We start from the raw sequence: 115343 nt of genomic DNA on the forward strand, positions 1-115343 counted from the left end.
GAGAAGAAAGCCGCCGGTGCAGCGTTTCAGTTCATGTTCCAGTACAACGACAAGTTCGACCTGTTGAGCAAGATGTCGCGTCTGGCCCGTGAAGAGCTGCGCCATTTCGAGCAGGTGATCAGCATCATTCGCAAGCGCCAGATCCCGATGGCCAATATCAGTTCGGCACGCTATGCCGGGGCGCTGCGTAAACTGGTGCGCAATCACAACCCATACCGATTGACCGATGCCCTGATCGTGGGCGCCATTGTCGAAGCCCGCTCTTGCGAACGCTTTGCTGCGCTGGTGCCGCACCTTGATGAAGAGCTGGCCAAATTCTATGGCGGTCTGCTGAAGTCCGAAGCCCGGCATTTTCAGGATTACCTGAAGCTCGCCTACAGCTATGGAGACAAGGCGGATGTGGACGCCAAGATCGAAGAGATCCGTCTTGCCGAGCGCGAACTGATCGAAAGCCCGGACGAAGAGTTCCGCTTTCACAGTGGCGTACCTGTCGCCGCCTGAACCTGACCGCACTCCAAAAAACGACCGTCTTGCCAGCGGTCGTTTTTTTATAGGTATTTAGTAAGCAAGCTAATAAATGCTTTGACAACGGCTGTCTAGGCAGTAATATTTTGCAATCACTGCCTAAGCAGCTATCAAGGTGTTTCCTTGAAACATTTCACTCCTGAAAATTTCGATTCCACGCTGATCGGCTTGTTGGTCGGACGTACCAATGCGCTCAAAGACCGCGCGCTCGACAAGTACCTGCTGCCTTATGACGTTACGTTTGCGCAGTTCAAGGTGTTGATCATCATTGCTCAGTTCGCCACTGATACGCCGGTGGAGTTGTGTCGGCACCTGTCGCTGGACAGTGGCTCGATGACGCGCATGCTGGATCGTCTGGAGCAGAAAGAACTAATCGTGCGGACGCGTTCGGCGACGGATCGTCGTCAGGTTCGCCTTGCGCTGACTGAGCAGGGGCAAAAGCTCTCCGACCTGTTGCCGCAGATCGGTGCCGATGCCATGAACGAGATCTTCGCCACGCTCGACGCGGAGGAGGTTGCGACCCTGCAGCGGATCCTCACCAAAGTGCTGGTGGCCGCTGATGACCACATCACTCTCACTCGTTTGAGCTTCAATCCCAAAGCCAAAAGCTGAACGGCACGACAGGGCGAGCACGCGCAAGCCTGTTCGCAGCCACAGCCCTGACCGGGCGCTGGCCACTGTCACGCCGTCGCTGACTACAAGGTAATCGTCATGGCTACTGCCGCCACCGAAAACACATCAGAATCGTCGCAAGAGAAAGATGCGCATCCTGGCAAGCGCAAGTTCCTGTTGATCGGGCTTGCAATCATTGTCGTGCTTTGCGGGCTGGGCATCTGGGCCTGGTACGAGGTCTATGGACAATGGAGCGAAGAGACCGACGACGCCTACGTGAACGGTAACGTGGTCGAAATCACACCGCTGGTGACCGGCACCGTTATCAGTATTGGTGCCGATGATGGCGATCTTGTGCGCGAAGGGCAGGTTTTGCTCAAGTTCGACCCTAGTGATGCCCAGGTCTCACTGCAAAGCGCCGAGGCAAACCTGGGCAAGGTGGTGCGTCAGGTGCGTGGTCTGTACAGCAACGTCGACGGCATGAAAGCCCAGATGGCCGCGCAACGTGCCGCCGTGCAGACCGCTCAGGACAACTACAACCGTCGCCGCAGTCTGGCAGCGGGCGGCGCGATTTCTCAGGAAGAACTGTCCCACGCCAGAGACAGCCTGACCAGCGCGCAAAGTGCGTTGAACAACCTTCAGCAGCAGTTGAGCACCAGTGTGGCTTTGGTCGATGACACGGTTGTTTCTTCGCATCCCGATGTGAAGGCTGCTGCAGCCCAGTTGCGCCAGGCCTTTCTGGCTAATGAGCGTTCGACGCTGGTGGCGCCGGTGACCGGTTATGTGGCCAAGCGGTCTGTGCAGTTGGGGCAACGCATCCAGCCGGGCACCGCGACGATGGCAGTCATCCCGCTGGATCAGTTGTGGATCGATGCCAACTTCAAGGAAACCCAGCTGGGCAAGATGCGTATCGGTCAGCCGGTGGAAATAAGCTCTGACCTGTACGGCAGCGATGTGAAGTACAGCGGCACCATCGACAGCCTGGGCGCAGGCACCGGCAGTGCCTTCGCGCTGTTGCCCGCACAGAACGCAACCGGTAACTGGATCAAGATCGTCCAGCGCGTACCGGTGCGGGTGCATATCAACCCTGAAGAGCTGGTGCAGCACCCGCTGCGCATCGGTCTGTCGACTACCGTCGAGGTCAATCTGCACGATCAGAGCGGCCCGGTGCTGGCGCAGCAGCCGCGTAAACAAGCGGCTTTCAGCACCCAGGTGTATGCCGAGCAACTGGCCGACGCTGACGCGCTGATCACTCGTCTGATTCATGAGAACAGTGCTTCCGGCGGCAAGAACTCCGCGCAGCGCTGAACCGCCAATCCGTGAACTCCGGCCGGCTGGCCGGGGTGCCGCACTTGCTTCCAGGGATTCGCGATGAGCAACAACGCCCCCGCTTCTTTTACGCCGCCGAGCCTGTTGATGTGTACCATCGGCTTGTCGCTGGCGACGTTCATGCAGGTGCTCGACACCACCATTGCCAACGTGGCGCTGCCGACCATCGCAGGCAACCTCGGGGTCAGCTCGGAGCAGAGCACCTGGGTCATCACCTCGTTTGCTGTCAGCAACGCAATCGCACTGCCGCTGACCGGCTGGCTGAGCCGTCGGTTTGGTGAGGTCAAACTGTTTCTGTGGGCCACCATCCTGTTCGTGATCGCGTCGTTCCTGTGCGGTATTTCCCAGTCGATGTCTGAACTGGTAGGTTTTCGCGCGTTACAGGGCATGGTGGCCGGGCCGCTGTATCCGATGAGCCAGACACTGCTGATCGCGGTATACCCACCTGCGAAGAGGGGGATGGCATTGGCGTTGCTGGCGATGGTGACGGTGGTTGCGCCAATCGCCGGGCCGATTCTGGGCGGCTGGATTACCGACAGTTACAGCTGGCCGTGGATCTTCTTCATCAATATCCCGATCGGCCTGTTCGCTGTGATAGTGGTGCGTACGCAAATGGCCAAAAGACCGGTCAGCACAGCCCGCCAGCCACTCGATTATATCGGCTTGCTGGCGTTGATCGTGGGCGTCGGTGCGTTGCAGGTCATCCTCGACAAGGGCAATGACCTGGACTGGTTCGAATCGAATTTCATCCTGTGTGGTTCATTGATTTCCGTGGTCGCGCTGACGTTCTTCGTGATCTGGGAAATGACCGACAAGCACCCCATCGTCAACCTGAGGCTGTTTGCCTACCGCAACTTTCGCATCGGTACGCTGGTGATGATCGGTGGCTATTCCGGTTTCTTCGGCATCAACCTGATATTGCCGCAGTGGCTGCAGACCCAAATGGGCTACACCGCTACCTGGGCCGGGTTGGCGGTGGCACCGATCGGCATCCTGCCGGTGCTGATGTCACCCTTTGTCGGCAAGTACGCGCACAAATTCGACCTGCGCTTGCTGGCAGGGCTGGCGTTTCTGGCGATGGGGCTGAGTTGCTTCATGCGTGCAGGCTTTAATACCGACGTGGATTTTGAGCACGTGGCGATGGTGCAGCTGTTCATGGGCATCGGTGTGGCACTGTTCTTCATGCCGACCCTGACCATCATGCTGTCCGATTTACCGCCTGATCAGATCGCCGATGGCTCGGGGCTGGCGACGTTCCTGCGGACTCTGGGCGGAAGCTTCGCAGCCTCTCTGACCACCTGGATCTGGATCCGTCGCGCCAACCAGCACCATGCCTACCTGAGTGAAAATATCAGCACTTTCGACCCGGCCACCCGCCACGCCCTCGACAGCCTGGGCGGCGCCAGCCCGCAGGCCTATGCGCAACTGGAACGGACTCTCAATGCGCAGGCTTACATGATGTCCACGGTGGACTACTTCTACCTGTTGGGCTGGATCTTTGCCGGTCTTATGCTGCTGGTCTGGCTGGCCAAGCCACCGTTCGCCGCCAAGGCCGGACCCGCGACTGCGGGAGGGCACTAGTTTTTTATGCGTTACGTGCAGCCGCTGCCAAAGAAGTGCTTTTCGACCACGATGGTACTGGCGACGCAGAACCGCCGTGTGACGCAGAGCGTGACGAAAGGCGCTGCAACGCGGGGTTTGGGAACGAGAACCTGAGCCGAGCACCAATCCACCTCAGTTCAGCAGCGCAACCGTCTCGGGCACAAAATCGAATGAGCTGAGGTTCATGCCCTGTTCATCGACCTGCAGCACCCAGCCCTGACGGTCCCAGTCACCCAGCACGATGCGTTTGGCGGCCTGGTCGCCGATCTGCAATTTATGAATTGCCGGGCGGTGGGTATGCCCATGTATCAGAGTGCGCACGTCAAACTGTTGCATGATCCTCGGCACCTCGTCCGGGGTCACGTCAACGATATCGTTGGCTTTCATGCTGGTTTTGGCGCGGCTTTCGTTACGCAGCTTGCGCGCCAGCTTGTGGCGAGTACCCAGCGGCAAATGGCGCAATATGAACAGCGTCAGCGGATGGCGCAGGTAGCGGCGCATCCGGATGTAACCTTCGTCGCGAGTGCACAGGCTGTCGCCGTGCATCAACAGCACCGGCTCGCCGTTCAACTGCACAACACTGGGATCGCTCAGCAGGGTGCAACCCGCTGCCTTGCAGAACCCCTTGCCGATCATGAAGTCACGGTTGCCATGCATCAGAAAAATTCGTGTGCCGCTGTCGCTCAAGTCGCGCAGGGCCTTGCATATTGAAATCTGAAACGGCGACATTGCATCGTCACCGATCCAGACTTCAAAAAAATCCCCAAGTATGTACAGCGCCTCGGCAGTGTGGGCGCGGTCAGCAAGGAGATCCAGAAACGCCCGGGTAATGTCCGGGCGCTCCTGTTCAAGATGCAGATCGGAGATCAGCAGTATCACTCAACGATCTCGGCTTTCTCGATGATCACGTCATCGGTCGGAACGTCCTGGTGACCGTCTTTGTTGCCGGTGGAGACGCCTTTGATCTTGTCGACAACTTCTGTGCCTTCGATCACTTCGGCGAAAACAGCGTAACCCCAGCCCTGATTGGTCTTGGCGCTGTGGTTCAGGAAGGCGTTGTCAGCCACGTTGATGAAGAACTGCGCAGAGGCCGAATGCGGCTCCATGGTGCGGGCCATGGCGACGGTGTACTTCTTGTTCGGCAGGCCGTTGTCGGCTTCGTTCTGGATGCTTGGGCGCTTGTCTTTCTTTTCTTTCATGCCAGGCTCGAAACCGCCACCCTGAATCATGAAATTGCCGATCACGCGGTGAAAAACGGTGTTTTCGTAGTGGCCAGCGTTAACGTACTCGAGGAAGTTGGCTACGGTCAGTGGCGCCTTTTCTGCGTTCAGTTGCAGAACGATGTCGCCGTGGTTGGTGGTCAGCTTTACTTTGGACATTTGGAAAGTCGCTCTCTAGTCATGTATGAATGGGCACATTATGACCCTGACGCGCAGTTTACAGACGAGGTTACATTTTTCAGCGCTTTTGCAGCTTTTATGCCGTCAGATACGCAGTCTGTTGTCAGGGACTTGACAGCTTCGGCTATGATAAGCGCTTTGATTTAGTCGGCCTACCCTGGCCGCGCACGTATGCCCAAGGATCTTATGAGCAAGCCCACTCCAGAACCCGCTGCCAATTCAAAGGCAGGCCCCGCCGTACCGACCAATTTCCTGCGTCCGATCGTGCAGGCCGACCTGGATTCGGGCAAGCACAGCAAAATCGTGACGCGCTTTCCGCCGGAGCCCAATGGTTACCTGCACATTGGCCATGCCAAGTCGATCTGCGTGAATTTCGGTCTGGCACAGGAGTTCGGTGGCGATACGCACCTGCGTTTTGACGACACCAACCCGGCCAAGGAAGACCAGGAATACATCGACGCCATCATGAGTGACGTCAAGTGGCTAGGTTTCGAGTGGTCCGGCGAAGTGCGCTACGCCTCGCAGTATTTCGATCAACTGCACGACTGGGCGGTCGAGCTGATCAAGTCCGGCAAGGCCTATGTCGATGATCTGACCCCTGAGCAGGCTCGCGAATACCGCGGCACTCTGACCGAGCCAGGCAAGAACAGCCCGTTCCGCGAGCGCAGCGTCGAAGAAAACATCGACCTGTTCGCGCGCATGAAAGCTGGGGAATTCGAAGACGGTGCTCGTGTATTGCGCGCCAAAATCGACATGGCCTCGCCAAACATGAACCTGCGCGACCCGATCATCTACCGCATTCGTCATGCGCATCACCACCAGACCGGTGACAAGTGGTGCATCTATCCGATCTATGACTTCACCCACGGTCAGTCGGATGCCCTTGAAGGGATCACCCATTCGATCTGCACCCTGGAGTTCGAAAGCCATCGTCCGCTGTATGACTGGTTCCTCGATAACCTGCCGGTGCCGTGCAAGCCGCGTCAGTACGAATTCTCGCGTCTGAACCTGAACTACACCATCACCAGCAAGCGCAAGCTCAAGCAACTGGTCGACGAGAAACACGTCAATGGCTGGGATGATCCTCGCATGTCGACGTTGTCGGGCTTCCGTCGTCGTGGTTACACGCCGAAGTCGATTCGCAACTTCTGCGAAATGATCGGCACCAACCGCTCCGACGGCGTGGTCGATTTCGGCATGCTCGAGTTCAGCATCCGTGATGACCTGGACCACAGCGCCCCGCGCGCCATGTGCGTGTTGCGACCGCTGAAGGTCGTGATCACCAACTACCCGGAAGGTCAGGTCGAGAAGCTGGAGCTGCCGCGTCACCCGAAAGAAGATCTGGGCATGCGCGAGCTGCCGTTTTCCCGGGAGATCTACATTGATCGCGACGATTACATGGAAGAGCCACCTAAAGGCTACAAGCGCCTCGAGCCCAATGGTGAAGTGCGTTTGCGCGGCAGCTATGTGATTCGTGCCGACGAGGCAATCAAGGACGCTGACGGCAACATCGTCGAGCTGCGTTGCTCCTACGACCCTGACACCCTGGGCAAGAACCCCGAAGGGCGCAAGGTCAAGGGCGTGGTTCACTGGGTGCCAGCGGCAGAGAGCGTTGAATGCGAAGTGCGTCTGTACGATCGCCTGTTCCGTTCCCCGAACCCGGAAAAAGCCGAAGACGGGGCGAGCTTTCTGGACAACATCAATCCGGATTCCCTGCAAGTACTGACCGGTTGTCGTGCCGAGCCTTCACTTGGGCAAGCGCAACCGGAAGACCGTTTCCAGTTTGAACGCGAGGGTTATTTTTGCGCGGACATCAAGGACTCGAAGCCTGGTCGACCTGTCTTCAACCGCACGGTGACGTTGCGGGATTCCTGGACCTGATGCTGTACGTTTGAGGGGGAGCCAGTGCTTTCTATCTACAACACGCTCACCAAGAGCAAAGAAGTTTTCAAACCGCTGGATGGCAACAAGGTACGCATGTATGTCTGCGGGATGACCGTGTATGACTACTGCCACCTGGGCCACGGACGCAGCATGGTTGCGTTCGATCTGGTCACCCGCTGGTTGCGTTTCAGCGGTTATGAGCTGACCTATGTACGCAACATCACCGACATTGACGACAAGATCATCAATCGTGCGCGTGATAACGGTGAGTCTTTCGATGCCCTGACGGCGCGCATGATCGATGCGATGCATGAGGACGAGGCGCGCCTCAACATCCTCAAGCCGGACATGGAACCGCGTGCCACCGACCATATTCCCGGCATGCACGCCATGATCCAGACCCTGATCGACAAGGGCTATGCCTACGCGCCGGGTAACGGCGACGTGTATTACAGGGTTGGCAAGTTTCAGGGTTACGGCAAGCTGTCGCGCAAAAAGATCGAAGACCTGCGCATCGGTGCGCGTATCGAAGTGGACGAGTCCAAGGAAGATCCTCTGGACTTCGTGCTCTGGAAAGGCGTCAAGCCCGGCGAGCCTAGCTGGGAATCGCCATGGGGCGCCGGGCGTCCGGGCTGGCATATCGAATGCTCGGTGATGTCGACATGCTGCCTGGGGGACACCTTTGACATTCATGGCGGCGGCAGCGACCTCGAGTTTCCGCACCATGAAAACGAAATCGCCCAGAGTGAAGCGGCTACCGGCAAGCCTTACGCCAATGCCTGGTTGCACTGCGGCATGATTCGTATCAATGGCGAGAAGATGTCCAAGTCCTTGAACAACTTCTTCACCATTCGCGATGTGCTGGAGAAGTATCACCCGGAGGTGGTGCGCTACCTGCTGGTGTCGAGCCATTACCGCAGCGCGATCAACTATTCCGAAGACAGTCTGCGTGAATCTAAAGCAGCGCTGGAGCGCTTCTATCACGCGCTCAGGGGCTTGCCGGTAGCCGACCCTGCGGGTGGCGAGGCGTTCGTCGAGCGTTTCAGTACTGCCATGAATGATGACTTTGGTACGCCTGAAGCCTGTGCAGTGCTGTTCGAGATGGTCCGCGAGATCAACCGCCTGCGCGAATCCGATGTGCCTGCAGCCGCGGGTCTTGCAGCGCGTTTGAAGCAACTGGCCAGCGTGTTGGGGGTCTTGCAACTGGAAGCCGACGACTTTTTGCGTGCCGGTGCCGAAGGGCGTGTCGATGCGGCAGAAGTAGAGGCGCTGATTCAGGCGCGTCTGGCGGCGCGTGCGGCCAAGGACTGGGCTGAATCTGATCGAATCCGCGACCAGATCACCGCCATGGGCGTGCTGCTGGAAGACGGCAAGGGCGGCACGACCTGGCGTCTGGCGGACTGATCAAGGCAGGCCGAGCCCGGAAAGGAGCTCAGCCTGCCGGGTAATAATTTATCCTCGGTCTTACAACTCCCACGCTCAGCGCTGTACACAAGTCCTGAACTGCCTGAACTATAGGAATTTCAGGCTTCTGCGCGGCGTGGGAGCGAACTTGTCCGCGAAAACGGTAGTTCAGCGATGTATTTTTGGAGGATGTAGCGGCTTTTTCGTGGACAAGTCCCGCTCCCACAAAAGCCCTCTTTTCGCTGTCCTCCATATTTTTGTGTGTTTTGTATGACGCAAAACATTGGCACGAGCGCCAAAAACTAAACGATCCGCTGTTCACGCAACCGCTTGTACAGCGTATTGCGACTGACTCCCAGACGTTTGGCCAACTGTGAAATGTTCCCGCCTGCCGCCTGAAACAGTTGGCCGAGGTCTTGCGTCGAGTGAAGGCGCACGGCGGATTCCTGGGTACTGGTCAGGTCACTGCATTCTTCATCCGCTCGTGCATCAAGCAGAAAGTCTTCTGGCAAATGTTCGGCACTGATCGGCTGCTCGTCCGCCAGCGCAAGTGCGACCTGAATCACGCTGTTGAGCTGGCGCAGGTTGCCCGGCCAGGGGTGGCGCTCAAACAGCTCGAGGACATCTCTGGAAAAACCCGCCCGCTGATGCGGCTCTCGGTGTCGTTCCCAGATACGCTGGATCAACGCCTGTTGATCGGTGCGTTCGCGCAAGGGCGGCAGCTCGATGCTCAGGCCGCTTATCCGGTAATACAGATCCTGACGAAAGTGCCCCGCCAGTACCTGTTCGCGCAGGCTGCGATTGGTGGCAGAAATCAGTCTGACGTCAACCGGATACAACTCGCTGCTGCCCAACGGCTGAACACAGCGTTCCTGCAACACGCGCAGCAGACGCGCTTGCACCGACAGAGGCATGTCGCCGACTTCATCGAGAAACAGCGTGCCTTTGTCGGCCTTGCGAATCAGCCCGATGCTGCCTTTCTGATTGGCGCCGGTGAACGCGCCTCGCTCGTAGCCAAACAGCTCGGCCTCGACCAACTCAGCCGGAATGGCCGCGCAGTTGACGGCGATCAACGGCTGGCTGGCCCTTGAGCCTGCCTGATGCAGCGCTTTGACGAAGACTTCCTTGCCGACCCCGGTTTCGCCATGGATCAGCAGCGGGATGTCTTTTTCCTGCAGGCGCAGGGCTTGAAACACGGCTTTCTCGACTTTTGCATCACCCAGGCTGATCGCCTCGAGGTCCAGGCTTCTTGGCGCAACAGGCGCCTGAGCTTGCTGAACGCTATGCAGTTTGAGCGGCTTGCGGGATGGGCGCTTGAGCAAACATTGAAAACGATTGTTGCCAAATGCATGCAGCGCGAACGGCCGAGCTTCTGTTTCGCTGAGCAGTTGCAGAATAGGGCACTTGAACAGCGTTTCGATATTGACCCCTGACAGCCTGGCGCCCAGCAAATTGTCAGCGCGACGATTGGCACAGAGAATCCGGCCGCTTTCATCGAAGATCAGCAGGCCCGCCCACTGACTGTCGAGATTGTTCAGGCCGGTGTTGAAAATCAACTGGAAATGGGTGTCGCGAAACTGATCGAGGATCAGACGGTTTTCCACTGACTGGCTCATCATCTTGACCATGCCCAGTGTATGCGAGGGCGGCAGGAAGCTGTCGCTGGATACATCCAGCACGGCAATGATTCTGCGTTCGGCATCGAAGATCGGTGACGCAGATCCAGTCATGAAGCGATTGGCTTTTAGAAAGTGTTCGTCAGGTTCTATATGGATAGCCTGCTCGCAGGCAAGTACGGTGCCGATCGCGTTGGTGCCCGTGCCGCGTTCGCTCCAGCTGGCGCCAGCCATGAACCCTTGGGTCTGCGAGGGTTCGACGAAGCGCTGAGTGCCCCATGACTTGAGCAATTGACCTTGGGCGTCTGCCAGCAGGATCAGGCAGTTGGAGTTGCTGAGGATGTTTTCATAGACCGGCAGCACCTCTTGATGGGTGGTTTGCACCAAAGCGTGATGGCGCTCCAGCAGGCGTGAAACATCAGCGCCCGGCAGTTGGCCGAACGATGGGCGCGTCTGATGGCTGAGACCGAAGTCCAGACAGCGGGTCCATGAATCCTGAATGATGATGTCGTGGGCAATCGAAGCGCTGGATTGAGACATGAGGATGCCTGCGAATATGACGTGTTGTTTTTGTTTTTAGTCCCGTCAGCGTGACCATCCTTTCCCGCAACGTTCGTCCAGTGTCGTTCAGAACTGTTCAAAGTCAATGTTCATTTTGTTCAGTTGTTCATTATTTACTGTTCATTTTTGTTCAGCTACGAAGTTGCTTTCACGCCGTGAACATCCCGTAAATACGGATGATCGCTCTGTTTCGCGCCTCGGCGGGAGAGTTGCTGACCTGGCACGAATGTCGCTATCTGCAATCAGTCACGCATTCACCCTTACAAAAAAACAACAAAAGGGCACGCCATGTCACTCACGCTGGAGCATGTCAGTCGCGCGGTCGATGGTCAGGTATGGATCGACAACGCTTCCCTGAGCTTCGAGCCAGGATCATTCAACGTTTTGCTGGGGCGAACCTTGTCCGGCAAGACCAGCCTGATGCGCCTTATGGCCGGGCTGGACAAGCCTGACAGCGGGCGGGTGCTGATGAACGGTGTCGATGTCACAAACCGCCCGGTTCGTCTGCGCAATGTCTCGATGGTCTATCAGCAATTCATCAATTACCCCAGCATGACGGTGTTCGAAAACATCGCATCGCCCCTGCGTCAGGCAGGCCTTTCCAAAGATGTGATACACAGCCGCGTGCAGGAAACCGCGAAGATGCTGCGCATCGAGAAGTTCCTGCAACGCCACCCCCTGGAACTGTCCGGCGGCCAGCAGCAGCGCACCGCAATGGCCAGGGCGCTGGTCAAGGATGCCGAGCTGATCCTGTTCGACGAGCCCCTGGTCAACCTTGACTACAAGTTGCGCGAAGAGCTGCGTCAGGAGATGCGCGAGCTGTTTGCGGCCCGTCATACCATCGCTATCTACGCCACCACCGAGCCCAATGAAGCGCTTGCGCTGGGCGGTACGACCACCATTCTTCATGAAGGTCGAGTGGTACAAAGCGGCAAGACCCCTGAGGTTTACCATCGCCCGGCAACAGTGCTGGCCGCCGAATTGTTCTCCGAGCCACCCATCAACCTGATGCCGGGGCGCATAGAAGGCAATGAAGTCAGCTTCGCCAATTTTGTGCATTTCCCGCTCAACGTCGATTTGCGCGCAGTCGGCGATGGCGACTACCGCTTCGGGGTACGCCCCAGTCATTTGAGCCTGGTGCCCTCCAACGACGACGATCTGGAACTGGCCGTGACGGTCGAACTGGCAGAAATCAGCGGCTCGGAAACCTTCCTGCATGTGCGCAACGAGCTGTTTTCGCTGGTCCTGCACCTGCCTGGCGTGCATGCCTACGACGTTGATGCGTCGATCCGGGTGTACATCCCGACCCACAAACTATTTGTATTCGATCTGCAGGGCGGCCTGATTCAGGCGCCGGGCCTGCGCATGGCGAGGGTTGCCTGATGGCCGAGATCCGTTTGCAGAACCTGGCGCACAGCTACAGCGCCAAACCCGGTCCGGATGACTATGCGATTCGGGAAATGAGCCATGTCTGGGAGCAGGGCGGGGCTTACGCGCTGCTGGGCCCTTCCGGATGTGGCAAATCGACATTGCTCAACATCATTTCGGGCTTGCTCAGTCCGTCCCAAGGGCAAGTGCTGTTCGACTCCAAGGTAGTCAACGAGCTGCCGCCGGAGCGGCGCAATATCGCTCAGGTTTTCCAGTTTCCGGTGATCTACGACACCATGACTGTGTTCGACAATCTGGCCTTTCCCTTGCGCAATCAGGGCATGGACGAGGCGAGGATTCTCACCAAGGTCAACGAAATCGCTGACGTGCTGGACTTGCAATTGCTGCTGAAGAAAAAGGCACGCAACCTGTCGGCGGACGAGAAGCAGAAGGTTTCCATGGGGCGCGGGCTGGTCCGCGATGACGTTTCGGCGATCCTTTTCGACGAGCCGCTGACAGTCATCGACCCGCACCTGAAGTGGAAGCTGCGTCGCAAGCTCAAACAGATTCATGAGCAGTTCAACATCACCATGGTCTACGTCACCCACGATCAACTGGAAGCGTCGACCTTCGCCGACAAGATCGCAGTGATGTATGGCGGGCAGATCGTCCAGTTCGGCACTCCCCGCGAGCTGTTCGAAAAACCTTCCCACACCTTTGTCGGTTATTTCATCGGCAGCCCCGGCATGAATCTGATTGACGTCACGCCTCAACCGGGTGGGGTCGGTTTTGCCGATATTCATTTGCCGCTGCCTGAGTCGCTGCAGCAAAAGCTCGCCAATACCTCGTGGAAAAGCCTGAAAGTGGGCATTCGTCCAGAGTTCGTGCATGTCTGGGACGGGCCTTACGACGATGCGATGTGCGCTGACGTGACCTACGTCGAGGACCTTGGCACCTACAAGATCATCACCCTGAAGCTTGCCGGTCAGTTACTGAAAGTTCGTCTGCAGGAAGACAAACCGGTGCCGCAAGGTCAAGCCTGGATCAGTTTTCCGGGGCAGTGGCTGATGCTGTATGCCGATGATTACCTGCTTGAAGCAGGCCCTGCGAGTGAGGTGCCTCATGCGTAAAGTGCAGAACAACAAAGCCTGGTGGCTGGTGATGCCGGTGTTTCTGCTGGTTGCATTCAGCGCCATCATTCCGATGATGACCGTGGTCAACTATTCGGTGCAGGACATCTTCGACCAGTCCAGCCGCTATTTCGTCGGCACCGACTGGTTCAGACAGGTCCTACAGGACCCGCGCCTGCACGATTCGCTGTTGCGCCAGTTCATTTACTCGGGCTGCGTGTTGCTGATCGAAATTCCGCTGGGCATTGCGATCGCCCTGACCATGCCCACCAAAGGCCGCTGGTCGTCGTTGTGCCTGATCGTGATGACCATCCCGCTGCTGATTCCGTGGAACGTGGTCGGCACCATCTGGCAGATATTCGGGCGTGGCGACATCGGTCTGTTGGGCTACACGTTGAACAACGTGCTGGGCATCAACTACAACTACGCCGCCAATGCGTCTGATGCCTGGGTGACAGTGCTGATCATTGATGTCTGGCACTGGACCTCGCTGGTCGCGCTGCTGTGCTATTCAGGCCTGCGTGCCATCCCGGATGTGTACTACCAGGCGGCGCGTATCGATCGTGCTTCCGGCTGGGCAATCTTCCGACACATTCAGTTGCCAAAGATGAAAAGTGTCCTGCTGATCGCAGTGATGCTGCGTTTCATGGACAGCTTCATGATCTACACCGAGCCGTTCGTGCTGACCGGTGGCGGTCCGGGCAACTCCACCACGTTCCTCAGCCAGACCCTGACCACGATGGCGCTTGGTCAGTTCGACCTGGGGCCTGCGGCGGCGTTCTCGCTGGTGTACTTCCTGATCATTCTGTTGGTGTCATGGGTGTTTTACACCGCCATGACTCACAGCGAAAAGAATTGAGGGGCTGGTCATGAGTCTGCGAAAAATCATACCGCTGTGGATTTACCTGCTGTTCCTGCTGGTGCCAATCTACTGGCTAGTCAACATGTCGTTCAAGACCAATACCGAGATCCTCGGCGGCCTGACCCTGTGGCCGCAGGACTTCACCCTGGCCAACTACAAGGTGATCTTCACCGACGAGAGCTGGTACAGCGGTTACCTCAATTCGCTGTATTACGTGTGCTTGAATACGGTGATATCGCTGAGCGTCGCCTTGCCGGCAGCCTATGCGTTTTCACGCTATCGTTTTCTTGGCGACAAGCACCTGTTTTTCTGGCTGCTGACCAATCGCATGGCGCCACCGGCAGTGTTTCTGCTGCCGTTTTTCCAGCTGTATTCGTCTATCGGGCTGTTTGATACGCACATCGCCGTTGCTCTGGCGCACTGCCTGTTCAACGTCCCGCTGGCGGTATGGATTCTGGAGGGCTTCATGTCCGGCGTTCCCAAGGAAATTGACGAAACCGCCTACATCGACGGTTACAGTTTCCCCAAGTTCTTCGTGAAGATTTTCATCCCGCTGATTGGCTCGGGCATCGGCGTCACTGCATTTTTCTGCTTCATGTTTTCCTGGGTCGAGTTGCTGCTGGCGCGCACTCTGACATCGGTCAACGCCAAACCGATTGCCGCGGTGATGACCCGCACGGTGTCAGCATCGGGTATCGATTGGGGGGTGCTGGCAGCGGCAGGGGTGTTGACCATCCTGCCGGGCATGCTGGTGATCTGGTTTGTTCGCAACCACGTGGTCAAGGGCTTTGCTCTTGGTCGTGTCTGAGGAGTCGGGAAAATGGAGTGGATGTCCTGGACACTGCCAACGGCAGCTTTCTTTATCGGTATCGGGTTGTTGCTGGTGGGCATGACTGTATGGGAACTGCGTTCGGCCAGCATTGAGCGTCGAGGTTTTCTGCCGATTGTCACTACGCGTGGCGATCGCTTGTTCATCGGGCTTTTGGGCAGCGCTTACCTGCATCTGCTGGTGATCGGTGTCACTGACTGGAGTATCTGGATCGCTTCAGGGATATCCCTGGTGTGGTTGTTGGTGGTTATGCGGTGGGGTTAGAGGGCGGCCGGGCGCGATTACCGAAGTGATCCGGTCGGCAGTATTCGAAAGCGGGACTACATAAAAGCAACATTGGAGATGACTATGTTCAATAAGAAAAACAAGCTGCAACATAGCGTGACGCTGGCAACCATGATCATGCTCAGCGGGTTGAGTGTGTCGGCATGGGCGGATCAATACGAGGATGCGGCGAAGAAGTGGGCGGCCAGTGAATTCAGGCCGAGTACGCTTTCCGATGCTGAGCAGTTGAAAGAGCTGGAGTGGTTCATCAAGGCCGCTGAGCCGTTCCGAGGCATGGACATCAAGGTGGTGTCGGAAACCTTGACCACCCACGAGTACGAATCGAAAACCCTGGCCAAGGCATTCACTGAAATCACCGGCATCAAAGTCACTCACGACTTGCTGCAAGAAGGTGATGTGATCGAAAAGCTGCAGACGGCCATGCAGTCGGACAAAAGCATCTATGACGGCTGGGTGAACGACTCTGACCTTATCGGTACACACTTCCGGTACGGCAAGGCGCTTTCTCTGACCGATCTGATGGCCAGCCCGGAAGGCAGTAAAGTCACTTCTCCTACGCTGGACCTGAAAGACTTCATCGGCACGTCATTCACTACTGCGCCTGACGGCAAACTCTACCAACTGCCCGATCAGCAGTTCGCCAACCTTTACTGGTTTCGGGCCGACTGGTTCGAACGTCCTGACCTGAAAAAGAAATTCAAGGACAAATACGGCTACGAGCTGGGTGTTCCGGTCAATTGGTCAGCCTATGAAGACATCGCCAAATTCTTCAGCGAAGACGTCAAGGAAATCGATGGCAAGAAAGTTTACGGCCACATGGATTACGGCAAGAAGGACCCCTCGCTGGGCTGGCGCTTCACTGATGCCTGGTTCTCCATGGCGGGCAGCGGCGACAAGGGCCTGCCTAACGGCCTGCCAGTGGACGAGTGGGGCATCCGCGTCGAAGACTGCCATCCGGTCGGTTCCAGCATCACCCGCGGCGGCGACACCAACGGGCCAGCAGCAGTCTTCGCCACCCAGAAATACATTGACTGGCTGAAAGCCTATGCGCCGCCGGAAGCGGCGGGCATGACCTTCTCCGAATCCGGTCCGGTGCCTTCGCAGGGTAACGTTGCGCAACAGATCTTCTGGTACACCGCCTTTACCGCTGACATGACCAAGCCCGGGCTGCCGGTCATGAATGCCGATGGCACGCCGAAATGGCGCATGGCACCGTCGCCGAAGGGGCCTTACTGGAAAGAAGGCATGAAGCTCGGTTATCAGGACGTAGGCTCCTGGACCTTCCTCAAGTCGTCCGATGAGAAAAAGCGTCTGGCGGCCTGGCTGTACGCGCAGTTTGTGACCTCCAAAAGTGTTTCGTTGAAGAAAACCATCGTCGGCCTGACGCCGATTCGCGAGTCGGACATCAACTCCAAGGAGATGACCGCGCTGGCACCGAAACTGGGTGGTCTGGTGGAGTTCTATCGCAGCCCGGCTCGTGTGCAATGGTCGCCAACCGGCACCAACGTGCCTGATTATCCGAAGCTGGCTCAGTTGTGGTGGAGCCACGTTGCCGAAGCGGTCACTGGCGAAAAGACCGCTCAGCAGGCGCTGGATGGTCTGGCCAAGGATCAGGATGCAATCATGACGCGCATCGAGCGTTCCAAGGTTCAGGAAGCCAGCAAGTGTGCGCCGAAGATGAATCCTGAGACGACTGCAGAAGAGTGGTACTCCAAGGCAGAGCAAAGCGGTGGCAAGTTCCTTGCGCCGCAACGCAAGCTGGCCAACGAGAAACCGAAGGGTGAAACCATTGCCTATTCGGACCTGCTGAAAAGCTGGGAGGATGGCAAGAAATAAGGTGTTTTCGATGTCATGAAAACGGCACCCTTGAGGTGCCGTTTTTATTGGGCGCGTGCTGATCAGTCGTGCAGGGTTTCCGCCGCATACAACGTGTTTTCCAGCAGGCAGGCACGGGTCATCGGGCCGACACCGCCAGGGACCGGGGTAATCCAGCCGGCGCGGGGCAGGGCGGTTTCGTACACCACGTCGCCCACCAGCTTGCCATCTTCCTGACGGTTGATGCCGACGTCGATCACAATGGCGCCGGGTTTGATCCATTCGCCCTTGACCAGGCCGGGCTTGCCCGCGGCAACCACCACCAGATCGGCACGGGCCACATGGCCTGCCAGATCTTTGGTAAAACGGTGGGTTACGGTGACGGTGCAGCCCGCCAGCAGCAGTTCCATTGCCATCGGGCGACCGACGATGTTCGACGCGCCAACCACCACGGCATCCAGACCGTACAGGTCGACACCGGTGCTTTCCAGCAGGGTAATGATGCCCTTCGGTGTACACGGGCGGAGCAGCGGAATGCGCTGGGCGAGGCGACCGACATTGTAAGGGTGGAAACCGTCCACATCCTTGTCCGGGCGAATGCGTTCCAGCAGCAGGGACGCATCAAGGTGTGCAGGCAGAGGCAGCTGCAGCAAAATGCCATCCACAGCGGGGTCTTCATTGAGACGGTCGATCAGATCCGTCAACGCTACCTGAGTAGTCTCGGCGGGCAAGTCGTAGGCCTGGGAAATAAAGCCGACTTCTTCACAGTCTTTGCGCTTGTGCGAAACGTAAACCTGAGAGGCGGGGTCGCTGCCCACCAGAATCACCGCGAGGCCCGGCGTACGCAAGCCTTGCTGGCTACGTTCGGCGACACGTTTGGCGATCTGCTGGCGCAGGCTGGCGGCGATCGCTTTGCCGTCGATTAGTTTTGCAGTCATGACGCGTGATTAACCATCGAGAGGAAATAAAATGAGCGCGCATTCTCGCATGACATGGCGCGAGGGCAAAGGCGCATGCGTTGCAAATTCCGCTAACCCCTTTATCTAGCTGAATTTTTTTCAAAAAAAGGTTGACGACCCCAGGGGCCGTCTATAAGATTCGTCGCACTTGCCGGGCAGAGCCCAGCACTGGTTAAGCTAGCACTGGTTGATAAGGTCAGGCAGAGTTGCAAATCAGCTCGGTGTGATTGAAAGCCCTTTAGTTTGTTATCGCAAGAATACAAATTATATAAGTGCCCGTAGCTCAGCTGGATAGAGCATCCGCCTTCTAAGCGGATGGTCGCAGGTTCGAGTCCTGCCGGGTGCGCCATTCAAGGCAGCTTTGGCACAGCAAGTAAGATGCACATGTCACATGCAATATGGTGGGCGTAGCTCAGTTGGTAGAGCACAGGATTGTGACTCCTGCGGTCGTGGGTTCGAACCCCATCGTCCACCCCATATTCAAAGGGCGCCAGATTCATAGTCTGGCGCTTTTGCTTTAAAAGTTTGAAATGCGGATGTGGTGGAATTGGTAGACACACTGGATTTAGGTTCCAGCGCCGCAAGGTGTGAGAGTTCGAGTCTCTCCGTCCGCACCATTTGTACTTTTGCCAGGTTTCATTGAAAACCGCAAAAGCCCAGAGAAGCCCGCCCCGTGCGGGCTTTTTGTTGTGTCGAATTTCTTATTTTCAGTTATTTCGCTGCCCAGCAGGCTGGGCAGGTCTCGTGCTGGTTATTCAATGACAAGCAGTACTTTCGTCTGGCAAAGAAGGGAAGAGTTTTCGCCCGGGATTTCGGTGACTACGCTGTAACCACCGGACTCCAGCGAGGACAAATCTGCCGTGAATGAAAAGCCTGATTTCAGAAGCTTTTCATTGCCGAATACTTTTATCAAATCCGGACGGTCAATGATGGACGGGTCCTTGAAGGTGACAGGGGTTCCCTTGTAGCCGGTCAGACGAAGTTTTATTTCCTGTGGTGCGCTTTGGTGGGCGGTATCGATCGCCCATCCGATGAACGTGACCATGCCTTTGGCAACATAGACCGTGGTTGCACCAGTCTTTCCACCGATTGAGTCAATCGCGCATTTGTCGGAAGAGTAATGAGTGGTTTTGGTGTTTGCTGCCGTTTCTTTGCTGCCTTCTTTTTCATTGCACCCTGCGAGGGTTGCTGAAGTCATGGCGAGAAAACCTAAAGCAGCAATCATTTTGTACATGGTCTTTCCTGGGTGATTTTGAGTGTTGCCGCGGCAGTGTCAGCGCCGGGATTATGGGGCGATCAGCTTTGCTGCACAAGGGTTTGGCAGAGTAAGCAGGGCGCACTGCCGCTGCGAGAACGATTGATCGTGCCGGTGATGCAGCATCTGTCACTCGTTGCCAATCAAGGTGCATCTGCAGTGTGGGTGAGCGTTTCAATGGTGCTTAAGGTGTCAGGGCAGTATCGAGCGTTTATGCTGTGCGGCTGTCGCTGTTCTGCAAAGGTTCCTCTTCGCATGGGCACAAGATTAGTTGGCCGGAAATTTTCAATCTGTTCAATTGCTTGCAATGGGTGGCGTACCCCGGCTGCGTTGTGTACGATGCGCGCCGGGTTGAATCAGTCTGAAGGCTGCACTGTGCTATTGGGCCAGTACCGCAAAAAGTCATTGATTTGCAGTGTTGAGGGTAAAGCCTCTTCCAGCAGGCGGCTGGTTGATTTCCAGTTGTGCAGCTGCCCGAATGCAATGGCTTGATTGAAAATGCTTTAGCTGAAAAAAGCCGCCTTGAGCGGTTTTTTTGTTTCAACGTATTCGTTTACCGTTTCGCTGGGCCGGTCATTTGCCGTTGGTCGAGCGAAACGTGCTGTGTAGAAGGAGTCGGTCATTGTCCGGTATGGATGCTTCTTTATATAGAAGCCGTGCCAGACGCGTCGCGAGTGGTTCCGGGTATTTCCCTTTGTCCTCCGGCTGCCGGCTGGTTCCTTCTTCTTAATCCACCCTTTTTCAGTAGGGTGACTTCTTGAGTTTGACCCACTAGAATGCATGCCCTTGATTCTGGGGTCGGAAACGGCCGGCTAACGTCTGTGCAACGAGGAATATCCATGCAAGTTTCTGTTGAAAATACTTCCGCTCTTGAGCGCCGCATGACCATTGGCGTGCCTGCCGAACGCATCGAGACTGAAGTCAACAAGCGTCTGCAGCAGACCGCGCGCAAAGCCAAGATCCCGGGCTTTCGTCCTGGCAAGGTACCGATGAGCGTTATCCGTCAGCGTTACGAAGACGGCGCACGTCAGGAAGCACTGGGCGATCTGATTCAGGCTACTTTCTATGAAGCTGTGGTTGAGCAGAAGCTGAACCCGGCCGGCGCTCCTGCTGTAGAGCCAAAGTCTTTCGAAAAAGGCAAAGACCTGGAATACGTGGCTACTTTCGAAGTATTCCCGGAATTCACCGTTGCCGGTTTCGATACCATCGCGGTAGAGCGCCTGTCTGCCGACGTGGCTGACAGTGATCTGGACAACATGCTGGAAGTGCTGCGCAAGCAGAACGTCCGTTTTGAGGTAGCCGATCGCGCCGCCCAGAACGAAGACCAGCTGAACATCGATTTCGTGGGCAAGGTCAACGGCGAAGTATTCGCTGGCGGTTCCGCTACCGCTACCCAGCTGGTGCTGGGCTCCGGTCGCATGATCCCGGGCTTCGAAGACGGTCTGGTTGGCGCCAAGGCTGGTGAAGAACGCGTTCTGAACGTGACCTTCCCCGAGGATTACCAGAACCTCGAGCTGGCTGGCAAGGCTGCCGAGTTCACCGTGACCGTCAACACGGTTTCCGAGCCTAAGCTGCCTGAGCTGAACGAAGAATTCTTCAAGCAGTTCGGTATCAAGGAAACCGGTATCGATGGCTTCCGCACCGAAGTTCGCAAGAACATGGAGCGCGAGCTGCGTCAGGCGATCAAGTCCAAGGTCAAGAATCAGGTAATGGATGGTCTGCTGGCCGCCAACCCGATCGAAGTGCCCAAGTCGCTGCTGGAAAACGAAGTCAACCGTCTGCGCGTTCAGGCTGTTCAGCAGTTCGGCGGCAACATCAAGCCCGATCAGCTGCCTGCAGAGCTGTTCGAAGAGCAAGCCAAGCGTCGCGTCGAGCTAGGCCTGATCGTTGCCGAGGTGGTGAAGCAGTTTGATCTCAAGCCTGATGACGCTCGTGTCCGCGAAATGATCCAGGAAATGGCGTCCGCCTACCAGGAGCCAGAGCAGGTCGTGGCGTGGTACTACAAGAACGAGCAGCAAATGAACGAAGTACGTTCTGTTGTACTTGAAGAGCAAGTTGTAGATACTGTTTTGCAGAAAGCTAGCGTGACCGACAAATCGGTCTCCTACGAAGAAGCTGTCAAGCCGGTGGAAGCTCCAAAAGCCGACTGATTTCTCTTTTCGTGCGAAAACACCCACAAGCCAGCCTTCGCGCTGGCTTGTGCGTATTCAAGACTCGACTATTTGGGAGTGAATGCAGGACATGTCCCGCAATTCTTATATTCAGCAGAACTCTGACATCCAGGCCGCTGGCGGCCTGGTCCCGATGGTTATCGAGCAGTCCGCCCGTGGCGAACGCGCCTATGACATCTATTCGCGCCTTCTCAAGGAGCGAGTCATCTTTATGGTGGGCCCGGTAGAGGACTACATGGCCAACCTTATCGCGGCGCAACTGCTTTTCCTTGAAGCGGAGAACCCGGACAAGGATATCCATCTCTACATCAACTCGCCGGGCGGTTCGGTGACTGCAGGCATGTCGATCTACGACACCATGCAATTCATCAAGCCAGACGTTTCGACCATCTGTATCGGTCAGGCTTGCAGCATGGGTGCATTCCTGCTGGCCGGCGGTGCCGAGGGCAAGCGCCATTGCCTGCCTAACTCGCGGATGATGATTCACCAGCCGTTGGGCGGTTTCCAGGGTCAGGCGTCGGATATCGACATCCATGCCAAGGAAATCCTGCACATTCGTCATCGCCTCAACTCGCTGCTGGCGCATCACACCGGTCAGAGCCTTGAAACCATTGAGCGTGATACCGAGCGTGACAACTTCATGAGCGCAGAGCGTGCGGCTGAATACGGCCTGATCGACTCCGTGATCAACAAGCGTCAAATGCCTGCCTAAGCAGCTCAAAATGTAGGGGGTCGGCACAACCGACCGCCTGCGGACTTGAAAAAGCCCGCAATAGCCTTCATCTTGTGTTGCAAGCCTACCGGATTGGATCGATCGAATGACTGACACCCGCAACGGCGAGGACAACGGCAAATTGCTCTATTGCTCCTTCTGTGGCAAAAGCCAGCATGAAGTGCGCAAATTGATTGCCGGCCCCTCGGTCTTTATCTGCGACGAGTGCGTCGACCTGTGCAATGACATCATCCGCGAGGAGGTGCAGGAAGCCCAGGCCGAAAGCAGCGCGCATAAATTGCCTTCGCCTAAAGAAATCAGCGGCATCCTTGACCAGTACGTAATCGGTCAGGAACGTGCCAAAAAGGTTCTCGCAGTAGCGGTGTACAACCACTACAAGCGCCTGAACCAGCGCGACAAGAAGAACGACGATGTCGAGCTTGGCAAAAGCAACATCCTGCTGATCGGCCCTACGGGCTCCGGCAAGACGTTGTTGGCCGAAACTCTGGCCCGCCTGCTCAATGTGCCGTTCACCATTGCTGACGCCACCACCCTGACCGAAGCTGGTTATGTGGGTGAGGACGTCGAAAATATTATTCAGAAGCTGTTGCAGAAATGTGATTACGATGTCGAGAAGGCCCAGATGGGTATTGTCTACATCGATGAAATCGACAAGATTTCGCGCAAATCCGACAACCCTTCGATCACTCGTGACGTGTCCGGCGAAGGCGTGCAACAAGCCTTGCTGAAGCTGATCGAGGGTACTGTGGCATCCGTGCCTCCTCAGGGCGGGCGCAAGCACCCACAGCAGGAATTCCTGCAAGTGGACACGCGTAATATCCTCTTTATATGCGGTGGCGCCTTCTCGGGCCTGGAAAAGGTCATTCAGAACCGTTCCACCCGTGGCGGCATCGGTTTCAACGCCGAAGTTCGTAGTAAGGAGGAAGGCAAGAAGGTTGGCGAGTCCCTGCGTGAAGTCGAGCCTGATGATCTGGTCAAGTTCGGTCTCATTCCGGAGTTCGTGGGTCGTCTGCCAGTGCTTGCTACCCTGGACGAACTGGATGAAGCTGCCCTCATCCAGATCCTGACCGAGCCGAAGAATGCCCTCACCAAGCAGTACGCCAAGCTGTTCGAGATGGAAGGTGTGGACCTTGAGTTCCGCACTGATGCGCTGAAATCGGTAGCTCGTCGTGCGCTTGAGCGCAAGACCGGTGCCCGTGGCCTGCGTTCTATCCTTGAAGGCGTATTGCTCGACACCATGTACGAGATCCCGTCGCAGAGCGATGTGAGCAAGGTGGTGATCGACGAGAGCGTTATCGATGGCACGTCCAAGCCGCTGCTGATCTACGAAAACAGCGAGCCACCTGCCAAGGTCGCTCCTGACGCGTGAACCACTGCTGTGTGTTTGCGTGTGAAATGACACAGAAGGGGGCCCTTGAGGTCCCCTTTTGCATTTTTAGACAGTTCATTCGTCTTGTATGAAGAATCTGATCTTGGCGGGGCGTCTCACTAGAGCTTGTTTTTTTTGAACGCTACCCCCATCTTGGCTTCAAGCTAATTCCATCTGTCCCGGCCGATTGGCCGCTGTAGAGGCGAAATCATGACGACCACTATTGAATTGCCTCTTTTGCCATTGCGTGATGTCGTGGTTTATCCGCACATGGTTATCCCGCTGTTCGTGGGGCGCGAGAAGTCTATCGAAGCCCTTGAGGCGGCAATGACAGGCGACAAGCAGATCCTGCTGCTCGCGCAAAGAAACCCGGCTGACGACGATCCTGACGAAAAGGCGTTGTACAGCGTAGGAACCATTGCGACTGTCCTGCAGTTGCTCAAGCTGCCTGATGGCACCGTCAAGGTGCTTGTTGAGGGTGAGCAGCGTGGCTCAGTCGAGCGTTTCATCGAAGTCGACGGTCATTACCGTGCCGACGTCGCACTGATCGACGAGGTTGATGCGCCGGATCGCGAGTCCGAAGTGTTTGTGCGCAGCTTGCTGGCCCAGTTCGAGCAGTACGTGCAGTTGGGCAAGAAAGTCCCTGCAGAAGTCCTGTCATCGCTCAACAGCATCGATGAGCCCGGTCGCCTGGTCGACACCATGGCTGCGCATATGGCGCTCAAAATCGAGCAGAAGCAGGAAATCCTCGAGATTATCGATCTGTCCGCGCGTGTCGAACACGTGCTGGCCTTGCTGGATGCCGAAATCGACCTGTTACAGGTCGAAAAGCGCATTCGCGGTCGTGTGAAGAAACAAATGGAGCGCAGCCAGCGCGAGTACTACCTGAATGAGCAGATGAAGGCCATTCAGAAAGAGCTGGGCGATGGCGATGAAGGTCACAACGAAATCGAAGAGCTGAAAAAGCGCATCGATGCTGCCGGGCTTTCCAAGGACGCTCTGACCAAGGCAACGGCCGAGCTGAACAAGCTCAAGCAGATGTCACCTATGTCGGCTGAAGCGACCGTTGTACGCTCTTACATCGACTGGCTGGTTCAGGTGCCGTGGAAAGCACAGAGCAAAGTGCGTCTGGACCTTGCTCGCGCCGAAGCCATTCTTGACGCCGATCACTATGGCCTTGATGAGGTCAAGGAGCGCATCCTCGAATACCTCGCCGTACAAAAGCGCGTGAAGAAAATTCGTGGCCCTGTGCTGTGTCTGGTAGGGCCTCCAGGTGTGGGTAAAACATCCCTGGCAGAGTCCATTGCCAACGCGACCAATCGCAAATTCGTGCGCATGGCCTTGGGTGGTGTGCGTGACGAGGCTGAAATTCGTGGTCATCGCCGAACATACATTGGTTCGATGCCAGGAAGATTGATACAAAAGATGACGAAGGTGGGTGTTCGCAACCCGCTGTTCCTGCTCGATGAAATCGACAAGATGGGCAGCGACATGCGTGGCGATCCGGCGTCCGCTCTGCTTGAGGTCCTGGACCCTGAGCAGAACCATAATTTCAACGACCATTACCTCGAGGTCGATTACGACCTTTCTGACGTGATGTTCCTGTGTACGTCGAACTCGATGAATATTCCGCCAGCGTTGCTGGACCGGATGGAAGTCATTCGCCTGCCGGGCTACACCGAAGACGAAAAGATCAACATTGCCGTCAAATACCTTTCGCCCAAGCAGATTCAGGCCAACGGCCTGAAAAAAGGCGAAATTCAGTTCGACGAGGAGGCGATTCGCGACATCATCCGTTACTACACCCGTGAAGCAGGCGTGCGTGGTCTTGAGCGTCAGATCGCCAAGGTCTGCCGCAAGGCGGTCAAAGAGCATGCCACGGAGAAACGCTTCGCCGTGCAGGTCACAGCCGACATGCTTGAGCACTTCCTGGGCGTACGCAAGTTCCGCTACGGGCTGGCCGAGCAGCAGGATCAGATCGGTCAGGTAACAGGTCTGGCGTGGACGCAGGTGGGTGGTGAGCTGCTGACCATCGAGGCGGCGGTCATTTCGGGCAAGGGCCAGTTGATCAAGACCGGTTCACTGGGCGATGTCATGGTCGAGTCCATCACTGCAGCGCAGACCGTGGTGCGCAGCCGCGCCCGTAGCCTGGGCATTCCAGCGGATTTCCATGAGAAGCACGACACGCATATTCACATGCCTGAAGGTGCTACTCCGAAAGACGGGCCGAGCGCTGGCGTGGGCATGTGTACCGCTCTGGTGTCGGCACTGACCCAGATTCCGGTGCGTGCAGATGTGGCCATGACGGGTGAAATTACCCTGCGCGGTCAGGTGCTGGCGATCGGCGGTCTGAAGGAAAAACTTTTGGCCGCGCACCGTGGCGGAATCAAGACGGTGATCATTCCGGAAGAAAACGTGCGTGATTTGAAGGAAATTCCTGACAACATCAAACAGGATCTGCAGATCAAGCCCGTTAAATGGATTGACGAAGTCCTGCAAATTGCGCTGCAATACGCGCCGGAGCCATTGCCGGATGTAGCCACTGATCTGGTCACAAAGGATGAAAAACGCGAGTCTGACTCTAAGGACAGAATTAGCACGCATTAAGACTGGACAGGCTTCCTTGACAGCTTTTTAGGGCCCTTGTTATAAAGCGGCTCTTTAAAGCAATCACCAGCAAGCCTTCCAGCGCTCGTTTTGCTTAACACCTAAAACTTAGAAACGTACTCAAAAATAGAGATAAGGGGACTTAGAGTGAACAAGTCGGAACTGATTGATGCTATCGCTGCATCTGCTGATATCCCGAAAGCTGCTGCTGGCCGTGCGCTGGACGCAGTGATCGAATCCGTCACTGGCGCTCTGAAGGCTGGCGACTCGGTTGTTTTGGTTGGCTTTGGTACGTTCTCCGTTACTGATCGTCCTGCTCGCGTCGGTCGTAACCCGCAGACCGGCAAGACGTTGCAAATCGCTGCTGCAAAAAAACCAGGTTTCAAAGCCGGCAAAGCCCTCAAAGACGCTGTCAACTAAGCCTCTCGATGTCTATGCTCGCTGGGTCGGGTTTTTCCTGGCCCGTTAGCGGAGCGGTGGTGCATTCGGTTGCGACACCGAAGGGTTCGAGCCCTCCCGCTTCGTCAGTTACGAGAAGGCGCATCCTCGGATGCGCCTTTCTTCTATCCGCTTTCTACCCACGCTCCGCGGTTGGTTAGTCAGTACCACCGTTTTGGGGGACGCAATGCTGCAGAACATCAGGGACAATTCACAAGGCTGGATTGCCAAGACAATTATCGGAATCATCGTAGCGTTGATGGCCTTCACCGGCATCGAGGCAATGTTTACCGCTACCAGCAACAAGCAGAATGCAGCTGAAGTGAACGGCGAGGACATCTCTCAGAACGAGTTGAGTCAGGCCGTTGACATGCAGCGCCGTCAGTTGGCTCAGCAGCTCTCGCAGCAGTTGGGCAAGGATTTCGATCCTGCATTGCTGGATGAAAAACTGTTGCGTGAATCAGCCCTCAAGGGCCTGATCGATCGCAAGCTGTTGCTGCAAGGCGCATCCGATGCCAAATTCACGTTTACCGACGCCGCACTCGATCAGCAGATATTGCAGACGCCCGAGTTTCAGGTGGACGGCAAATTCAGTGCTGACCGTTTCGATCAGGTAATCCGCCAGCTGGGCTACAGCCGTATGCAGTTCCGTCAGATGCTTGGCCAGGAAATGCTCATCGGTCAGGTACGCGCAGGTGTTGCGGGCAGTGCCTTCGTGACCGATGCGCAGGTTGAAGCCTTTGCTCGTCTGGAAAAGCAAACGCGTGATTTCGCCTCGCTGACCCTGCCGGCCGATACGTCTGCAGTCAAGGTGACCGATGACGAGGTCAAGGCTCACTACGACCAGCACTCCAAGGAATTCATGAGCCCTGAGCAGGTGGTGCTTGATTACATCGAGTTGAAGAAGTCTTCCTTCTTCGACAAGGTGCAGGTCAAGGACGAGGACTTGCAGGCGGCTTATCAGAAAGAGATTGCCAATCTCTCCGAACAGCGACGTGCCGCGCACATCCTGATCGAGGTGAATGACAAGCTCAACGACGAACAGGCCAAGGCTAAGATTGAAGAAATTCAACAGCGCCTGGCCAAAGGTGAAGATTTCGCGGCGTTGGCCAAGGAGTTTTCCCAGGACCCGGGTTCGTCCAGCAAGGGCGGTGATCTGGGGTACGCTGGCAAGGGCGTATACGACCCGGCTTTTGAAGAGGCGCTGTATGCCTTGAACAAGGACCAGGTCTCACAGCCAGTACGTACCGACTTCGGCTGGCACCTGATCAAGCTGCTGGGGGTGGAAGCGCCTTCGGTGCCCACGTTCGCAAGCCTGAAGGGCAAGCTGACCGACGAGCTGAAGTCTCAGCTGGTTGAACAGAAATTTGTCGAAGTGACCAAGCAACTGGAAGACTCTGCGTTCGAATCGTCAGATCTGTCTCAGCCGGCGCAGGACCTGGGCCTGAAGGTTCAGACCACTGCACCGTTTGGTCGTGAAGGCGGTGAAGGCCTGACAGCCAACCGTGCGGTCATCCAGGCTGCATTCAGCCCTGAAGTGCTGGAAGAAGGCTCCAACAGCAGCACATTGGAACTGGACCCCGAGACCGTTGTGGTTGTGCGCTCCAAAGAGCACCTGCAACCTCAGCAATTGCCGCTTGCAAGCGTCGCCGACAAGATTCGCGCTCAACTGGTGAAGGAACACGCTACTGCGGCTGTGAAGGCCAAGGGCGAAGCTCTGCTGGCCGGGCTGCGCGATGGCAAGATTCCATTGGCTGCCAAGCAGGACGGGCGTGAGTGGAAAGTCATGGAAGCGGTTACCCGCAGTCAGGAGGGCGTTGATCCTGCGGTTCTGCAAATGCTGTTCCGTATGCCCAAGCCAGTTGGCAAGGACAAGCCGGAATTCGCCAGCATTACCGCATCCGATGGCAGTTTTGTCATTGTGCGTCTTAATGGTGTAAATCAGGCGGCCGTGCCGACCGATGCAGAGAAAGCGCAGTATCGCCGCTTCCTTGCATCGCGCGCAGGGCAGCAGGATTTTGCGGCGTACCGTGCACAGTTGGAAAGCAAAGCGAAGATCGAGAAGTTCTAATCTCGAAATCCGATCAAAAAGAAGGCCGCTCATCGAGCGGCCTTTTTTTTGTGCATGTCCCGTCCTGAATAAGGTTTACACCTTCTGAACTTTCCTCAGGAGGACTCAATGGATTCGGGTAAAAGGCGCAGCCAGCGCGATTACACGCTAGCCTTTAAATTATCGGTCGTAGATCAAGTTGAAAAAGGCGAGTTGAGTTATAAAGAAGCCCAACGACGCTATGGCATCCAAGGCCGGTCGACGGTGCTGGTCTGGTTACGAAAGCACGGTCGACAGGATTGGAGCCAAGGCGCATCAATTCGAGAGCAGAGGAGCAGGTCCATGACCGAGCCAACCCTCCCGCCGACACCCGAGCAGCGGATTAAAGAGCTTGAAGAACAGCTGGCGCTGAGCAACCAGAAGGCTCAGTTCTTTGAAGCCGTCGTCAACGTTCTGAAAAATGACTACGGCGTTTCTGTCGTAAAAAAGCGACCCGGCAAGTCCTCTCGCAAGGGCAAATCCAAGACCTGAGCATTACCAGGGCTTGCCTGTTCATGGGGATTTCGCGCCAAGCGTATTACAAGCGTAATCGCGCTTTTGACGCGAGGGTCTGCCGAGACCAAGAGGTGGTGGACTTCGTTTTGGAAAAGCGGCGTCGCCAGCCCAGGCTGGGAACGCGCAAGCTGCACTACTTGATGAGCGTCGAAGCTCCTGCGTCGTTGTGCGTGGGTAGAGATCGTATGTTTACCATCCTTCGTGATGCGCGCGAGCTGGTTCCGCGCAAACGGGCTTATCACAAGACCACTCATAGCCATCATCGCTTCCGTCGCCACCCCAACCTGCTCAAAGCAGGTCCGCAACAAGTCGTGGCCCATGGACCCGAACAGGTCTGGGTTGCAGACATAACTTACCTGCCTACGCAGGAAAGCGTGGCCTACATGAGCCTTGTAACAGATGCGTACTCACGCAAGATCGTTGGCCATCACGTGCATGAAAGCCTGCATGCCCAATCGGTGATAAAGGCACTGGAAAGCGGTAGGAGAGCGAAAAACCGATCAGATGCTGATTCATCATTCAGATCGCGGCGTCCAGTACTGTTCCGATCTCTATCAGCAGCTGCATACCAGGCATGGAATCCGGTGCTCGATGACGGATGGCTATGACTGCTATCAGAACGCTATGGCCGAGCGAGTAAACGGGATTTTGAAGACCGAGTTTCTACTCCGTCGCCCTAAAGACTTGGCAGATGCAGTGAAAATGGTTGATGAATCAGTGCAGATCTACAATGGGGAGCGGCCACACTTAGCTCTGAAATACAAAACGCCCGATGCGGTGCATCGGGCATTTTGAGCGTGAAACAGGTGTAAACCTATTTCAGGACTAGACAGCATTTGAAGCTGTCCGCGGGAAAGTGCCGCTCGTAAGGAGCGGCGCTTGCCGTCTTACTCTTCCATGCTGCCCATTGCAGTGGTATTGAAACCACCGTCAACGTACATGATTTCACCGCTGATGCCCGACGCCAGGTCCGAGCACAGGAACGCGCCGGCGTTGCCGACTTCGTCGATGGTCACGTTGCGGCGCAGAGGGGTCTGCGCTTCGTTGGCAGCCAGCATCTTGCGGAAGTTCTTGATGCCCGAAGCTGCCAGTGTGCGGATCGGACCGGCCGAGACGGCATTGACGCGTGTGCCTTCCGGACCGAGGCTGCCTGCCAGATAACGAACGCCGGCTTCCAGGCTGGCCTTGGCCATGCCCATGACGTTGTAGTTCGGCATGGTGCGCTCGGCGCCCAGGTACGACAGGGTCAGCAGGCTGCCGTTGCGGCCTTTCATCATTGCGCGACCGGCTTTGGCCAAGGCCACGAAGCTGTAGGCGCTGATGTCGTGAGCGATGCGGAAACCTTCGCGGGTGGTGGCGTTGGTGAAGTCGCCATCCAGCTGGTCGCCTGGTGCAAAGCCGACCGAGTGAACGATGACGTCCAGGCCGTCCCATTTCTTGCTCAGCGCTTCGAAGACCTTGTTGATCTCTTCGTCACTGGCCACGTCGCAAGGGAAGCACAGCTCAGGGCCCGAGCCCCAGCCTGCTGCGAACTCTTCGACGCGCCCTTTGAGCTTGTCGTTCTGGTAGGTGAAAGCAAGCTCTGCACCTTCACGATGCATGGCGGCGGCGATACCGGATGCGATGGACAGTTTACTGGCGACACCGACGATCAGTACGCGCTTACCGGCGAGAAAACCCATGTGTTGTTCCTCTTCAGGTTCAGGTTAATCGACAGCTACCGGCGCCAGAAAGGCGGCCTCCAGCAGCTGCTGTGTATAAGGATGTTGCGGTGCGGCGAAGATTTCCTGCGCTGCACCCTGTTCGACCACTTGGCCTTGCTTGACCACCATCAACTGGTGGCTCAGCGCCTTGACGACAGCCAGGTCATGGCTGATGAACAAATACGTCAGGTTGTACTTGGTTTGCAGCGAGCGAAGCAGCTCGACCACCTGGCGCTGCACTGTCCGGTCGAGGGCCGAAGTCGGCTCGTCCAGCAGAATCAGCGCCGGTTTTAGCACCAGCGCCCGTGCGATGGCGATCCGCTGACGTTGACCGCCGGAGAACTCATGGGGGTAGCGGTGCCGGGTATCCGGGTCAAGCCCCACCTCCCTGAGTGCTTCGATAATCGCCGTCTGTTGCTCGGCTGCCGTGCCCATGCCGTGTATCCGCAGGCCTTCGCCGACAATTTCTCCCACCGACATGCGGGGGCTCAAACTACCAAACGGGTCCTGGAAAACCACCTGCATCTGCCTGCGCAGCGGACGAATCTGCTGCTGCGACAGGGATTCTAGCGCGTTGCCCTTGAAACGTATGGTGCCCTGGCTACCGATCAGGCGAAGAATCGCCAGCCCCAGCGTCGATTTGCCAGAGCCGCTTTCACCTACAATGCCCAGCGTTTGGCCTTCGGGCAGGCTGAAACGGATGCCATCCACCGCCTTGACGTGATCGACGGTCCGCTTGAGCAGGCCTTTCTTGATCGGGAACCAGACTTTCAGGTCCTCGACTTCAAGCAGCGGTGCTCCTGCAGGATTGGTCGATGGGCCGCCGCTGGGCTCTGCGCTTAGCAAAACTTTGGTGTACGGGTGTTGCGGCGACCGGAACAATTCTTCGCACGATGCCTGTTCGACGATGCAACCGCGCTGCATGACACATACTCGATTGGCTATTTGCCTTACAACGTTGAGGTCATGGCTGATCAGCAGCAACGCCATGCCCAGACGCGCCTGTAATTGCTTGAGCAATTCGAGGATTTTCAACTGCACGGTCACGTCCAGTGCCGTGGTCGGTTCGTCGGCGATCAACAACTCTGGCTCGTTGGCCAGTGCCATGGCGATCATTACACGCTGGCGCTGGCCGCCTGACAGCTCGTGTGGCAGCGCCTTGAGCCGTTTGCGAGGCTCTGGGATGCCTACTAGATCAAGAAGCTCCAGCGTCCGCTCAGTGGCCGCCTTGCCGGTCAGGCCCTTGTGCAGGCCCAGTACCTCGTTGATCTGCTTTTCAACTGAATGCAGCGGGTTCAGCGAGGTCATCGGTTCCTGGAAGATCATCGCGATACGGTTGCCGCGAATCGAGCGTAGCTTTTTCTCTTCGACTTTCAGCAGGTCCTGGCCTGCATAGTGAATGGTGCCACTGGGATGGCTGGCGATCGGGTAGGGCAGCAGGCGCAGGATGGAGTGCGCTGTGACGGACTTGCCAGAGCCGCTTTCGCCCACCAGCGCCAGTGTCTCGCCACGGCGAATGTCGAAGCTGATGTTCTCGACCACACGCTGTCGCGATTCGCCCGTCACGAACTCGACCGCCAGATCGCGGATTTCGATCAGATTGTCATTGTTCATCTTATTTCCTTGGGTCGAATGCATCGCGGGCGGATTCGCCGATGAACACCAGCAGGCTGAGCATGATGGCCAGTACCGCAAAGGCGCTGATGCCAAGCCACGGCGCCTGCAGGTTGGATTTACCCTGCGCCACCAGTTCACCCAGCGAAGGCGAGCCTGCCGGCAGGCCGAACCCGAGAAAATCCAGAGCGGTCAGCGTGCCGATGGCTCCGGTCAGGATGAACGGCAGGAAGGTCATGGTCGAAACCATCGCGTTGGGCAGGATATGACGGAACATGATGGCGCTGTTTTCTATACCCAGCGCGCGTGCAGCGCGCACGTATTCCAGGTTGCGGCCGCGCAGGAACTCGGCACGCACCACGTCCACCAGGCTCATCCAGGAAAACAGCAGCATGATGCCCAGCAGCCACCAGAAATTGGGCTGCACAAAGCTGGCGAGGATGATCAGCAGGTACAGCACTGGCAGGCCGGACCAGACCTCCAGAAAACGCTGGCCAAGCAAATCGACCCAGCCGCCGTAAAAGCCCTGCAAGGCACCGGCGATGACGCCGATGATCGAGCTGAGGATGGTCAGCGTCAGGGCAAACAGGACGGAAATCCTGAAGCCGTAAATCACCCGTGCCAATACGTCACGGCCCTGATCGTCGGTGCCCAGCAGGTTGTCTCGCGAGGGCGGGGCGGGGGCGGGCACCTTCAGGTCGTAGTTGATGCTCTGGTAACTGAACGGAATCGGTGCCCACAGCGTCCAGCCATCCTTTGCCGCGAGCAATTCCTTGATATAGGGGCTCTTGTAGTTGGCTTCCAGTGGGAATTCGCCTCCGAAAGTGGTTTCCGGATAGCGCTCCAGCACCGGGAAGTACCAGCTGCCGTCGTAGCGCACCGCCAGCGGTTTATCGTTGGCGATTAACTCGGCACCCAGGCTCAGGCCGAACAGGATGAGGAACAGCCACAGGGACCACCAGCCGCGTCTGTTGGCTTTGAAACGTTCGAAGCGGCGGCGATTGAGAGGAGAGAGCTTCATATCAATGCTTCCTGCTTTCAAAGTCGATACGCGGGTCTACGAGGGTATAGGTGATGTCGCCGATCAGCTTTACCACCAGCCCCAGCAGGGTGAAGATGAACAGCGTGCCGAACACCACCGGGTAGTCCCTGTTGATAGCGGCTTCGAAGCTCATCAGCCCCAGGCCGTCCAGCGAGAAGATGACTTCAACCAGCAGTGAGCCGGTAAAGAAGATACCTATGAACGCCGACGGGAAACCGGCGATCACCAACAACATCGCGTTGCGGAACACATGGCCGTAGAGCACCTTGTGGTTGCTCAGGCCCTTGGCTTTGGCTGTGGTGACATATTGCTTGCTGATCTCGTCCAGAAAGCTGTTCTTGGTCAGCAGGGTCATCGTGGCGAAGTTGCCGATTACCAAAGCGGTTACCGGCAGCACCAGGTGCCAGAAGTAATCGAAGATCTTGCCCGCTGTACTCAGTTCGTCGTAATTGTTCGAGGTCAGACCGCGCAGCGGGAACCAGTTGAAATAGCTGCCGCCGGCAAATACCACGATCAACAGGATGGCGAACAGGAAGGCGGGGATGGCATAGCCGACGATGATCGCCGAGCTGGTCCATACGTCGAACTGGCTGCCGTGGCGGGTAGCCTTGGCGATCCCCAGCGGGATGGACACCAGGTACATGATCAGCGTGCTCCATAACCCGAGGGAGATGGACACCGGCATCTTTTCGACAATCAGGTCGATCACCTTGGCATCACGAAAGAAGCTGTCGCCGAAGTCCAGCGTGGCGTAGTTCTTGATCATGATCCACAGGCGTTCCGGCGCAGACTTGTCGAAACCGTACATGCGCTCGATCTCCTTGACCAGCGCCGGGTCCAGGCCTTGCGCGCCACGGTAATTGGAGCCTGCCACTGCCACCTCGGCGCCTCCGCCGGCAATCCGGCTGGTGGCACCATCGAAGCCTTCGATCTTGGCGATCATCTGTTCCACTGGGCCGCCGGGAGCCGCCTGGATGATGACGAAGTTGATCACCAGGATGCCCAGCAGGGTCGGGATGATCAGCAGCAGTCTTCGCAGAATATAAGCCAGCATATTATTGCTCCGCGTCCGCAGGGCCGGCCTGATCAGAGGCCGGTTGGGCAGCCGTTACCGGTTTTATATCCGGCTTGGCCCACCACGTGGTCAGGCCGATGTCGGACAGCGCCTTGGCCTTGGGGTGATCAATATGATTCCAGTACGCAACCCGCCAGGTCTTGATATGCCAGTTCGGAATGACGTAGAAACCCCACAGCAATACCCGGTCCAGTGCTTTGGCATGGTTGATAAGATCCTTACGTGAATCCGCGTTGATCAGACCGTCCACCAGCGTATCCACTGCCGGGTCCTTCAGGCTCATCACGTTGCGGCTGCCCGGATTGTCGGCGCTGGATGAATTGAAATACACGCGTTGCTCGTTACCGGGCGAGCTGGATTGCGGGAAGCTGCTGACGATCATGTCGTAGTCCCGCGAACGCAGGCGGTTGATGTATTGCGAAACATCGGCCCGGCGTATCACCAGCTCGATACCCAAGTCACTCAGGTTTCGCTTGTAAGGCAGCAAAATGCGTTCGAATTCCGTCTGCGCAATCAGAAATTCCAGTTTTACCGGGTTGCCCTGAGTGTCCACCATCTTGTCATCGACGATTTTCCAGCCCGCTTCCTGCAGCAGCTGAAACGCGCGACGCTGTTGCGGGCGAATCATGCCGCTGCCATCGGTGACCGGCAACGTAAAGGGTTCACTGAAGACCCGGTCCGGAATCTTGCCGCGCAACGGCTCGAGGATTTTCAGCTCTTCGGCAGAAGGCAGACCGCTCGAGGCCATTTCCGAGTTATCGAAATAACTCTTCGTGCGGCTGTAGGAACCGTTGAACAGCTGCTTGTTGGTCCATTCGAAGTCCAGCAGCAGGGTCAGTGCCTCGCGTACTCTGGCATCTTGAAACACTGGCTTGCGCAGGTTGAAGACAAAACCCTGCATGCCGGTCGGGTTGCCGTTGGGCAGCTCTTCCTTGATCAGCCGGCCGTCTCTGACTGCTGGCGTATCGTAGGCAGTTGCCCAGTTCTTGGCGCTGATTTCGCTCCAGTAGTCGAACTGCCCGGCTTTGCCGGCTTCCAGTGCGACAGTGTTGTCGCGGTAGTAGTCGGTGGTCAGGACGTCAAAGTTGTAGAACCCCTTGTTGATCGGCAGGTCCTTGCCCCAGTAGTCCTTGACCCGCTCGTAGCGCACTGAGCGCCCGGCCTTGACCTCGGCCACCTTGTACGGTCCGCTGCCCAGCGGGAAATCCAGGTTGCCCTTGCTGAAATCGCGGTCTGCCCAGAAATGTTTGGGCAGGACTGGCAGTTGGCCAAGGATCAACGGCATTTCGCGGTTGTTCGAATGCTTGAATTTGAACAGCACCCGCAGCGGGTCTTCGACAACCACCTGATCGACGTCTGCGTAGTAGCCCTTGTACATCGGCGACCCGTGTTGCATCAGGGTCTTGAAGCTGAACTCGACATCTTCGGCCCGAATCGGGTGGCCGTCGTGAAAGCGCGCTTCGGGGCGCAGGTAGAAGCGCACCCAGCTGCTGTCAGGCGCTTTTTCGATCTTGCCGGCAATCAGTCCGTATTCGGTGAAGGGCTCATCCAGGCTCGCGCGGGCCAAGGTGTCGTAGATCAGACCGATGTCATCTGCCGGGACGCCCTTGTTGATGAATGGGTTGAGGCTGTCGAAGCCGCCAAACCCGGCCTGACGAAACGTGCCGCCCTTGGGCGCATCCGGGTTCACATAGTCGAAGTGTTTGAAGTCTGCAGGGTATTTGGGTGCTTCATCGTACAGCGTCACGGCATGCTGGGGAGCAGCCTGGACCGTGCAGGCCAGGCTGACCAGCAGCAGGCCGGCTGCCCGTGAGCGCAGGGAAAGCGATGGGTTCATCGGGGCTTCTCCAGAGTCTTGAGCCACCACGCGCGCAGCCCCAAGGTGTAGGGCGGGGTGGTGACCATGGCGAATCGATTGCGATAGGCAAGGCGATGATTGTTCAGGTACCAGTTGGGAATGCTGTAGTGCTGGGACAGCAAGACGCGGTCCAGCGCACGTGCTGCTGCGACTTGGTCATCACGGGTCTGCGCGGCCAGCAACTTGTTCAGCAGCGCGTCGACCACCGGGCTGGCCACGCCGGCGTAGTTCTTGCTGCCGTTTACCGAAGCCTGGCTGGAGTGAAAGTATTGCCACTGCTCCAGGCCTGGGCTCAGGGTCTGTGACAGCGTCATGAGGATCATGTCGAAATCGAAGCGGTCCAGACGCTGTTTGTACTGGGCACGGTCGACCGTGCGCAGCCCCGCATTTATACCCAGCCGCCGCAAGTCTTCGATGTAGGGTTGCAGGATGCGTTCAAGGTTTGGGTTGACCAGCAGAATCTCGAAACGCAACGGCTGCCCGGCCGCATTGAGCAGACCCTGGCCGGTCAGTGTCCAGCCTGCATCGCCCAGCAGTTTGAGGGCCTTGCGCAAGGTTTCACGCGGTATGCCGCCGCCATCGGTCTTCGACGGAGTAAACGGCTGGGTGAACAGGCTGGCTGGCAGTTGATCCCGATAGGGCGAGAGCAGCAGCCATTCGGCGCCGATCGGCAGGCCGGTTGCGGAAAACTCGCTGTTGGGGTAATAGCTGATCGAGCGGTCATACGCGTTGCTGAACAGCGTGCGGTTGGTCCATTCGAAGTTAAACAGCAACCCCAATGCCTCACGTACCCGGATGTCGGCGAACGCGGCGCGTCGGGTGTTCATGAACAGGCCTTGAGTCTGGGTCGGAATGCGGTGCGGTATTTGCGCCTTGATCACTTTACCGCTGGTAACTGCCGGAAAGTCGTAGCCAGTTGCCCAGTTCTTGGCCTGATGCTCGATGTAAATATCGAACTCGCCAGCCTTGAACGCTTCGAAAGCCACATCGCTGTCGCGGTAGAACTCGACTTCGACCCGGTCGAAATTGTATTTGCCACGATTGACCGGCAAGTCCTTGCCCCAATAGTCCTTGACCCTCTCGAACACCAACTGGCGCCCAGGCTGAACGCGGGTAATGCGATACGGTCCGCTGCCCAGTGGCGGTTCGAAGGTCGTGGCCTTGAAGTCCCTGTCTTTCCAGTAATGCTGGGGTAACACAGGCAACTCGCCCAGGCGCAAAATCAATAGCGGATTGCCGGAACGCTTGAAGACAAAACGGATGCGGTGTCGATTGAGGATGTCGACACGCTGCACTTCCTGCAAGGCTGTGCGGTACTGCGGATGACCGTCCTTGAGGAGTGTCCTGTAGGAAAATGCCACGTCGTAGGCCGTAATCGGCTTGCCATCGTGAAAGCGCGCCTGCGGGCGGAGGTTGAATACCACCCAGCTACGGTCTTCGCTGTACTCCACGGACTGTGCAATCAGCCCGTAACTGGAAGCCGGTTCATCGCCAGAGGGGTCGTACTGGCCAGTGCCGGCCATCAGCGGCTCATTGAGCTCGCTGACACCGTACTGCAGGAAATTACCCGTCGAGACCGGGCTGGTGCCCTTGAATGTATAGGGGTTGAGCGTATCGAACGTACCAAATGCCATCATTCTCAAGGTGCCACCTTTCGGCGCCTCGGGATTGACCCAGTCGAAATGCGTGAAACTGGCTGGGTACTTGAGAACGCCAAATTGCGCATAGCCATGACTTTCGGTGATGGCTGCGTTGGCACAAAAACTCAAGGCCAGACTGACTATTAGCAGGAAGGGACGTATCACGATCCAGGCGACTTGGGCTTTCGGGTCGCTAACAGTAACAGCTTGTCCCGGCAGGAAAAAGACTGCGGGTGAGGCCGGCACCAGGACTGCACCGGCCACTTGTCCCAAGGTCATTCCCGGGCAAGTGGCCGGCGTCATCAATGCGGCAGGTAGACGGTCAACGTCTGGCCGGGCTTGAGGGCCTGGCCGCTACGCGGGTTCCAGCGCTTGAGATGTTGCATCTCGACGTTGAAACGCTTGGCGACCAGGTACATCGAGTCGCCTTTCTGGATCTTGTACTGCATGGATTTCTTTTCGCCGTCTTTGGCACTTGCAACCGACTTGCTGCTGGTTTTGCCGGCTGCCTTGGTGTTGTCCTGCATGACCAGCGTCTGTCCAACCTTGAGCTTCTTGCCGGTCAGTTTGTTCCAGTGTTGCAGGTCTTCGACATCTACCTTGTTGGCCTGGGCAATGGTGGTCAGGTTGTCACCGCTCCTGACCTTGTAGGTACGGGTACGGGTCGGCTTATCGTTACTGGCCAGCTCTTCGAATACAGGCTGTGAGGACCTCACACCCGGTTTGACCGGAACACTGAGCGACTGGCCGATCTTCAGGCGATTGCCGGCCAGCGTGTTGTTGCTCTTGAGCGAGCTGACCGTCACTTGATAACGGCTGGCCAGGCTTTCAAGCGTATCGCCCTTGCGTACGCGATAAGGCTGCCAGGCGACCATTTCTTCCTGCTTCATGGTCAGCAGGCTGGCGGTCAGCAATTGCGCCTTGGACGTGGGCACCAGCAGATGCTGGGGGCCGTCGATGGTCAGGCGTTTCTTGTAGGCCGGATTGAGCTGGATAAGCTCGTCTTCGTCGATATCGGCTGCGCTGGCGACTTTGGAGAGGTCGACACGCTTGTTGAGTTCGACCACTTCGAAGTAGGGCTGATTGGCGATCGGGTTGAGGTTGACGCCATAGGCCTCAGGCGACAGCACGACCTGGGACAGCGCCAGGAGCTTGGGCACGTAGTCGCGGGTTTCCTGCGGCAGCGGCAGGTTCCAGTAATCGGTTGGCAGGTTGAGCTTGTCGTTTCGTTCGATGGCACGGCTGACCGTCCCTTCGCCAGCGTTATAGGCGGCGAGGGCCAGCAGCCAGTCACCGTTGAACATGTCGTGCAGACGCGTCAGGTAATCCAGCGCAGCGACGGTGGAGGCCTGAATATCGCGACGTCCGTCATAAAAGCTGGTCTGGCGCAGGTTGAAATAGCGCCCGGTAGACGGGATGAATTGCCAGAGGCCGACAGCCTGACTGCGCGAGACAGCCATCGGGTTGTAGGCGCTTTCGATTACCGGGAGCAGCGCGAGCTCCAGCGGCATGTTGCGTTCTTCAAGGCGTTCAACGATGTAGTGCATGTACAGGCTGCCGCGCTCGCCTGCGTTTTCCAGAAAGGATGGATTGTTGGCAAACCAGAGGCGTTGTTGATCGATTCGTGGGTTCTGGTCGTTGCCTTGCTGCAGCTGAAAGCCCTGGCGCATGCGTTCCCACACATCCTGAGGCGGTGCGAGGGGAGTAACAGGCTTATGGGTCAGAAAAATGGGCTTTTGCTTGATGCCGGCCGCCAGGTTGGGCGATCGGTGATTGTTGATAGTGTCGACGCTTGCGGTGCTCTGGCAACCGGCCAATAGGGCACTCGCTGTTACGGCCACGGCCTGAGCCAACCGAGTCAATGCGTCCGAATGTAGAGGCTTGCTGGTAGATGACGACATTGTTCGGGGGGTACATCCAGACGAAAATGTCGAGCGATTCTAGGAACCAGCATGCCGTCGGTCAACCTTTCAGAATTTTATTGCGGTTTGAGGGTCGTGTCAGAACTTATCTTTCCAGGCTCTCAGCTGAGCAAAGACCTCACTTTGCGAGGTGTTTTGGCTGCCGCTCCGTTCGTCCGCTTTTTCTTTAACAGATGTTTCACGAGTACGCAGGAAGGGATTTGTGCGTTTTTCAAGCGCCAGGCTGGACGGCAGGCTGATGCGGCCTTCGCTACGCCACTGCGTCACTTGAGCCAGGCGCTCGGCGATGTCCCGGTTGTCGGGTTCGACAGCCTGGGCAAAGCGCAGATTGCTCAGCGTGTATTCATGCGCGCAGTAAATAAGTGTGCTGTCCGCAAGGGTGGCAAGGCGTTCGAGCGACGTGTGCATCTGATCGGGCGTACCCTCGAACAGGCGCCCACAGCCAGCGGCGAACAGTGTGTCGCCGCTGAACAGCAGCGGTTGTGACGCGTCTTCGTGATAGAAAGCTATATGGCCCAGCGTGTGGCCGGGGACCGCATGCACCACGAAGTCGAGACCGAGCACAGTGAGCTTGTCATGATCATTCAGCGCGATATCGCGCGCGGGAATGTTCTCGGTTGCCGGCCCCAGCACGCGTGCCTGGCTGGCTTGCTTGAGTTCGACCACGCCGCCTACATGATCATGGTGATGATGGGTGATCAGGATATCGGTCAGCCGGTAGTCGGGATTCTGCCTGAGCCATGCCAGTACCGGCGCCGAGTCGCCCGGATCGACGACAGCGCAATGCTGGCTCGAAAGGTCTTGTAACAACCATATGTAGTTGTCACTGAAAGCGGGAAGGGCATGGATCTGTATCATGGCGCAGTTCGCATAGCGGCAGACAATGGTGCATCTTAGAGTCTGTTGCCGCTGTTAGCGAGCACCTCTGGAGGAGAACTCATGACCGATGAAGCGTTCGCTCAGGCTGATCCTGAGTGGCTTGCATTGATCCGCGCTGCTCGTGAATGGCTTTCGGGGCCACTCGGACAGCTTCTGCTCGAAGAGGAACGGCGGGTACTGGACGAAGAACTCGGGCGCTATTTCGGCGGTTATCTGGTGCATTACGGCCCGTCGGCTGAAACCCCGCCGGTCGCTCCGCAGGTACGACGCAATGTACGGCTAGGCGCGCCGCTGCCGGGGGTCGAGATTGTCTGCGAAGAACAGGCTTGGCCATTGAGTGAACATGCAGCCGATGTCGTGGTGCTGCAACACGGTCTGGATTTCTGCCTGTCGCCCCATGGTCTGTTGCGCGAAGCGGCGAGCAGCGTGCGTCCGGGCGGCCACCTGCTGATCATCGGCATCAACCCCTGGAGCACTTGGGGGGTACGGCATGTATTTGCTCGCGATGCCTTGCGCAAGGCACGTTGCATTTCATCCTCACGGGTCGCCGACTGGCTGAACCTGCTGGGCTTCGCGCTGGAGAAACGGCGCTTCGGGTGCTATCGTCCGCCCCTTGCTTCTGCGGGATGGCAGTCGCGCCTGATAGGCCTTGAAAGCCTCGGCGAGGGACGGCAGAGCCCCGGTGGCGGCTTTTACCTGCTGGTCGCACGCAAGCTGGTGGTGGGCCTGAGGCCCGTACGTCCAGTGCGTCGTGACCCCATCGGCAAGCTGATCCCCCTGCCAATGGCCAAGGTCAGTCGCGAGTCTCAGGATTCCTGAACACTGCCATTGCGCATAAGAAGCCCATCATTCTGGAAAGGTAGCAATGAGCGATAGCGTTGAACTCTTCACCGACGGTGCCTGCAAGGGCAATCCTGGTCCGGGCGGGTGGGGCGCCTTGCTGGTATGCAAGGGAGTGGAAAAAGAGCTGTGGGGCGGCGAGGCCAACACCACCAACAACCGGATGGAGCTCACCGGCGCCATCCGCGGGCTCGAAGAGCTCAAGCGTCCCTGCGAGGTAACGCTGGTGACCGACTCGCAATACGTGATGAAGGGCATCACCGAGTGGATGGTCAACTGGAAGAAGCGAGGCTGGAAAACATCTGCCAAAGAGCCGGTCAAAAATGCCGATCTGTGGCAGTTGCTGGACGAGCAGGTCAGCCGTCATACCGTGAAGTGGCAATGGGTGCGCGGTCATATTGGCCATCCCGGCAACGAGCGTGCCGATCAACTGGCTAATAGGGGTGTCGACGAGGTGCGCGGCATCAAGCGCACCTAGCCCGGTTGGCTCCGGCGTCGTATTCAAAGGCTCTGCACGAAATCGAGAATCACGTTACCTGCTGCGTGCGGTTCAACGAGGACCCGCCCCGGTGCCTCGCTGTGCGGGACTTCGTTACGTTTGAGAATCTCACGCAACGCAGAAAGACGAGTGGTGTGCAGCTTGATCGCAATCGCATGAGGTCCTTCCAGAGCACGTCTGGGCAGTTCGATGTCCGGAAACTCCCTGGCCGCTGTCGTCACATCGATGGCCCGCAATACGCCGCACCGCGTGTTCGCTTGCAGAACCGTGCCATCAAAGCTCACCGCATCGCCATAGATGGCCCGCCAGCGAGGCTCAAGCTGTGCGGGGTCTGCCAGGTAGGTGATCGCCAGAATCCCGTCTGCACCATTCGGGTGGTCCTGCCAGCCCGGCACCCAGATCAACTCCGGGCGATGCTGATGGCAGATGAAGTTGGACGCGTCCGGGAGTTTCGGATCAATGAACAGCGCCAGCGAGACAACAGCTTCATCGTCACGACCGTCGGGGAGTGTCATTTTTCGACGAAAATCGATCCGCCCCTGGCTTTCGAGCCCCGCCTGCACCATGCGCGCATGGTCAGCGTCGGCATCTTTACTGTGCAGCGCCACCAACGAAACGCCTTCCTCGCCCCGCTCAAGGAATTGACCCAGTTGACGTCCGAAGCAGAAGCCGTTTACCGAGCGCGTACCGAATTTTGAAGGGTCTTCAACGCCGATCAATTCGATAAAATTACTCGGGAACATCATCAGCGACGTCACGGTTCCCCACGGGTGATAGCTGACCGGTGAGGGCGCAAACCCCATTCTGCGATACCGCTCCAGCACCTCGGCGTGATTGCGTACGGTGACCAGCGGGTGGTCGATGCCTTGCGGGAATTGAGCAGTGGCTGTCATGTGCGTAGCTCCTGGTTAGCCCTTGGCTTTTGTTGTGAAGGTGGCGAGCGCGGCCGGGGCGTTGCCGACTACTTTTGCTGGCGTACCGGCAACCACCGTTCCTGCGGCCACAGGTTTGAGCACGACCGAGTTGGCGGCGACGATGGCGTTGGCGCCCACTTCGATGTTGCCAAGCACGGTTGCGCCAGCACAAATAAGTGCGCCTCTGCGGATTTTCGGGTGCCGGTCGCCTGCTTCGGCCAGGGTGCTGCCCAAGGTGACGCCGTGCCAGAGACTCACTTCATCTTCGACGACTGCGGTTTCTCCGATGACCAGGCCAATGCCATGATCGACAAACAGGGCGGTGCCGAGCCGGGCCGCCGGGTGGATATCGATGCTCCAGGTGTTGGCCGCCCAGTTCTGCACCAGCACTGCGCTCTGTACATCGCCTTCGGTCCACAAGGCATGGGCGATGCGGTATGCCTGAACCGCCTGGATGCCGCGAAAGGTCAGAAAGGCCGTGAGGTGATCCGGGCAGGCTGGATTGACGATTTCGAGATGGTTGATATCTGCAGCCGCTGCCTCAGCGATGGAAGGGCAGGCCTTGAGGATTGTCTTGAACCAGCTTTCCAGCGCCACATCGCTCGCCTGAGCCTGCATCTGCCGGGCAAGGTTTGCCGCAAGCGCATCCTCGAAAGTCTCATAAGCCAGCAAGTGGCTTGTCGCGTAATTGCCTAATACCGGGTTGCGCTCGGCCAACTGTCGGGCTTGATCGCGAAGGCGCTGCCAAAGAGGGCTCATGTCGATCTCCTATTCCTGATGAGCCGAGTATGGGCACCCGGCAGATGCACCGGCAATAATCGAACATTCAAACTTTGTTGCCTTTATCGCAACTCAGGATATCAATGGGGTCGGTGCAGAATCGTCGATGTGGTTATTTGTCTGGGCTGTACCGTTTGCCAATTGGTCCGACGATTGTGCGGCGCGCCGAGCAATCGTCTATGTTCATGAAAGCAGACCCGCCGACGAATTCTCGTTCGTTCCCGGGCATATCCGGCAGGCTTGCAACGGCTGCGGCGTGTTAGAATCGCCACCGGTAAATGAGGCAAGAGTCAAATGGCAGTGCAAAACCTGGATAACAGATCAATCGTTCTCGACACCGAAACCACCGGCATGCCGGTGACCGACGGTCACCGCATCATCGAGATCGGTTGTGTCGAACTGATCGGTCGTCGCCTGACCGGGCAGCATTTTCACGTGTACCTGCAGCCCGACCGCGAGAGTGATGAAGGCGCGATTGGCGTTCACGGTATCACCAACGAGTTTCTGGTCGGCAAGCCTCGCTTTGCCGAAGTCGCCGATGAGTTCTTCGAGTTCATCAAGGGCGCGCAGCTGATCATCCATAACGCGGCGTTCGACGTAGGCTTCATCAACAACGAATTTGCGTTGATGGGCGATCAGGACAGGTCTGATATCACTCGGCACTGTTCGATTCTCGACACCCTGATGATGGCCCGCGAGCGCCATCCGGGTCAGCGAAACAGCCTGGATGCCCTGTGCAAGCGTTACGGCGTCGATAACTCCGGCCGTGAGCTGCACGGCGCGCTGCTCGACTCCGAGATTCTGGCAGACGTTTATCTGGCGATGACCGGCGGGCAAACCAGCCTGTCGCTGGCTGGCAATGCTTCCGATGGCAATGGCTCAGGCGAGGGCTCCGGCAATCGCGGCAGCGAAATTCGCCGCCTGCCAGCCAATCGCAAGCCTTGCCGGGTGATTCGTGCATCGGAAAGTGAACTGGCCGAGCATGAGGTGCGTATGAGCACCATTGCCAAGGCTTCCGGTGCGCCTGCCCTGTGGGTTCAGATGCTCGAAGCCGGTACGCAGACGTGACAGCAATCGGCTTAGGGTGACATGACCGTGGCAAACCCTGTCTTGAGCATTCGTGTCGCAGACGAGTGCTTCGAGGACTACATCCTCAATAGCGATTTCACCTTCACAGTGTTGGGTTATGCCCAGCCGCGCATCGGTGAGCGCGTTGACTCCTGGCAGGTCGAGCTGGTCGAGCCTTACAGCAAGAACTACGGTATCGACTCCCAGGAATTCGCCGATCATCGTGACGCGGCCTCAAGCTCGGTAATGGTCGCGTGGCTGGATGATCAGCCAGTGGGTCACATAGTGATGAGTACTCACTGGAGCGGTTTTGCCTACATCGATGAGCTGGCCGTCGATGATGCAGCACGCCGTTACGGTGTTGCCCGGTCATTGCTCGAGGCTGCGAGATTCTGGGCTATGAAGCGCGAATTGCCTGGCATCGTTCTGGAAACCCAGAACAACAACCTCGGCGCCTGCAGGCTATACGAGCGGTGCGGCTATGTGGTGGGTGGTGTCGACCACATGCGCTACAGAGGCATTGATCCGAACACTCGCGAGACGGCGATCTTCTGGTATCTGGTTTTTTAAACCCGGCAACTGTTCACCCGGCAACTTCCCGCTCGCATCGATCGTTCAAGCGGGAGTCGATTGCCGCTTCAGCTGGATGTGCGAGTCATCTGCACACCAGACTGCACGAGTTCGAAATTATCCCCGCCAAGATGTCTGACCCGGTCGCCGATTGCCAATCGATAAGTGATGACCGGCTGACCGCCTTGCGCCTCATCAGGCTGCGATTCCTGGAACTCATGCACCGGGTACACGCGACCTTCGGCGTCTCTGGCATGAAATTGTCCGACGAGAACTGAAGCCATTTGCTTTGTAACCTCTGAAACTGAATATAACTGCTGGTTTGAAAAAAACCATCGAGGCTTGTAGACCACTGATCTATAGGGGAGTTTGCCCGCCTGGAAAAAATAATCCGGGCTGTTTGACGGTGCCGGGGAATTGCGCAGCGCCAGGGTCGTCTAAAACTCGCTTTCATTCTATACCTAACCCACCTCCCACTTGATGACGGATATTTTCATGAGCCAGGTTCATACCATTGCCGTATTGGTCGGCAGTCTGCGAAAAGACTCCATCAACCGCAAGATTGCCCTTGCTCTGGCAGAGTTGGCACCTGCGAATCTGCAGCTGAAGATTGTCGAGATCGGCGACCTGCCGCTGTACAACGAAGACATTGATGGCGCGACGCCGCCACCTGCGTACAGCGCCTTTCGCGAACAACTCGGCGCCGCCCACGGCGTATTGTTTGTTACACCCGAGTACAACCGTTCGGTGCCTGGGGCCCTGAAGAACGCCATCGACGTGGGCTCGCGGCCTTACGGCAAGAGCGCGTTCAGTGGCAAGCCCGGCGCGGTAATCAGCGCTTCTCCAGGGGCTGTCGGCGGTTTCGGCGCCAACCATCACTTGCGTCAGTCGCTGGTGTTTCTCGATGTGTTCTGTCTGCAACAGCCTGAAGCCTATCTGGGCGGCGCAGGAAGCTTTTTCGATGAGGCTGGTGTGCTGTCCGAGAAAACCCGACCCTTTTTGCAGACATTCATTGATGCTTTCGCAAGCTGGGTAGAGAAACACAACAAGGCCTGATCCGGGCGCAAGCCTGCGAATAAATTGCGTTATGTAACGCAGACGTTTCGGCCTGCTTCAATAAGCTGCTTCCTTTTCCTCCGCCACGTGCTCAGCGCAGTGCGCGATGAGGCTTTATCCAAAGGAAGCAGTACATGCCAGCAGCAGTCCCCTATTTTTCCAGCGAGTCCCTGCGCGAACAATTCGTGCAGGACATCCACTATGCCGCTGGCAAAGCCCTGATTACCCGTGAAGAGGCGCAGTGGTTGCTGTTGCTGGTTGCCAGCGACGCTGACTCAGATACGGATACCGATACGAACCTTCCCAGAGCCGACAGGCTGGTGTTGAACAATGGCCTGGCTGGCAACGCCGAACTGGCTGGAGCGTTGCTCATCAGTGATTCCGATAACAGTGATACGGCTGTTTTTCTGAGTACGCTGGCCTTCGGCATAGAGCGATTCGCGAGCCGCACGACGTTACTTGACGCTTTGCAGCAAAGGTTTTACGAGGTCAGCACCTCGTCGATTGTCGAAGTCGAACGTGTCGACGGTCCGCTGTTCGACGCGCGTACGGTGGCGGTTCTAGGCCAGCAGGTCCATTACCTGGACGAACTGTGGACACGGCTGGAGGAGTTGCCGGACTTGCGGGCGGCTTCAGGCAAGGCCTTGCAGACGCTGCTGTCGGCAGAAGGGCAGGGAGATGGTATCGAGGTCTTCAGTCAGATTGTGCAGATTCTGGAAACCGAGCCTGTTGCCAATCCGGGGCCGCCTGCAATCGCGGGCACCCAGTACCTGGCCGATGCCGCTGTGCAGACGGTCATCAGCGGGCCGCTTCCGGCAGGTCTGGCACGGCGGTTTCTGGATGCGCAGGGGTTGACCTTATCTCAGGCCCGGTCAGGCCTTTTCGAGCAGGCGCTGTCCGACACTGCTTCGGGAGTCGGTACTGCGTACGAGCAATTGCTGTCTGACTATTGGGCGTTTCCAGGGGCCGACGGCCGGACGGCGAAGGACTTTGCCACTCACGTACTGGCAGAAAGCTTTCGTCAGCATCTGCTGTCGAGCCGGGTATCCGGAAAGATGCCGGAGGCAGAGTATCAACTATTGCTCACCTTGCTGCCTTCGTGTCCCGACGCATTCGATCCGCAATCCATCATGGTCCGGAGATTATCCGTTTTCGTCCCCGGACAGGAACCGGTCAAGCTGGTCGGTGTGGTCCTGATCGAGTTTCCGGGGGATGAGTCGGCGGGAACATACCTCTACTCTTCGCAGCCGGGATTTCTGCGCGTCACCGATTCGGACAAAGCGATCGAGCAAATCCTGAGCGATCGTTCACGTGCCGGGCTGCTGTTTTATTCGTCATTGAATGATCACGCCGCCATCCAGATGCAAGGACATCTGGAGCTGCGTCAGGACACGCTCACATCGGAGTTTTTCAGTGACTTCGTCGAGTCCGTCATCGCCTTGCAGAAACGCAATCTGCGTTATGCGCTGGCACTGCCAGCCATTCAGGACGAAAAAATGGCGTTCCGGATTGATGATGCGCTAGACATCCGTGGCCTTCTGGACAGCCGATTGTTTCGCCTGCACGACTCTGGACGCTGGCGCTCGGAGCGACTGACCTGGGGAGCCTCGGTTCAGGGTAGCAATGCGCAACCAGACCTAATTATCGAGCCTTCCTCTAACTGGATCGACAAACTGAGGAAGCTTGATGCGATGCTTGAGCGTGTCGATGCACTGCATGCCGGCGTTGACGGTTGCATGCGTCTTGCACTGAACCGCTACCTGGCAGTGATTGGCGGGCCGCATTTGGATGCATGGGCGCTCTGGGTCGTGTCTGATGATGAAGGCGCACGGCCTGTGCGCTTGCTTTCTTTGGCTCTGGACCGCGTCTGTGGTCATGCACAGACGCCGCTGTCGGGCGGCGTGGTCCTTGCCGGTCTGGGAACGCCGGTTCTGGATCTGCCCGTGCAGCGTATGTCATCGGGGTTGATCGAACAGATACTGGTCTGCGTGCAGATGGAGTTTGCGCGGCGCGTCGAGAAGCAGATAAGCGAATTCTATTCCCGTTCTATTCGTCACCTGGATACCAGGCTGGCCCCCGGCGTAATAACCGGGCTGGTGCGGGAATACTCGCTGCGCCTGGAAATGCTTGCTGAAAAGCGTACCGCCAAGCTTCCGACACTGGTTATCGAAAACGTCTTGCAAGTATTGGACAGGCCTCTGCCTGCTCTGAGGGAAACACTGGGCGAGGCGTGTGTCGATGCGTTTGCCGTCTCGGTTCGATATGACCCTGATTCACCCGCTATCAAGATACCCAATGCATTCGTGATCAATGACCGGCGTGCTCACAGCCAACCCGCTCTGTGGGTAATGAACAGGGGGCTCGTGAGCTTCGCAACCCGGCAGGCGCTGGACGAATATGTCGCTGCGCTGCTGATCCGCAGTGGGCTGGTCTCGCACATGTCAGGCGTGCTTGCCGAGCCGGACAGGCAGACACTGCTCGCCTACCGTGCCAGAACCGGCACTCTCGATCTCAAAGTCATATTGCGCGGCATCGAAGGGCATTTTATCCAGGCCTTGCAACGCGATGAAATAGAGCGCCAACGACGTACAGTGGCGGAACTGTATCGGCAGGCTATTGCATGGCGCGTGCCGTCAGAGCTTTTCGTCAACCTGTTGGGAGCGGCTGAACGGGATGATCGAAATCGCCAGATCCTCGGTTATCTGGGCGTTGCCATACAATTCATCATCTACAGAGCGATCGTGCCTACGTGGATCAGCGACGCATCGAAGGCCGATCAGATCACGCTGGTCCATGCCCTGCAGCGTTTCTATGTGACCTGTGCTGCACAGAAGGACTTTCTGTTTGATGTCCCCAGCCTTTATGAATACTCCTGCAAGCAACTGACGCTAAGGTTCAACACCGATTTCACCGAACCTCGCCCTGACCCAGAGAACATCCTGGCCACGCTGACGCACTACGTTCCGGTCCCGGTCGCGCCGGGGCAGATACCTCAGGCGATACCGGCGGCCACGCAAGTAGTAAGCGAGAACCTCGTAGAGTTTGCTATCAACCGTTTTCTGGCGAGGCAGGACGGGGTCATTCTGCTCTCGTCGCGGGATCATAAGCCGCTGAATGCGTCGCTGACGCCAGTGTATGTGCGCGAACTGGTGACGTCGCTGGACATCGCCGCAGGCTACCGGGCGATGCTGGAGTCGCTGCTGACAGTCACCTCTGCGGACTACCTCGAACGCCGCAAGCTGTTTGTCGAGCAGGTCCCTTCGCTCGATATCCTTCGAGCGTTTGCGCTCAAGCTGAAGGGCGAGCTGTCCGGGCAGGCCTATCGATTGATCGAAAACGTACTGGGCATGCCTGATGCCATCGCAAGACTTCCGGTGGATGGATGCAAAATGGTGCTGAGTGCCTTGAAGTTGCTGCCGGCCAAGGAAGGCTGGGAGCCGACTGTGGTACTCAACACCTATTTGATGGGCCCGTTGGACAGCCAGCCGGGACCGTGGGTGCTTTATGCTCCGTTGCATGATGCGTTCGCCTTCAAGGAATACCCGGACCAGTCTGCGCTTCTGCATGACATTCACACGTCCGCAAGTCTTCAGACCTACATTCTGGATCGTGTTGATCCCGGCCTGCGCAAGCTCTACGACAACGGCGGCTTTGTGGAGCCGCACCTGCCGTTCAGCGCAGAGTCCTCTTTTGATCTGCCTTTTGAAACACCAGCACCGGTGGCCCTGCAGATTGACCCCTATGGCGGTAACTGTCTGCTGCTGATGTTTGAAGGCGCTCTGAATATCCTGAAGCTGCAGGTGAAACAGAGCAGCATTACCAATGCCGAACATCGCAGTGCTGCTTCCCGATACCTGTTCACTTTGGGGGCCGAGCAAGTCATGGCGCTGATGCCAGGGCGTCTGGGTACCTTGATTGGCATTGTCCAGGGGCAAGCGCTGTTGAATCTGTCGGTCATCTCTGCCGGAGACCAGCGTTGGGGCAAGGCGTTGTCGGAATTCATGGCCGCACTCAGTGTAATGATCTCGTCTGGACAGGCCTCCTCGATCATTCCTTCGCGAGCAGTTGACGAGGCTGGCTATTGGTTGGAGGACGCAGCTTTTTCTGACCCGCTTGTGCAACCTGATGATGCGGCTGACGTGCCCGAGTTTTCCTGGAGCAATAGCTCTTTGACGCAACAGATACGGGAGCGCCTGCGCCAGTTCGAAATCCATGACATTGCTTTGAATACCCTGCAAAAAGACGAGCTGTTGAACACCTACCGCGACCCGGTCACTGGCAGCACGTATGCCGCCATTGGTGGCAAGACTTACGAATTACGCTTTGATGGGGACGGCTGGTTCATCGTTTCGAGGGAAAGAGTCGGACCTCCGGTCAGTCTCGACAAGGATCAGCAATGGACGCTTGATATCCAGGGTGGCTTGAAGGGTGGGGGTGGTGCACTGACCCACATGGAAGGCAGCCTGGTAGACGATCTGGTCAACGAGATAATTGTTGTCAGTGCTCGCGGTATGCCCGAGATACGACGTTCATACCGCGAGATGGCCCAGTCCATCGAGGACGCACATGCGCAGGCACAGTGCTATCTGGAAAACTGCCTGGCCAACCTGACAAGGCCGTTGCCCGAAGTGGAGGTCGAACCCCGTGCGGAAAAGATACTCGCTGAGTTCTTTGGGCAAAAAAAACCGGATGATCGACTGTATGAGGTCACCCGAAAAGCGGTGACCGACATTTATCAGGAGTTGATGACCCCTTCGCTGTCGCCCATCGATTCCTCACGCTACGTGGTGGGCTTCAACCGGGCAGGTAATGAGGCCTCCAGTGCATTTATCTTTGAAGCTGATCCGTGGAAACGGGTTTTTCTCACTGAACAGTTCTTTCGCCTGCCTACTTACCGCTTCAAACTCAGCGCCATTCGCTCGGGCGAGTTCAAGCATGGCCCGCATTATCGAGCGGCTATCCTGATTCACGAGTTGTCTCATATGGTGCTCAAGACAGACGATATCGCTTATGTCGATTCTCAGGCACCGTTCGTAGACCTTATCGAGGATACGTCGACTTATCGGATGCGCATCAAGAACGAACTGATATTTCAGCAACAGAGAACCCTGTCTTACCTGACTGACCGCGACAAGCTATTCCGGCAGCTGGATGAAGACACCTGGCGTGACCTGAAACGAGCGGATGGTAATGAAAAACAGACGATTCTGCGGGTTAGCGGCAAGCGTACACTCGACGAGGCCCGTGACGTGTTTTACGAAAATGTTCACAAGCGTGTCGATATCATGCTTAAAAATGCTGATTCAGTCGCGCTGCTGGTGACACTGCTGGGGCGCGAGCGGTTCGTGAGACGCTGACTACAAACCCCGGCGACGTGCGGCGCCGGGGCACTTGCACTGTCAGACCAGATAATGGCGCAGTTCGCGCGCGATCAGCAGGCGCTGGATCTCACTGGAACCTTCGTATATCTGGGTAATGCGGGCGTCACGGTAATAGCGCTCGACGGGGTAATCTTCGAGATAGCCGTACCCGCCATGAATCTGGATTGCCTTGGAGCATACCCACTCGGCCATTTCTGATGCGAACAGCTTGGCCTGAGACGCTTCCGACAGGCATGGCTGCCCGGCGCTGCGCAAACGTGCGGCGTGCAGGGTGAGCAGGCGGGCGGCGTTGATCCGGGTGTGCATATCGGCCAGCAAATTAGCGATGCTCTGGTGCTCGATGATGGGCTTGTCGAACTGCACGCGTTCGCGGGCGTATGCCAGTGCGGCTTCGAAGGCGGCGCGAGCTATCCCGAGGGCCTGTGCTGCGATTCCGATCCGGCCGCCCTCCAGGTTTGACAGGGCAATCGCCAGGCCCTTGCCGCGCTCGCCCAGCAGGTTGGCGGCAGGAATGCGGCAGTCACTCAGCGTGACTGCACAAGTGTCGGAGGCCCTTATCCCCATCTTGTGCTCGCTTCGGTCTACCATAAAGCCCGGGTTTATCGTCGGCACCAGGAATGCGGACAGGCCTTTCTTGCCAAGCTCCGGGTCGGTCACAGCGAACACGACGGCCAGCTCGGCACGCTTGCCGTTGCTGACAAACTGCTTGGCACCATTGATGACCCACTCGTCGCCCTGCAATTCTGCGCGGGTGCGCAGGTTGTGCGCTTCAGAGCCGGCGTGCGGTTCGGTCAGGCAGAAACAGCCGATCGCGCGGCCAGTGGCGAGCTTTTCCAGCCAAGTGTGTTTCTGCTCATCGGTTCCGAAGTTGAGGACCGGCCCGCAGCCCACCGAACTATGCACACTCATCAGCGTACCGGTGGCTGCGTCGGCAGCGGAGATCTCCTCGACCGCCAGTGCATACGCGACATAGTCGACGTAAGTGCCGCCCCATTGCTCAGGCACCACCATACCCAGCAAGCCCAGCTCACCGAGTCTGGCGACCAGCGCATCGTCGATCCAGCCAGCTTTTTCCCAGGCCTGGGCGTAGGGGGCGATTTCATTACGGGCAAAGTCTCGCGCCATGTCGCGGATCATCACCTGCTCTTCACTCAATTCAAGATCATGCATGACTCAGTTCTCCAGGCCGCTGAAGAAACTCTGCACATGCCCGGCACTGATATCCTGCACGCTGCTGTGTTTCCACTGCGGTTTCTTGTCTTTATCGATGATCAGCGCGCGTATGCCTTCGATCAGGTCGCCGCGTTCGAACCATTGCCGGTCCAGGTGAAGCTCCATTGCAAAGCAGGTCTGCAATGACAGGTGACGGCCGCGGCGCAGCATTTCCAGTGTCACGGCCATGGCCAGCGGCGAGTGCTGTTGCATGCGGCTTGCCGTCTCCAGCGCCCATTGGCGGGTGTCGGCGATTGCCACTTCCTGTAACTGTTCGATGATGCCGGGGATGTCCTGACGGCCAAAAAAGTAATCGATGGCCGGGCGCAATGCCTCCAGAGGTGGGGAGGGCAGGCGCTGGGTGGCCAGCTTCGCCAGCGCACCCTGCAGGTCCTTGAGCGGGGTCGATTTCCATTTCAGGTGGTCGAGCATATGGTCGAGGCGCGGCAGCATTGCGCTGTTCATCGACCAGTTGGCAAGGCCGCAGTAGAGCGCGTCGGCAGCGCCTATCTGCGATCCGGTGACGCCCAGCCAGGTGCCGATTTCGCCAGGCAGCCGCGACAGAAAGTAGCTGCCTCCCACGTCCGGAAAGTAACCGATACCGACTTCCGGCATGCCAAGCCGGGTACGCTCGGTCACTACGCGCAGGTCGGCCCCTTGAACCAGCCCCATGCCGCCGCCCAGTACCAGACCGTCCATGAGGGCCAGCACAGGCTTGCGGTAGCGGTGAATGGTTAGATCGAGCTCGTATTCTTCGGCGAAAAAGGTGTGGTGCAGATCCTGACCGCTCTGGTGGCTTTCATAGAGGGAGCGGATGTCGCCCCCGGCACAGAACGCTTTCTCGCCGGCGCCGCGCAGGACCACGGCATGAACGCAGTCGTCATCAGCCCAGTTGTCCAGTTGACGCTTGAGGGTGCGGACCATGTCCAGATCGATTGCGTTCAGGCCCTCCGGACGATTGAGGGTCAAGTGGCCGATGTGGTTACGCACGTTGACAACAATCGCATTGCGGCTGGCAGGCGGCCTGACCGGGTGGATGTGGGAAACCTGTGAACTCATTCTGAACTCCTTGTTCTACTGCGCTTTCTTCTTGTTAGAGCGTCGCAGAAGATCCTATCAGTGCAAATGTGCAAAGCAAAACTGCGTTTAAGCATAGCCTGAAGTTTCAAATACCCCTCATTCAAGCGTCTTCCGGCCCTTGAACACTATGTTATGGGACAGACCGGACGAAACATGCTCGGCTTCTTGAGTATTGTGGCTGTCGTTAATGTCACACAAAAGAATTCCTCACGCAGCGGCCATAAAAAAGTAGCGCTTATGAAAAGTATGTTTCATGCCCGGTCTCTGCCATGACTGACAAGTATGCTCCGCGTGATTGGGCCGCCCACGAACGCCCGACCATGCCGGGCTCGCCTTCGACGCCGCTGCATTCCGATGCCCGCCGCTGGGCATTTGCGCTTGTAGGCGTCATCGTCGCGCTGACCGGTGGCCTCGGCAACGCGCTGGTGATCGCCAACCTGCCTTATCTGCAGGGTGCCCTCGGCGCAACGTCGCAGGACATCGCCTGGCTGCCCGCGGCCTACATCATGACCAACGTGTCGATGAACCTGCTGTTGGTGAAATTTCGCCAGCAATTTGGCCTGCGGGCGTTTACCGAGTTGTTTCTGGTGCTTTATGCGCTAGTGACCCTGGCGCACCTGTTCGTCAACGATATCGACTCGGCAATTGCCGTGCGTGCGGCACACGGTATGGTCGGCGCTGCGCTCAGCACACTCGGGCTGTATTACATGATTCAGGCCTTCCCGCAGAAGTGGCGGCTCAAGGCGCTGGTGCTAGGGATTGGCACTGCCCAGCTGGCCACGCCACTGGCCAGGCTGGTGTCCGAAGATTTGCTGCAGATTGCCCAGTGGCGCGGCCTCTACCTGTTCGAACTGGGCATGGCACTGCTCTCGCTGGGCTGCGTACTGATGCTCAAATTGCCACCCGGCGATCGTTTCAAGGCCTTCGAGAGGCTGGATTTCCTGACGTTCGGCCTGTTGTCCACCGGCTTTGCGCTGCTGTGCGCGGTCTTGTCGCTGGGGCGGATCGAATGGTGGCTGGAGGAGCCCTGGATAGGCGTTGCTTCTGCAGCGTCGATTGCGCTGATCTGCGCGGGCCTGGCCATTGAGCACAACCGCTGCAATCCGCTGTTGATTACTCGATGGCTCGGCAGTGGTGCGATTTTGCGTCTCGGCCTGGCCGTCATTCTGTTTCGCGTCGTGCTGTCCGAACAGTCCGTCGGCGCTGTCGGTTTTCTCCAGGCACTGAACATGGGCAGTCAGCAGCTGCATACCTTATATCTGGTGATGCTGCTGGGCAGTGTGGCCGGGCTGGCGGTCAGCGCGCTGACGATCAACCCCGCGCATTTGATCAAGCCGTTGCTGATTTCTTTGGCGATGATGGCGATGGGCGCCTGGATGGACAGTCATTCGACCAACCTGACGCGTCAGTCGAACATGTACCTGAGCCAGTTTCTGCTGGCCTTCGGTGGCACGTTCTTTCTCGGCCCCACGCTGGTGCTGGGTATCAGCGGTGTGCTGGCCAACCCGCGCAACATGGTAAGTTTCTCCGTGCTGTTCGGGATAACCCAGAACATCGGTGGCCTGATCGGAGCTGCCGCCCTGGGGACCTTTCAGGTGGTGCGCGAGAAGTTTCACTCCAGCCATATCGTTGAACATCTGACCCTGATCGACCCGCTGGTTCAGGCGCGGCTGCAAAGCTACAGTGCCAGTTACAGCTCGGTCATCGCCGACCCTTCACTGCGCAACATCCAGGGCATCCGCGCGATGGCCACTGCGGCGACACGAGAAGCCAATGTGCTGGCCTACAACGATGTATTCATGCTGATCGCACTGATTGCCGTGCTGACCATGATCTGGATATCGCTGCGCATGCTGTGGCTGAAAATGACCACCCAACCTCTGGCGCTGGCCCCTATTGCACCTGCCGCTTCGCCTTCCATACCTTCTTCCGGCGTTAGACCTTCATGACCGAATCAACCACCACCGATAACGAAGCCCCACGCAGTTCGCCGTCACCGGCCCCGGCACCGTTGAAGTCCCCGATCACCAGCCGACCGCGCCCGGCCCGCAAGCGTATCGTCTCTTCATTGATTTTCGGTGCTGTGGCGTTGGTCGGTGTGCTGGTGGTGTTGTATGCCTGGGAATTGCCGCCGTTCGGCAGCCCCATAGAAAGTACCGAGAACGCGCAGGTGAAAGGCCAGACCACGTTGATCGGGCCACAGTTGAGCGGCTATGTGTACGAAGTGGCGGTGCAGGACTTTCAGTTCGTCAAGGCGGGCGACCTGTTGGTGCGCCTTGATGACCGTATCTATCGTCAGCGTCTGGAGCAAGCCGTTGCGCAACTGGCGATGCAGAAGGCTTCGCTGGCCAACAACCTGCAACAGCGTCGCAGTGCCGAAGCCACGATCGGTCAGCGTCAGGCCGAGCTGCAGAACAGCATTGCGCAGAGTCGCAAGAGTGCTGCCGATCTGCGTCGCAATCAGGCGCTGGTGACCGATGGTTCGGTGTCGAAAAGCGAGTTGGACGTTACCCGCGCTGCCGACGCCCAGGCCAACGCCGCTGTTGCAGAAGCCAAGGCGGTATTGCAGATAGCCCGCGAAGACCTGCAAACCGTGATCGTCAACCGTGGCTCGCTGGAAGCCTCGGTTGCCAATGCGCAAGCCGCCATCGAGCTGGCGCGCATCGATCTGGACAACACCCGTATTGTTGCCCCGCGTGACGGGCAGTTGGGGCAGATCGGCGTGCGTCTTGGTGCCTACGTCAACTCGGGTGCGCAATTAATGGCGCTGGTGCCCGAGCAGCGCTGGATCGTGGCCAACATGAAAGAGACCCAAATGGCTCATGTGCGTCTCGGTCAGCCAGTGAGCTTTACTGTCGATGCGCTCGACGATCGCGAAATGCACGGTCATGTGCAGCGAATTTCGCCTGCCGCAGGTTCGGAATTCAGCTTGCTGCCTGCCGATAACGCGACCGGCAACTTCGTGAAGATTTCTCAGCGCATTCCGGTGCGTATCGTGGTCGATGCCGATCAACCGATGCTTGAGCATCTGCGTCCGGGCATGTCAGTGGTCGTGAGTATCGATACCAGCGCCGAGGGGGATGTGCCTAGGGATCATTGAGGCACAGCAGTTGCGGGGGGTGTGGCGGGGAAACAGATTTAGCGAGCAAGCTCGCTCCCGCAAAAGCCGGTTACTCATGGCTTGGCGATTGCTGATGAATCGCAGTTGCGGGAGCTTGCTTACAAAAGCGCAGAGCCAAGAGCGTCAGAACAGCTTGCTGAACACCCAGTACAGAGAGCCCGAGAGCAGAATGGCTGCTGGCAGGGTCAGCACCCAGGCGGTCGCCAGGTTGCGCAGGGTGCGCATCTGCAGCCCCGAGCCGTTGGCAACCATCGAACCCGCCACGCCCGAGGACAGCACGTGTGTGGTGGACACCGGCAAGCCGTACATATCCGCCGCACCGATGGTGAACATGGCCACGACCTCAGCTGACGCGCCTTGTGCGTAGGTCATGTGAGTCTTGCCGATACGCTCGCCGACGGTCACGACAATACGCTTCCAGCCCACCATAGTGCCCAGCCCCAAGGCGATAGCCACGACAATCTTGACCCAGGTCGGAATGAAGCGTGTGGCACTGTCGATCTGCCCCTTGAAGGCTTCGAGTTTGGTTTTGGTCTCTGCGTCGAAATTGCCTACCTGGTTTTTTTCCATGACGCGGATGGTTTCCGATGTCAGGTACATGTCGTTACGCACGTTGGTCACGGCTTCGGCAGGCACCTTCGACAGCGAACCGTAACTGGCGACCTGATCGCCGATCTTGCCAGCCATGACCGCCAGCGCGGGGATCAGGTCCGGGCTGGCTTCCTTGCTGACCAGGTAATCCGACAGGGTCTTACGTGCATCGCCAGGGGCCGGTTGAGGCACACTGCGGATCAACGCCTGCTGGGTTACTTCAGCCACTGCAGCGAACTGGGTAGCCTGTTCGGCTGGCATGGTGCGGTTCAGCGCGTAAGCCATTGGCAGGGTTCCGACCAGAATCAGCATGATCAAGCCCATGCCTTTCTGCCCGTCGTTGGAGCCATGCGCGAACGACACGCCGGTGCAGGTGACGATGAGCATCGCGCGAATCCACAAAGGTGGTGGCGCGTTACCTTCCGGTGCCTTGTACAGCGCACGGTTCTTGATGAACATGCGCATGGCGATCAGCAGCAATGCAGCACAGCCGAACCCGACCAGCGGCGAGAGCAGCAGTGAATAACCGATTTTAGTGGCTTGGGACCAATCCACGCCGCTTGTGCCGTCACGGCCGTGCATCAGCGCGTTGGCAACACCGACGCCGATGATCGAGCCAATCAAGGTGTGCGACGAAGATGCCGGCAAACCCAGCCACCATGTGCCCAGGTTCCAGATGATTGCAGCAATCAGCAGGGCGAATATCATGGCGAAACCGGCCGAGGAACCGGTTTGTAGGATCAGCTCTACCGGCAGCAAGGCGATGATGCCGAATGCCACTGCGCCGCTGGAAACCATCACACCGAGAAAATTGAAGAACCCCGACCAGACCACTGCAAAGCCGGGCGGCAGGGAGTGGGTGTAAATCACCGTCGCGACCGCGTTGGCGGTGTCATGAAAGCCGTTGACGAACTCGAACCCCAGCGCGATCAACAACGCTACGCCCAACAGTACGAAAGGGGTCCAGGTGGTAACCACCGTACCCATGTCGTCGACGTCCTGTTTGAGGCTGTAGCCAGTGAACAGCAAGCCTGCGATGAGTATCGTGAAAAAAAGAATAATGGTCATTCGGCTGGGCTTGCGACCGAATTGACTCGCTGACAGGCTCGCCTTGCCGAGAGCGTCGGGTGACATTGCGTTTGTAGCCATGTTCACAATCCTGGATTGAAAGAATATTGACATGGTCATTGCAAAATGTGACAGCGGTGAGACATGTAACAATTGATTGCGTTTTTGCGCCGGTTTTCTGACAGCCGGCGGGTCGAGATGCATATTCAGTAGTCGCCGCGCTTGCGAAACGCCCAGCGCCCTGCGACCAACGTAAAGGTTGCCACCAGCGCCACCAAAATCCAGAAACCCTCCGGGTCGGAAGCCAGCGGCACGCCGCCCACGTTCATGCCAAAGAAGCCTGCGACGATGTTGATCGGCAGCGCCAGCACCGTTACCACGGTCAGGGTAAACAGGGTTCGGCTGCTTTGTTCATTGAGGTTGGCAGCAATTTCTTCCTGCAGCAGCTTGATGCGTTCGCCCAGCGCCGTTAGGTCGTTGATCACCAGTGACGATTCTTCTATGGACTGGCGCAAAGCTTGCGCATCCTGCTCGCGCAGCCATTGCGGCGGGCGATGCAGCAGGCGCATCAGCGAGCCTGGTTCGAGTGCCAGCAGGCGTTGCAGGCGCACCAGCACCCGGCGCATGGCGCCGAGTTCGGAGCGGTTGTTACTCAGCCGCTGTGACAGCAACTGATCTTCGATACGGTCAACATTGACGCTGGTCTTGCGCAGGAACTGAGTGAGTACTTCACCCTGATCGCTGAGCAGGTGAGCCAACAGCTCCAGAGGTGAATCGAATTGCTCGCCACGCTTGACCGCCGAACGCAGTTTGTCCACCGAGCGCAGCGGTTGCAGCCGTGCGGTGATCAGCAAACGCTGGCGCGCACACACCCATAAAGTCGAGATGTCAGTCGACAGCCTGTTGAAATCGAACACCACATCGTTAACTACCGCCAGCAGCGTGGCGTCGACGTGTTCGATGCGGGTCGAGCGGGAACCTTCGTGCAGGGCTTCGAAAAACTCTTCCGGAAGGTCGAGCGTGGTTTTCATCCAGCGCTCGCAGGCCGCATGCGACAGGTTCAGGTGCAGCCAGATGAAGTCGTTTTCGTCAGGCGGATTTTGCAGGTAATCCAGCGCTGCAGCCGAGTCTATCTCCTGACCGCTTTCGCCGTGGCGAAAACGGAAGCCGTAGAGCAGGCCGAAAAGGTCGGAATCCTGATGGTTTACGATACTGTGGTTCATGGCTGTCCACATGCGGCCTGGCCCGGGCGGGGGAGGCGAAGGCCGCATGATGACAAGGCGTTATTTCATATTTGTGACAGCTTGTTGCCGAGTGTTTCTTTATCAAGCCCATCGCCGGTCGCGTTCAGCACTCATTCAGCCGACCGGTTTTTTGCCGCTGTTGCTTGGGCATCAAACCATCGCCAGAGGCACTTTCCGGGTTGGGGCGGGCCAGGCCAGATCAATGTCTGCCAAATCCCGTTCCGTCAAACGGATCTGCTCGGCTGCGATGTTCAGCCGGATATGCTCCGGGTTGGTCGCTTTGGGAATGGCAATCAGGTTCTCCTGACGAAGCACCCATGCCAGCGAGATCTGCGCCGGAGTTGCTTCATGGCGTTTGGCGATTTCATGCAGGGCAGGGTGATAAAGCAGGTCGCCAGCCTGGCCGATCGGGCAGTACGCCATCAACGGCAAGTGACGATCCGCACTCCACAGCATGAGATCAAACTCAATGCCGCGTTGCTCAGGGTTGTACAGCACCTGATTGGTCGCACAGCGCGGGTTGTTCAATTCGATCATGTCCGGCACATCGAAATTGGACACCCCCCACGCGCCGATCTTGCCGGCTTCACGCAGACGCTCGAAAGCTTCGACTGTCTCGGTCAGCGGGTACTGGCCCCGCCAATGCAGCAGATAAAGGTCGATGTAGTCGGTATTCATCCGACGCAGGCTGGCTTCGCACGCGGCCGGAATGCCGCTGCGGCTGGCATTGTGCGGGTACACCTTGCTGACCACGAAAACCTTGTCGCGCTGTCCGGCAATGGCTTGCCCGACGATTTCTTCCGCCGCGCCATCGGCATACATCTCGGCAGTGTCGATCAGGGTCAGGCCCTGTTCGATGCCCAGGCACAGCCCGGCTATTTCTGCCGAGCGCAGATGGCCTTTTTCACCCATGTGCCAAGTGCCCTGACCCAGCACTGGTACGGTACTGCCTGCCAATTCCAGTGTGCGCATGTGACCCCCGCTATAAGTGAGCTGTAAAGTAAGCAGGTCTCAGGCAACACATCACGCATGAGGTTCCGTGCGCCACCGCCTGATGAAGATTTAAACCTTGAACTGTTTCAGCAGCGCGCTCAATTCTTCACTCAACTCTCGCAGATGCTGGCTGGCCGAGGTGGACTGCTCGGCAGCCATTGCAGTGCTCTGGGATAGCTGCGCCGCCTGCGTGACGTTTTGGTTGATGTCGTCCACCACGTGCGTTTGCTGCAATGTGGCACTGGCGATGGACGCATTCAGGCTGTTTAGGTTGCGCAGGGCCTGGCTTATGGAGGTCAGGCTCTGACCGGCCTGATTGGCCTGTTCGATGGTCAGTTGCGAGGAGCGACTGCTATCGCCGATCACCTTGACGGCGGCATCGGAATACGTTTGCAGGCGTTCGATTATGGCCTGGATTTCTGCGGTGGATTTCTGGGTGCGCTGGGCCAGCAGGCGCACCTCATCGGCTACCACGGCAAAGCCGCGGCCCTGTTCACCTGCGCGTGCTGCTTCGATGGCGGCGTTCAGCGCAAGCAGGTTGGTCTGATCGGCGATCGAACTGATCACCTCCAGTACGCTGCCGATCTTTGTGCTTTCGCTCGACAGGTTGTGCATCACGTCAACGGCCTGACCGATAGTGCCGGAGAGGTGCTCGATCTGACGCAGGCTGTTGTCGATGTTGATCTGCCCTTGCTGCGCCCGCGATTCGGCGTCGCGCATTTCGCTGGCCGCATGCTCTGCGTTCTTGGCAACGTCCTGGACGCCATAGGTCACTTCATTGACAGCAGTTGCTACCAGGTCCATCTGCTGCGATTGCTGCAGGCTGCGGTTCTGCGCCTGCTCGGCATTGCTGCCCGACTCGCTGGCAGCCTTGCCCAGAGCCATCGAAGAGTTCTGCAGCAGGCTTACAACGTTGCGCAGTTTGGCGACGAAAGCGTTGAAGTGCGTACCCAGTTCGGTGATCTCGTCCTTGCCGTGGGTTTCCAGGGTGCGGGTCAGGTCGCTTTCACCGCTGGCAATATCGGCCATGGCGCCCACAGCGGCTTTCAGCGGACGAACGATGCTGCGTACGATCAGGGTCAGCAGCAGCACCATGACCAGCACGATACCTGCAATGAATAGTCCGGTGCTCAGCAGCTGGGCCTCGAACTCGGCGGCTACGTCGTCCACGTAAACGCCGGACCCGAGAATCCAGCCCCACGGCTGGAACAGTTGCACATAAGAGGTCTTTTTCACCGGTTCGCTGGCGCCCGGTTTCGGCCAGCGATAGTTGACCATGCCGGCGCCCTGGCTTTTGACCAGGGTGACCATTTCATTGAACACCGCAAAGCCATCCGGGTCCCGGATGGCCGAAAGGTTTTGCCCATCGAGCTTGGGGTTGGTGGGGTGCATGATCATCACGGGCTGCAGATCATTGATCCAGAAATAGTCGCTCTGGCTGTAGCGCAGCCCTTTGATCTGTTTCAGCGCCTGCTGCTGTGCAGCCTCACGCGTCAGACTGCCAGCCGCTTCAAGGCCCTGGTAGTAACCGAGTATGCCGCTCGCTGTCTGCACCACGTGCATGGTTTTTTCAGCCTTCGCGCGGTACAGGTCATCATGTGTCTGTTTGAGCAGGGTGGCTGCGAGAATCAGAAACATCAGCACAGAAACCACAAGGATCAGCCACAAGCGGCGGCTGATGGACACACTGCGCATATTCATGATCTTCATCCCTAAGATTATTTTTCTTGTTGCGAGCTGAGTAACGCAAAGCCCGAAAGCCGAGCCTTTCAAGCATCTCGGCGCCTGCCCGGTAAACATGAGACGTCAGTCACATTTTTCTCGAATGCAAGCAGATATGGCGAAAGGCTTACATCAAGAGACGCCATTGGCTCTATCGACTGACATCGGGTCCATGTAGGATCCAATTCAACAGCTGCAGCGAAGGAACGCCGCAGTGATCAGGGAAGATCGACCATTGCCAGGAGGCTACTGACAGGATGTCGGAATGGTCATGTTGCAAAACCACCCGCTTCGGCGGGTTTTTTGTGTCTGCACGAAAGTCGCTGCTCGGCTTCCGGCCTTGATTGTGCGGTGCGGCGCAGACTTTTTGACGCGCAGCGTCACGAAGTGCATGCCAACGCGCATTGGCACGATAGTCAGTCAGATGTGAACGATCAGCGGTGGCACGAGTATCAGGTCAGCGATCAGGCTCACATCCTTTTAGCACCAGCCTGAGAATGGTCTGCGTGGCGGCCTCGTAATCAGCGTCTTGCAGTTTCGTCTTGCCGGTGACCATTGCGATCTGCCAGTCAAAATCGGCGTATGTCTGGGTTGCAGCCCAGATGGTAAACATCAAGTGGTGAGGGTCCAGCGCTGCAATCTGCCCGCGGTCTATCCATGCCTGAATACATTCGATGTTATGCCGGGCCTGGCCGTTGAGCTGTTCGATCTGCTCCGGCGTCAGATGTGGGGCGCCGTGCATGATTTCGCTGGCAAATACTTTCGAAGCGAAGGGCAGGTCCCGGGAAATCTGGATTTTCGAACGTATGTAGCGGCTGAGCACTTCGGCCGGAACACCCTCGAGGTTGAACGGCGTCGACGCTTGCAGGATGGGCGCGATGATGCTTTCCAATACCTCGCGGTAAAGGTTGTCCTTGGATTTGAAGTAGTAGTAGACATTCGGTTTTGGAACGCCGGCCCTGGCTGCGATATCGCTGGTCTTGCTGGCGGCGAAGCCCTTGTCGGCGAATTCCTCGCTGGCAGCGCGCAGGATAAGTTCTTTGTTGCGCTCGCGAATGCTGCTCATGACCCGGTTATTCCCTTGCCTGCATGGCGGTCGCGCATGGTAGCACCGGGTTCGCGCAGCGCTCAATATTGGCGCGATGCAGTGCATCGCGGGCAGATTCAGGCGGGTCTTCTCGCCGTCCGGCCAGCGCTCGCACCGCTCATGCGTGAGCGCCTGACCGAATCAGGCGTTCATCAGTTCCTGAACACGAGAGGTCAGCGCATCGATGGCGAACGGCTTGGTCAGCACCCGCATTCCCGGCCCGAGTTGCTCATCACCGATGGCCGCATTTTCTGCGTAGCCGGTGATGAACAGGGTTTTTAGCTGTGGACGAACTTCTCGCCCGGCGTCGGCCATCTGCCGCCCGTTCATGCCTCCCGGCAGGCCCACGTCGGTGATGAGCAGATCGATATGCACGTCCGAACGCAGCAGTTTAAGGCCGGCCAGGCTGTCCGCCGCCTCGATCAGCGTATAGCCGAGATCACCGAGGGAGTCGGTAAGCAGCATGCGCACGGTCGGCTCATCATCCACGATCAGAATCGTTTCTCCGGACTGCGTGAACTCGACGGGTGGGATGTGTGCATCGCTCTCGTCCCTGACCGCAGCACCGTCGTAACGAGGCAGGTAAATGAATATCGAGGTTCCCTTGCCGACCTCTGACTGAATGCGCACCTGACCGCCGGACTGATTGGCGAACCCGTAGATCATCGACAGGCCAAGGCCCGTGCCCTGACCGATCGGCTTGGTGGTGAAGAAAGGGTCGAATGCCTTGGCCATGACCTCCGGGGTCATGCCGGTGCCGGTATCGGTGACACACAACGACAGATACTGCCCTTCAGGCAGGTCGTGTACCTGCGTTGCGCCATCTTCCACCCAGCGGTTGCTAGCATCGATGGTGATGCGCCCGCCATCCGGCATCGCATCACGGGCATTGATGCACAGGTTCAGCAACGCATTTTCGAGTTGGCTGGCATCCACCAATGTTGGCCATAGCCTAGGCGTGCCGATGGTTTCGACCAAAATGCTAGGACCGACCGTGCGCTGGATCAGATCGGTCATGCCCTTCATCAGCCTATTCACATCGGTAGGTTGCGGGTCCAGCGTCTGGCGTCGCGAGAAGGCAAGAAGCCGGTGCGTCAGGGCAGCCGCCCGTTTTGCCGCACCCTGTGCGGTGACAATGTATTTGTCGACATCGCTCCAGCGCCCTTGCTCGATCCGGGTACTCATCAATTCCAGTGCGCCGGAAATGCCTGCCAGCAAATTATTGAAGTCATGGGCCAGACCGCCGGTCAGTTGCCCCACGGCTTCCATTTTCTGCGACTGACGCAGTTTTTCTTCAGCTTGCATGAGTTCGGTGGTACGCGCCGCGACACGCTGTTCAAGGGTGTCGTTGAGTGAACGCAGCGCTGCTGTAGCACGGTCGCGTTCTGCAGCGACGGTGCGTCGTTCATCGACGTTGATGAGAACACCTGGGAAACTCAATGGCGTGCCGTCCTCGGCACGGTCGACACGGCCATTTGCCTCGATCCAGTAGTAGATGCCGTCGGCACGGCGAACCCGGTACTGATGCGCGTAAAGACTCCCTTCAGTAATGACCGCGTTGATTGCTTCGATCAGACCTGGCCGGTCTTCAGGGTGAACAGTGGCAATGACCTGTTCCAGGCTCAGGCCTTCATGGCCCAGGGCTGGCTCAAGGCCAAAGGCCCTGGAGAAGGCTTCGTCAACCGCGAAACGGTCGGAGAGCAGGTCCCAGTGCCAGGTGCCGATGATCGCTCCAGCGGCCAGCGCGAGCTGAACACGCTCGACGTTTTCGCGCGAGATTGCTTCGCTTGTGCGCAGACGCTCCTCGGCATCCCGGCGTGCGGTCACGTCACTGAACATGACTGCGATTTGCCGATCAGCCGGTTCACCGACACGCACAGCCTTTACTTCAAACCAGCGTTCAAAGGCCTTGGCATAGTTCTCGAAGCTGGCGGGCTCTCCGGTTTTCGCGACGTGACCATAGGCTTCGAACCAGAAACGCTCCAGGTCCGGAGCGAACTCGGTCACCCATTTCCCACGCAGGTCCACACCCGCCTGGCGTTCAAAGGCAGGGTTGGCCTCAATGAAGCGATAGTCCACCGGGCTGTCGTCGGCATCGAACCTGACTTCGATGATGGCAAAAGCGGCTTCGATGGTTTCCAGCATGGTTCTAGAGCGTTCTTCGCTGCGACGCAACGCCATCTCGGCTTTGCGCATCTGGGACATGTCGAGCATCGCGCCGATCATGCGTGCAGCGCTGCCTTCTGCGTCACGGATCACATGACCACGGTCGAGGATATCGGCATAAGACCCGTCCAGGCGACGAAAACGGTATTCATCAGTCCAGGCGGTGCCGTTGCCGTCAATCACTGCATGGATGGACGCGTAGATACGCGCACGGTCATCCGGGTGGATCTGGGCGATCCACCAGTCACTCGAGGTGTCCAGCGTAGCAAGTGGATGGCCATAAGCCTGTTCCAGCGCGTCATTCCAGAGAATGTAATCGGCTTTCAGGTCCCAGTCCCAAATGGCATCGTTGGTTGCCTTGGCGGCTAATCGGTAACGCTCCTGAGCTTCTTCAATCGCTCGGCCCGCCAGGTGCTCGTCGGTACGGTCGCGCAGAATTTTCACAAAACCGATGTGAGCGCCTTTGGCTCCGCGCAACGGCATCATCTCGCCTGACGCCCAGAACAACTGGCCATCCTTGCGCACGTGCCAACGCTCGTCGGAGGCCCGACCCTGACGCAGGGCGAGGTGCATTTCATAATCGATCTGACCGCTGGCCCGATCCTGGGGCGTAAAAAAACGCTCGGCACTCTGTCCCGACATTTCCTCGGCAGTCCAGCCGAGTACCTGCTCGGCACCCGGGTTCCAGTCAGTAATGACCCCGTCCGTGTCGGTCAGAATCATGGCAAAGTCCATCGCACTGACAAAAACGGCGCGCTGGCGTGCTTCACGGCTGGTCACCGCGGCTGGAGCGTCACTCGGCTCGGGTTCTATCCGGGCTTGTTCAAGCAAACTGCGCAGGTGCAGCACCTGCGCCTCCAGCTCTTCTCTTGTCAGTTCTTTCAGGGTGCCTCCGGCTCACATAAAGACTTGTTTGGCAGCGCCCTCGAGAGTCTCCGCGGCCTGCGTTGCGCAATGGAATCAAAAAATATCGGCATCTGCGTTTTTATGGCGATCGCAATATAGCGCAACAGTATTCAGCTATGGCAATCCGGAAAAGTTATTCGGATTGACCGGAGCTCGTTGCATTCGCCAAGCATTGAAACGTATTCAAACCCTGAAAGCATCGGCCTGCGAAAATGTTTCTTTAGGGCGGCCGACGTTATGCGTGACCGGGCCTGGATCGCTTGACTGCAATCATGAGGCCGTCAGCAGGTATTTTCCGATTTCCTTCTGGCTGCGTGCTAGGATTTCGCTTTTAAATAGGTGCGGCAGAGCATCTTGGGCTGTCAGTGATCCAGTATTTCAATTCGGATGACGGGCAAGAAGGAGCGGAGACCGTGATGCGAAAAGTGCTATCCCCATGCCTGTGAAATCCGGCGAATCCGCTGCAACCAAGACCGCCGGGCGCCGCCGACTTCCCAAAGGCGAGATGCGCAAGGGCGAGATCATTCAGGCGGCGATGATCATTTTTGCTCGCGATGGATACGCTGGCGCCTCGTTGACGAATATCGCCAAGGTTGCCGGTCTCTCTCAAGTTGGTTTGCTGCACCACTTCCCGAACAAGCTTGCCCTGTTGCAGGCGGTTCTTGAACATCGAGACCAGTATGTTGCCTCCCGATTGCAAGACGCCCATCAGGACGGGTCTCTGCAAGGCTTCATGTCATTTCTGAAGCATGTCATGAGTTTCAGTATCGAAGATGTGGCTGTCAGCCAGGCGTTGATGATCATCAACACGGAAAGTCTTTCGGTCACTCATCCGGCACACCGCTGGTTCAGCGAACGTTCCGGGATCATTCATCATCATCTTCAGGTTCAACTGAATTCGCTGGTTGAGGCAGGTGACATTAGGCCAGACGTCGATGTGAAGCAGATCAGCCTCGAGATCGTTTCGATGATGGACGGTATGCAGATTCAATGGCTCAGGTCGCCGGGTGACGTTCAGATAGAACAGGCGTTTGCAAGGTTTCTGGAGCGGTTGGCTGGGGATCTGGCGGGGCGTTGAACGGCGGGGGTGTACGTGAAAGTGCAATCGGTGGTCTCTCGACCACCGATTGCTGCTACCTAGTAAGCCTGTTCTGGCTTGACCTGCACTGCGTTGCGCAGCGGGATTGGCAGAGGGTTGGAATCGCGGGTGGTCAAGCGTTCCGGATAGAGCGCAACCACGGTGCGATCAAGCGCCAGGTTTTCCGAATCCTTGCCGACGAGGACCTTGAATTTGCCAGGGTCAACGTTCCAGCTCACCGAGTCCGGCGAGTAGTAAGCGAATGAGCGTGAATCCAGCGCTATCGTGACTGTCTTGCTTTCGCCAGGCTTCAGGTAAACCTTGGTAAAGCCCTTCAGTTCTTTCTCCGGGCGATCAACCTGAGGCTTGGAAGGCTGGAGGTACAGCTGAGCCACTTCAAAACCGGCCTTGTCGCCTGTGTTGGTGACGGTGAAGCTGGCTTGAATGGTTGCGCCGGGAGCCAGCACATTGCTCGACAGCTTCAGATCGCTGTACGCGTAAGTGGTGTAGGAAAGCCCGAAGCCGAACGGGTACAGCGGCTTGGTGTGTTTCTTGTCGTAACCGCGGTAGCCCAGGTACAGACCTTCGCTGTAGGTCATCTCAGTGGGCGGGTTAGGGCTGCTGAAATAGTACGGCACCGGGTTCGAAAACGACGCGTAGCTCGGGTTGTCCTGCGCTTTCTTGTCAAGCGTAATAGGCAGTTTGCCCGACGGGTTGACCTGGCCGTACAGAATCTCTGCCAGCGCCTGACCGCCTTGCTGGCCCGGGAACCAGGCATGCAGAGAGGCTGCTACCTTGTTGGCCCACGGCTGCATGTCCATACCGCCACCGCCGTGCATGACGACGATGGTCTTGGGGTTGGCTTTCTGAATGAAACCGATCAGCTCGGACTGGAACTGCGGCAGTTCGAACGGGTGATCGAGAGATTCGCCTTCGTATTCGAAGTTGCTGCCAGCCGCGACCACAACAGCATCGTAGTCGGCCAGATTCTTCGGTGGACGCAACGACGCCCAGCTCATCTGCACACCGTTCATGCCACCTAGAACCGGAGTGAAGTTGCCCTTCATGCGGCGATATTCCAGACGCACGTTGTACTCGGTGCCGGCTTTGAGGTCCGGTACCTTGACGGTGCGCGGAACCACCGGGATCAGGTCAAACGAGACTTGCGAGCCTTCGTCTTCCAGCACCAGCTGGTCGTTGACCCAGAGCTTGTAGGCACCGTCGGCGCGGACCTTGAACACATGGGCGCCAGTGATCGTCGGCTTGATCTTGCCGGTAAAACGGGCGGAGAACGAACCTGCCGAAGGGGTGTAGCCGCTGACCGTGCCGGCACCGTTATCAGTGAGGTTGGTGTTGGTGATCCAGTCCAGGTTGACGCCGGGTTCTACACGGGTCGCCACCGGATCGCCCGACAGCGAAGTGTTGGAGTAATACTCGGCTTTCACGCCTGCGTTGCTGATCGGCTGTTTTTCTGTGCCTGGCTGATACCAAACGGACGACTTCGGATTCAGGCTCATCTGCGGCAGATAATCGACATTCGATGCATTCGATGCCAGTTGCTTCAGCCCGCTTAATTCAGTGACGTAGCTGGCCGGTGCCGAGTACGCGGTACCAAAAGGTGCCGTTGGAGGCTGCACGGCCATATCACCAATCACGGCAATTTTGGCGTTCCGAGGCAGCGGCAGCAGAGGCTTTTGCCCGTCTACGGGTTCATTGCGCAGCAGCACGATAGCTTCCCGCGCGACGTTCAGTGCAGCCAACTGGCCGTATTCACGATGCTCGAGTGGCTGCGCCTTGTTGATGCCTTTGTCAAAGCCGTAGCTCACCAGCGCACGCAGGTTTCTACGGACCTTGTCGTCGATCACATTCTGGTGCAACTGGCCGTTCCAGACATAAGGCAGCAGCTTGGCCTCGGTAAACTGAAGCCCGCTCGGCATGTCGATATCGGTCCCTGCCCAGGCACCCTTGAAGGCGTCCTGAACCGAGTTGAAGTCGCTCATGACGTTGCCTTGAAAGCCCCATTGGCCTTTCAGAATGTCTGTGATGAGGTGATGGTTTTCACATGCGTATTCGCCGTTGATCTTGTTGTAACCGCACATGATCGAAGCGATGTTGGCGTTCTTGACCAACGATTCGAAGCCGGGCAGATACAATTCCTGCATCGCGCGCTCGTCGATCTTCACATCCAGATAGTGACGATTCGCTTCCTGCTCGTTCATCAGGTAATGCTTGGCCGCTGCTTGTACGCCTTGAACCTGAATACCGTTGGTGACCGCCGGCGCCAATACCGCGCCGAGGAATGGGTCCTCACCACTCATGTACTCGGCTGCCCGGCCGTTGAAAGGCGTCCGGTACAGGTTGATGGCGGGCGAAAGCATCTGCTGACCGCCCGCGATGCGCGTTTCATAGCCGATAGCCAGACCGAATTCCTTGGCCCGGTTGATGCTCCAGGTGGCTGCGAGCGCGGACGGGGAAGGGTACTGCGCGCCGAACGTCTTGCCGCCGACCAGCACGCCCATCGCCGAGTCGTAGGCGACTGTGCCCTGGAGATTGAATTTATCGAGTTTGGGGATCATTCGCCCGTCGTCGACGCGCGAGAAGTTGATCTTCTCCGACTGAGTCATGTTGTCGAGCATGGCGCCTACTCGCGCCTCGACTTCATTGCCGGTCATCGGCGTAACAGCAAAAGCGCTGCCTGCCTGGGCGATACCGAGCGCCAACAGGCTCAGGCCAAGGCCTTGTTTGATAATGGACACGGAGCTATTCCTTACGTAATGCCTTGGGGAGGTGTTGTGCGTCATCGGCCGGCTCAATGTTTTTCATCGCCAGCAGGCGCGTCTGTGGTGTCGATCGGCGCGTCGACAATCGTTTGCGCTCCGCCGGATGTTTTTTGTGTAGCAAGGTCGGCGCCGGTGATCTGTTGGCGCTTGGCATCAACCGCAACGCGGCGTTCGCTGGAGGTTTGAGGCAGCGGGTTTTCCGTGTCAGCGGCCGAGACTGAAAGCGCGGCTAGGCAGGTCAGTAAAGCGGCAGCAGCAGGCAGCAAGTGTCTGGCCATCGGGAGAATCTCCAAATAGAGGCGTAAGGCAAGGGAGCACATCTGCCAGCAGTCCAACGCCGCTGGCAGGCAGTTTCAAAAGTTTTGATTGATCAAGAAGCACCGTCGATAAAAATACACGAGTGCGTTTTTAAATAATCTAAAGTATTGTTTTTCTTGTATTTAAAATCTGACTTTTTATAGTTTTTATCGTTATTAATTAGAATATTTGAGCAATAAAATATGATTTATTGTTGCTTATGAAGAATTATTGCTCTTTTTGAAAGCAGAGTGATCGCTCTGTTTTTGGTGTTTTGCAACTTTTAAATTCACAGGTGTCATTGCTGAGTGCCATCATCGCCAGCCCTTGAATACTTGCAGCCAAAGCCAGGGTCAAGGTCAACAGCTCATTGCGGGGTCCATCGTAAAGCACTTGAACGCTGCCAAAAAATACCGGTGCAAATGCATAACAGCCTTGTGCAATGGCAACAATCAACGTCACCACCCGCGTTACTTGCTGGCGGGGAAATTCGGCTTGGGCAATCAGCGGCGGCAAGGACGTCGCATTGCCGATGCCCAAGCCAAAAAGAACCATCCCGACCCATAGCCAGGCAGCATCGATATTGATGAGCATCAATACCATGCAGCCCAGCAACTGACAGCCATAACTCAGGCAGGCCACATTGCGGCGGTTGAGGCTTGTCTGCATCAGTCTGGCTGACAGCAACCTTCCAGCGATGGCGCTGACAGTGGCGATGCCCATTGCCAGTCCTGCACGCTGTTCAGCGACGTGATCTACCAGCAGCATGAATAGCTGGCTGATCAAGCCGATCTGTGCAAAAAGCCCTAGCGACATGGCAGCGGCCAGCGTGATGAACTGCCGGTTACCTCGCAGCGTTATGGGCGTTGCGTCTTGTGGTTGAGCCAAATCATCTGCTGGGTGGTGAATACCATCGGGTTGCTGACCCAGATGTTCAGGCCTGAACCTGAACACGGTCAAAGCGAGGAGGGCAATGATTGCGATGGAAACCACGCCTACCACGATTGCAGCGAGGCTGAACCCGAACCGGCCGATCAGGTACACCCAGCCCGACGAAAAGATCACGCCGCCAATGCTCGCGCCGTTGTAAGCCATTGCCAGCGCTCCGGGACGCTTGCTGACAAACCAGGGCGAGATGGCTGTATTGACCGCTGCAGCGCCCATCGTCACCCAACCGAACCCGCTGAGGACCGCGGCAAGAAACAATTGATAGGGCTGCGTGGCAATCGTCCATCCGAAGATGCCGACAGCAAGAATTCCTGCACCTGACACAGTGGTCCAGGGAAAACCGACGCGTTTGTAGAGTGCGGGCAGGTTGATGACTACCAGGGTCCCCGCCAGAAAATGCACAGTGACCGCCGCCGAGCAAAGGGCAGCCGACCAGCCGGTTTTTTGAATTACGGCGTACATGAATATCGGTGGACCGTAGAAGCCGATGCCCCAGCCAAAAACAGCCATCACAAACGTTGCCGCGACGACTTTTCTGCCCAAAAAAAACTCGATTTATGCATTTGGTGAATCCCTTCAAGTGGTTTGGCATCAGTATGATGACTGCCTACGAGAACACTTCGGGGAGGGCTGAACTATGGAAGTTGAAACGGCCGATCTTTCGCTGGCAGCAGTTGCGGGTGCCATTGCCGATCCGGCCAGGTCCCGAATGCTCTGTGCGTTATTGGACGGGCACGCACGGACGGCGACCGAGCTGGCGGCGCTTGCCGATATTGGCGCATCAAGCGCCAGCGGCCACTTTGTTCGTTTGCGCGAGCAGGGTCTGGTGGAAATGCTGGTGCAGGGGCGACATCGTTACTATCGACTGGCCAATGCGCAGGTGGCGCGAGCGCTGGAAGCCTTGCTGGCGCTGACTCAGCACAGTGCTGCGCCATTCCAGCCCAACACGCCTTCTGCGTTAAGGCAGGCCCGGACCTGTTACGACCATTGCGCCGGCGAAATTGCCGTCAGGCTGCACGACGCCTTGCTCAAGGCGGGTTGGCTGATCGAGCAGGGCAAGGATTATCAGGTCAGTGGGAAAGGTATCGGATCGTTGAACGCGTTGGGCATTGACGTCGAAGCAATGCTTGTTCAGCGCAGGCGTCTTGCCTACGCCTGCCTGGACTGGAGCGAGCGTTCCCCGCACATCGGCGGTGCATTGGGCGCAGCTTTGCTGGAGCTGATGCTCAAGCGGGGCTGGGTAAGCCGGCACCTTGATTCCAGAGCGCTGGATCTGACGTCCAAAGGGTTGGGCGGTATGGCGAAAGCATTTGGGTGGTAGGGCCGTGCGATATTTGCGTCGCTACCGAGCTTGCCCGGTAGCGACGTGCTCGTTGGTCAGAAACTGTATTTGGCTGTCAGTGCATAGCTGCGCGGGTTGCCGTAGACGTCGGTAGAGCCCCATACCGAACTGGCTCCAATCGCGGTGTAGTAGGTACGGTCGAAGATATTGTTGGCATTCAACTGCAGGTCCAGGTGTTTGTTGACCTGATAGCCTGCCATCAAGTCCGCCACCGCGTAACTGCCTTGTTCCAGCCGATAGCTGCCGTCGGTGAGGGCAATGTCGTTGTACATGCGGCTCTGCCAGTAGACGTTGCCGCCGACACGCATTTTTTCCAGTGCGCCCTGCAGGCGGTAGACCGTCGAGAACTTGAACAGGTGCTCGGGCGTATCGGTGTCGAAGCGCTGATTCTCTTTCGCCGGATCGAAATCCTTTAGGTAGTGGGTGCGGGCGTAGGTGTACCCCGCCCCGACTTGCCAGTTCTCGGTCAGCGCGCCCTGCAGCTCCAGGTCGATACCCTGACTGCGCACCAGCCCGGCTGCGTCGTAGCACGTGAGCACTGCACAGCCTGCCTGAGTCGGCGCTTCGGTCTTGAGGTTTTCCTGATCGATCTGGAACACCGACAGGCTGGCGTTGAGAGCGCCGTTGAAATACTCGCCTTTGATACCGACTTCATAGTTCTTGCCCACCACCGGGTCGAGCACTTTGCCGGACAGGTCCTGATAGTTCTGCGGGTTGAAGATATCGGTGTAGCTGGCGTACAGGGAGTAATGGTCATCCAGCTTGTAGATCAGGCCCGCATAACGCGTCAGGTTGCGGGTGACCTTGAAGTCCTCGTCGCCTGAACGGTCGTCGTAGTCGTACCAGTCCAGACGACCACCGAGAATCAGAGTCAGCGGGTCGGCCAGGCTCAGGCGCGTGGTGAGGTAGATGGCGTCCTGGGTAGCAATATTGTGGGTTTTACCGTCCCGCACAAAGTTCGGTTTTGGCGCGCCGATAGGCAGCCCGGTGTCGTAGGGGCTGTATTCCTTGCTGGTCTTGTCGTAGACGCGCCTGCTGCTGCCGATCACTACTTCGTGGGTGCGGCCAAACGCTTCGACCGGTCCACTGGCATAGACATCGAGTGCTGCCTGCTTTTCATCCGGCTTCGACTGATAGGCCGTGGTCTCCAGCGGGCCGTTGTAGCGCGAGAGGTAGGTGCCCGAGAACACGCCGTCCAGAGTAGAACTCGAGCCCGCAACGCGCAGTTTCCAGTCGTTGTCGAAGCGATGTTCAAGTTCACCGAACACAGTGTCGATCTGGATCTTCTTGTTTTCCCAGTCCGTACCGGGGTAGGTCGAGCGGGACAGGTTCAGATGGTGACCATCGCTGCCAAGCGGCAGGCCGCCCCAGAAAAAGTTGGTTTGATCTTCCTGACGAGACAAGCCGAAGGTCGCTGTCGTTGCATCGCTCAGGTCGGCTTCGAGCACGCCATAGAAAACGCCGTGATCGCTTTTTTCCTTGTCACGGAAGCTGTTCGCATCCTGGTAGGAGCCGACTATCCGGCCGCGCACAGTGCGGCTGTCGTTCAGAGGGCCAGAGGCATCGAATACGCCACGGTAATCGTCCCAGCTGCCGACGGTGCCGGTGAGGCTGACCTGCGGATCGGCGGTAGGGCGCTTGCGCACCATGTTGATCGCTGCCGAAGGATTGCCTGAGCCTGTCGTCAGACCGGTAGCGCCTCTGATCACTTCGACATGGTCAAACATGGCCAGGTTGGGCTGCACGCCGGCCGTGTAACCCGAGTACGAGGCGGGCAGGCCGTCGTACATGATGTTGTCGATATCAAAGCCGCGTGATGTATAGGTTTGACGGCCAGGCCCGCTGGACTGGTCGAGAAATAGACCGGGCGTGTACCTGACCACATCGTTGATGCTGGTCATGGCCTGATCGTCCATGCGCTGACGGGTGACGACAGTCACGGCCTGAGGGGTTTCACGCATGGTAAGCGGCAATTTTGTGGCTGTCTGCATGGCGCCAGTGGTGTAAGACCGGCTGCCCTCGGTGGTCGACCCGAGTTGGTCACTGCTGATTTCCGTTGCGCCCAGTTCCATCGTCACAGGCGGCTGCGCGTCTGCGGAAAAGGCGGGCTGTGTCGCTGCTGCCCAGATGCCCATCGCCAACAGGCAAGGTGTAAAACGATTACGGCTTTGCGAATGTTGCCCCGGCATGAATCCGACACTCCCTGAAGCCGTCCGTGGCTGGATGATAATAATGTTGATAACGGTTCGCATTAGTGTGACAGGTTGTTTCTGCCAGAAGAAGACGCTTCGGCCAAATACTTAACAAAATTTTCACATTCGCGGGCGGGAAGATGGCTGGAATGGCCAATGGAGTTTTGCGAGACAGGCAGAGCCTGTTCTGACGCTAGCAGGCGTGAATCGGCGCGGTTACGCTTAGCAGGTGTCTGGACGCGTACGACATGCGCAAAAAACCGCTATGAAAAACTTGTACAAAAACCTACATTGGTACAACTTTTTTTGTCGCGGAAGCCACTCATGTCGACTACTCACCGACTCCATCTTGTCCTCGGCGACCAGCTCTCTTTCGACCTGGCGTCCCTGCAGGACATGCATCCCGAGCACGACACAGTCCTGCTGGTCGAGGTCATGGAGGAGGCGAGTCATGTGCCGCATCATCCGCAGAAAATTGCGCTGATCTTCAGTGCCATGCGTCATTTCGCCGAAGCGTTGCGTGAGCGTGGGGTTCGGGTGCAGTACGTCACGCTGGATGACCCGGAGAACTCCGGCTCGATACCGGGCGAGCTTTGTCGCTGGCAGGCTCTGTTGGAGGCGCAGGAGTTGCACGTGACCGAGTGCGGCGACTGGCGCCTGGAGCAGTCGATCAAGGACTGCGGGCTGCCGATTCGGTGGCATGCCGACACGCGCTTTCTGTGTTCCCGTGACGAGTTCTCGGCATGGGCGCAGGGCAAGAAGCAACTGCGCATGGAGTTTTTTTATCGCGAGATGCGGCGCAAGAGCGGGCTGTTGTTGAATGGCGACGGTACGCCGGTCGGTGGCGCCTGGAACTTTGATGCCGAAAACCGCAAGGCGCTGCCCAAGGGCGTGGCTGCACCGTACCCGATGCGCTTTTCCGCCGATGCGATTACCCGCGATGTGCTGGCGCTGGTGGCGGAACGTTTCGCCAACCATTATGGCTCGCTGGAGGCTTTCGACTATCCAGTGACGCATGCAGATGCTCAGGCGCTGTGGGAGTATTTTCTGGATTTTGGCCTGGCGGGTTTTGGCGATTATCAGGACGCGATGGCGACAGATGAGCCTTTTCTGTTTCATGCGCGAATTAGCGCGGCGCTGAATATCGGTCTGCTGGACCTGCGACAGATCTGCAGCGATGTTGAGTCTGCTTATTGGTCGGGCAAGGTGGCGCTGAACGCTGCCGAAGGTTTTATCCGCCAGTTGATTGGCTGGCGCGAATATGTGCGCGGCGTCTATTGGTTGAAGATGCCTTACTACGCCAGCGGTAATCTGTTTGGCAACAGCAGGCCGCTTCCGGAGTTTTACTGGACCGGTGAAACAAAGATGAACTGCATGAGCCAGGCGATAGGCCAAAGCCTGAAACATGCCTATGCCCACCATATTCAGCGCCTGATGGTCACCGGCAACTTTGCGCTGCTCGCCGGCATCGTGCCGGAGCAGATCTGCGAATGGTATCTGGCGATTTACATGGACGCGTTCGACTGGGTCGAGCTGCCCAACACGCTGGGTATGGTGATGCACGCCGATGGCGGTTATCTGGGCTCCAAGCCTTATTGCGCAAGCGGTCAGTACATCAAACGCATGTCTGATTACTGCCGTGGCTGCGCGTACAAAGTGACTGAAAGCACGACCGACGATGCCTGTCCGTTCAACGCGCTTTACTGGCATTTTCTGATGCGTCACAGCGACCTTTTACGCCGCAACCAGCGCATGGGCATGATTTACAAAAACCTTGATCGTATGGCCGCACCCAAGCAGCAGGCACTATGGGCGCGGGGCGAGCATTTGCTGGCCAGACTGGACGCCGGAGAAGCACTTTGAAAAAGACCGAGTTGCCGGTAAAAACCTGCGTGGTCTGCGGCCTGCCGTTTACATGGCGCAAGAAGTGGGCGCGCTGCTGGGACGAGGTTCGCTACTGCTCCGAGCGCTGTTGTCGCAACAAGGCATTAACCCGCCCGTAAAGTTTTCAAAATATTTCGAAATGAAATGCGCTGAACTATCCGTTCCGCAACGTGATCCTTCCTTATGCGCAGTCAGCGCGACCCCGACAGGCGAGTGCAATCCGCATTGAGCCTTGATCCAGGGTCGCCGAACGATAAGGAGCCGTCATGACCGTTACCCCCCATCCCGTCTACCGCTGCACGCCAGGCCCGCTACACGCGACCCTGCTTGCTGGCACCGTTCCACTGTTTCTCGGTGGATTGCTGAGTGATATCGTCTACTACCAGACGTTCCAGACCCAATGGAGCAACTTTGCTGCCTGGCTGATTGCCGGCGGCTTGCTGTTTTGCGGGTTGGCGCTGTTGTTTGCACTGGTGAACCTGATCCGTGCGGATCACAAGGCTGGACGTCCTGTGGCGTATTTTCTGCTATTGCTGGTGACTTGGGTGCTTGGCCTGGTCAACGCTTTTGAACATGCCAAAGATGCCTGGGCGGTCATGCCGTCGGGCCTGATCCTGTCGGTGATTGTCACCCTGCTGGCCTGCGTCGCGACGTGGACAGGGCTGACGAGCCTGCGCTCCGGAGGTGCAAAATGAGAAATATCCACGCACTGACTGCATTGAGTATGGCGTTGTTGCTGAGCGCCTGTGGTGGCGAGGCTGACAGCACCCAGGCTCGTGGTCCGGACCCTAAACTGCCAGAACCGCAACGCGGCCTGCTGCCGAGCATGAAGATTGCCGAACCTGTTGCATGGGGTGATCAGAAGCCGACCGTACCGGAGGGTTTCAGCATCACGGCGATTGCCACTGACCTGAGCATTCCGCGTCAATCAGTGGTTCTGCCCAATGGCGACATCATCATTGCCGAGGGGCGCGGCGGCAGTGCTGCCAAACTCAAACCCAAGGATGTGATCGCCAGTGTCATCAAGGCGCAGGGCAATACCAAAGTCAAAGGCGGTAATCGTCTGACGCTGTTGCGTGATGCCGATGGCGACGGCAAGTACGAATTGAAGACGGTGTTCGCCGAAAACCTCAATGCGCCATACGGCTTGGCTTTCGCGAATGGCAAACTGTACGTCGCCAATCAGGACGCTCTGGTCAGTTTCGACTATCAGGACGGTCAGACCAAGGCGGGCGGCGAACCGGTTAAGGTGACGGACCTGCCTTCAGCGATCAATCACCATTGGACCAAAGCGCTGACCACCAGCCCTGACGGTCGCTTCCTGTACGTCGGTATTGGTTCGAACAGCAACGTGACCGAGCGCGGCATGGAGGTCGAGATCGACCGTGCAATGGTCTGGCAAATCGACGCCGCGACGGGCGCTCACAAGCCGTACGCGACCGGTCTGCGTAACCCGACCGCGCTGGCGATCCAGCCGGGTACGGGGCAGTTGTGGACGGTGGTCAACGAACGCGACGAACTGGGGCCTGACCTGGTTCCGGATTACCTGACTTCGGTGAAAGAGGGCGCCTTTTATGGCTGGCCTTACAGCTATTGGGGCCAGAACGTCGATCCGCGTGCTCAACCGCAAAACCCGGCCAAGGTCGCTGCTGCGATCAAACCTGATTACAGCCTGGGCTCGCACGTCGCCGCTCTGGGCGTGTCGTTCTCCATCCCGGCCATGGGTGACAAGTTCGCGGACGGCGTGTTCGTCGGCGAGCATGGCAGTTGGAACCGCGATAATCCGGTTGGCTACAAGGTGATCTTCGTGCCGTTCGCCAATGGCCGTCCTGCGGGCGAGCCCGTGGACTTCGCGACAGGTTTCCGGGGTGAAGACGGCAAGACTCGCGGCCGGCCAGTGGGGGTAACCGTTGATCCCAAAGGCGCGCTCATCATTGCCGACGACCTGGCCAACACGGTCTGGAGAGTGACCCGCAACAAATAAGCTGACGACCACGGGGCGAATTCATTCGCCCCGTTTCGTTAGCCTCATCATCCATTGATGCCCTGCGTCCTCTCGTGCGACGCAGGGCGTCGAGACCTGCATTCGGGGTAGATTCAATAACGCCTTACACGTTAGGGTTGTGCGCTTACATGCGCTGGCCAGAAGGGCCAGTCGCGAAAAAAACTGAATTCTGGAACCGCTGTGAGTCGCTTTGAAACCGTTGGAAACCTCGAAACACAACCTGCTTCATGGTGGGCCGTCGGCAGCGTATCCCTTGGATCGTTTGCTACCGTTACCACGGAATTTCTTCCTGTAGGGCTGTTACCCGATATCGCCCGTGACCTTGGCACCAGTGTCAGTCACGCTGGCTTGATGATGGCCGTCCCCGGTGTCCTCGCGGCGATTTCCGCACCGTCCTGCATTGCGCTGTTTAGTCATGTCGACCGCAAGCGCCTGCTGCTCTGCCTGCTGTCGATATTGCTGGTGTCCAACTTGATCGTCGCATTATCGGAACAGTTCTGGCTGACCCTCACCGGCAGAGTATTGCTCGGCTTCGCCCTAGGAGGATTCTGGACCATTGCCGGGTCTTTGGGGCCTCGGCTGAGGCCGGGCAAGGAGGGCGTGAAGGCGACCGCGTATGTGCTGGCGGGCGTTTCGATTGGCACAGTAGCCGGCATACCTGCGGGTACAGTGATCGGCGAAGCATTTGGCTGGCGGGCTGCGTTTGAAACCGCGGCGGTTGTTACCGTTGCTGTAGGCCTGTTGATCGCCACGCTTCTGCCTGCATTGCCGGGTGAGCGCTCTGCCGGTATCGGGCAGATGCTTTCGTTGGCGGGTGAGCAAAAAATTCGCCGGATGTTTGCTGCCGCGCTGTTGATCTATGTCGGCCACTTCGCGGCCTACACCTACCTCGCACCCTTCGTCATGGAGTCCGCCAACATCAAAGGCCAGGCGCTAGGCGTGTTGCTCTTTGCCTTCGGTCTGGCAGCGGTAGCGGGCAATCTGGCTGGTGGTGCGTTGGCGGCCAGAAATGCGCCGTCCTCGGTATTGATCATGACCCTGCTGATGCTGGGGTCACTGAGCGCATTACTCATGTTTGTCGGCAACCCGTGGCTGCTATGGCCGGTCACTCTGGTCTGGGGATTTGCCTTCGGAATGATCCCGATCACCACGCAGATATGGTGCTTCGATGCCTCGAACGGGCGTGTGGAAGGCGTTCAGGCGCTGCTGGTCTGTGTGGTCAATCTGTCGATTGGCGGCGGGGCATTCATCGGCGGGCTGGTGTCCGAAAGCGCGGGCTTTACGGCTGCGATCGTGACCGGCGCGGTATGCGCTGCGCTGTCTATGGCAACAGTGGCGTGGTCGCTGCGCAGGTCACCAGCGGTAAACTGCGCGGACTGATACGGCCTATTTTCAGCCAGCTTTGAAAAACGCCACCTTTTGCGTCAGGCGGTCCGCTAGCAACGCCAGATCCTCACTGGCGGTTGCCACTTGCTGGGAGCCGCTGGCGGACTTGAGTGTCGAGTCGTGAATACTGTTGATATTCATCGCGACCTCTTCGGCCACCGCGCTTTGCTGAGTTGACGCACTGGCGATTTGCGCGTTCATGTGATTGATTGCGCCTACCTCTTTGCTGATTTTCGACAGCGCGCTCTGCGCATTGCGGGTCTGTGCAACTGCCTTGTTGACCAGCTCGCAGCTGTCACGCATGTTCTGCGCGGCGGTTTCTGTGCCGCCTTGCAACGTGCTGATCATTGCCTGAATTTCCTGCGTCGACTGCTGGGTGCGTGTCGCCAGCGAGCGCACTTCATCCGCCACCACTGCAAACCCTCGCCCATGTTCGCCCGCACGAGCGGCTTCGATGGCAGCATTAAGGGCCAGCAGGTTGGTCTGGGAGGCGATCGAGTTGATCACTTCGATGACTGTTTCGATCTGTTCACCGTGCCTGGATACCTGCTCTACAGTGCTGGTCGTTTCCACCAGCGTTGCAGCCAGTTGTTCAATGGCCGCGGTAGTCCCTTCTACCAGACTGTTGCCAGTTTCCACTTCGGTGTCCGCCAGACGCGCTGCATCTGCTGCCTGTGCCGCATAGCCGGCAACTTCGTTGACTGTGGCAGCCATCTCACTGATAGCGGTTGCCACCTGTTCGGCTTCGCGAGTCTGCACCATGACCTGAGCATTGTTGGTGGAGGACGCAGCCGACAGCACGGTCGATGACTGGCTTACTTCCTGAGCGGCCTGTCGTACTTGAGTGATCGTCTCGGAGAGGCGACTCAGCGCGGTTTTCAGCACGCCCATCACGCTCTCGGGGTGTTCGGTGGAAATGTTCTGCTGCAGATCACCGTCGGCCAGCCGCCTGATGGCCTGCGCGACGTCTACCGGCTCTGCGCCGAGCGTTCTTTTGACAAAGCGGATGATGACCATCGACAGCACAATGCTGAGCAGCACGGCGAACGCCGTTGCCATGAGCATCAACCCGCGAAACTGGCCAGCCGTTGCCTGCACGCTGTCGAGTTGTGACCTGATTGAGGCTTCCTCGTGGTCGATAAGCGCGTTGACGCGTTTCAGCCATTCGCTATAATCACCGGAAACCTGGCGCAATAAAAGCGCCTGGGCGCCGGCAATATCACCTGCACGACGCAGCGCAATCACGCTCTTGGTAGAGGCGAGTGTCTGCTGTTCGATTTCCTTGATGGCGCTCAGCAACTGACGCTCTTCGCCCGTTACGCTGGGTCTGGTATACAGCTGATCCATTGGCACAGCCGAGTCGACGTAGTCTTTTTCCAAGCGGGTCATTTCTGCCAGATGAGTGGCCAGATCCTGGTCGTTGCTGACCAGTACGGCATCCCGCAGGGCGATTGCCCGGTTGTGTACGCTGCCGCGAAAGTTGATCGCGTAACGCTGCACTTTTGCTGCGTTTTCTCCGACGTCCTCAAGCGTAGTGTCGATAAACCCCACCCGCTGGATACCCACCGCAGTGATCAATATGAGCAGCGACACGATTGCGGCAAAACCCAAGCCGATACGCGTCGCCAGAGAAACCGGTTTTTTCATGAGAAAAGCTCGTAAAGGAAAGGTCGGTTGGTCGCCATAATCGTGGCGCCAGCTAATAGCGAATGGCCAGACAGTATGCTTGAGTCGCACAGGCGCCAAATAGATATTTACACGCAATCGGATAGACAGTTGTTATTGCAGAATTTCGGATCAGCCACGACCGGCCAAATGTCATCCATCATGCTTCCAGACGCGGGCCAGCAGCGTCTGCTGCCGACCGAGCGTTCGAACGGGTCAGGCAAAACCGGTCACTGCATGAGGCACATACGGGGCTTCAAGTTGGCTGATGTCCTCGTCACTCAGCACCAGGTCGAGTGCTGCGATGGCATCGTCTAGTTGCGATGCTTTGGAGGCGCCGACGATCGGGGCTGACACACCGCGCTTGGCAAGTACCCAGGCCAAGGCTATCTGCGCCATCGGGACGCCTCGCTCTCCGGCGAGCTTTTCCACTTCATCAATGACGCGACCGTCTTCCTGCTCAGTGGCTTCATAAAAAGACTGCCCGGAAATATCGGTCCTGGTGCGTTCTGTCTGTTGACCATGAGGCCGTGTCAACCGGCCACGCGCCATCGGGCTCCAGGGCATAAGACCGACGCCCTGATCGAGACACAGCGGGATCATCTCGCGCTCTTCTTCCCGGTACACCAGGTTCAGATAATTCTGCATGGAAACAAACCTGCTCCAACCGTTTGCCAACGCAACCTGTTGCGCCTTGGCGAACTGCCAGGCATACATGGACGACGCTCCGATGTACCTGGCTTTGCCTGCCTTGACCACGTCGTGCAAGGCTTCCATGGTTTCTTCGATGGGCGTGTCGTAGTCCCAGCGGTGGATCTGGTACAGGTCAATATAATCGGTGCCCAATCGTTGCAGGCTCGCATCGATGTTGGCCATGATCGCTTTGCGGGACAGTCCCTTGTCGTTGGGCCTGGTGGAGCCTTCCCACATGTTCGCCGGGAAGAACACTTTTGTTGCAATGACGGTTTCTTCGCGGCGGGTGAACTCCTTGAGGAGTTTCCCTACGATGGTTTCCGACGTGCCCGCCGAATAGCTGTTGGCTGTGTCGAAAAAGTTGATGCCTTGCTCCACCGCGTGCCTGATGATGGGCCGGCTTGCTTGCTCGTCCAGTGTCCAGGGATGTGTGCCGGCATCAGGCTCACCGAACGTCATGCACCCGAGGCACAGTCTGGAGATATCCAGCCCCGTACTGCCAAGCTTCACGTACTTCATGGAATCCTCCATCAATCATTTGATAGGCCCGTTACCTGTCGAGTATCAACGCTCGAAGGGTATCGATCCGGCCTTGCCATTTATCAGACCGCTCGTGAACTCATCCGTTGAAGAAATGTATCTTGCAGGCATCTTCAAGTGATGAAACGTCCTCTGGGAGCAGCAATCATGACCAAGCTGGAACAGACAGGTTTTCTGGGTTTTGACGTATTCGGCACTGTCGTAGACTGGCGAAACGGTGTGGCCAGAGCCGCGGCGCCTTTCCTCGAACAGCACGCCATACAGATCGATCCTCTCGACTTTGCCGATCAGTGGCGAGGGCTCTACCAGCCGTCCATGCAGCGCGTACGTTCAGGCGAACGGCCCTTCGTGACGCTCGACGTCTTGAACCGGGAGAATCTGGAAACCGTACTGTCCAGGCTCAATGCAGACTTTGGCAGTATCCACGATGCTGAGCTGGTGGAGCTGAACAAAGCTTGGGAAAAACTGGACCCCTGGCCTGATTCCGTTGCCGGCCTCACCCGGCTAAAGCGCAGGTTTTCGATCGGTACGCTGTCAAACGGGCACATTGCAGGAATGCTCAACCTTGCAAAGTTCGGTGGGTTGCCATGGGATGTGATTGTCGGTGCGGAGATCGCAGGCACCTATAAGCCCAACCCTCAGACCTACCTGAAGTCTGCCAGGGCAGTGGGGTTGGCCCCGGAGTCGATGGCGATGGTCGCCGCGCACAATTCCGATCTGGCAGCAGCTCGCGCCAATGGCTTCAAGACCGTTTTCGTCCGAAGGCCATCCGAACACGGGCCTGGCCAGACCTCTGATCTGGCTGCGGAGCAGGACTGGGATGTCGTAGTCAATTCACTGACTGAAGCAGCACAAGCGCTGGGTTGCTGATGCCTGCGGGGCGGCTTCAGGGACGTCGCCCGGTATGGGTGATTAGTCCCGCAAATCCTTCCACATATGCACCTTGGAAACGAACCCGCCACCCACCGACACTGCAAGGGGTTCCAGGCCGAATGGCACAAAGCCCATTCGCTCGTACAATGCCTGAGCCCCGGCGTTGCCTTGGGTCACGGTGAGCTGGACGACCAGCAGCTGCGTTTGCGATGTTGCATACGCCAGCACGTTGTTCATCAGCTGCTGACTGATGCCTCGTGCCCTGTGCGCAAGGGGCACGTACATGCCGAACAGGGTGCATTTGTGACGGACCTTTTTTCGGGTTTCCATCGACAGCCCCACGGTGCCGAGCAAGCGGCCATCCTCCAGCGCCGCGAACACGGCATCGCTGGCCGAGGGTGCGTTATCGAGCCTGTTTTGCCACCACGAGATCGGCAACGCTTCACGCTCTGCCACATCCGATGTGAACGCATCCGGGTGCAGCGTGTAGGCCTCGAGCATCAGCGCCCGATAGGTGACGGCATCGTCTGGAGCAAGTCGGCGAAAGGTGAGGGGCATGGCCGGTATCCGCTGTTTTCTGAAGGGGAGTCTCGCACTGAAAAGCGTGCCGTTTGACGGACATTTTCCCGGTTTATAACTTTTTGTTTGCCTCGCTGGCAAAATTGATGATTACTGTCCCTCGGCGCCAAGGGTCAAAAACCCAGCGCCATTGATTGCCCTGGGGCTACCGCTCCGGCAATCACAGCCGATTGGGTTCACCCTGGCGCTGATACCCCTGCACAGGACGTTCCCCGTCGTTGACCCTCAAGCGGAAGATGAGGTTTCAAGTGGTCACGCGGTCTGCAAACTTCAGCTCCATGGGCACTGCAATGGGTCTCGTCAACGAGCCAGCCAGTCCCTCGTCCACTCGCGAGTCGCGCCTTGTCGCGCTCGGCGCTCACTCTCAAAACCTTGTGCCTGGCCTGGTCATGTCTGGCAATGACGTGATCCCCAGAGCGCGCGCCGCACCCTCTCCCTAAGCCTCATGCATGCTTGCCGGCGTTCTCGACGTCGGTCTTGGCGGGCGGATGCCATGGCTTTGCCTTCCCGTAAAACAATCTGTTCATGGACGGTAGTTGTTGATGGTCGACATATTTTCCTCGCACGGGACGGGCTTCGTTCGTCCTGATACTGAGCCGCACTTCGACGAAAACCAGTCAGTGCATGGACTGTTCGAGGCTCAGGTGCAGCGCGCGCCTCAAGCCGTTGCCGTCAGGTTCGGCAACCAGTCGCTCGATTATGCGGCGCTGAACACTCAGGCCAATCGACTGGCGCATCACCTGCGCGGGCTCGGCGTCGGTCCGGATGTGCGTGTCGGCATTTGCCTGGAGCGCTCGCTGGACATGCTGATTGGCGTGCTGGCAGTGCTCAAGGCAGGCGGTGCCTATGTGCCCCTTGACCCCGCTTACCCGCAGGCACGGCTGGCGCATATGCTGACGGACAGTGCGCCGCGGGTGCTGCTGACCCATGACCTGGCGCGTCCAGCCATGCTGGCGGCACTGGCAGGATGCGCTGAAACGCCAACGCTGCTCGACATGGCAGATACCTGCCTGTGGGCCGGGCAGCCAGCCCACAATCCCGACCCGCATGTCATCGGCCTGACGTCTCGTCATCTGGCGTATGTGATCTACACCTCGGGCTCTACCGGCGTGCCGAAGGGCGTTATGGTCGAGCATCGCGGTTTGATTGCGGTCAGCGCAGCCTGGGAGCAACTCTACGCACTGAGCACGCCTGTCAATCATCTGCAGATGGCCGGGTTTTCCTTTGATGTGTTCAGTGCCGATCTGATCCGCGCACTGGGTTTTGGCGGCACCCTGGTGCTGTGCCCACGTGACACCCTGATGGACCCGCCCGCGCTTTACCGCCTGATGCGCGAGGCGTCCATCGGCTTCGCAGATTTCGTGCCGGCGGTGCTCAACTTGCTGCTGGCCTGGGTGGAAGAGACCGGCCACGATCTGTCATTCATGCGCAGCGTGGTCTGCGGTTCGGACATATGGACCGCGCACAGCGCCCGTCAACTGCGCAGCTTGTGTGGTGACCACGTGCAAATCGTGCAGGCTTACGGCGTCACCGAGGCCAGCATCGACAGCACCTGTTTTGAGTTCGATGCTGCCAGCCAGGTCGACGGCGTTCTGCCGATTGGCAGGGCGTTGGCCAATACCCGGATTTACCTGCTTGATGATCAAGGTGTACCGGTTCCCGAAGGCGTTGCAGGTGAGCTGTACATTGGCGGCGCTGGTGTTGCACGCGGCTATCTGAACCTGCCGCAACTGAGCGCCGAACGGTTTATCGACAGCCCGTTTGTGCCGGGTGAGCGGCTGTATCGCAGTGGTGACATGGCTCGCCAGCGGGACGATGGCAATTTCGAGTTTCTCGGCCGCAACGACACGCAGGCCAAGCTGCGCGGTCTGCGCCTGGAACTGGGAGAAATCGAGGCGCGTCTGGCCGAGATTCCTGGCGTGCGTGGAAGCGTCGTGTTGCTTCGCGAAGACCGCCGCGGTGTGTCGAGGCTTGTTGCCTACTTTCATGCACTCGGCAACCGCGAACCTGGTCAGGTAGCTCTGACCCCGCGTGCGCTACGTCAACAACTGCAAACCAATCTGCCTGACTACATGATCCCCGCTGCATTCGTGCGCATGGACGCAATGCCGCTGACGGCCAACGGCAAACTGGATCGCAGTGCATTGCCCGAGCCGCAGGCCGATGCTTTCGATCAACACGACTTCGAAGCTGCCGAAGGTCCACTGGAAAAGGCTATCGCAGCTATCTGGGCTGATGTGCTGGGTATTGAACAGGTCGGCCGTCAGGATCACTTTTTTGCGCTCGGTGGCCATTCCTTGTTAGTGATGCGGGTACTGGCGCAGGTCCGTCAGCAATTGAACCTGGATGTTTCACCGGCTGCCTTATTTGCAGCGCCGGTGCTGCGACAGTTCACCGAGCGGCTGGTCAGTGCGCAGGGCAACGCGCGCCTGGCGATCACGCCGGTGGAGCGCTCGGCTGCTCAGCCGTTGTCGTCCGCTCAACAGCGCCTGTGGTTTCTGGCGCAACTTGAAGGTGGCAATGCGGCCTATCACATGCCACTCAACCTGCGCCTGCGCGGGCCGTTGCAGGTGTCGGCGCTGGAAAGCAGCTTCAATCAGCTGGTCACCCGCCACGAAGCCTTGCGCACCACGTTCATGGATATTGAAGGCGAAGGTTGGCAGTGTGTTGCAGTCGCCGGTCAGCGCCTGCCGCTGCCCGTTATCGACCTTCAGGGCTACCACGATGCCGAGGCCCGTCTCGGCGAGTTGATGGAGGAAGAGGGCGCCAGGCCTTTCGACCTGACCACCGGACCGCTAATGCGCGTCAGCCTGGTAAAGCAGGCGGATGATGAGCATGTGTTGCTGCTGACCCAGCACCACATTGTTTCGGATGGCTGGTCGATGGGCGTGCTGACCCGCGAACTGGGCCTGCTGTACGAGGCGTTCTTGCAAGGGCGCGCCGATCCATTGCCGCCGCTGCCGGTGCAATACGTCGACTACGCAGTCTGGCAGCGGCGCTGGCTCAGTGGGGAGGTGCTGGAAACGCAGCGGCGCTATTGGCATGAAGCCCTCAGCGGCGCGCCGTTGCTGCTGGAATTGCCTGCCGATCACAAGCGTCCGGCAGTGCAGGATTATCAGGGCGGCTTTGTGCCGCTGGTCATCGATAGGGCGCTTACAGCAAAGCTGAGAGCGCTGGGAGCGGAGCACGGCACCACACTGTTCATGAACCTGCTGGCCGCCTGGTCGCTGCTGCTGATGCGTCTGTCCGGGCAGGCCGACGTGGTTATCGGCGTTCCCTCGGCCAATCGCAGCCAGCAGGAACTGGAAGGGCTGATCGGCTTCTTCGTCAATACTCTGGCCTTGCGCATGACCCGCAATGGCGACCCTACAGTGGCCAGCTGGCTGCAGCAGGCGCGCGATGTCGCACTTGCCGCGCAGGAGCATCAGGACCTGCCGTTCGATCAGGTGGTGGAGCTGCTCAACCCGCCGCGCAGCCTGGCTCACAGCCCGGTCTTCCAGGTGTTGTTCGCCTGGGAGCAGAATCAGGATTCAGACCTGCTGCTCTCGGGGCTTGAGGTCAGCGAGCTGCCGAGCGCTCGGCAGGTCGCCAAATTTGATCTGCAACTGGCGCTCAGCGAACGCGACGGAGAGATCGTCGGAGGGCTGGAGTACGCCTCGGGGTTGTTCAGGCGCGATACCGTTACGCAGATCGGTGAGTACCTGCGTCATGTTCTGCTACAGATGGTCGAGGGCAGCGAAAAACCAATGGCTGCCATCGAGCTGTTGAATGCCGAGCAACAGCGGCGGATTGTGCATGACTGGAACCGCACCCGGCGCGACACCTCGGCAATGCCCGATTGCATGGCGCGCTTTGCCGCTCAGGCGCAGCGTGCGCCCGACGCCGTGGCATTGCTCGCCGACGGACAGAAACTGACCTACGCCGAACTGAACCAGGCGGCCAATCGCCTTGCGCACTATCTGATCGAACAGGGCGTGCGACCCGAGCAGAGCGTCGGTCTGTGTCTTGAGCGCTCGCCGCAGATGGTCATCGGTTTGCTGGCCATCCTCAAGGCAGGTGCGGCCTACGTGCCGTTCGACCCGGCGTATCCGGCCGAGCGTCTGGCGTTCATGTTCGAGGATGCCGCCCCGGTTTTATTGTTGACGCAACGCTCGCTGCGCGATGGCCTGCCAGCACAGTGCGCGGCGTTGCCGGTGTGCTGTCTGGATGTGCATGCCGAGCAGTGGCAGCACCATCCGGCCAGCGAGCCGCAGGTCGCGGTAAGCCCCGCCAACCTTGCCTACGTGCTGTACACCTCCGGCTCGACCGGGCGGCCAAAGGGCGTGGCGCACAGCCGTGCGGCGCTGGACAATCTGATCGCCTGGCAACTGGATCAGGCGCCAGCGCCAGCACGTGCACTGCAATTCGCCTCGCTTAATTTCGACGTTTCATTTCAGGAAATCTGCAGCACGTTGTGTCAGGGCGGCAGCCTGTTGTTGATGAGTGAAACCAGCCGCAAGGAGCTGGCTTCTCTGCGTCCGCTGCTGGTGAGCGAGGGAGTCCAGCGCGCGTTTCTGCCGTTCGCCGTGCTTCAGCAGCTGGCCAGCCTCACTGAGGCCGATGCGCCAATGCCGGCAGGCGGCTGCGAGATCATCACCGCGGGCGAGGCGCTGCACGTCAATGACGAGCTGCGCGCCTTCGTTCTGGGCTTGGGTGGCACGCACCTGCACAACCAGTATGGCCCGACCGAGACTCACGTCGTCAGCCAGTACAGCCTGACGTGCAGCGACGCCGCGCAGTGGCCGGACGCTCCGCCGATTGGTCGTCCTATCGATAATGCGCGGCTGTACGTGCTTGATGACGATCTGAACCCGCTGCCGGTCGGTGTAGCGGGGGAGCTGTACATCGCCGGCTCATGCCTGGCGCGTGGTTACCTGAACCGTCCGGGCCTGAGTGCCGAGCGCTTTTCGCCAGACCCGTTCGACCCGCAACCCGGCGCACGCATGTACCGCAGTGGCGATCTGGCGCGCTTTCAGGCCGACGGCAATGTGCAATACCTCGGGCGTATCGACCAGCAGGTCAAGCTGCGCGGTTTTCGCGTCGAACTCGGCGAGATCGACAGCCTTCTGCACCAGCAACCCGGTGTACAAGACGCCGTTGTGCTGTTGCGCGAAGATAACCCGGGCGACAAGCGTCTGGTGGCCTACGTGGTCGGCCCGGCCTCTGTCGAGACGCTGCGCACCGAGCTGCGTCAGCATCTGCCGGAGCACATGATCCCAAGCGCCTGGTTGGCATTGGCGCAGTTGCCGCTGACCCGCAACGGCAAACTTGATCGTCAGGCCCTGCCGGTACCGGAGCGACAGGCGACAACCACTTATGTGGCTCCGCGTGATGAGGTCGAACGGCAAATGGTGGCGATCTGGGCCGAGGTGCTCAAGTGCGGGCAGGTCGGCGTCGAGGACAACTTTTTTGACTTGGGCGGGCACTCGCTGCTGGCCACTCGAATGATTTACATGATCAATCAGCGCATGGGCGCGCAGCTGTCGCTGAGCAGCCTGTTCAAGACCCCGGTGCTGTCTGAACTGGCTGAGCAGGTCAGGAACTCATGGCAGGCAGGTGGCAAGGTCGAAACTCCGCTGTCCCTGATCGAGGCGGACCGCGAGGCACGCTATGCGCCATTCCCGCTGACCGACATTCAGCAAGCGTACTGGTTTGGCCGTGAAGCTTCGGTCAGCCTCGGCGGCGTCAGTGCGCACGGCTACGAAGAACTGCGTATTCCCGGCCTGGACGCGTCGCGTTTCGAGCAGGCCCTGAACCGCATGATTCAGCGCCACGACATGTTGCGCGTGATATTCCTCGATGATGGAACGCAGCAAGTCCTGCAACGCGTGCCGACTTATCAGATGCCACGCAGCGACCTGCGCGGCCTGCCGGGCGAGGCGGTACAACAGGCGTTGCATGACACGCGCGAACGGCAGTCTCACCAAGTGCTGGATGCCAGTCGCTGGCCGTTGTTCGAGTTCAGCCTGTCGTTGCTCGACGATGACATCAGCCATCTGCACATCAGCCTCGACGCATTAATTGTTGACGCGGCGAGCACGCAGATCCTGGCGCGCGAACTGATGGCGTTTTATGCCGATCCGCAGCTCCACCTGCCTGACCCTGGCCTGACCTTTCGCGATTATGTGCTGGCCGAACATCGGCTGCGCAATGAAGGCCGCTATGCGCAGGCGCTGGGCTACTGGCGCGAGAAGGTCACCTCGCTGGCGCCTGCGCCGGACCTGCCGCTGGTGCGCCAGCCGGAAAGCATCGTCCGGCCGCATTTCACGCGCCGTGACCGCGATATTCCGGCTTCGCAATGGTTGCGACTCAAGGACCTCGCCAGACAGTTCGCGGTAACGCCTTCAGTCATGCTGCTGACCGCGTTCAGCGAAGTGCTGGCGTTGTGGAGCCGACAGCCGTGTTTCACCTTGAGCCTGCCGCTGTTCAACCGCATGCCGCTGCACCCGGATGTCGATGACATCATCGGCGACTTCACCTCGCTGGTCTTGCTGGAAGTCAGTATCGACGGCGCCGCAAGCTTCACCGAAAAGGCCCGCGCGGTGCAGGCCCGATTGTGGCAGGACATTGATCATTCTATGGTCAGCGGCGTGCGGGTGCTGCGCGAGCTGTCCCAGGCACGTGGCGTTCAGCAGACCGCCATGCCGATTGTGTTCAACAGCACGCTGTCGGAAGCCGCACCGGAGCTGGCCGAGTTCAATCTGGCCGATGCGCTGAATGCCGAACACATGCACAGCATCACCCAGACCCCGCAAGTATGGCTTGATCACACCTTGCTGGAGCTGGAAGGACGTCTGTTGTTCAACTGGGACAGCATCGACGAATTGTTTCCGGCAGGCATGATCGAGCAGATGTTCGTTGCCTATAACGCGTTGCTGGATCGCTTGCTGGAACCCGCTGCCTGGAGCGCAGACACCCCGCAACTGCTGCCGATGGCGCGCTTGCCAGTGCCTGCCGAGAGCCCTGTCGAGTCAGCGTTGATGCACGAGCTGTTTGACCGCCAGGCGCTTGCCACACCAGAAGCTCTGGCAGTGATCGGCACCCAGCGCCAGTTGAGCTACGGCCAACTGCGCGACGAAGCGCGGCAACTGGCGGCGATTCTGCAGGCCAAAGGTGTGCTGTCCAATCGTCTGGTCGCAGTGGTCATGGAGCGAGGCTGGGAGCAGGTGCTGGCAACCCTGGCGATTCAATACGCAGGCGGTGCCTATCTGCCGCTCGACCCCGCGCTGCCAACGGAACGTCTGGAGCATATTCTGCAGCGTGCCGAAGCGAGTCTGGTGCTCACTCAGCCAGCACTTCTGACCCGCGTCGAGTGGCCGTCGTACGTTGAAACAATTGCCGTCAGCGACCAGGGCATTGCTGCTGCGCCCGAGTTGCACAGCGTCGATCTCAAGCCGGACGATCTCGCCTATGTCATTTACACCTCGGGGTCGACCGGCATGCCCAAAGGCGTGGTCATCGACCATCGCGGCGCAGTCAATACCTTGCTCGACATCAACCGCCGCTTTGCCGTTGGCCCGCAGGATCGGGTATTGGCCATTTCCTCACTGAGTTTCGATCTGTCGGTCTACGATTTCTTCGGCACCCTGGCGGCAGGGGCAGCGGTCGTGATGCTCGAACCGCAACTTGCCCTTGATCCGGCTCACTGGCTGAGCCTGATCGAGCGGCATCGTATCAGCCTGTGGAATTCGGTACCTGCCCTGTTCGGCATGTTGCTGGAGTACGTCGAAGGCGAGCAGGGCGCATTGCCATCGAGCTTGCGTGTGGCGATGCTTTCGGGCGACTGGATTCCCCTGACGTTGCCGGAGCGCGCCTGGGCCTTGCAGCCCGCACTGCGACTGATCAGTCTGGGCGGCGCCACCGAGGCCTCCATCTGGTCGATTCAATACCCGCTGCAAACCATCGACCCGGCGTGGCGCAGCATTCCGTATGGCAAGGCGCTCGATCAGCAACGCTTTTACGTGCTCGACAATGCCTTGCAGGTGCGGCCGACCTGGGTTGCGGGGCAGTTGTACATTGCAGGTATCGGGCTGGCCAAAGGTTACTGGCGCGATGAAACACTCAGCGCAGGGAGCTTCTTTTGTCACCCGTTGACCGGCGAGCGACTTTACCGTACCGGCGATCTGGGACGTTTGCTGCCAGATGGCAATATCGAGTTCCTGGGGCGTGAGGATACCCAGGTCAAGGTGCAGGGCCATCGTATCGAACTGGGCGAAATCGAGGCCGCGCTCAATCGCCATCCCGGCGTGCAAAGCGCGGTGGTTCGTGTGCTGGGCGACACGCTGGGCGAGAAGCGTCTGGCGGGGTATGTGCTCAAGGCCGATCCGTCGTTGCAGGCAACTGATTTCACGCAGTACCTGGCGGACAAATTGCCTGCCTACATGGTGCCGTCGTCGTTCACCTTTGTGCTGGAGTGGCCGTTGTCGTCGAACGGCAAGGTCGACAAGAAGCGTCTGCCTGAGCCATCGGCTATTGAGGCATCCGGCCCGGCGCTGCAAGTGCAGGGGGCAGACGAGCAACAACTGGTGACCATTGTGCAGGACGTGCTCAAACGTCCTGCAATTGCTGCCGACGCCAACCTGCTGAATCTGGGGGCGACTTCGATTGATATCGTCAGGATCAGCAACGCGTTGTCCGGCCAGTTGCAGTTCCGGCCCAATGTCGGGCAGTTGCTGGCGCAGCCGACGCTGCTCAATCTGCTGTCGCTGTATCGACAGAATCGGGCCGAAGGCACTGCGCTCGATAGCGTCCGGCAAAAGGCCGACAAGCCCGAACAGGTGCTGGAGGACCCGCAGCAGCGCGCCCGTTTCAAGGCCGATCAGCATGGCCGCCGGCGCTTCGACGCAAGCACGCCTGCGATAGAGCTGCCTCGCCCTGGCGATGCGGAGTTTACCCGGCGGTTCAGCGATTACCGATCGGTACGCAAATATGCCTCGCGGCCAGTCCCGAGCGATGCTTTTGCCGGGCTGCTGGCTGCGCTTGCGCAAGGGACGCTGGACGATGAAGTGAAATATCAGTTCCCATCGGCTGGCGGCGCCTACCCGATTCAAGCCTACCTGTACGTCAAACCCCAGCGGGTCAGCGGTGTACCCGGCGGTGCCTATTACTATGACCCGTTGCTGCACCGGTTGCTGGCGCTGGACAGCGGCGCGCTGGACCCCGACACCTACGACTACTTCGTCAACCGCCCGGTTTACGAAAACGCCGCGTTCTCATTGTTCTTCGTGGCCGACATGGCGGCGATCCGCCCTTTGTACGGCGAGCGCAGTCGCGATTTCTGTCACATCGAAGCGGGGGGCATGGCGCAATTGCTGACCATGACCGCCGTCGAGCAGGGCATTGGTCTGTGCGGCATGGGCTCTCTCGAAGAGCAACAATTGCCTGCATTGTTCGATCTGGGCGCGGAGCACTTGTTGATCTACTCGATGGTCGGCGGGTTGCGCACGGCCGATGAAGCACACAGGGCTCAGGTCGAGGCATTCGCCCGCGCACCGGTTGAACTTGCGGACGACGACAGCGACATGGAGGAGATAGAGATATGAATGCCTATCAATTGCTGGAGCTGTTCGGACGTCATGCCGTGGTTCTCGAAACAGACGGTGACAAGCTGCGCTGCAAGGCCCCCAAGGGGTTTCTCGACGACGAAATGCTGCAAGCGCTCAAGCAGCACAAGGCCGAACTGATTGCCTTGTTGAGCGACACGGACCCGACCGCCATCACACGCCGTGCGGCCGATCAAAGCGCCTGCCCATTGTCGTTTTCGCAACGCCAGCTGTGGTTTCTCGACCAGATGGAGCCGGGCAATGCGTTTTATAACGTGCCATCGGCGGTCACATTGCGAGGCTCGCTTGACGTGGGCGCGCTGGAGAAGGCTCTGAACGGGCTGATCGTACGTCATGAGATTTTGCGCACCACGTTTTGCAGCGTTGATGGCGAGCCGCGCCAGGTAATACACCCGGCCATTACATTATTGCTGCCGGTCACCGACCTGCGACACCTGACTCCGGCAGAACGCGAAGAGCACGTCGGCATCGCGGTCGAGCGGGACGCCAGGACACCGTTCGATCTGGCCAGTGGCCCCTTGCTGCGTGCTTCATTGCTGCGCCTGGCTGACGACGAATATTTGTGGCTGTACAGCGTGCACCACATCATTGCCGATGGCTGGTCGATGGGCGTGATCGCACAGGAAATCGCTACCTTGTACGCGGACTTTCTGCTCCGGCAGCCCTCCAGCCTGGCGCCGCTGGCTGTGCAATACGCGGATTACGCCTGCTGGCAGCAACAGCGCCTGAGCGACGCAGCGCTTGAGACCCAACTCGATTTTTGGCGGCACACCCTGGCCGACGCGCCCGACTGCCTGAACATGCCCGTTGACCGACCGCGTCCTGCTGTACAGCGCTACGTCGGTGCAACGTTCAGTTCATCGCTGGACGGCGCCACCCTGCGTGCACTCGGTGCGCTGGGCAGACAAACCCAAGGCACGCTGTTCAACGTGCTGATGGGTACGCTGGCAGTGCTGTTATGGCGGCACAGCGGGCAGCAGGACCTGTGCATCGGCACGCCGTTCGCCAACCGCAGCCGTCCCGAAATCGAGCCGCTTATCGGGCATTTCGTCAATACCCAGGTCATCCGTCAGCGTCTTGATCCGCAGCAGACATTCGCCCAATTGCTGCGCGAGCTTCGCGCCACGCTGCTGGCGGTGCACGCCCATCAGGATGTGCCGTTCGACCGGGTGGTGGAGGCGCTCAACCCGCCGCGTGACAGCGCCTATTCACCGTTGTTCCAGGTGATGATGGTGCTGCAGAACACGCCGGGTGCGACGTTGCAGATGCCGGGGCTGAGCATGACGCCATATGGCACGGGCAGCGCCACGGCCAAGTTCGACCTGGCCTTCGAGTGGGTCGAGCGCGACGGCTTGCTGCACCTGTTGGTGGAGTACAACACCGATCTTTTCGACCGGTCGACCATCGAGCGTCTGAGCGGGCATTACCGGCACTTGCTCGAGCAGGTTGCTGCCGATGCCAAGCAACCGATTGGTACACTGGCGCTGATGGCGGACGCCGAGCGCGAGCAAATGCTGCACCAGTGGAACTGCCCGGCACCGCTGGCACAGCCCATCGAATGCGTGCACCGTCTGATCGAAGCGCGTGTCGCACGCCGGCTCGACGATTGCGCGGTGGTCTTCGAAGGTCAGTCGTTGAGTTACCGTGAACTGAATTGCCAGGCCAACCGGCTTGCTCATCACCTGCGTCAACTGGGCGTCGGCCCGGATGTGCGTGTGGCGGTCTGCATCGAGCGCTCGCTGGAGCTGCCGGTGGCGCTGCTCGCGGTACTCAAGGCAGGCGGTGCCTACGTGCCACTGGACCCGGACTACCCGCAAGGTCGCCTGAGCCACATTCTCGATGATGCCTGTCCTGCGGCGGTGCTGACCTTGGGAGCCACGCGAGCCATTCTGCGTCAGGCGCTGCAAGGGGCAAACCGTGAGGTGCCCATCGTCGACCTGCAGGCCGACGCCGTGCTTTGGGCCGATTGCCCGACGGACAATCCTCAACCCGCACACGTGGGCGTGACTGACGAACACCTGGCCTATGTGCTTTATACCTCAGGCACCACCGGCCTGCCCAAGGGGGCCATGGTGACCCATCGCGGGCTGAGCAATCTGCTGCTGTGGTGTCAGCAGTTCTGTGGCGAGTCCGGGACGATGCTGCACAAGATCCCGTTCGGTTTCGATGCGTCGGCCTGGGAGACATTCTGGCCGCTGATCACCGGTGGTCGCCTGATCATCGCTCGGCCCGGTGGGCATTTCGAGCCGGGCTATCTGGCGCAGGTGGTGCGCGAGCAGCAGGTAACGGCGATGGTCTTCGTACCAGCCATGCTGCAGTTGTTTCTGGAAGCCGACGAAGTCCGCGACTGTCGAGGGCTGAAAGATGTCTTCAGCGGGGGCGGCGAACTGTCGCCTGCACTGGCGCGGCTGTTTCAGGAGCGGCTGCCACATGCCCGTCTGCACAACGTCTATGGCCCGACCGAAACCACGGTGATCAGCAGCATCTGGACGCTGGAGCCCGGGGCCGAGGTCCCGCAGCGCCAGTTGCCGATCGGGCGACCTATCGCCAATACGCGTTTTTACGTACTTGATCAGCATGATTCACCCGTGCCGGTCGGCGTCAGCGGGCAGTTGCACATTGGTGGCCTTGGCGTTGCACGCGGCTATCTGGGCCTGGCAGAACTCAGCGCCGAGCGCTTCATCGACAATCCTTTCATTGTCGGTGACAGGTTGTATCGCAGCGGCGATGTGGCGCGTTACCGCGCGGATGGCCAGCTGGAGTTTCTGGGGCGCAATGATTTTCAGGTCAAGCTGCGCGGTATGCGTCTTGAGCTGAGTGAAATCGAAGCGCGGCTCGATCTGTTTCAGGGCGTCCGCGCCAGCGTGGTGTTGATGGTTGGCGACAGCGCGCAGACCCAGCGGCTGGTGGCCTGCTGCGTAGTGGATCAGGCGCCGGATGAGTCGGCTGTGCGCGCACATCTGGCCACCACCTTGTCCACAGCGGTATTGCCCAGTGCCTACTTATGGCTGGATGCCATACCGTTGACAGTCAATGGCAAGATCGACCGCCAGGCGCTGACCGCGCTGGCTGATCAGGATCTGGTCGCCAGGCAGGTCAATCTCGGCAGCCCGCGGGACCACATTGAGCTGGCGCTGTATCAAATCTGGAAGGACCTGTTGCTGGTGCCGCAAATCGGTATTCGCGACAATTTTTTCAACGTCGGCGGAACGTCGATCGCGGCGATCAAGATGGCTTATCAGATTGGTCAGACGTTCGCGGTCAAGATGCCGGTCCGGGTCATCATCGCCCACCCGACCATCGAAGCGCTGGGCGGCTGGTTGCGTACCGGTGCCAGTCTGGCTGCCGCGCAAAGCAACCTGATCGAGTTCCGCCGTGGTGCGGGACAGCGCAACGTGGTGTGCATTCACCCTGCGGGCGGCACGGCCTTCTGCTACTTGTCGCTGGCCAAAGAGCTGCCTGAACACATCGGGGTATACGGTGTGCAGTCACCGGGGCTGAACCCGGGGGAAAGCACCGAGCCGACTGTCGAAGCCATGGCCGAGGCCTACCTGCAACGTATCGCTGCGCTGACCACGCAACCGCTGATTCTCACCGGGCTGTCGTTCGGCGGCCTGGTGGCGTATGAAATGGCCAGGCGCCTGACTGCGGCAGGCCATCGGCAGGTCACGGTTGTGCTGCTCGACACGCAGGGCTCGGAGGAGGCTGGGTTCCGGGAGCAGATCGGTACGGTGGACATGGCCGAGTTCCGCGACAAGCTGGTGCGCTTCAATGGCATGTATCCCGGTATCGAAGACGCTCAGGTCGAGCGCTACTTTCATCTGTATAACCACAACCGCCTGGCCATGGCGGCCTACGAGTGCGAGCCGCAGGCCGGGCGCATCGTGCTGATCCAGGCGCGTGAAGGGTTCAGTCGTCAGCAGTTGCATGAATTGCGCCGGTTCTGGCGGCGACGTGCCAGCCACGGTTACCGAGCCAGGCTGGTGCATGGCGGGCATTGGGACATGCTGGAAAGCGCCGAGGTGCATCGGGTTTCGCAGACACTCAGGCAAGAGCTGCAACGTTTCGATTCGCAGGAGGCGCGCTGATGAGCCGTTACGATGGCGAGCCCCAGAACCAGAACCAGAACCAGAACCAGAACCAGAACCAGAACCAGGCCCGGCCCCCGGCAACGCTGCTCGCGCGCTTTGCCGAACAGGTGCGTCATACCCCGCAGGCCCTTGCAGTGCTGGATCAACAGGTTCGCCTGAACTATGCGCAACTGGCCAGTGCCAGCGAGCGAATTGCCAGCGGGCTGTTGCTGCAAGGCGTCAACCCCGGCGACTCGGTTGCCGTGTGCCTGCCGCGCTGCTGGCAATGGGTGGCAACCATTCTGGGCGTATTGAAAGTGGGGGGTGTGGTGGTGCCGCTGGATCGCGCGAGCCCGCTGCAACGCCGCCAGTTGATGCTGGCCGATGCCGGTTGTACAGGGCTGGTAACCCTGAGCGATGAGCCTGAAATGTCGGTAGCGGCGGGAGTCTGGCATGCATCTGTCGAGACGTTGCTGGATAACCCCGATCAGCCGCTGCAGCCGATCCGCGATGTATTTGCCGAGCTGATGTTCCTGTTTTACACCTCGGGAACCACTGGTACGCCCAAAGCCGTGGAAGTCGGCGAACGCGGTCTGCTGCGTCTTGCCCAGCCCGGCGGCTATATCGATATTCAGCAGGCGGAGCGCTTCGCCTGCCTTTCCAACCCGGCGTTCGATGCCTGCAATTTCGAACTGTGGGCGCCGCTGCTCAATGGCGGCTGCTGCGTCATGATCGCGGACGCCGATGTGCAGGACGCACAACGTCTGGGCGCAGTGCTGGAAGCGCAGCAGGTCGATACCCTGTTCATGACGGTGTCGCTGTTCAACACCCTCAGCGCCGAGTGCTCCGACTGTTTCTCGACCCTGCGCCAGGTATTGATCGGCGGTGAACAAGTCAGCGCCGCCGCCGTCCGCGCCTGGTATCAGGCCAACCCCGAAAGCCGCTGCCGGATTTTCAACGTTTACGGCCCCACTGAATGCACCACCTTTGCCGTGTCCTGGCCAATTCCCCGTGACTTCGCGGGTGATGCAGTACCGATTGGCCGGCCATTGCCGGACACCTTCGCCCACGTACTGGACGCCAGACAAAGCCCGGTGGCAGCCGGAGAAACAGGCGAGCTGTACCTGAGCGGCAGCGGGGTGGCCTGTGGCTACCGGCAGCGGGCCGATGAGACTGCCCGCAGTTTTGTCCGTCTGCCCGCGCTCGACGGCGGTACAGCGTTGCATTATCGAACCGGCGATCTGGTCAGGGTCAACGCCGAAGGACTGATCGAATATCAGGGGCGGGTCGACCGTCAGGTAAAAGTACGCGGTTTTCGGATTGAACCGGGAGAGGTCGAACAACGCCTGCTGGAGCATCCGGGTGTTGCCCAGGTGCATGTCTGCACGCGCAGACAGGCGGCCGAGGATCACCAGTTGCTTGCCTTCATCGTGCCACGCGAGGGGCTGGACTATCGCAGCCTGGACGAGCATTTGCGAGAGCGTCTGGCGTCGTGGATGCGGCCGCACCAGCTGTTTCTGCTGCCGCGCCTACCGCTGACCGCCAATGGCAAGATCGATCAACAGGCGCTGTTGGTGCAGCCGCTGGAGCCATGGCGGCCGGCCAACGGGGCAACCACGGGCGCTGAGCAATCGCCGGTTCTGGACTGGTTACTGACCCAGGCCCGCTCGCTGTTGGCTCAACCGGCACTGGGCGGGCAGGACGACTGGCTTGCCAGCGGTGGCGATTCGCTCAAAGCCATGCGCCTGCGTTCTGCGATTCGCCACCACTGGCATCGGGAAATAGCGATTGCCGATTTACTGGCCGAACCTTTCGCGACACTGGCCGAGCGTATTGGCGCCGAACAGGTCAACGCGCTGTCCTATCCTCCCGCACCGGCCATCGGCACGCCCAAGCAATCACCTGCCAGCGCCGAACAAAGCCGCCTGTGGCTGATACAGCAACGCGCCCCCGAATCGACCGCCTACAACGTGCCGCTCATTCTGCATCTGGCGGCAGGTGTTCAGGTTGCCGAACTGGCCGAGGCGGTGAAACGACTGATAGCGCGGCACCCCGGGTTGCGCACGGCCTTCGTGTCCGGGGCTGAAGGGTTGCAACAGGTGGTTGCCGAGCAGGGCGCCGAATGTCGGGTATTTGCGCGTGGAGCGTTCGACGAAGACACTTGGCGCAGCTTTGCGGCACTGGTGTTCGACACGCCGTTCGATCTGTCGGCAGCTACCTTGTGCAAGGCCTGGCTGCTGCCATTCGCCGATGGCAGCTGTCGACTGCTGATGAATCTGCACCACATCGTTGTCGATGGCTGGTCAATGAACTTGCTGTTCGATGAACTGGCACAGTTGTACACCGACGCGCTGCAGGGGCGGGCAAGCGACCAGCCGGCGCCGGCGCTGAGTACGCTGGAGTTTGCCCTGTGGCAACGGCAATGGCGTATCGATCCGCATTACCGCGATCAGCGTCGCGCGTTGGCCGCACTGCACCGCCGGCTCGAAGCCCCATCGCCCGCGCTGTTGCCGTCCCGCCCGGCCAGCCCGCAGGCGAGGCTGGACCGTCGGCTGCTGGGCGCCGAACGCAGCCGGGCGCTTGACCGGTTTTGCAGTCAGCAGCGGCTGACCCGTTACGAGGTACTGTTCAGTGCCTTCGCCTGGAGCCTGTACGCCGTGACCGGCTGCGAGCGTCCACGAATCGCTAGTCCGGTAGCGAACCGTCCGTTACGCGAGTTCGAGGATGCGCCGGGCATGTTTGCCAACACCGTGCTGATCCCGGTTGCATTCGATAACGGCAGGGCATTGAGCGACCAGTTGCGTGCTCAGACGGCCGTGGTGCGCGAAGTGCTGACCTTGCAGGACGTTGCGTTGGCGGATCTGGTCGAAGACCTGCGCCTGTCGTCCGGCAGTGCGCTGTTCGACTTCATGTTCGTCCTGGAAAACACCGACTATGCGCGCCTGTCCGACAGCGCGTTGAATGCCACTCTGGAGTTTGCCGAGAGCCTGCAGGCCAAGTGTCCGCTGACCTTGCTGGTGGTCGATGGCGGGTCGCAACTGGAATGCTGGTGGGAATACCAGTGCAGCTATTTCGATGCACCGCAGATGCAGGCCATTCACGAGGTGTTCCAGCGTGGCCTCGATTTGCTGCTGGACAGCCCTGCAACGAGCAACCCTGCAGCGACCCTGCATGATGTGCTGAGGCGTTGGCGTTTCAGCCTGCCTGCTGCCAGTCAGGGCGTTAGCGATGAGCCGCCGTTCAACACGCTGGCCGACTGGTTCGAGCATCAGGTGCACTGCACGCCGGATGCCCCGGCACTGGTCGCCGATCAGCGCTGCATCAGTTACGCCCGATTGAATGCGCTGGCCGAAACGCTGGCGGCCACCCTGAGCGAACTGCTGCCCGATCGGCAAAATACGCCGTTACAGGTGGTGCTGTACCTTGATGCTTCCGTCGAGCATATCGTGGCTTTGCTGGCGCTGAGCCGACTCAATGTCACCGCGGTGCCGCTGGACCCTGGCTATCCACTGGCGGTGCAACGGCAGATTCTGCAACAGGCCCGGCCTTGCTGCCTTCTGTACAGCTCGGCGACCGAGACCGCACTGGCGGCGCTGGACGGTGGTGAGGTGCCTCGCAACAGGGTTGATCTGGGTGCTCCGGATAAATCGTTCGAGCGTCGCCGTCATGCAGGTGAACGACCGCTGTATACGCTGTTCACCTCGGGTTCGACCGGCACGCCCAAGGGCGTGCAAGTCCCGGACCGGACCCTCTGCAACCTGCTGCACTGGCAGCGCACCGAGGGACATTTACCGGCAAAATCGGTGACTCTGCAGTTTTCCATGCTGTCGTTCGACGTTTCCTTTCAGGAGATTTTCAGCACCCTGTGCGGCGGCGGTTGCTTCCACCTGATCAACCCCCGCTGGCGACAGGACGCCTCGGCGTTGTTGAGTTACTTGGTGCAGGCGCGTATCGAACGGCTGTTTCTGCCCTGCGTGGCTCTGCAGCACTTGGCACAGACCGCTGTCAGCCATCGGATCTACCCACAGGCGCTGCGCGAGGTGGTGACGGCGGGCGAGCAATTGCTGTGTACCGAGGCGTTGAACAACTGGTTTGCCGGTATGCCGCAGGCCCGCCTGTTCAACCATTACGGTCCGACCGAAACCCACGTTGTCAGCGCCTGGCGCTTGCCGGCTGATGTGCAGGAATGGCCATTGCGCGCCCCCATCGGCCATGCCGTCAGCAATGCATGCCTGCTGGTGGTCGACGAGCATGACCGACCGCTACCACATGGCTGCCAGGGTTATCTGCTGGTAGCGGGGCCGATGATTTCACGCTGCTATCTCGCTGATCAGGCCTTGAATGCTTCGCGCTTCGTCGAGCTTGAGATGCCCGAACGCGGAACAACACTGTTCTATCGCACCGCAGATCTGGTCCGTGCCGATGCGCAGGGCTGCCTGCACTACATCGGTCGTGATGATCAGCAGGTCAAGATCAGTGGTCAGCGCCTCGAACTCGGACAGATCGAAGCTGCGCTGATGCAGGTCGAGTCGGTCAGCAATGCGGTGGTTGCCATGCAAGGAGAACCGCCGCGCCTGTGCGCATGGCTGCACATCGAGGGGGCTACGCCCGATATCCGGGGCCTGGATCGTCAGGTTGCGCTGCACGTGCCCGCTCACGTGCGCATTGATCAATATCGGCGTCTGGACCGCTGGCCGCGCACGCCCAGTGGCAAAATCGATCGCAAGGCCTTGGCCGAACTGGGCGAGCCCTTGCAGCGGCCTCGCGCGTCGGTCACGGCGATCACTCTGACCCCGCTTGAACAGCAACTGAGTGAACTGTTCGTCGCGGTGATCGGGCGCGAGATCGAACCGGAGCAGACCTTTTTCGAAGCTGGCGCCACCAGCCTTGGCCTGATGCGCCTGCATGCGCGCTACAACGAGACGCTGGCGTACCCGGTGGCCATGTCGGAAATGTTCGAACATGTGACTGTGCGCCGCCTTGCGCAGCACCTGTCTGCCTCGCCTTCGGTGCCGACCGAGCGTGCGCGGCAAGCCGAAGTCAGCGAACAGCCCATGGCAATCATTGGCATGTCGGTGAATGTCGCGGGGGCCAGCGATCTCGCCGGGTTCTGGGCGATGGTGCAGGGCAATGAACGGGGTATCGAGCTTTTTGATGCCGCCGATGGGTTGGTCGGCGCTCGCAGCCAGATGGACGGGATGCTGGATTTCGATCCCGAATACTTCGGCATCAGCTTGCAGGAAGCGCGGCTGATGGACCCGCAACAGCGGCATCTGCTGATGGCCTGTGTGCAGGCGTTGCAGCATGCGGCGATCACACCGCATGCCGAGGGGCCACGTATCGGCCTGATTGCCAGTTGCGGCGAAACTACCTATTTCCAGCAAATGCTGCGCGAAAGTGCTGACGGCGACCTGCCGGACGGTTTCCAGATGGCACTGCATCACGACAAGGATTTTCTGGCCACCAAGGCCGCCTATCATCTGGACCTCAGCGGTCCGGCGCTAAGTGTTCAGGCCGCCTGTGGCAGTTCGCTGATTGCCGTGCATCTTGCCGCCGGCATGCTCCGGCAGGGCGACAGCGACGTGATGCTGGCGGCAGGTGTACTGATCGATCCGACCCTGACCGACGGCTACCGGTATCGGCCGCAACACATATTTTCTCGTGACGGGTTGTGTCGTCCGTTCAGTGACGACGCCAGCGGCACCATCGGTGCCAGTGGGTATGGCGTGGTAGTGCTCAAACCGCTGGCCCGTGCCCAGGCCGATGGCGATCGTATCTACGCGTTGGTCGAAGCCTCTGCACTGAATAACGATGGCCGGACGAAAATGAGCTATACCGCGCCGTCGGTGGCGGGGCAGAGTGCAGTGATCAGCGAGGCCTTGCGCAAGGCCGGTATCTGCGGTGCGGATATGGGTTACATCGAGGCTCACGGCACCGGCACCCTGCTGGGCGACCCGATTGAAGTCGCGGCCCTGAACAAGGCGTTCGGTGGTGCACCTGCGGCGAGCTGCGCACTGGCGTCGGTGAAAAGCCAGATAGGCCACCTCGGTGCGGCGGCCGGTGTCGTCGGTCTGATTCGGGCATCGCTGGCAGTGTTTCATGGCGTGATCCCGCCCAATCTCGGCTTCGGTCGTATCAACCCGCAGATTAACCTTGAGCACTCGCCGTTCTACATACCCACCACCTCGCGCCCGTGGCCCGAGGGCCGTCGGCGACTGGCCGGTGTCAGCAGTTTTGGCATCGGCGGCACCAACGCGCATGTGATTGTCGCTGCGCCACCGGCGCAGGCAGCCATCGCCGAAGACGTCGCCCAATGCCTGTTGCTCTCGGCGCACAGCCGGTCGGCATTGCAGCGCGACATGGCGGCCATCGAGGCGTGGCTCGGCGCTCATCCGCAACAGCAGCCTGCGCTGCTGCGCCATCTGCAACGTGGTCGACGGGCCTTGCCCTGGCGTTTCGCGACGATCTGTCAGCCGGGTCAGGCCCTGCGCATGCAACCTGATGCCATCAAACGAGTCAGCCCGACAGGGGCGCGCATCGATGGTCGCGAACAGACGCCGCAGGTACTGCTGGACGCCTGGTATGAAGGCGTCGATATCGACTGGCCGGCTCGCTCTGCGCCGCCGCCTTGGGACTTGCCACCCTCGACTTTTGATCTGCAAACGTTCCGCTTTCAGACCTCTGCGAGAGTCGAGCCGCCAGCGACTGTGGTGCAGACGGCCGAGCGACAGCCCGTTGCCGACTGGTTCCATCAGCGCCAATGGCAGCGTGTGCGCCGCTTGAATCAGAATATGCCCGACCTGCGCCGGGACATGCTGGTGGTGTGCAGCCAGGAGCGTCTGGACAGCACAGTGCTCGGTTGTTTGAGTGAAGTGTATCGGCAGGTCATTGAAGTGTGCGCCGGCAATGGCTACCAGCGGCTCGGACCGGATCGCTACGAGCTGGACCCGCTGGACAGTTCGGCATTCTCACTGCTGATCGCCGAACTGACGCAAAGAGCCCCGCTGACCGAACTCGACTGGCTGCACGCCCTGCCATTGTCGGTCAGTGGGGCGGTCAACGAACAAAGTCTGGCTGCGGGGCAATGGGCGTGTCTGGATACCGTTTGCGCGCTGTTGCAGGCCTGGGGCCAGACTCCGCGAACGATGGCTTTGCGCCTCTGGCTGTTGTCCTGGCAAGCCTGCCCGGTCAATGGCGACGTACAGCGCCCGGAGCTGGCCGCGCTGGCAGGGATCACTGAGGTTGCACCGCAGGAATACCCGATCCGCTGCCACTGGCTTGACCTTCCCGAGCCACGGCTAAGTCTTTATGCGCGGCCGCTGGCGGCGTTGCTGGCCGATCCGGCTTTGCTGCCTCGGCGTATGGCCATTCGTGACGACTATCTGTGGCAAACCAGGCTCCAGGCCAGTCCGCTTGTGGCCCCTGCAACCGTTTCGAATCTGTTGCCCGTCGACGGCACGTTTCTGCTGCTCGGCGGCACTGGCGGTATCGGTCGCACGTTAGGCGAACACCTGTTGCAATCCAGCCAACGCCGTCTGGTGGTGCTGTCGCGCAGCGGCAATTGCCCGGACAACCTGCTCGGCTACCGCTCACGCATCGACCTGATCGCAGCGGATATCGCTGACTTGGCGCGCTGGCCCGCCGTTCTCGACTCGTTGCGCCAGCGTTACGGGCGTTTCGACGGCGTGATTCATGCTGCCGGAACCGGTGCAGGCAGCCTGATTCGTCAGCGTGATGCGCAGACGCTGGCAGCGTCCATGGCCAGCAAGACCCTCGGTATGCTGGCGGTTGAAGAGTTGGTCAAGCAGATGACGCCGGGCTTCGTGCTGTATTGCTCGTCGATGTCGGCGCTTTTTGGCGGCGCCGGTCATGTGGATTATGCAGCGGCCAGCGCGGTGCTCGATGGTTTCGCCCACTACCGCGCCGATTCCGCCGATACGTGTGTGCGCCTGAGCATCAACTGGGACATCTGGCGAGACATCGGCATGGCTGCGGCCGAAGGCGTCGGCGATGCGGCTCACCAGCAGCATCTGGCAGTCGGCCTGACGGCGCAGGAGGGCGGTCAGGTGTTCGACGCCGCGCTGGGCGCCCAGTTGCCGCAGCTGCTGATTTCGACCACCCGACTCGAAACCGCACGGCAGTTTTACCCACTTCGTCACGGCGCCGCTTCTTCCCCGACCGACATCAAGCTTGCCGGGCAATCGGACACCGATCTTCGCGAACGTTTACAGGATTGCCTGTGCAAGTGGCTGGGTGTTCCGTCGCTGGACGAGGAGGCTTCCCTGTATGAACTGGGCGCCGATTCGCTGACCTTGCTGGACCTGATCGATGAGTTGCAGGCCGCGACCGGCGAGGTGCTGCAGCTTTCGCAATTCAGCCCCACGGTCAGTCTGCGTGAAGTACTGATGCTGGTGCAGTCGAGTGAAACAGATGAGGCAAAACCCGACGATGAATGGGATGTCGCCGTACGTATCGACCCGTGGCACGCAGGCGCAGGCCGTGAACGCCTGTACCTGATTCACCCTGTGGGTGGCGATGTTCAGGCATACCGCGAGATGGTCGCGGCACTGCATCCTGATCTCGGTGTGTGGGTCATCGCCGATCCGGCCCTGCGTCTGCCGGAGTTGCCGAATATCAGCCTTGTCGAGCGTGCGCGCCTTTATCTGCAGGCGCTACAGGCGGATTGTCCGCAGGGCAGCGTCTGGCGCCTCGCGGGCTGGTCATTCGGTGCCTGGGTGGCGCAGGCCATGTGCAGCCTGGTACCGACGGACCACCGGCAACCGCTGTTGTATCTGATCGATCCGCCTGCGCCGGACGCCGGTCTGGAGCTTGCGCAGATTGACGAAGACCAGATTCAGCAGGTGTTCAAGCGGGAGTTTTCTGCGCGGCGCCCCGATGCGCCAACTGCTGGCCTGGTCAACGATACGTCACGTTATCTGCACAGTCTGACCGTCTGCTGCCGAAACAACATGGCGAGCATGGTCGAGTATCGGCCCGCGCAACTGCCTGACACCAAGGCACGGCTGTTCATTGCCACGCGACCCAACCCTTATGGTATCGGCACCGCCTGGCAACTGGCGGACCTGCAGCGTGCCTGGCAACAACTGTTGCCGCACTCGCTGAGCTGGCAGCCACTGGACACCGATCACTACGGCATTGTCGCAGCGCCCTGGGCGCACGTGATGGCTGAGATGATCAATTCGGACTTTGAATCGGGACTGGGCTGAAGGCGTCTCAAGCGCGCTTTTCATGGGCGCGCCAGCCCGCTATCGAACAACGGTCATGGTGAAGAAAAGCCATGCCAATAACAGGAAGGTGAGGGAACATGGATCAAATGGCTCTCAAGGCTATCGAGAAAATCGCCGGCGCCGTGCGTGCGCCTTACCACAGCATTACCGTGGAGCGTCTGACACCGATCATCGGTGCCGAGGTCAGCGGTGTCGATCTGTCGCAACCGCTGCAAGAGGCACAGCTGGCGGAAATCCGCAGGGCGTTTCTCGAGAATCATGTGTTGGTGTTTCGCGATCAGCACATGACGGTGGAGCAGCATAAAGCGTTCGGTCGCCTGTTCGGCCCGCTGCGGGCCTTGCCGGTCGAAGATATCGACGGCGATGATGCTGAACTGGTCGTGGTGCGCGCCAATGCCCAGTCACGTTTTGTCGCCGGTGAGTTGTGGCACACCGACGGTACGGCCGATGCGGAGCCTTCGATGGGCTCGATGCTGTATGTCAAAGAGACGCCCGCGATCGGCACTGGCGGCGATACGCTGTTCGCCAACATGCACCTGGCGATCGAAATGCTGTCGCCTGCCATGCAGCAGTTTCTCGGCCAACTGACCGCCATTCATGACGGCGAAATTCCCTGGAAAGGCTACACGCCGCCCGCCAATCTGCCCAAGAGCGAGCATCCGGTAGTCGTCCGCCATCCAGAGACCGGGCGACCGACCCTGTTCGTCAATTCCGGGTTCACCTCGCACATCGTGCAATTGTCAGCTGATGAGAGCCGGACCCTGTTGAACATGCTTTATGACTTGATCGCTCGCGAACCGAGCCTCAGTTGCCGAGTGCGCTGGGCACCCAATACGCTGGTGTTCTGGGACAATCGCTGCACCCAGCACCATGCCGTCTGGGACTACTTTCCACACTCGCGCTATGGCGAGCGGGTCACGATTCTGGGCGGCCGGCCCACGGCGTGAGGCAGGCTGGCCGGGCACCGGTTTTCAGGCCCGGAGTTGCAGGTCGTAGATCAGATCATCGAACCATTGCTCGCCGATCTGATAAGCATGCGGCACGCGGCGTTCCAGGGTGAAACCGCATTTATCCATCACTTTGCACGAGGCGATGTTGCCGTCGGTCACGGTCGACTCCAGTGAGTCGAGCCCGATGGCGGCGGCATGGTCGATGACTGCGCGCAGCGACTCGGTGCCATATCCCTTGCCCTGGTGCTCAGGCAACAACAGGTAACCCACTTCCGCATGCCGTGGCGACATAATGCGAAAGCCGCTGACACCCAGCTCCACGCCGCTGTGCCTGTCAATGACCACCAGGCACAGCCAGTGCTCTGACTCAGGCCCCCACTCAGGCAGCCGGTGATTGAAACCTTTGCGGATCTGTTCCTCTTCGATTTCACCGAACACATATTGCATGGTCTGCGGTTCCGAGTGCAGCCTGAGGAACAGCGGCCAGTCGGCAACTACCATCGTTCGCAGATAAAGCCGCTCGGTGTTTAACTCCAGCATCCATTGCTCCTTGAAGGATCAGAAAAGGCACAGGGTTTTTTACCCGGCCTGCACCCAATGATCAATAATGCACGCAAATTCCATGGCCATGACGCTCGGCAGCATGGGCCCATCTTATTTTCAGGACGTCAGGGACGATAAATGGCATTTCGGGTATTGGTCATCGGTGGCTACGGCAACTTCGGCAGGCTGATCTGCAACCATCTGGTGAACACGCCGGGTATCGAGCTGGTTACTTCAGGTCGTGACAGCCACAAGCTGGCAACGCAGTTCGCCGAATTGCAGACGCATGGTGGCAACGCCTGCCAGAGCTGGTGCGTCGATATCATGCAGGCTGGCAATAGCGAGTCTCTTCGGCGGCTGGGCATTGATCTGGTGATTCATACGGCCGGGCCTTTTCAGGGGCAGTCCTACGCAGTGGCGCAGCATTGCATCGATGCCGGGGTCAATTACTGCGACCTGTCGGACTGCCGGACCTTCGTCTCCGGCATTTCCGCCCTCGACACTGCCGCTCGCGAGGCGGGGGTCAGCCTGCTGAGCGGGTGCAGTTCGGTGCCCACGCTCTCGGCAGCAATCATTGACCAGCATCGTCAACGTTTTCTGCGCATCGATTCGATAGCACACGGCATCTCGTCGGCAGCGAAAATGCCGGGGGTTTCCACCGTGCTTGGCGTGCTGGCCTACGCCGGCAAGCCCATCAGGCAGCTCAAGGCTGGCCAGGTGCATGAGGTGTCCGGCTGGATGGATTTGACCCTGCGGCGCTTGCCTGGCATGGGCACTCGCTTGCTGGCCAATGTCGATGCGCCGGATATCGATGTCTTTGCCACGCGTTATGCGGCGCAGAACCTGAGTTTCAAGGCGGGTTCGGGGCTCAAATCTGGTGTGATTGCGACCTGGTTGCTGGCGTTGGCCGTTCGTCTTGGACTGGTCCGCGACCCTGCGCCGTGGGCGGTGCGCTTGCACCGCTGGGGGACCCGCTTCGAACACTTGGGTGATCGAAAAAGCGCCATGTATATCGATGTCGACGGAGAGGGGCTAGACGGTCGACCGCTGCAGATGCGTGCGCAATTGACCGCTCTCAATGACAAAGGCCCCGAAATCCCCAGCTGCGCCGCCGTCGCCCTGAGTATAAAAATGGCAGCTGGCTATCGTCCGCAGCCAGGGGCGCGTGCCTGTGTCGGGGAGGTCAGCGTTGACGAGTACCTGACGGCGATCAATGAGCCGTCAAACATTTGCCTCGATGTGCATTTTGAGCCTGCGGGGGTCTGACGTTGCTTTATATCGGCCTGAAATACCTGCACGTCATCGCGGCGATTTTCCTGTTCGGCTTTGGCATGGGCTCCTACCTCTATCTGATTGCGGCGAGCAGGAGTGGTAATCCGGTGGTCATTGCTCATGTTGCCAGAACGGTGGTGCGCTTCGACGCGTGGATTACCACACCGGCAGGTTTTGTTCAGATCATCACCGGCTATGCGATGGCCCGTCTGGCGGGCATGTCGCTTTTGACTGACTGGATCATTACGTCCCTGATCATTTTTGTCTGCGTAGGCATGCTGTGGTTACCCGTGCTGATTCTGCAACATCGTCTTCAGCGAATGGCCGAGGACGCTGTCAAGGCAGACGCACTCATCAATGATCAGTTTCAAGCGCTTTACCGTCTATGGTTCTGGCTCGGCATCGCCGGTTTTTCAGGCATGTTCGTGATTGTATTAATGATGGTGAGCAAAATGACGTTCATGCGTTTGCTGCAAATTTGAAGCGGTCCGGGCGTATGTCTCCCTGCCACCGGTCATCTGAAACATGTGTTTCAGGTCAGATAAATAAATCTTAATGAGGCCGGTAGCGGCCCTGAATACGGGGTGTGCACGGCACCTGTCTGCAGTTGTCTGATTAATCAATCTCAATAAAGCTATCAAGTTAACCTGCGTTGCGCCGATTCACAGGAATCACGAAAAATCAAAGGCACACACGTAATGAGCGCAAAATGGTTGGACAACTTGAAAGTCAGCAAGAAGCTCGGGCTGGGCTTCGCGGCTATTTTGCTGGGTGTATTGACGGTGACGGCCATCGGTTACTCCAGCACTAACCTGTTGATCGAACGCATGGGCAAAAGTAGCAAGGTCGCCGAGATCAAGGCTGACGTTTTGAGCGCGCGTATCGCTGCACAAGCCTACGCGACAGGCCCTAGCCCAGCGGGTGTGCAGACTTACTCAAGCGCACTGGATACGCTGAATCGCAGCGTCGATGATGGGCTGCGGGTATTTGTGGTGTCGAGCAACCTGGAAAAACTGCGAGGCATCAAGGAGCAAGTCGGCGGGCTGAAGCAGACGTTCGAACAGTTGGTCAGCATCAACCAGAAAGTCGATGATGCGCTGAAACCGATCATCAAAGTGTCCGATGATGTCAGTGCCACTTTCGAGAACCTGCTGAACAAGACCATTGACGACACCTTGCGTGTGCCGGATGAAACCGGCATCAAACAGGTCAAGATCGCTGGCGACTTGCGCAATGGCATGACTAACTTCCGTCTGGTATTTCGTCGCTACCTGAGTATCCCTTCTGCTGATAATCGTCAGGCCACTTATAACGCGGCTGACGCGTTGATCGCTCAGGTGGGTGCCGCCCGCAGCCAGTTGCCTGTCGAGGCGAATGCCTCGGTAGATGCTGCGCTGGCTGCATTGAAACAATACAAAGTGCTGATGACTTCGATCTCGGAAATGCTTCAGCAGACCGACCAGATACGGGGCAATTTGCAACAGCAGTCTGTTGCGACCGCTGCTCGTGCAGACGATTTGGCGACCCAGCAGGTAATCAGTGCCAAAAAAGAGCAGGACACTGCTGTCATGCAGCTGTTGAGTGTGGCGGTGGTCGTGCTGCTGATCGGCATTTTTGCTGCATTCGTGATCACCCGCCAGATCACCGCGCCATTGAATGACACAGTCATCGCCGCGCGTCGTATCGCCGACGGTGATCTGACTCATGACATCAGCACGACCCGTCAGGACGAACTGGGCCTGTTGCAGAACACCATGCAGCACATGACCGTTTCCCTGCGCAGTCTGATCGGTGGTATCGGCAACGGTGTAACTCAAATTGCTACAGCGGCCGAGGAGTTGTCTGCCGTCAGTGAGCAGACCAGTGCCGGTGTTTCCTTGCAGAAGACCGAAGTGGATCAGGTGGCGACCGCCATGAACCAGATGGCTTCCACCGTGCAGGAAGTGGCGCGCAATACCGAAGATGCTTCGCGGGCGGCCAAGCAAGCCAGCGAGCGTGCGGCCCACGGAAGCAGTGTGGTGCAGCACGCCACACGTGAAATCGGTCAGCTGGCCGGTGAAGTGAAGCAGCTCGGTGAGGCCATGCAGCGTCTGACTGAAGACAGTGGCAAGATCGGCAGTGTCATCGACGTGATCAAAGCTGTCGCCGAACAGACCAACCTGCTGGCACTCAACGCGGCCATCGAGGCTGCACGTGCCGGTGAACAGGGCCGTGGTTTTGCGGTAGTGGCCGACGAAGTTCGCTCGCTGGCCCAGCGTACTCAGAACTCGACCACTGAAATCGAAGCGCTGATCCTGACCTTGCAACAAGGCACCGGCGCCGCTTCGGGCCTGATGGACGCCAGCCTGCAACGCACCGAAGGTACTGTGGTTCTGGCCCGCCAGGCTGAACAGGCACTGGTGGAGATCAACCAGTCAATCAGTACTATTGAACAGATGAGCCAACAGATTTCCGCTGCCGCCGAGCAACAAAGCTCGGTGACGGACGAAATCAACCGCAGCGTATTGAGTGTTCGCGACATCGCCGATCAGTCGGCCTCTGCGACCGAGCAGAGCGCAGCTTCGACAGTCGAACTGGCCCGCCTGGGCAGCGATCTGCAGAGCATGGTTGCGCGCTTCAGGATTTAACCTTCCAAAACAGAGTGCCTCGTGACGCCGTCACGAGGCACTCTGCCGGGCTTCTGCCCGCGCAACCATCCACCCCCCAAACCCCGAAACCGCCATGCCTCCGGCTATCTGTCAGGACAGCGGCTCACCGAAAATCGCCCACGCCCAGAGCATCGTCACCGGCGGACCAGAATGGCCGCAAGGCCCGTGTGGTACTTGAAAGCCCGTCCAATCAGGCGATCAAGGCATGCGTCGAGGCGGGGCTGGCGATCAGCCTCATTGATCGAGGCGCGGTCAGCGATGCCATGCGGCTGCTCAATGACCTCCCCGATATCGCCGAGCATGAAATCGTGTTTCTGCGATCGCATTTTCGGGTTTAAGCTGGGCGCGAGTGCGCCTCAACCGTCCTTGAACAAAAAGCTATACGCATTCAGCGCCGGGACGCCGCCGAGGTGTGCGTAGAGCACTTTCGAGCCTTCGGGGAATTCGCCGTTGCGCACCATGTCGATCATGCCGTGCATGGATTTGCCTTCGTAGACCGGATCTGTCAGTACGCCTTCGAGTCTGGCGCAGAGGCGTATGGCTTGCAGGGTGCCTTCGTTGGGCAGGCCGTATTCGGGGTAGGCGTAGCGGGTGTCGAGCACCACGTCTTCGGCGGTGATTTCACGGCCAAGCTCGACCAGCTTCGCGGTGTTTTGAGCAATGCGCAGGATTTGTTCGCGGGTTTTGTCCGGCTTGGCCGAGGCATCGATACCGATGACTCGCTGCGCACGGCCATCGGCAGCGAAACCGACCAGCATGCCTGCATGGGTGCTGCCGGTCACCGAGCAGACCACGATATAGTCGAACTTGAAGCCCAGTTCTTCTTCCTGCTGACGCACTTCATCGGCAAAGCGCACAAAACCCAGCCCGCCGTAGGGATGCTCGGAGCAACCAGCGGGGATCGGAAACGGTTTGCCGCCGCTTTCAACCACGTCGGTCATGGCTTTTTCCCAGCTCGGGCGGATGCCGATGTCGAAGCCGGCCGAGTCCAGGCGCACATCGGCGCCCATGATGCGCGACATTTCGATATTGCCGACCCGGTCATACAGCGCATCGGAATAATTGACCCAGTTCTCCTGCACCAGCACGCATTTCATGCCCAGATGCGCCGCGACAGCCGCCACCTGACGAGTCTGATTGGACTGGATGCCGCCTATGGACACCAGCGTGTCGTACCCACCTTCGATGGCTTCAGGCACCAGGTATTCCAGCTTGCGGGTCTTGTTGCCGCCAAATGCCAGGCCGCTGTTGCAGTCTTCACGCTTGGCATACAACTCGACCTTGCCACCCAGGTGCTCGCTCAAGCGTTTCAGAGGGGTAATGGGTGAAGGGCCGAAAGTCAGAGGGTAGCGTTTGAA

General features: G+C 58.7%; 74 protein-coding genes, 3 tRNA genes and 4 pseudogenes (2 of these 81 cut by a window edge). 47 read left to right on the top strand and 34 right to left on the bottom strand.

What is annotated here, in order from left to right:
- From I9H09_RS09200 to I9H09_RS09215, 4 genes are all read left to right on the top strand, one after another.
- Positions 1-501, top strand: partial view of a MiaE family protein gene (locus tag I9H09_RS09200; protein WP_024668895.1) — the 3' portion only. The gene continues 111 nt to the left of window position 1, outside the view; 501 of the gene's 612 nt are visible here — the last part of the coding sequence; its start codon lies off the left edge, out of view; the stop codon is at positions 499-501.
- A 147-nt stretch (positions 502-648) separates the two neighbouring features.
- On the top strand, positions 649-1137 hold the full coding sequence (locus I9H09_RS09205) for a MarR family winged helix-turn-helix transcriptional regulator (protein WP_005897348.1): 489 nt from the start codon (positions 649-651) through the stop codon (positions 1135-1137).
- 99 nt (positions 1138-1236) lie between these two features.
- Entirely contained in the window at positions 1237-2445 is a 1209-nt protein-coding gene (locus I9H09_RS09210; protein ID WP_005897346.1) for an HlyD/EmrA/EmrK family protein, read from the top strand.
- 63 nt (positions 2446-2508) lie between these two features.
- Entirely contained in the window at positions 2509-4047 is a 1539-nt protein-coding gene (locus I9H09_RS09215; protein WP_122347600.1) for a DHA2 family efflux MFS transporter permease subunit, read from the top strand.
- 153 nt (positions 4048-4200) lie between these two features.
- Here the strand turns inward: I9H09_RS09215 and lpxH are convergent, their stop codons facing one another.
- Together lpxH and I9H09_RS09225 are read right to left on the bottom strand one after the other, a co-directional pair.
- Positions 4201-4947 (bottom strand): UDP-2,3-diacylglucosamine diphosphatase, encoded by a 747-nt coding sequence (gene lpxH, locus I9H09_RS09220; protein ID WP_122324150.1) that lies wholly within the window; start codon positions 4945-4947, stop codon positions 4201-4203.
- Positions 4944-5447: a peptidylprolyl isomerase gene (locus tag I9H09_RS09225; protein ID WP_054997234.1), complete on the bottom strand. Its 504-nt coding sequence runs from the start codon at positions 5445-5447 to the stop codon at positions 4944-4946. Before I9H09_RS09225 ends, lpxH begins: the two co-directional genes overlap by 4 nt.
- Positions 5448-5654: 207 nt before the next feature.
- Here I9H09_RS09225 and I9H09_RS09230 point away from each other — a divergent pair, with 207 nt between their 5' ends.
- Entirely contained in the window at positions 5655-7349 is a 1695-nt protein-coding gene (locus I9H09_RS09230) for a glutamine--tRNA ligase/YqeY domain fusion protein (protein ID WP_122347601.1), read from the top strand.
- 24 nt (positions 7350-7373) lie between these two features.
- Complete coding sequence (cysS, locus tag I9H09_RS09235) at positions 7374-8756, top strand: cysteine--tRNA ligase (RefSeq protein ID WP_054988946.1); 1383 nt, start codon at positions 7374-7376, stop codon at positions 8754-8756.
- 302 nt (positions 8757-9058) lie between these two features.
- Here cysS and I9H09_RS09240 read toward each other — a convergent pair whose 3' ends face one another.
- On the bottom strand, positions 9059-10912 hold the full coding sequence (locus tag I9H09_RS09240; RefSeq protein ID WP_054997236.1) for a sigma-54-dependent Fis family transcriptional regulator: 1854 nt from the start codon (positions 10910-10912) through the stop codon (positions 9059-9061).
- A 309-nt stretch (positions 10913-11221) separates the two neighbouring features.
- Between I9H09_RS09240 and I9H09_RS09245 the strand changes: the two genes are divergently transcribed.
- From I9H09_RS09245 to I9H09_RS09270, 6 genes are all read left to right on the top strand, one after another.
- Entirely contained in the window at positions 11222-12316 is a 1095-nt protein-coding gene (locus I9H09_RS09245) for an ABC transporter ATP-binding protein (RefSeq protein WP_055002962.1), read from the top strand.
- On the top strand, positions 12316-13431 hold the full coding sequence (locus I9H09_RS09250) for an ABC transporter ATP-binding protein (RefSeq protein ID WP_024668889.1): 1116 nt from the start codon (positions 12316-12318) through the stop codon (positions 13429-13431). Before I9H09_RS09245 ends, I9H09_RS09250 begins: the two co-directional genes overlap by 1 nt.
- On the top strand, positions 13424-14290 hold the full coding sequence (locus I9H09_RS09255) for a carbohydrate ABC transporter permease (RefSeq protein WP_005897316.1): 867 nt from the start codon (positions 13424-13426) through the stop codon (positions 14288-14290). The genes I9H09_RS09250 and I9H09_RS09255 overlap by 8 nt, the downstream gene beginning before the upstream one ends.
- 10 nt (positions 14291-14300) lie before the next feature.
- Positions 14301-15101, top strand: a complete 801-nt coding sequence (locus tag I9H09_RS09260; RefSeq protein ID WP_003376266.1) for a carbohydrate ABC transporter permease — start codon at positions 14301-14303, stop codon at positions 15099-15101.
- Positions 15102-15113: 12 nt separating this feature from the next.
- On the top strand, positions 15114-15386 hold the full coding sequence (locus tag I9H09_RS09265) for a DUF2160 domain-containing protein (RefSeq protein ID WP_024668888.1): 273 nt from the start codon (positions 15114-15116) through the stop codon (positions 15384-15386).
- A gap of 84 nt (positions 15387-15470) precedes the next feature.
- Positions 15471-17243 carry an ABC transporter substrate-binding protein gene (locus I9H09_RS09270; protein ID WP_122347602.1) on the top strand — a complete coding sequence of 591 codons (1773 nt, stop codon included), beginning with the start codon at positions 15471-15473 and terminating at the stop codon, positions 17241-17243.
- Between the two features lie 62 nt (positions 17244-17305).
- On the opposite strand, the gene folD is transcribed toward I9H09_RS09270, so the two are convergent.
- Positions 17306-18160 (bottom strand): bifunctional methylenetetrahydrofolate dehydrogenase/methenyltetrahydrofolate cyclohydrolase FolD, encoded by an 855-nt coding sequence (gene folD / locus I9H09_RS09275; RefSeq protein ID WP_024668886.1) that lies wholly within the window; start codon positions 18158-18160, stop codon positions 17306-17308.
- Positions 18161-18453: 293 nt separating this feature from the next.
- On the opposite strand from folD, the gene I9H09_RS09280 reads away from it, so the two are divergent.
- The 3 genes from I9H09_RS09280 (at position 18454) to I9H09_RS09290 (ending at position 18798) form a co-directional block, all read left to right on the top strand.
- A tRNA-Arg gene (locus I9H09_RS09280) sits at positions 18454-18530 on the top strand.
- A 52-nt stretch (positions 18531-18582) separates the two neighbouring features.
- A tRNA-His gene (locus tag I9H09_RS09285) sits at positions 18583-18658 on the top strand.
- Positions 18659-18713: 55 nt separating this feature from the next.
- Positions 18714-18798 (top strand) — tRNA-Leu (locus tag I9H09_RS09290).
- Positions 18799-18932: 134 nt separating this feature from the next.
- On the opposite strand, the gene I9H09_RS09295 is transcribed toward I9H09_RS09290, so the two are convergent.
- On the bottom strand, positions 18933-19415 hold the full coding sequence (locus tag I9H09_RS09295) for a hypothetical protein (protein ID WP_054997238.1): 483 nt from the start codon (positions 19413-19415) through the stop codon (positions 18933-18935).
- 860 nt (positions 19416-20275) lie between these two features.
- Here I9H09_RS09295 and tig point away from each other — a divergent pair.
- The 7 genes and pseudogenes from tig (at position 20276) to I9H09_RS09330 (ending at position 30154) form a co-directional block, all read left to right on the top strand.
- The gene (gene tig, locus I9H09_RS09300) at positions 20276-21586 is read left to right on the top strand and encodes a trigger factor (RefSeq protein WP_054997239.1); all 1311 of its coding nucleotides are present in this window, start codon (positions 20276-20278) and stop codon (positions 21584-21586) included.
- Positions 21587-21677: 91 nt separating this feature from the next.
- The gene (clpP, locus tag I9H09_RS09305; protein WP_002552734.1) at positions 21678-22319 is read left to right on the top strand and encodes an ATP-dependent Clp endopeptidase proteolytic subunit ClpP; all 642 of its coding nucleotides are present in this window, start codon (positions 21678-21680) and stop codon (positions 22317-22319) included.
- A gap of 106 nt (positions 22320-22425) precedes the next feature.
- Positions 22426-23709, top strand: a complete 1284-nt coding sequence (gene clpX / locus I9H09_RS09310) for an ATP-dependent Clp protease ATP-binding subunit ClpX (protein ID WP_002552735.1) — start codon at positions 22426-22428, stop codon at positions 23707-23709.
- A 210-nt stretch (positions 23710-23919) separates the two neighbouring features.
- Complete coding sequence (gene lon / locus I9H09_RS09315; RefSeq protein ID WP_122347603.1) at positions 23920-26316, top strand: endopeptidase La; 2397 nt, start codon at positions 23920-23922, stop codon at positions 26314-26316.
- Positions 26317-26463: 147 nt separating this feature from the next.
- Positions 26464-26736 carry an HU family DNA-binding protein gene (locus tag I9H09_RS09320; protein ID WP_005897297.1) on the top strand — a complete coding sequence of 91 codons (273 nt, stop codon included), beginning with the start codon at positions 26464-26466 and terminating at the stop codon, positions 26734-26736.
- A gap of 205 nt (positions 26737-26941) precedes the next feature.
- Positions 26942-28825 (top strand): SurA N-terminal domain-containing protein, encoded by a 1884-nt coding sequence (locus I9H09_RS09325; RefSeq protein ID WP_122347604.1) that lies wholly within the window; start codon positions 26942-26944, stop codon positions 28823-28825.
- 108 nt (positions 28826-28933) lie between these two features.
- Positions 28934-30154 (top strand): annotated as a pseudogene (locus I9H09_RS09330) (IS3 family transposase).
- Positions 30155-30246: 92 nt separating this feature from the next.
- Here I9H09_RS09330 and fabI read toward each other — a convergent pair.
- The 8 genes from fabI to gloB all read right to left on the bottom strand — a co-directional run bounded on the left by fabI (position 30247) and on the right by gloB (position 41071).
- On the bottom strand, positions 30247-31041 hold the full coding sequence (gene fabI / locus I9H09_RS09335; RefSeq protein WP_122323944.1) for an enoyl-ACP reductase FabI: 795 nt from the start codon (positions 31039-31041) through the stop codon (positions 30247-30249).
- Between the two features lie 24 nt (positions 31042-31065).
- Positions 31066-32676, bottom strand: coding sequence for an ABC transporter ATP-binding protein (locus I9H09_RS09340; RefSeq protein ID WP_024668883.1), 1611 nt, complete (start codon positions 32674-32676; stop codon positions 31066-31068).
- A gap of 1 nt (position 32677) precedes the next feature.
- Entirely contained in the window at positions 32678-33697 is a 1020-nt protein-coding gene (locus I9H09_RS09345) for an ABC transporter permease (protein WP_248972604.1), read from the bottom strand.
- 1 nt (position 33698) lies between these two features.
- On the bottom strand, positions 33699-34772 hold the full coding sequence (locus I9H09_RS09350; protein WP_024668881.1) for a microcin C ABC transporter permease YejB: 1074 nt from the start codon (positions 34770-34772) through the stop codon (positions 33699-33701).
- 1 nt (position 34773) lies between these two features.
- A complete protein-coding gene (locus I9H09_RS09355) occupies positions 34774-36630 on the bottom strand; it encodes an extracellular solute-binding protein (protein ID WP_122324609.1) in 1857 nt (618 codons plus the stop codon).
- On the bottom strand, positions 36627-38456 hold the full coding sequence (locus I9H09_RS09360; protein ID WP_054988956.1) for an extracellular solute-binding protein: 1830 nt from the start codon (positions 38454-38456) through the stop codon (positions 36627-36629). The genes I9H09_RS09355 and I9H09_RS09360 overlap by 4 nt, the downstream gene beginning before the upstream one ends.
- Positions 38457-38593: 137 nt before the next feature.
- Positions 38594-40192 (bottom strand): LysM peptidoglycan-binding domain-containing protein, encoded by a 1599-nt coding sequence (locus tag I9H09_RS09365; protein ID WP_005897279.1) that lies wholly within the window; start codon positions 40190-40192, stop codon positions 38594-38596.
- A 99-nt stretch (positions 40193-40291) separates the two neighbouring features.
- The gene (gene gloB / locus I9H09_RS09370) at positions 40292-41071 is read right to left on the bottom strand and encodes a hydroxyacylglutathione hydrolase (protein ID WP_024668879.1); all 780 of its coding nucleotides are present in this window, start codon (positions 41069-41071) and stop codon (positions 40292-40294) included.
- A gap of 81 nt (positions 41072-41152) precedes the next feature.
- On the opposite strand from gloB, the gene I9H09_RS09375 reads away from it, so the two are divergent.
- Together I9H09_RS09375 and rnhA are read left to right on the top strand one after the other, a co-directional pair.
- Positions 41153-41911, top strand: coding sequence for a methyltransferase domain-containing protein (locus I9H09_RS09375; protein WP_005897273.1), 759 nt, complete (start codon positions 41153-41155; stop codon positions 41909-41911).
- Between the two features lie 46 nt (positions 41912-41957).
- The gene (gene rnhA, locus I9H09_RS09380; RefSeq protein ID WP_122313148.1) at positions 41958-42410 is read left to right on the top strand and encodes a ribonuclease HI; all 453 of its coding nucleotides are present in this window, start codon (positions 41958-41960) and stop codon (positions 42408-42410) included.
- 23 nt (positions 42411-42433) lie between these two features.
- Here the strand turns inward: rnhA and I9H09_RS09385 are convergent, their stop codons facing one another.
- Both I9H09_RS09385 and epsC read right to left on the bottom strand, forming a co-directional pair.
- Positions 42434-43324, bottom strand: coding sequence for a VOC family protein (locus I9H09_RS09385; RefSeq protein ID WP_236502459.1), 891 nt, complete (start codon positions 43322-43324; stop codon positions 42434-42436).
- A gap of 15 nt (positions 43325-43339) precedes the next feature.
- Positions 43340-44104: a serine O-acetyltransferase EpsC gene (gene epsC / locus I9H09_RS09390; RefSeq protein ID WP_005897265.1), complete on the bottom strand. Its 765-nt coding sequence runs from the start codon at positions 44102-44104 to the stop codon at positions 43340-43342.
- Between the two features lie 315 nt (positions 44105-44419).
- On the opposite strand from epsC, the gene dnaQ reads away from it, so the two are divergent.
- Both dnaQ and I9H09_RS09400 read left to right on the top strand, forming a co-directional pair.
- A complete protein-coding gene (gene dnaQ / locus I9H09_RS09395) occupies positions 44420-45193 on the top strand; it encodes a DNA polymerase III subunit epsilon (RefSeq protein ID WP_122313146.1) in 774 nt (257 codons plus the stop codon).
- A 21-nt stretch (positions 45194-45214) separates the two neighbouring features.
- The gene (locus I9H09_RS09400) at positions 45215-45763 is read left to right on the top strand and encodes a GNAT family N-acetyltransferase (RefSeq protein ID WP_122324611.1); all 549 of its coding nucleotides are present in this window, start codon (positions 45215-45217) and stop codon (positions 45761-45763) included.
- 68 nt (positions 45764-45831) lie between these two features.
- Here the strand turns inward: I9H09_RS09400 and I9H09_RS09405 are convergent, their stop codons facing one another.
- Positions 45832-46047 carry a hypothetical protein gene (locus I9H09_RS09405; RefSeq protein ID WP_005897260.1) on the bottom strand — a complete coding sequence of 72 codons (216 nt, stop codon included), beginning with the start codon at positions 46045-46047 and terminating at the stop codon, positions 45832-45834.
- 211 nt (positions 46048-46258) lie between these two features.
- Between I9H09_RS09405 and I9H09_RS09410 the strand changes: the two genes are divergently transcribed.
- Both I9H09_RS09410 and I9H09_RS09415 read left to right on the top strand, forming a co-directional pair.
- Positions 46259-46819, top strand: a complete 561-nt coding sequence (locus tag I9H09_RS09410; protein WP_005897258.1) for an NADPH-dependent FMN reductase — start codon at positions 46259-46261, stop codon at positions 46817-46819.
- Positions 46820-46953: 134 nt separating this feature from the next.
- The gene (locus tag I9H09_RS09415; protein WP_122347949.1) at positions 46954-52176 is read left to right on the top strand and encodes a dermonecrotic toxin domain-containing protein; all 5223 of its coding nucleotides are present in this window, start codon (positions 46954-46956) and stop codon (positions 52174-52176) included.
- Positions 52177-52218: 42 nt separating this feature from the next.
- On the opposite strand, the gene I9H09_RS09420 is transcribed toward I9H09_RS09415, so the two are convergent.
- Positions 52219-53370 (bottom strand): acyl-CoA dehydrogenase family protein, encoded by a 1152-nt coding sequence (locus I9H09_RS09420; RefSeq protein WP_122313144.1) that lies wholly within the window; start codon positions 53368-53370, stop codon positions 52219-52221.
- 3 nt (positions 53371-53373) lie between these two features.
- Entirely contained in the window at positions 53374-54471 is a 1098-nt protein-coding gene (locus I9H09_RS09425; protein WP_122347948.1) for an enoyl-CoA hydratase/isomerase family protein, read from the bottom strand.
- A gap of 290 nt (positions 54472-54761) precedes the next feature.
- Between I9H09_RS09425 and I9H09_RS09430 the strand changes: the two genes are divergently transcribed.
- Both I9H09_RS09430 and I9H09_RS09435 read left to right on the top strand, forming a co-directional pair.
- Positions 54762-56441, top strand: coding sequence for an MFS transporter (locus I9H09_RS09430; protein WP_122347947.1), 1680 nt, complete (start codon positions 54762-54764; stop codon positions 56439-56441).
- Positions 56438-57592, top strand: coding sequence for an HlyD family secretion protein (locus I9H09_RS09435; protein ID WP_024689815.1), 1155 nt, complete (start codon positions 56438-56440; stop codon positions 57590-57592). The genes I9H09_RS09430 and I9H09_RS09435 overlap by 4 nt, the downstream gene beginning before the upstream one ends.
- 144 nt (positions 57593-57736) lie before the next feature.
- Here I9H09_RS09435 and I9H09_RS09440 read toward each other — a convergent pair whose 3' ends face one another.
- The 7 genes and pseudogenes from I9H09_RS09440 to I9H09_RS09465 all read right to left on the bottom strand — a co-directional run bounded on the left by I9H09_RS09440 (position 57737) and on the right by I9H09_RS09465 (position 67330).
- Positions 57737-59353 carry an inorganic phosphate transporter gene (locus tag I9H09_RS09440; protein ID WP_005897245.1) on the bottom strand — a complete coding sequence of 539 codons (1617 nt, stop codon included), beginning with the start codon at positions 59351-59353 and terminating at the stop codon, positions 57737-57739.
- 125 nt (positions 59354-59478) lie between these two features.
- Positions 59479-60495, bottom strand: a complete 1017-nt coding sequence (locus I9H09_RS09445) for a transporter (protein WP_005897243.1) — start codon at positions 60493-60495, stop codon at positions 59479-59481.
- A 171-nt stretch (positions 60496-60666) separates the two neighbouring features.
- The gene (locus I9H09_RS09450) at positions 60667-61488 is read right to left on the bottom strand and encodes an aldo/keto reductase (protein ID WP_005897241.1); all 822 of its coding nucleotides are present in this window, start codon (positions 61486-61488) and stop codon (positions 60667-60669) included.
- 90 nt (positions 61489-61578) lie between these two features.
- Positions 61579-62394 (bottom strand): methyl-accepting chemotaxis protein, encoded by an 816-nt coding sequence (locus I9H09_RS27130; protein WP_397416972.1) that lies wholly within the window; start codon positions 62392-62394, stop codon positions 61579-61581.
- A gap of 42 nt (positions 62395-62436) precedes the next feature.
- Positions 62437-63309: pseudogene (locus I9H09_RS27135) on the bottom strand (cache domain-containing protein); the annotation flags it as partial.
- A 379-nt stretch (positions 63310-63688) separates the two neighbouring features.
- Positions 63689-64297 carry a TetR/AcrR family transcriptional regulator gene (locus I9H09_RS09460; RefSeq protein WP_122313141.1) on the bottom strand — a complete coding sequence of 203 codons (609 nt, stop codon included), beginning with the start codon at positions 64295-64297 and terminating at the stop codon, positions 63689-63691.
- Positions 64298-64459: 162 nt separating this feature from the next.
- A complete protein-coding gene (locus I9H09_RS09465) occupies positions 64460-67330 on the bottom strand; it encodes a PAS domain-containing hybrid sensor histidine kinase/response regulator (RefSeq protein ID WP_122313152.1) in 2871 nt (956 codons plus the stop codon).
- 496 nt (positions 67331-67826) lie between these two features.
- Here I9H09_RS09465 and I9H09_RS09470 point away from each other — a divergent pair, with 496 nt between their 5' ends.
- Positions 67827-68468: a TetR/AcrR family transcriptional regulator gene (locus tag I9H09_RS09470; protein WP_122324980.1), complete on the top strand. Its 642-nt coding sequence runs from the start codon at positions 67827-67829 to the stop codon at positions 68466-68468.
- Positions 68469-68527: 59 nt separating this feature from the next.
- Here I9H09_RS09470 and I9H09_RS09475 read toward each other — a convergent pair whose 3' ends face one another.
- The 3 genes from I9H09_RS09475 to I9H09_RS09485 all read right to left on the bottom strand — a co-directional run bounded on the left by I9H09_RS09475 (position 68528) and on the right by I9H09_RS09485 (position 73036).
- Positions 68528-71269, bottom strand: a complete 2742-nt coding sequence (locus I9H09_RS09475) for a beta-glucosidase (protein ID WP_122347946.1) — start codon at positions 71267-71269, stop codon at positions 68528-68530.
- 8 nt (positions 71270-71277) lie between these two features.
- Positions 71278-71526, bottom strand: a complete 249-nt coding sequence (locus tag I9H09_RS09480) for a hypothetical protein (RefSeq protein WP_005897227.1) — start codon at positions 71524-71526, stop codon at positions 71278-71280.
- Positions 71527-71773: 247 nt separating this feature from the next.
- On the bottom strand, positions 71774-73036 hold the full coding sequence (locus I9H09_RS09485; RefSeq protein ID WP_428847130.1) for an MFS transporter: 1263 nt from the start codon (positions 73034-73036) through the stop codon (positions 71774-71776).
- A gap of 94 nt (positions 73037-73130) precedes the next feature.
- Between I9H09_RS09485 and I9H09_RS09490 the strand changes: the two genes are divergently transcribed.
- Positions 73131-73814 (top strand): ArsR/SmtB family transcription factor, encoded by a 684-nt coding sequence (locus I9H09_RS09490; RefSeq protein WP_005897224.1) that lies wholly within the window; start codon positions 73131-73133, stop codon positions 73812-73814.
- Between the two features lie 56 nt (positions 73815-73870).
- Here I9H09_RS09490 and I9H09_RS09495 read toward each other — a convergent pair whose 3' ends face one another.
- Positions 73871-76024 carry a TonB-dependent siderophore receptor gene (locus I9H09_RS09495; RefSeq protein WP_122324981.1) on the bottom strand — a complete coding sequence of 718 codons (2154 nt, stop codon included), beginning with the start codon at positions 76022-76024 and terminating at the stop codon, positions 73871-73873.
- A 327-nt stretch (positions 76025-76351) separates the two neighbouring features.
- Between I9H09_RS09495 and I9H09_RS09500 the strand changes: the two genes are divergently transcribed.
- The 5 genes from I9H09_RS09500 (at position 76352) to I9H09_RS09520 (ending at position 81296) form a co-directional block, all read left to right on the top strand.
- Entirely contained in the window at positions 76352-77890 is a 1539-nt protein-coding gene (locus tag I9H09_RS09500) for a cryptochrome/photolyase family protein (protein WP_122347944.1), read from the top strand.
- A complete protein-coding gene (locus tag I9H09_RS09505; RefSeq protein ID WP_122313135.1) occupies positions 77887-78030 on the top strand; it encodes a DUF2256 domain-containing protein in 144 nt (47 codons plus the stop codon). Before I9H09_RS09500 ends, I9H09_RS09505 begins: the two co-directional genes overlap by 4 nt.
- Positions 78031-78177: 147 nt before the next feature.
- Positions 78178-78606, top strand: a complete 429-nt coding sequence (locus tag I9H09_RS09510) for a DUF2231 domain-containing protein (RefSeq protein WP_236502285.1) — start codon at positions 78178-78180, stop codon at positions 78604-78606.
- Positions 78603-79895, top strand: a complete 1293-nt coding sequence (locus I9H09_RS09515; RefSeq protein ID WP_122313133.1) for a PQQ-dependent sugar dehydrogenase — start codon at positions 78603-78605, stop codon at positions 79893-79895. Before I9H09_RS09510 ends, I9H09_RS09515 begins: the two co-directional genes overlap by 4 nt.
- A gap of 201 nt (positions 79896-80096) precedes the next feature.
- Positions 80097-81296, top strand: coding sequence for an MFS transporter (locus I9H09_RS09520; RefSeq protein ID WP_122324984.1), 1200 nt, complete (start codon positions 80097-80099; stop codon positions 81294-81296).
- 12 nt (positions 81297-81308) lie between these two features.
- Here I9H09_RS09520 and I9H09_RS09525 read toward each other — a convergent pair whose 3' ends face one another.
- Together I9H09_RS09525 and I9H09_RS09530 are read right to left on the bottom strand one after the other, a co-directional pair.
- Positions 81309-82949, bottom strand: a complete 1641-nt coding sequence (locus I9H09_RS09525; RefSeq protein WP_024668860.1) for a methyl-accepting chemotaxis protein — start codon at positions 82947-82949, stop codon at positions 81309-81311.
- Positions 82950-83183: 234 nt separating this feature from the next.
- Positions 83184-84179 (bottom strand): aldo/keto reductase, encoded by a 996-nt coding sequence (locus I9H09_RS09530; protein WP_122324985.1) that lies wholly within the window; start codon positions 84177-84179, stop codon positions 83184-83186.
- A 168-nt stretch (positions 84180-84347) separates the two neighbouring features.
- Here I9H09_RS09530 and I9H09_RS09535 point away from each other — a divergent pair, with 168 nt between their 5' ends.
- Positions 84348-85070 carry a haloacid dehalogenase type II gene (locus tag I9H09_RS09535; RefSeq protein WP_122324990.1) on the top strand — a complete coding sequence of 241 codons (723 nt, stop codon included), beginning with the start codon at positions 84348-84350 and terminating at the stop codon, positions 85068-85070.
- Between the two features lie 42 nt (positions 85071-85112).
- Here I9H09_RS09535 and I9H09_RS09540 read toward each other — a convergent pair whose 3' ends face one another.
- Positions 85113-85631 carry a GNAT family N-acetyltransferase gene (locus tag I9H09_RS09540; protein WP_122324986.1) on the bottom strand — a complete coding sequence of 173 codons (519 nt, stop codon included), beginning with the start codon at positions 85629-85631 and terminating at the stop codon, positions 85113-85115.
- Positions 85632-86194: 563 nt separating this feature from the next.
- Between I9H09_RS09540 and I9H09_RS09545 the strand changes: the two genes are divergently transcribed.
- The 4 genes from I9H09_RS09545 to I9H09_RS09560 all read left to right on the top strand — a co-directional run bounded on the left by I9H09_RS09545 (position 86195) and on the right by I9H09_RS09560 (position 109519).
- On the top strand, positions 86195-95233 hold the full coding sequence (locus tag I9H09_RS09545) for a non-ribosomal peptide synthetase (RefSeq protein ID WP_236502284.1): 9039 nt from the start codon (positions 86195-86197) through the stop codon (positions 95231-95233).
- Positions 95230-99342, top strand: coding sequence for a non-ribosomal peptide synthetase (locus I9H09_RS09550; protein ID WP_122324292.1), 4113 nt, complete (start codon positions 95230-95232; stop codon positions 99340-99342). Before I9H09_RS09545 ends, I9H09_RS09550 begins: the two co-directional genes overlap by 4 nt.
- Positions 99342-108551, top strand: a complete 9210-nt coding sequence (locus I9H09_RS09555; RefSeq protein ID WP_122346794.1) for a hybrid non-ribosomal peptide synthetase/type I polyketide synthase — start codon at positions 99342-99344, stop codon at positions 108549-108551. The genes I9H09_RS09550 and I9H09_RS09555 overlap by 1 nt, the downstream gene beginning before the upstream one ends.
- 98 nt (positions 108552-108649) lie before the next feature.
- On the top strand, positions 108650-109519 hold the full coding sequence (locus I9H09_RS09560; protein WP_122324294.1) for a TauD/TfdA dioxygenase family protein: 870 nt from the start codon (positions 108650-108652) through the stop codon (positions 109517-109519).
- 24 nt (positions 109520-109543) lie between these two features.
- Here the strand turns inward: I9H09_RS09560 and I9H09_RS09565 are convergent, their stop codons facing one another.
- Positions 109544-110062 carry a GNAT family N-acetyltransferase gene (locus tag I9H09_RS09565; RefSeq protein ID WP_122313125.1) on the bottom strand — a complete coding sequence of 173 codons (519 nt, stop codon included), beginning with the start codon at positions 110060-110062 and terminating at the stop codon, positions 109544-109546.
- A 141-nt stretch (positions 110063-110203) separates the two neighbouring features.
- Between I9H09_RS09565 and I9H09_RS09570 the strand changes: the two genes are divergently transcribed.
- From I9H09_RS09570 to I9H09_RS09590, 5 genes and pseudogenes are all read left to right on the top strand, one after another.
- A complete protein-coding gene (locus I9H09_RS09570; protein WP_122324728.1) occupies positions 110204-111331 on the top strand; it encodes a saccharopine dehydrogenase family protein in 1128 nt (375 codons plus the stop codon).
- Positions 111332-111333: 2 nt separating this feature from the next.
- A complete protein-coding gene (locus I9H09_RS09575; protein WP_122346793.1) occupies positions 111334-111819 on the top strand; it encodes a DUF2269 family protein in 486 nt (161 codons plus the stop codon).
- Positions 111820-112164: 345 nt separating this feature from the next.
- Positions 112165-113058: pseudogene (locus I9H09_RS27140) on the top strand (methyl-accepting chemotaxis protein); the annotation flags it as partial.
- 201 nt (positions 113059-113259) lie between these two features.
- On the top strand, positions 113260-113964 hold the full coding sequence (locus I9H09_RS27145; RefSeq protein WP_371906700.1) for a methyl-accepting chemotaxis protein: 705 nt from the start codon (positions 113260-113262) through the stop codon (positions 113962-113964).
- Between the two features lie 170 nt (positions 113965-114134).
- Positions 114135-114308: pseudogene (locus I9H09_RS09590) on the top strand (LysR substrate-binding domain-containing protein); the annotation flags it as partial.
- Between the two features lie 33 nt (positions 114309-114341).
- On the opposite strand, the gene I9H09_RS09595 reads toward I9H09_RS09590, so the two are convergent.
- Positions 114342-115343 carry the 3' portion of a 1-aminocyclopropane-1-carboxylate deaminase gene (locus I9H09_RS09595; RefSeq protein WP_122313124.1) on the bottom strand. It continues 15 nt past the right edge of the window, so only the last 1002 of its 1017 coding nucleotides appear in the window; the start codon falls outside the window, past its right edge; it ends in the stop codon at positions 114342-114344.

Source organism: Pseudomonas tremae (assembly GCF_023278125.1).
Lineage (GTDB): Bacteria > Pseudomonadota > Gammaproteobacteria > Pseudomonadales > Pseudomonadaceae > Aquipseudomonas > Aquipseudomonas tremae.

What these genes read in the sequence shown, in the direction of transcription:
- I9H09_RS09210 (WP_005897346.1), top strand. Translation starts at nt 1,237, where the DNA reads ATGGCTACTGCCGCCACCGAAAACACATCAGAATCGTCGCAAGAGAAA.
- I9H09_RS09215 (WP_122347600.1), top strand. Translation starts at nt 2,509, where the DNA reads ATGAGCAACAACGCCCCCGCTTCTTTTACGCCGCCGAGCCTGTTGATG.
- I9H09_RS09225 (WP_054997234.1), bottom strand. Translation starts at nt 5,447, where the DNA reads ATGTCCAAAGTAAAGCTGACCACCAACCACGGCGACATCGTTCTGCAA.
- I9H09_RS09230 (WP_122347601.1), top strand. Translation starts at nt 5,655, where the DNA reads ATGAGCAAGCCCACTCCAGAACCCGCTGCCAATTCAAAGGCAGGCCCC.
- I9H09_RS09240 (WP_054997236.1), bottom strand. Translation starts at nt 10,912, where the DNA reads ATGTCTCAATCCAGCGCTTCGATTGCCCACGACATCATCATTCAGGAT.
- I9H09_RS09245 (WP_055002962.1), top strand. Translation starts at nt 11,222, where the DNA reads ATGTCACTCACGCTGGAGCATGTCAGTCGCGCGGTCGATGGTCAGGTA.
- I9H09_RS09250 (WP_024668889.1), top strand. Translation starts at nt 12,316, where the DNA reads ATGGCCGAGATCCGTTTGCAGAACCTGGCGCACAGCTACAGCGCCAAA.
- I9H09_RS09255 (WP_005897316.1), top strand. Translation starts at nt 13,424, where the DNA reads ATGCGTAAAGTGCAGAACAACAAAGCCTGGTGGCTGGTGATGCCGGTG.
- I9H09_RS09260 (WP_003376266.1), top strand. Translation starts at nt 14,301, where the DNA reads ATGAGTCTGCGAAAAATCATACCGCTGTGGATTTACCTGCTGTTCCTG.
- I9H09_RS09265 (WP_024668888.1), top strand. Translation starts at nt 15,114, where the DNA reads ATGGAGTGGATGTCCTGGACACTGCCAACGGCAGCTTTCTTTATCGGT.
- I9H09_RS09270 (WP_122347602.1), top strand. Translation starts at nt 15,471, where the DNA reads ATGTTCAATAAGAAAAACAAGCTGCAACATAGCGTGACGCTGGCAACC.
- folD (WP_024668886.1), bottom strand. Translation starts at nt 18,160, where the DNA reads ATGACTGCAAAACTAATCGACGGCAAAGCGATCGCCGCCAGCCTGCGC.
- I9H09_RS09295 (WP_054997238.1), bottom strand. Translation starts at nt 19,415, where the DNA reads ATGTACAAAATGATTGCTGCTTTAGGTTTTCTCGCCATGACTTCAGCA.
- tig (WP_054997239.1), top strand. Translation starts at nt 20,276, where the DNA reads ATGCAAGTTTCTGTTGAAAATACTTCCGCTCTTGAGCGCCGCATGACC.
- clpP (WP_002552734.1), top strand. Translation starts at nt 21,678, where the DNA reads ATGTCCCGCAATTCTTATATTCAGCAGAACTCTGACATCCAGGCCGCT.
- clpX (WP_002552735.1), top strand. Translation starts at nt 22,426, where the DNA reads ATGACTGACACCCGCAACGGCGAGGACAACGGCAAATTGCTCTATTGC.
- lon (WP_122347603.1), top strand. Translation starts at nt 23,920, where the DNA reads ATGACGACCACTATTGAATTGCCTCTTTTGCCATTGCGTGATGTCGTG.
- I9H09_RS09325 (WP_122347604.1), top strand. Translation starts at nt 26,942, where the DNA reads ATGCTGCAGAACATCAGGGACAATTCACAAGGCTGGATTGCCAAGACA.
- fabI (WP_122323944.1), bottom strand. Translation starts at nt 31,041, where the DNA reads ATGGGTTTTCTCGCCGGTAAGCGCGTACTGATCGTCGGTGTCGCCAGT.
- I9H09_RS09340 (WP_024668883.1), bottom strand. Translation starts at nt 32,676, where the DNA reads ATGAACAATGACAATCTGATCGAAATCCGCGATCTGGCGGTCGAGTTC.
- I9H09_RS09345 (WP_248972604.1), bottom strand. Translation starts at nt 33,697, where the DNA reads ATGAAGCTCTCTCCTCTCAATCGCCGCCGCTTCGAACGTTTCAAAGCC.
- I9H09_RS09350 (WP_024668881.1), bottom strand. Translation starts at nt 34,772, where the DNA reads ATGCTGGCTTATATTCTGCGAAGACTGCTGCTGATCATCCCGACCCTG.
- I9H09_RS09355 (WP_122324609.1), bottom strand. Translation starts at nt 36,630, where the DNA reads ATGAACCCATCGCTTTCCCTGCGCTCACGGGCAGCCGGCCTGCTGCTG.
- I9H09_RS09365 (WP_005897279.1), bottom strand. Translation starts at nt 40,192, where the DNA reads ATGTCGTCATCTACCAGCAAGCCTCTACATTCGGACGCATTGACTCGG.
- gloB (WP_024668879.1), bottom strand. Translation starts at nt 41,071, where the DNA reads ATGATACAGATCCATGCCCTTCCCGCTTTCAGTGACAACTACATATGG.
- I9H09_RS09375 (WP_005897273.1), top strand. Translation starts at nt 41,153, where the DNA reads ATGACCGATGAAGCGTTCGCTCAGGCTGATCCTGAGTGGCTTGCATTG.
- rnhA (WP_122313148.1), top strand. Translation starts at nt 41,958, where the DNA reads ATGAGCGATAGCGTTGAACTCTTCACCGACGGTGCCTGCAAGGGCAAT.
- I9H09_RS09385 (WP_236502459.1), bottom strand. Translation starts at nt 43,324, where the DNA reads ATGACAGCCACTGCTCAATTCCCGCAAGGCATCGACCACCCGCTGGTC.
- epsC (WP_005897265.1), bottom strand. Translation starts at nt 44,104, where the DNA reads ATGAGCCCTCTTTGGCAGCGCCTTCGCGATCAAGCCCGACAGTTGGCC.
- dnaQ (WP_122313146.1), top strand. Translation starts at nt 44,420, where the DNA reads ATGGCAGTGCAAAACCTGGATAACAGATCAATCGTTCTCGACACCGAA.
- I9H09_RS09400 (WP_122324611.1), top strand. Translation starts at nt 45,215, where the DNA reads ATGACCGTGGCAAACCCTGTCTTGAGCATTCGTGTCGCAGACGAGTGC.
- I9H09_RS09405 (WP_005897260.1), bottom strand. Translation starts at nt 46,047, where the DNA reads ATGGCTTCAGTTCTCGTCGGACAATTTCATGCCAGAGACGCCGAAGGT.
- I9H09_RS09410 (WP_005897258.1), top strand. Translation starts at nt 46,259, where the DNA reads ATGAGCCAGGTTCATACCATTGCCGTATTGGTCGGCAGTCTGCGAAAA.
- I9H09_RS09415 (WP_122347949.1), top strand. Translation starts at nt 46,954, where the DNA reads ATGCCAGCAGCAGTCCCCTATTTTTCCAGCGAGTCCCTGCGCGAACAA.
- I9H09_RS09420 (WP_122313144.1), bottom strand. Translation starts at nt 53,370, where the DNA reads ATGCATGATCTTGAATTGAGTGAAGAGCAGGTGATGATCCGCGACATG.
- I9H09_RS09425 (WP_122347948.1), bottom strand. Translation starts at nt 54,471, where the DNA reads ATGAGTTCACAGGTTTCCCACATCCACCCGGTCAGGCCGCCTGCCAGC.
- I9H09_RS09430 (WP_122347947.1), top strand. Translation starts at nt 54,762, where the DNA reads ATGACTGACAAGTATGCTCCGCGTGATTGGGCCGCCCACGAACGCCCG.
- I9H09_RS09435 (WP_024689815.1), top strand. Translation starts at nt 56,438, where the DNA reads ATGACCGAATCAACCACCACCGATAACGAAGCCCCACGCAGTTCGCCG.
- I9H09_RS09440 (WP_005897245.1), bottom strand. Translation starts at nt 59,353, where the DNA reads ATGGCTACAAACGCAATGTCACCCGACGCTCTCGGCAAGGCGAGCCTG.
- I9H09_RS09445 (WP_005897243.1), bottom strand. Translation starts at nt 60,495, where the DNA reads ATGAACCACAGTATCGTAAACCATCAGGATTCCGACCTTTTCGGCCTG.
- I9H09_RS09450 (WP_005897241.1), bottom strand. Translation starts at nt 61,488, where the DNA reads ATGCGCACACTGGAATTGGCAGGCAGTACCGTACCAGTGCTGGGTCAG.
- I9H09_RS27130 (WP_397416972.1), bottom strand. Translation starts at nt 62,394, where the DNA reads ATGGCTCTGGGCAAGGCTGCCAGCGAGTCGGGCAGCAATGCCGAGCAG.
- I9H09_RS09460 (WP_122313141.1), bottom strand. Translation starts at nt 64,297, where the DNA reads ATGAGCAGCATTCGCGAGCGCAACAAAGAACTTATCCTGCGCGCTGCC.
- I9H09_RS09470 (WP_122324980.1), top strand. Translation starts at nt 67,827, where the DNA reads ATGCCTGTGAAATCCGGCGAATCCGCTGCAACCAAGACCGCCGGGCGC.
- I9H09_RS09475 (WP_122347946.1), bottom strand. Translation starts at nt 71,269, where the DNA reads ATGACGCACAACACCTCCCCAAGGCATTACGTAAGGAATAGCTCCGTG.
- I9H09_RS09480 (WP_005897227.1), bottom strand. Translation starts at nt 71,526, where the DNA reads ATGGCCAGACACTTGCTGCCTGCTGCTGCCGCTTTACTGACCTGCCTA.
- I9H09_RS09490 (WP_005897224.1), top strand. Translation starts at nt 73,131, where the DNA reads ATGGAAGTTGAAACGGCCGATCTTTCGCTGGCAGCAGTTGCGGGTGCC.
- I9H09_RS09495 (WP_122324981.1), bottom strand. Translation starts at nt 76,024, where the DNA reads ATGCCGGGGCAACATTCGCAAAGCCGTAATCGTTTTACACCTTGCCTG.
- I9H09_RS09500 (WP_122347944.1), top strand. Translation starts at nt 76,352, where the DNA reads ATGTCGACTACTCACCGACTCCATCTTGTCCTCGGCGACCAGCTCTCT.
- I9H09_RS09510 (WP_236502285.1), top strand. Translation starts at nt 78,178, where the DNA reads ATGACCGTTACCCCCCATCCCGTCTACCGCTGCACGCCAGGCCCGCTA.
- I9H09_RS09515 (WP_122313133.1), top strand. Translation starts at nt 78,603, where the DNA reads ATGAGAAATATCCACGCACTGACTGCATTGAGTATGGCGTTGTTGCTG.
- I9H09_RS09525 (WP_024668860.1), bottom strand. Translation starts at nt 82,949, where the DNA reads ATGAAAAAACCGGTTTCTCTGGCGACGCGTATCGGCTTGGGTTTTGCC.
- I9H09_RS09530 (WP_122324985.1), bottom strand. Translation starts at nt 84,179, where the DNA reads ATGAAGTACGTGAAGCTTGGCAGTACGGGGCTGGATATCTCCAGACTG.
- I9H09_RS09535 (WP_122324990.1), top strand. Translation starts at nt 84,348, where the DNA reads ATGACCAAGCTGGAACAGACAGGTTTTCTGGGTTTTGACGTATTCGGC.
- I9H09_RS09540 (WP_122324986.1), bottom strand. Translation starts at nt 85,631, where the DNA reads ATGCCCCTCACCTTTCGCCGACTTGCTCCAGACGATGCCGTCACCTAT.
- I9H09_RS09545 (WP_236502284.1), top strand. Translation starts at nt 86,195, where the DNA reads ATGGTCGACATATTTTCCTCGCACGGGACGGGCTTCGTTCGTCCTGAT.
- I9H09_RS09550 (WP_122324292.1), top strand. Translation starts at nt 95,230, where the DNA reads ATGAATGCCTATCAATTGCTGGAGCTGTTCGGACGTCATGCCGTGGTT.
- I9H09_RS09555 (WP_122346794.1), top strand. Translation starts at nt 99,342, where the DNA reads ATGAGCCGTTACGATGGCGAGCCCCAGAACCAGAACCAGAACCAGAAC.
- I9H09_RS09560 (WP_122324294.1), top strand. Translation starts at nt 108,650, where the DNA reads ATGGATCAAATGGCTCTCAAGGCTATCGAGAAAATCGCCGGCGCCGTG.
- I9H09_RS09565 (WP_122313125.1), bottom strand. Translation starts at nt 110,062, where the DNA reads ATGCTGGAGTTAAACACCGAGCGGCTTTATCTGCGAACGATGGTAGTT.
- I9H09_RS09570 (WP_122324728.1), top strand. Translation starts at nt 110,204, where the DNA reads ATGGCATTTCGGGTATTGGTCATCGGTGGCTACGGCAACTTCGGCAGG.
- I9H09_RS27145 (WP_371906700.1), top strand. Translation starts at nt 113,260, where the DNA reads ATGGCTTCCACCGTGCAGGAAGTGGCGCGCAATACCGAAGATGCTTCG.